This window comes from Streptomyces glaucus (assembly GCF_039533365.1).
GTDB lineage: Bacteria > Actinomycetota > Actinomycetes > Streptomycetales > Streptomycetaceae > Streptomyces > Streptomyces glaucus.
The window spans coordinates 1-112,362 of record NZ_BAAATK010000016.1; the positions used below are offsets into that span (position 1 = coordinate 1).

Consider the following 112,362-nt stretch of genomic DNA (forward strand, 5'->3'; position numbering starts at 1 on the left):
GTCGGGCTTCCGCGCTCATGCACCCCCCGTTTCCTCGTGCCCGGGCCGCTCCTCGCGCGCGGGCCGTCGTCCTGGACGTCGTACGGCCGGGCCCGGCGCGGACCGGTCCGTCCCCGGGCAGGCATACCCGCACGGACGGACCGTCATCCGGCGCGGGCGACCGGCCGGTGCCGTTCCGTCGTGCGTGCGCGTCACTTTACGGCGTGCCCCCGGCGGAGGGGGAACCGGTCCACGCCCCTGCGGCTTTGGCCCGGAACATCCCCTACCCTGCGGTAATCCGCTCTGGCAGGCTGCGTCCATGACCGCGTCAGCCGCCGACCGGGCCCGTTACGACCGGGCCACCGCCCATCTCGACGCCCCGCTGGCGATCGTGGACCTGGCCGCCTTCGACGCCAACGCCGGCGACCTGGTCCGCCGGGCCGACGGGAAACCGGTCCGGGTCGCGAGCAAGTCCGTGCGCTGCCGGGCCCTGCTGGAACGCGTCCTGGCGAGGGACGGCTTCGCGGGCGTGATGTCCTTCACCCTCGCCGAGTCCCTGTGGCTGGCCCGGTCCGGGTTCGACGACGTGCTGCTCGCCTATCCGTCCGCGGACCGCGCCGGTTACGCCGAACTCGCCGCCGATCCCGGGCTCGCCGCCGCCGTCACCGTGACGGTCGACGACCCGGCCCAGCTGGACCTGATCGACGCCGCGCGCGGCGGGGGCCGCGAGGTGGTGCGGGTCTGCCTGGAACTGGACACGTCCCTGCGGCTGCTGGGCGGGCGGGTGCGCGTCGGGGCCCGCCGCTCGCCGCTGCACTCCCCCGCCGGGATCGCCGGCCTCGCCCGTGCGGTGGCCCGGCGGCCGGGGTTCAGGGTCGTGGGGATCATGGCGTACGAGGGGCATGTCGCCGGTGTCGGGGACGCGGTGGCGGGGCGTCCGCTGCGCTCGCGGGCCGTGCGGCTGATGCAGGCCGCCGCCCGGCGGGAGCTCGCCGGGCGGCGGGCCGAGGCCGTACGGGCCGTGCGGGCCCTCGTGCCGGACCTGGAGTTCGTCAACGGCGGCGGCACGGGCAGCGTGCAGCACACCGCCGCGGAGGACGCCGTCACCGAGATCGCCGCCGGGTCGGGGCTGTACCTGCCGCGGCTGTTCGACCACTACACGTCGTTCGGCGGCCGTCCGGCGGCCCTGTTCGCCCAGCCCGTCGTGCGGCGGCCGGGCGTCGGGGCGGTGACGGTGCTCGGCGGCGGGTATCCCGCCTCCGGTCCCGCCGGGGCCGACCGGCTGCCGCAGCCGTATCTGCCCCCGGGGCTGCGGTACGACCCGCGGGAGGGGGCCGGCGAGGTGCAGACGCCGCTGCTCGGGGCCGTCGCCGACGACCTGCTCGTCGGGGACCGGGTGTGGTTCCGGCACGCCAAGGCCGGTGAGCTGTGCGAGCGGTTCGACGTGCTGCACCTGGTCGAGGGGGACGCGGTGACGGCGACCGTCCCGACGTACCGGGGCGAGGGCCGCGCCTTCCTGTAGCCGGTGAGGGGCCGCCGGGCGGCCGGGCCGGTGCCGCCGCCCACGCCGCCGGTGTCCGCGTCGCCGGGCGGACGCCCCCGGTGGTCCGGCCGGGCCGGCGAGCGGCGCACCGTCCCCGCCGGCTCCGGGGACGGCGCGGACCGCCGCCGGCGCCCCGGTGGCGGACGGGCGGGGCGCCGGCCCGTCCCGGCTCCGTGGGGCGAGCCCTACAGCGGCGTGACGTACGCCCCCGAGATCCCGCCGTCCACCAGGAAGTCGGTGGCGTTGACGAAGGAGGAGTCGTCGCTGGCGAGGAAGGCGACGGCGGCGGCGATCTCCTCCGCCTCGGCGAACCGGCCGGCCGGGATGTGCACCAGGCGGCGCGCGGCGCGCTCCGGGTCCTTGGCGAACAGCTCCCGCAGCAGCGGGGTGTCGACCGGCCCGGGGCACAGGGCGTTGACGCGGATGCCCTCCCGCGCGAACTGCACGCCCAGTTCGCGGGACATCGCGAGGACGCCGCCCTTGGAGGCCGTGTACGAGATCTGGGAGGTCGCCGCGCCCATGCGGGCCACGAAGGACGCGGTGTTGATGATGGATCCCCTGCCCTGGCGGCGCATGTAGGGCAGGGCGGCCTTGCAGCACAGGTAGACGGAGGTGAGGTTGACCTCCTGGACGCGTTTCCAGGCGTCCAGGCCGGTCTCCAGGATGGAGTCGTCGTCGGGCGGGGAGATCCCGGCGTTGTTGAAGGCGACGTCGACGCTGCCGTAGGTGTCGTACGCCGCCCCGAACAGGGCCTCCACCTGTTCGGGATCGGTGACGTCGACCTTCACGAAGAGCCCGCCGGTCTCCTCGGCGGCGGCCTGGCCGCGGGTGGCGTCGATGTCGCCGCAGACGACGTGGGCGCCTTCGGAGGCGAGCCGGCGGGCGGCGGCGAGGCCGATGCCGCTGCCGGCTCCGGTGACGACGGCGGTGCGGCCGACCAGGCGGCGGCAGACGGCTTCGCGGGATGCTTCGGTCACTGTGCGGGGCCCTCCGTGCTGATGAAGACGTTCTTGGTCTCGGTGAAGGCGACGAGGGCGTCCGGGCCGAGCTCGCGGCCGATGCCGGACTGCTTGAAGCCGCCGAACGGGGTCCAGTAGCGGACGCTGGAGTGGGAGTTGACGGACAGGTTGCCGGCCCGGACCGCCCGGGAGACGCGCAGGGCGCGGCCCACGTCCCGGGTCCACACCGAGCCGGCCAGGCCGTAGTCGGTGGCGTTGGCGAGGCGGACCGCGTCGGCCTCGTCGTCGAAGGGCAGGACGACGGCGACCGGGCCGAAGACCTCCTCCACAGCCACGCGCGCGCGGGGGTCGACGCCGGTGAGGACGGTGGGCGGGAACCAGAAGCCGGGGCCCTCGGGGGCCTTGCCGCGGATGCCGGCGGCGTCCTGCGGGACGTAGGAGCGGACGCGGTCCAGCTGGGACCTGGAGATCAGCGGGCCCATGTCGGTGCTCTCCTGCGCCGGGTCGCCGACGCGGACCGACTCGATCGCCGGGGCGAGGAGGTCGAGGAAGCGGTCGTGGACGTCGCGCTGGACCAGGATGCGGGTGCGGGCGCAGCAGTCCTGGCCGGAGTTGTCGAGGAACGACATGGGGGCGGCGGCCGCGGCGGCCTCCAGGTCGGCGTCGGCGAAGACGATGTTGGGGCTCTTGCCGCCGAGTTCGAGGGTGACGCGCTTGAGCCGGGCCGATCCCCTGGCCAGGACCTGCCGGCCCACGGCCGTGGAGCCCGTGAACACGATCTTGGCGACGCCGGGGTGCTCGACGAGGGCGCCGCCCGCGACGGGGCCGTGGCCGGGCAGCACCTGGAACAACCCCTCCGGCAGGTCCGCCGCCAGGGCGAGTTCGGCCAGGCGCAGCGCGGTCAGCGGGGTCGTCTCGGCGGGCTTGAGGATCACCGCGTTGCCCGCCGCGAGCGCCGGGGCCGCGCCCCAGGCCGCGATCGGCATCGGGAAGTTCCAGGGCGCGATGACGCCCACGACGCCGAGCGGTTCGAGGATCGTGACGTCCAGGCCGCCTGCCACCGGGATCTGACGCCCTGTCAGGCGCTCCACTCCCCCGGCCGCGTAGTCGAGCAGGTCGCGGACGTTGCCCGCCTCCCAGCGGGCGTTGCCGAGGGTGTGCCCGGCCTCGCGGACCTCCAGCCGGGCCAGTTCCTCGAGGTGGTCGTCGACGGCCGCGGCGAAGCGGCGCAGCAGGCGGGCGCGGTCACCGGGCGCGCGGGCGGCCCAGGCCGCCTGGGCGCGGGCGGCGCGTACGACGGCGGCGTCGACGTCGGCCTCGGTGGCGGCGGGGACGGTGGCGACGACCTCCTCGGTGGCGGGGTTCAGTACCCGCAGTTCCTGATGTTCTCGAGGGTTCCGGGGTCCTCGACGGCCTTGGGGGTCCTGAGGCGTCGGGTGCTCGGGGGGCTCGTGGGACAAGAGGGGCCTCACATGCGTTCGAAGGAGCGGCGCAGCTCCCAGTCGGTGACGGCGGCGTCGAAGGCGTCCAGCTCGACGCGCGCCATGTTGCGGTAGTGCGCGACGACCTCCTCGCCGAACGCCGCCTGGGCGATCGGGCTGTTCTCCCAGAGCTCGGCGGCCTCCCGCAGGGTGGCCGGGACGTGCGCGAAGCCGGCGGTGTAGGCGTTGCCCGGGCAGGGCTCGGGCAGTTCCAGCCGCTGCTCGACGCCGTACAGGCCGGCCGCCACCATGCCCGCGACCGCGAGGTGCGGGTTGACGTCGCCGCCGGGGAGCCGGTTCTCGAAGCGCAGCGAGCGGCCGTGGCCGACCACGCGCAGGGCGCAGGTGCGGTTGTCGCGGCCCCAGGCGACGGCGGTCGGGGCGAAGGAGCCGGGCCGGAACCGCTTGTAGGAGTTGACGTGGGGGGCGTACAGGAGGCAGAAGTCCCGCAGGGCCGCCAGCTGTCCGGCGAGGAAGTGCCGCATGACCTGCGACATGCCGTCCGCCGCGGCCCCCGGCATGGCGCTGGCGCCGGAGGCGTCCGCGAGCGAGAGGTGGATGTGGCAGGAGTTGCCCTCGCGCTCGTCGTACTTGGCCATGAAGGTGAGCGACACGCCCTCCTGGGCGGCGATCTCCTTGGCGCCGGTCTTGTAGATCGCGTGCTGGTCGCAGGTGACCAGGGCCTCGTCGTAGCGGAAGACGATCTCGTGCTGGCCGGGGCTGCACTCGCCCTTGGCGGACTCCACGGTCATCCCGGCGCCCGCCATCTCGTTGCGGATGCGGCGCAGCAGGGGCTCGACGCGGCCGGTGCCGAGGACCGAGTAGTCGACGTTGTACTGGTTGGCGGGCGTGAGCCCCCGGTAGTTCGCCTCCCAGGCCTGCTCGTAGGTGTCCTTGAAGACGATGAACTCCAGCTCGGTGCCGACCCGGGCGGTGTAGCCGTGCCCGGCGAGGCGCTCCAGCTGGCGGCGCAGGATCTGGCGGGGCGCGGCGGCCACCGGGGAGCCGTCGCTCCAGGCGAGGTCGGCGACGACCAGGGCGGTGCCCGCGTTCCAGGGCACGCGGCGCAGGGTGGCCGGGTCCGGGCGCATGGCGAAGTCGCCGTAGCCGCGGTCCCAGGAGGACATCGCGTACCCGTCGACGGTGTTCATCTCGGCGTCGACGGCGAGGAGGTAGGAGCAGCCCTCGGTGCCGTGGCGGAGGACCTCGTCGAGGAAGAACCGGGCGGCGAACCGCTTGCCCTGGAGCCGCCCCTGCATGTCGGGGAAGGCCAGGACGACGGTGTCGATCTCGCCGCCCGCGACGAGGGCGTGCAGCTCCTCGACGCCGAGCGGGGGCGTGCGGTCTGCCACGGGAGGGCCTCCTTGGGGCTGCTTCGCGACGTCGCGCGCGGTGGGCGCCGCCGGGCGCTCGCGGCGTCGCACGGCTTCGCACTTCTCCGGCCGCGCCGAGAGCCATAAGGTATGGCTGCGGACCATTGCTTGGGAAGGGGGCGCGGCCTCATGTCGGAGGAAGCCGGCGGCACGGCGGCGGACCGCCTCGCGCCGGTGCTGCGGCCGGTGCGCGCGGGCAACGGCTTCGAGGAGGCGCTGGAGCAGATCCTGCAGGTGGTACGGCTGGGCCTGGTGCCGGAGGGCGGGCGGCTGCCCGCGGAGCGGGAGCTGGCGGAGCGGCTGGGGATCAGCCGGATGACGCTGCGCGAGGTGCTGAAGGTGCTGCAGGAGCAGGGCCTGGTCGAGTCGCGGCGCGGGCGGTACGGCGGCACGTTCGTGCTGCCCCGCACGCCGGACCCGGGCGGCGGGGACGCGCTGCGGCGCCGGGTCGCCGGCGTCGACATCGAGGACGTGCTGCGCTTCCGGGAGGTGCTGGAGGTGGGCGCGGCCGGGCTGTGCGCGGCGCACGGGCTGACCGGGGAGCGGGCGGGACGGCTGCGGGAGGCGCTGGACCGGACGCGCGACGCGCCGCTCGCCGACTACCGCCGCGCGGACACGCTGCTCCACCTCACCCTCGCCGAACTGTGCGGGTCGCCGACGCTGGCCGCGCAGTACGCGGCGGTGCGGGCGACGGTCAACGACCTCCTCGACTGCATTCCGCTGCTGGTGCGCAACCTGGAGCACTCGCAGCGGCAGCACACCGCGCTGGTCGGGGCGGTCCTCGACGGGGACGCCGACAGGGCCCGGGAGACGATGCGGGAGCACTGCGCGGGGACGGCGGCGCTGCTGCGGGGATTCCTCGCGTGAGCGTCCCGCCGTGCGGAGCGGCCTTCGCAAAGGTATGTGTCGAGTCCATTGGGAGCACGGGCCTGGCCCCTCGCCGGGAGAGCCGGCCGCCGGGCGGGGCACGCACGGGGACCGGGAGACGGGCGGGGCGCACACGGGGGCCGGACGACGGGCGGGGCGCGGAAGGCGGGATCGACGGGCGCAGTGCGGGAGGCCGGGTGACGGACGCGGTGCGGGAGGCGGGCCCGACGGGCGGAGCGGGAGAGGCCGGATGACGGACAGGCCGCTGATCGGCGTCAGCACGTATCTGGAGGCCGGGGCGCGCTGGGGGCTGTGGGAGCTGGAGGCGGCGCTGCTGCCGGCCGGGTATCCGCGGCTGGTGCAGCGGGCGGGCGGACTGGCCGCGATGCTGCCGCCGGACGCGCCGGAGCACGCGGCGGCGACCGTGGCCCGCCTGGACGGCCTGGTGATCGCGGGCGGCCCGGACGTCGAGCCGGCCCGCTACGGCGCCGAGCGCGATCCGCGCACCGGGCCGCCCGCGCGGGCCCGGGACGCCTGGGAACTCGCCCTGATCGAGGCGGCGCTGGCCGTACGCCTGCCGCTGCTGGGCATCTGCCGGGGCATGCAGCTGCTGAACGTCGCCCTCGGCGGCACCCTGGTCCAGCACGTCGACGGCCACGCCGGGGCACCCGGCGTGTTCGGCCGCCACCCGGTCGAGCCCGTGCCGGGCACGGTGTACGCCGCCGCGGTCCCGGAGGAGACGTCCGTGCCGGCCTTCCACCACCAGGCGGTGGACCGCCTCGGCGCCGGCCTGGCCGTCTCGGCCCACGCGGCGGACGGCACGGTGGAGGCCGTCGAGCTGCCGCCCGGCGACGGCTGGGCGCTGGGGGTGCAGTGGCACCCGGAGATGGGCGAGGACCTGCGGGTGATGCGGGCGCTGGTGGAGGCGGCCGCGAGGCAACGGGCCGCGCGGTGAACGGGGCGGCGGGACGGGAGCGGTGCCGGACCGTCCCGTCGTGCCCCGGGCCGTCCCGTCCTACCCCCGCGTCAGCGACAACAGATCCCGTGCCGGCCCCGCGGGCCGGTGCCCCGTCGGCCACACCGCCCGCAGGTCCCGCGCCAGCGACACGTCGTGCACGGGCACCCGCACCAGACGCCGCATCGCCAGTTCCTCGCCCACGGCGAGTTCGCTGAGGACCGCCGGGCCCGCGCCGCTCACCGCCGCCGCCTTCACCGCGGTGGTCGAGGAGAGCTCGATCAGCGGCCGGGCCACCCCGCCCAGCGCCGCCTCCAGCACCTGCCGGGTGCCCGAGCCCTCCTCCCGCAGGATCAGCGGGGTCGCCGCCAGTTCCCCGGCCGCCAGGGGACGCCGACGCCGCGCCCACGGGTGCGCGGGTGCCGTCACGACGATCAGCCGGTCGTGCGCGACGACCGCCGAGTCCAGCCCGGCCGGCACGCTGAGTCCTTCCACGAAGCCCAGATCCGCCTCGTCGGCGAGCAGGCGCTCCGCCACCGCCGCCGAGTTCCCGGCGAGCAGCGACACCGCCGTGTCGGGCCGCTCGGCGCGCAGCGCGAGCAGCCAGCCCGGCAGCAGGTACTCGGCGATCGTCATGCTCGCCGCCACCCGCAGCCGCGAGTCCCTGCGGTCCCGCAGCGCCTGCGCCCCCGCGTCGAAGGCCTCCGCCGCCTCGACGATCCGCCGCGCCCAGTCGGTGACCAGCGCGCCGGCGTCGGTGAGCCGGGAGCCGCGCGGCGACCGGTCCACCAGCGCGACCCCCAACCGGCGTTCCATGGAGCGGATCCGGCTGCTGGCCGCCGGCTGGGTGATGCCCACCTCCCGCGCCGCCCCGCCGAGGCTGCCGAGCCGTGCCACCGCCAGCAGCAGCTCCAGCGCGCCGAGATCGGGCACCCGGTGCGCCAGCGAACCGGCGGGCGCCGGACGGGGGTCCGCCCGCCCTTCCTTGTTGCTCATAACTCCAGCTTATGTCTTGGTGGGGTGTTCTCCCTGGTCGTGGGCGTCCGCGGGGCGACGGCGGAGCCGTGGTCACCACGGCCCGGCCCCGCACCGCCGCCGCCCCGCGCCGGCCGGGCCACCGCGGCCGCGCTCACCGCGAGCGGCCCGGCCGGCGGCGCGCTGCGGCGAGGGCCGCGCCCAGCACCCGCGGCGCCTCGGCCAGCGACGGGCCGTACCAGGTGAGGTGCCGGCCGCTGACCAGGGCGCAGGGCAGTCCGGGGAAGGCCTCGGGGCCGTCGTCGGCGGTGAAGCGGTACGGCTCGTCCGGGAGCACCACCAGGTCCGGGCCGGCCGCGCGCAGCTCCTCGACCGGAACGCGCGGGTAGCGCTCGGCGTGCGCGGCGTACAGGTGGTCGACCCCCAGCCGGGCCAGCACATCGCCCGCGAAGGTGGCCCGGCCCAGCACCGTCCACGGCCGGCGCCAGACCGGCACGACCGCCGTCGTACGGCGTCCGGGCGCCGGCGGCGCCGACCAGGCCTCCTCCGCCTCGTCCAGCCACCGCGGCCGGCTCCGGGCGCCGCAGGCCGCCAGCACCCGGGCGAGTTCCCGGAAGGACTGCGGTACGTCCCGCACCTCGGTCACCAGCACCTCGGCGCCGGCCGCGCGCAGGGCCGCGAGGTCGGGAGCGCGGTTCTCCTCCTCGTTGGCGATCACCAGATCGGGGGCGAGGGCGACGATCCGGTCCACGTCCGGGTTCTTCGTGCCGCCGATCCGCGCGACGTCCAGGCCGGGCGGCTGGGTGCACCAGTCCGTGGCGCCGGCCAGGACGCCGGGAAGGGTCCGGGCCACGGCCTCCGTCAGGGACGGAACCAGGGAGACGACCCTCACGGGTGCGGCCGGTCGCGGACCGCCTCGATGTGCTCCGCCACGGCGACGACGATCACGCGGGTGTCCGACTCGGTGGCCCGCCAGCGGTGCCGCACCCCGCCGGTGAGGTACAGCGTGTCGCCGCGGCCCAGGCGGTAGGCGCGGCCCTCGGCCTCGATCTCCACCACGCCGTCCGCGACGTACATCAACTGGTCGTTGCGGTACTGGAACTCGCGGCCCGCGTCGTGGTCCCCGGTGAACTCCGAGGCGTGCATCTGGTGGTGGCCGCGCACCAGGGAGCGCACCTGGGGGGCGAGCACCGGCTCGGGCCCCTCGGCCCGGACCACGTCCACGCTGCACGCCGGGTCGGCCGCCGCGAGGAGCTCCACGGCGGTGGTGCGCAGCGCGTCGGCCACCTTCTCCAGGGAGCTCCTGCTGGGCCGCGCCCGCTCGTTCTCGATCTGGCTCAGGAAGGGCACCGACAGGCCGCTGCGCTCGGCCACGACGGCGAGGGTGAGGTCCAGCGCCCGGCGCCGCCGCCGCACGGCCGCGCCCACCCGAAGGGGCTGTTCTTTGTGGTCGCCCATCGCTCCGGCTCCCTCCTTCGCCTGTCTCTCCGCGGCCTGTGCGCCCGTCCCCGGACGGATCTGCTCTTCTGAGTTGTCTGCACCCTACGCATGTTCGGCAAACCGATTCACGCGCCCGTCACGTCGCCGTCACGTCGGGCCGGCCGCGACCCCGCGGTTCGCGCCAGTGGATCATCTCCCGGAGACCCGGACCGGGCCGGCCGGCGGCGGCCCGGCACGACCGCGGCCGCCGGTCGCGGCGTCGGTTTCCGTCCCTGGGTTCAATGCGCGGGCGCTGCCCGGTGTTCCCTCGCGTCTCCCGCGCCCCGGAAGTCGCCCCGCGTGGTTGTCCGGATCCTTTTCGTACACCGGGCAGGCGCCGGGGGCGGCCGGGGCGGAAGCGGGGGCGGGCCGCGTCGCGGCCCGCCCGGGCCGGACACGCCGGCGGCCCGGGCGCGAGGGTGCGCGGAGCGCGACGCGCCGCGCGGCCGGACGCCTGTCGGTGCCGTACGGCATGATGCGGGGCGTGACCGGACGACTGATGCTCCTCGACACCGCCTCGCTCTACTTCCGCGCCTACTTCGGCGTCCCGGAGACCGTGCGGGCCCCGGACGGCACGCCGGTGAACGCCGTGCGCGGGCTGCTGGACTTCGTCGACCGCCTGGTCAGGGACCACCGGCCGGAGCACCTGGTGGCGTGCATGGACGCCGACTGGCGCCCGCGGTGGCGGGTGGAGCTGATCCCCTCCTACAAGGCGCACCGCGTCGCCGAGGAGCGCGAGGCGGGACCGGACGAGGAGGCGGTGCCCGGCACGCTCTCCCCCCAGGTGCCGGTCGTCGAGGCGGTCCTCGACGCGCTCGGCATCGCGCGCGTGGGCGTCGCGGGGTACGAGGCGGACGACGTGATCGGCACGTTCACCGCGCGCGCCAAGGGCCCGGTCGACATCGTCACCGGCGACCGCGACCTCTACCAGCTGATCGACGACGCGCGGGAGGTGCGCGTGCTGTACCCCCTCAAAGGCGTCGGCACGCTCCAGCTCACCGACGAGTCCGTGGTGCGGGAGAAGTATGGGGTGAGCGGCAGCGGGTACGCGGATCTGGCGCTGCTGCGCGGCGATCCGAGCGACGGTCTGCCGGGCGTGCCCGGCATCGGCGAGAAGACCGCGGCCAGGCTGCTCGCCGAGTTCGGCGACCTGGCCGGCATCCTGGCCGCGGTCGACGACCCGGGCGCGAAGCTCACGCCGTCGCAGCGCCGGCGCCTGGACGAGGCCCGGCCGTACCTCGCGGTCGCCCCGAAGGTGGTGCGGGTCGCGGACGACGTCCCGCTGCCGGACGTCGACACGACGCTGCCGCGTGCTCCGCGCGACCCGGTCGCGCTGGAGGCACTGGCGTCCCGCTGGGGGCTGGGCGGGTCGCTGCAGCGGCTGCTGGCGACGCTCGGCGCGTGACGTCCCCGGCGACACGCGGTCGCGGAGCTGCGGCAGAAGGGGCCTCCACCGGGAGAAGGTGCTAACTTAGGTAAGCCTAAGCTACGGATCATGGGAGGCCGTCATGGCAGAGCGTCCGGCACGGAAGCCGCAGAAGCCCCGCTCCGCGCAGGTCGTCCGCACCGAACGGCTGACCCCGCACATGCAGCGCGTGGTGCTCGGCGGCGAGGGCCTGGCCGGATTCTCGGCCGACACCTGTACCGACCACTATGTGAAGCTGCTGTTCCCGGCCGCGGGCACGGCCCACCCCGAGCCGTTCGACCTGGAGCGGATCCGCGCGGAGTCCCCCCGTGAGCAGTGGCCGGTGACCCGGACGTACACCGTGCGCGCCTGGGACCCGGAGCACCGCGAGCTGACGCTGGACTTCGTCATCCACGGCGACGAGGGCCTGGCCGGCCCCTGGGCGCTGCGCGCTCGGCCGGGCGAGACCGTGTGGTTCATGGGACCCGGCGGCGCCTACGCCCCCGATCCGGACGCCGACTGGCATCTGCTCGCCGGTGACGAGAGCGCGCTGCCCGCGATCGCCCGCTCCCTGGAGTCGCTGCCCGCCGGCGTCCGCGCCCACGCCTTCGTGGAGGTCGCCGGGCCCGAGGACGAGCAGAAGATCGACTCCGATGTGGACGTGGTCTGGCTGCACCGCGGCGGCCGGCCGGTCGGCGAGGCGCTGATCGAGGCCGTGCGCGGCCTGGACTTCCCGCGGGGCCGGGTGCACGCGTTCGTGCACGGCGAGGCCCACTGCGTGAAGGAGCTGCGCCGTCTGCTGCGGGTCGAGCGCGGAATTCCGCGCGAGGACCTGTCGATCTCCGGCTACTGGCGCCTCGGTCACAACGAGGACGGCTGGCAGGCCTCCAAGCGGGAGTGGAACGCGCGCATCGAGGCGGAGCAGGAGCAGCCGGGGGCGTCCGCCGCGTGACACCTGCGCCCGGACGGCGAGGCGGCGGCCCGGATGTGCCACCGGCGCAGGACGGGATCCTGGAAGATCTCGTGGACCGCGGGCGCGTCCCGGGCCGTCCAGGGGCGCAGGAGGAGTCCGTCGCCGGTGCGGAGGGCGGGCTGCGGCGTGCGGGCGAGGGTGCCGACGGGCAGGACCGGGCCGGTGAGGCAGGGCATGGTCCGCATCCTGCCGACGGCCGCGGCGGCGGGCCCGGCGGTTTTCCGGCGGCGTACGCCTCCTCGTACCCTTGCTCGCGATGAGACGCCGTGCCCCTGCCCCGCCCGCCCCCCTGCCCCAGCGCCACGGGGTGGACCCGGTGCGGGTGCGGCTGCCGGCCGGCGGGACGTGGGCCACGGTGCGGGAGCACCTGGTGGAGCGGCTGACCGGCGCGGGCGCCGGCGTCGTCGACGGCATGTTCGACGCGGGGCTGGTCGTCGGCGCGGACGGGCGGTCGGTGGCGCCGGACGCGCCGTACCGGCCGGGGATGTTCGTCTGGTTCCACCGGGAGCTGCCCGCCGAGGTGCCGGTGCCGTTCCCGCTGGAGGTCGTGCACCGGGACGAGCATCTCGTCGTCGCCGACAAGCCGCACTTCCTGGCCACCACTCCGCGCGGCGCCCATGTCGCCGAGACCGCGCTCGCGCGGCTGCGCCGGGAGCTGGGCGTCCCGGCGCTCACCGCCGCGCACCGCCTCGACCGGCTCACCGCCGGGCTGGTGCTGTTCACCGTGCGGCCCGAGGAGCGCGGCGCGTACCAGACGCTGTTCCGCGACCGCCGGGTGCGCAAGGAGTACGAGGCGATCGCCCCGTACGACCCCTCGCTCGTCCTGCCCCGGACCGTGCGCAGCCGGATCGTGAAGGAGCGCGGGGTGCTGACCGCGCGGGAGGTGCCGGGCGAGCCGAACGCGGTCAGCCGGATCGAGCTGATCGAGCACCGGGCGGCCGACGGGCTCGCCCGGTACCGGCTGGTGCCCGGCACCGGGCAGACGCACCAGCTGCGCGTGCACATGGCCGCGCTCGGTGTGCCGATCCTCGGCGATCCGCTCTACCCCGAGGTGACCGGTCCCGGGCCGGCCGGCGACTTCCGGCGGCCGCTCCAGCTGCTGGCACGGAGCCTGGAGTTCACCGACCCGGTCACGGGGGCGGACCGCCGGTTCCGCAGCGGCCGGGTGCTCGCGGCCTGGGCGTCGCCCCAGGACTGGGCCGCCGGTCAGTAGCCGCGCCACCAGCGCACGAGGCGCTGCCGGGCCCCCTGCGGGCGGGCCGGTTCCGGCTGGGGCGGGGCGGCCGGGTCGGGCCGCGGCCACGACGGGATCACCGGCTCGGGCCGCGGCCGGGCGGCGGCGGGCTCGGACGCCGGTTTCTCGAAGTCGGCGTACCGGGCGGGGCGCGGCGGGATCGTGGCGTGCGGCGGCCGTTCCCTGATGTCCCGCTGCGGCCTGGGCTCGAACCACACCGGCAGCTCCACCAGGTGCCGCGACACGATCGACGACCGCCGGCGCAGCTCGTCCTCCGCGCAGTCGAGCCGGATGTCCGGCAGCCGCATCAGCAGCGCGTCCACGCCGGTGCCGGCGATGGCGCGGCCGATGTCCTGGCCGGGGCACTCGTGCGGGCCGCCGCCGAAGGCGAGGTGGGAGCGGTTGCCCATCATGTCGGCGGACAGGTCGGGACGCACCCGCGGGTCGACGTTGCCCGGCGCGATGCCGAACAGCAGCCCGTCGCCCTTGCGGATCAGCTTGCCGCCCAGCTCCGTGTCCTGCTTGGCGAAGTAGGCGAAGACCGTGCTGAACGGCGGCTCGTCCCACAGGGACTGCTCGACGGCCTGCGGCACGGTCGTCTGGCCGCCGCTGAGCCGGGCGCGGATGCCCGGGTCGGTGAGCACCATGCGGAGCACGTTGGCGACGAGGTTGGCGGTGGTCTCGTAGGCGGCGATCAGGATGACCCGCAGGTGCTCGCGGACCTCGTCGTCGGTCAGGCGCGCCGGGTGGTTCAGGAGGTAGCTGGTGAGGTCCTCGTCGGGCCGGGCGCGCCGGCGGGCGGTGAGCCGGGCCAGGGCGTCCATGATGTACGCGTTGCCGGCGATCGCGGTCGAGGTGCCCTCGAGCATGTCGCGGGCGGCCTCGACGAGGCGGTCGCCGTACTCGTCGGGCATGCCGAGCAGTTCGCACATCACGGCCATCGGCAGGTGCTCGGCGAACTGGCCGACGAGGTCGGCGCGGCCTCCCTCGCAGAACCGGTTGACGAGGCGCTGCGTGTGGCGGTTGATGTGACGGCGCAGGGTGCGGTGATCGATCGTGGAGATGGCGCCGGTGACCGCGCCGCGCAGCCGCTTGTGCTCGTCGCCCTCGGCGTGCGCGCAGATGGGCTGCCAGGCGATGTGCGGCAGGTACGGGTGGCCGGGCCTGATCCGGCCCTGTCTGAGCGGCGTCCAGATGCGGCTGTCCCGGCAGAACCGCGCGGGCGTGCTGACCATCTGCAGGTTCTCGGCCAGGCCGAGGACCACCCACAGCGGCACGTCGTCGTGGATCAGGGCGGGCGCCACGGGCCCGTGCTCGGCCCGGAGTTCCTCGTACAGCTGCGGCAGGTCCTCCGTCTCGTGCAGCCGGTGCAGTCCGCCCGGGCCGAGGCCGTGGGCGGGGCAGCCGGGGGGCGGGGCGAGCAGGGCGTCGTCCGTGCCGGTCGGCACGTGGTGTTCAGGCGTCACGGTGGTCGCTTTCGAAAACGGGTCCGGTGTCGTCGGGGGTGTCACGAGGGCAGGCGCGCGCCCGACACGGCGAGGGAGGGCAGGAAGCGCATCAGGGTCATCAGGACGTCGCGGCCGGAGGCCCTGCGGCGCGCGTCGCACTCCACGATGGGGACGTCCTCGGGCAGGTCGAGCGCGGCGCGCAGCTCCTGGCCGGGGTGCCGAAGAGGTGGAGCACCAGCCGTTCGGTGATGCCGATGCGGCCGAAGTCCATGGCGACGGTGGTGGCCGTCTCGGTCCTGGAGCCGAAGTCGTCGTCCACGCCCACCCCGGCCCGGGTCACGGTCCCCTCGGTGGTCAGCGGTCTGATCTCGCTGACCGAGCCGGCCATGGTGGTCCTGCCGACGCCGAAACCGCCCACCATCACGATCCTCACGGCGGCCTCGGCCGTGCGCGGCAACCGGTCCTGCGTCCGTGGTCCGGGGAGGGTGTCGGAGCTGTCGAAGTCCACGCATCACCGCTTCGAGGAGGGAACGGCCGGGGACCGCCCGGCGGACGATCGGGGCGCGCGCCTGCACCGGTCCCGCCGTCAGCAGGTCGGCGAGCGGCACGGCCACCACGCTGAACGGCAGGTTCAGGCGGGCCGGCGGTTCGGCGGCGGACAGCGGGGCGGAGCACAGCCGGAGCAGGGCCGCCTGTTCCGGCGTGGCGGACGGCGTCGGTTCGGCGCGCGCCACGGCCAACGTCACCGGGTCGACGGGGGCGCGCCCGTCCTCTCCCTCGCCGGCGATCCGCCGCTCCAGGCACGCGGTGTGACGGGCGTGCTCGGCTCGCAGGTTCCGCAGCGTCCGGCCGCGGCGCACCGCCTCGGCGGCCGTGGGGACCACCAGGAGCGGGGCCACGGCGCCGCACGATCCGACGGCGAGCCGGGCCGGCTGCGTCACCGCGGCGACGGCGGCGCCGGTCACCGCGGCCATCGCTTTGAACGGGAGCAACAGCAGCCGCGCGTAAGGGAGTTCACGTCGGCCGGGCAGGGGATCAACACTCACCATGGAGGCCCTCTGAGGACGAGTCGGCTGAGGAGCGGGGGAGTCTGCCGGGGGTATGTCATGGATCTGTCGGGATGTTCGACACATCGGGGAACAGGCGCGCCGATTCGCCTCTGACCCGGCGTGCCCGGGCGAGCTTAGTCCGACCGGATCAACGTCGTGCCGTATCCGGCGAGCGCCTGAAACGGGACTCGGAAGAGGAGTACGCTCGAATCCATTTGCACGGTGCGGATTCGCTCGAACACGGCGGGTCACCGCGAATGCGCGCGCGAAAGTCGCTCACCGTAGCGGGTGAGGAGAGGTCGGACGTGTGACGCGGCGGCCCGCGCGACCTCTGGGCCGGGGCGGTCCGGAGCGGCCGGCCCGGGGCCGACGCCCGGGCCCCCGGCGGCGGTTGTCCGGGGCCGACGCGAGAAGGATGTCCGAGGAGGACACCGGCGGCCGGCTCCGGGAGGAGAGCGAGTGCGGGGCCCGCCCGCGAGCCCCGCGCTTCCCGGTGACGCCCCGCACGCGGGGGCGGCTCTCCGCCTACCGGGCATACGAGGACGGGCGGTCCCGACGCCACGGCGAGCGCGCGTGCCGGGCGCCGCGCCCCGCCCGGGACGTCCTCGAGGCGGGTCCGTACGGCGTGCAGGCCGGCGCGCACGCGGGCAGCGGACGCGGCCACGCCGGGCCTGCGCGGGCCGCCGCGCAGCGGCTCCACGGCGGCGCCCCCACGGACGCGTCCGCGGGGGCGGCGTGACCGCGGGGCTCCGGGAGCGGGGCGAGCCGTCGCTCCCGCCGGCGCCCCGGCCCGGATCCGTGCCGGGCGGCGGGTCACCCCACCGACGAGTAGGCGACCACTCCCCGCAGCAGCCCGTCGACCGCCTTGCGCGCGGCCTTCGGCACGCTGGACCCCTCCGCGGGGGCCGCCGCGGAGATCTGGCCGAGCACGTCGATCACCTGCTTGCACCACCGCACGAAGTCCCCGGCGGGCATCTCCGCCTCGCGCAGCACCTCGTCGAGTCCCTTCCCGGAGGCCCACATGTACGCGGCCCAGGCGAACCCGAGATCCGGCTCGCGCTGCCCCACGCCCTCGGTCTGCCGGATCCGGAACTCCTCCTCCAGGGCGTCGAGGCGCCCCCAGATCCGGACCATCTCGCCGAGCGCGGCCTTGGCCTTGCCGGACGGCAGCTTCGGCGCCATCGCGTCGTCGGCGGCCCGCGCCTCGTACACCAGCGCCGAGACGCAGGCGGCGAGCTCCGCCGGGGCGAGCCCCTCCCAGACGCCCGCGCGCAGGCACTCGCTGGCCAGCAGGTCCAGCTCGCCGTACAGGCGCGCGAGCCGCTTGCCGTGCTCGGTCACCTCGTCACCGCGCAGGTAGTCCAGCTCGGTCAGCAGCGCCACGATCCGGTCGAACGTACGGGCGATCGTGTTCGTCCGTCCCTCGATGCGCCGTTCCAGCTGCGAGGTGTCCCGCAGCAGCCGGTAGTAGCGCTCGGCCCAGCGGGCGTGGTCCTCCCGGTCGTTGCACCCGTGGCAGGGATGCGCGCGGATCGCCTTGCGCAACCGCGCGATCTCCCGGTCGTCCGCGGCGACGGCCCGGCGCTTGCGGTGCCGCTCGGGCTCGATGTGCCCGGCCTTGCTGCGCAGCGCGGAGGCGAGGTCCCGGCGGGACTGCGGCGAGCGCGGGTTGAAGGACTTCGGGATCCGCATCCGCTCCAGCGGCTCGACCGGAACGGGGAAGTCGATGGACGCCAGCCGCTTGACCTGCCGCTCGGCGGTGAGCACCAGCGGGCGCGGACCGTCGTGGTGCTCGAAGCCGCGGTGGCCGTTGGAACGGCCGGCGGGCAGGCCCGGGTCCAGGACCAGCGCGAGACCGGCGTACTTGCCGGTGGGGACGTGGATGACGTCGCCGGGCTTCAGCCTCTCCAGCGCGACGGCCGCTTCCGTCCGCCGCTGGACCGCGCCCTGCCGGGCCAGCTCGGTCTCGCGGTCCTTCAGTTCGCGGCGCAGCCGCGCGTACTCCTCGAAGTCGCCGAGGTGGCAGGTCATGGAGGCCTTGTAGCCCTCCAGCCCCTCCTCGTTGCGCTGCACCTGCCGCGAGATCCCGACGACCGACTTGTCCGCCTGGAACTGCGCGAAGGAGGTCTCCAGCAGCTCCCGCGAGCGGTGCCGGCCGAACTGCTCGACCAGGTTGACCGCCATGTTGTACGACGGCTTGAAGCTGGAGCGCAGCGGATAGGTCCGCGTGCCGGCCAGCCCCGCCAGGTGCTCGGGGTTCATGCCGCGCTGCCAGAGCACCACGGCGTGGCCCTCGACGTCGATGCCCCGCCGCCCGGCACGCCCCGTGAGCTGGGTGAACTCGCCGGGGGTGATGTCGGCGTGCTGCTCGCCGTTCCACTTGACGAGCTTTTCCAGCACCACCGAACGGGCCGGCATGTTGATGCCGAGGGCGAGGGTCTCGGTGGCGAAGACGGCCTTGACCAGGCCGCGCACGAACAGCTCCTCGACGACCTCCTTGAACGTCGGCAGCATGCCCGCGTGGTGGGCGGCGATCCCGCGCTCCAGGCCCTCCAGCCACTCGTAGTAGCCCAGGACGTGCAGGTCCTCGGGCGGGATGGCGGAGGTGCGCTCCTCGACCAGGGCGCGGACCTGCTCCCGCTCCTCCTGGTCGTTGAGCCTCAGGCCTGCGTACAGGCACTGCTGGACGGCAGCCTCGCAGGCGGCGCGGCTGAAGATGAAGGTGATCGCGGGCAGCAGGCCCTCGGCGTCCAGGCGCTCGATGACCTCGGGCCGGCTCGGCGTCCACACCCGCGTCCGCTGTCTGCGCTCCCGCTCGCGGTCGGCCTCGCGCATGGCGCGGCCCCGCCGCCGGTCCGGGTACGACGGGCGGCTCGCCTCCATGCGCGCCATCCGCACGAGGTCGGGGTTGACGGCCTTCTTGTGGCCCTCGCCCTCCTCGAACAGGTCGTACATCCGGCGTCCGGCCAGCACGTGCTGGAACAGCGGCACGGGCCGGTGTTCGGAGACGATGACCTCGGTGTCGCCGCGGACGGTGTCGAGCCAGTCGCCGAACTCCTCGGCGTTCGACACGGTCGCGGACAGCGACACCAGCGTCACCGACTCGGGAAGGTGGATGATCACTTCCTCCCAGACGGCGCCCCGGAAGCGGTCGGAGAGGTAGTGCACCTCGTCCATGACCACGTAGCCGAGGCCGAGGAGGGTCTGCGAGCCGGCGTACAGCATGTTCCGCAGCACCTCCGTGGTCATCACGACCACCGGGGCGTCGGAGTTGACGCTGTTGTCGCCGGTGAGCAGGCCCACCTTGCCGGTGCCGTAGCGACGGCACAGGTCGGCGTACTTCTGGTTCGACAGCGCCTTGATGGGTGTCGTGTAGAAGCACTTCTTGCCCTGCTGCAGGGCGAGGTGGACGGCGAACTCGCCCACGATCGTCTTGCCGGAGCCGGTGGGCGCGGCGACCAGGACGCCCTTCCCCGCCTCGAGTGCCTGGCAGGCCTCGATCTGGAAGGGGTCGAGGCCGAAGTCGTACATCTCGCGGAAGGAGGCGAGCGCGGTGGCCTGCTCGGCAGCGCGCCTGCGTGCTGCCGCGTACCGCTCGGCCGGAGAGAGGTCCTCTGTCATCGTACTTTCGAGCGTACCGGGCACCACCGACAACAGGACGATCATTATCCGGATCCGGTTCCGGCGGATCCCGGATCCTCGCAGCTCAGCACCGGCGGCCCGGCCCGTGCCGCCCGCGGGGCCGGGACCGGGGGCACCGGCCCCGGCCGCAGGCGGGGGACGGCCGCTCCGGCAGCCGGAGCGGCCGGGCGGGAACGGCTCAGGTCACGTCGTCGTACCCGTTGACCCGGTCCCGGCCCGCCTGCTCCGGCAGGGCGGGGGTGGCCGTCACGGGCTCGATCCCGCCGATGTCCTCGGGGGTGAGGTCCAGCTCGGAGGCCTCGTCGTCGGCGGGGCCCAGGGCCTCGCGGCGGCGCCGGCGCCGGTCGTTGAGCAGCGCGACGGCCACGGCGGCGAAGTACAGGACCCAGATCGGTCCGGCGAGCATCACCATGGTCAACGGGTCGGTGCTGGGCGTGGCGATGGCCGCGAAGAGCGTGATGCCCATGATCATGCCGCGCCACCAGCCGAGCATGCGCCGGCCGGAGATGGCCCCGGAGAAGTTGAGCATGACCAGCAGCAGGGGCAGCTCGAAGGAGAGGCCGAAGACGATGACCATGCGCGTGACGAGGTCGAGCAGGTCGTCGAGCGGCAGCAGGTTGTCGATGTTGACCGGCGTGAAGTCGATCAGCACTTCCGCGGTGGTGGGCAGCACCTTGTACGCGAAGAAGGCACCGGTGAGGAAGAGCGGGAAACCCGTGCCGACGAAGGCGTAGGCGTACTTCTTCTCGTGCCGGTGCAGGCCGGGGGCGACGAACGCCCACAGCTGGTAGAGCCAGACCGGCGCGGCCAGCACCACACCGGCCATCAGGGACACCTTCAGCGCCAGGGTGAACGGCGTGATCAGACCGTTGATCGTGATCTGCGCGCACGGCTCGGTGCCGGAGGAAGGCCGTGCCAGTTCCTCGAAGGTCTTCGAGCAGCCGACCGACTCCAGGATCGGCTTGGTGAAGAAGTTGATGATGTCGTTGTAGAAGAAGGCGGCCACGACGGTGACGACGACGATGGCCAGAACGGCTTTCGCCAGCCGGTTGCGGAGCTCACGCAGGTGTTCCGCGAGGGGCATCCGCCCCTCGGGATCCTTCTCCTTCTTGCGGGCAGGCTTCAGCAACCCACGTTCCCATCTCGTACGGCGGGGCCGGAGGTCACCGGCTCCAGGTCAGCGCTTGGTCGTGTCCGTCGGCTCCGTGACCGGGCGCGAGCTCGTCACGTCGCCGGGAGCGGCCTGGATGGTGCGCTGCGCGGGCGGCTCCTCGCCGGCGGGCGGGCCGGCCGGGGCGGGGGAGGTCTTGCTCTCCTCCTTCATCGCCTTGGCCTCGCTCTTGAGGATGCGCGCGGACTTGCCGAGCGACCGCGCCATGTCCGGAAGCTTCTTCGCGCCGAACAGCAGGATGATGACGACGAGGATGAGAATGATCTCGGGGGCTCCGAGCCTTCCGAACATAAGTCTTTACCTTCTCACCGAGGCGGCTTGGGTGGGGTGCTGTCCGACCGGTCGGACATATGTCCGATCCGATCGCGTTGTCAGCGATCGTAACGCCGGGGGGTGAACGGGGGGCAATCCCCGTGCAACCCCTGTGCGTACTCCCGTCCGCGGTCCGGGCCTCGTTCTCCGGGCCGCGATCAGCAGCGTACCTGCCGGAACCGGCAAGCCGACAGGGTGAAGCGGCCCGGAGCGCCTGTCCCGCGGGACTCGCAGCCACCGGTGGTGCGCCTCACAGCGCGTCCACGGCGCGGCCCGCGGCGGCCGCGGCGCGCTCCAGGTCCTCGGCGGCCCGGTTGATACGGCGCGCGGAGTCGGAGACCTGCCGGCCGAGGCGCTGCGCCTCCACGAAGACCCGCACGGCCAGCACCCCGAGCACCGCGAGACCCAGGAAACCCACAGCTACCGCGAACATCGGCCAGAACATGGCGTCGAGCCTAGACCCTTTCCCCGGCCCGGCCCTCAGAGGGTGGAATGCAGGCGCAGGGTCCGCACACCGCCCCCGGTGAGCAGCTCCACGATCCGCTCCCCCGCCGGCTTGCGGACCAGGACACCGCACTCGGGGCAGGTGAAGGAGTAGAAGGTGGTGCGGCTGGAGGCGCCGATGGCCAGGCGCAGAGCGCTCGCGGCGAGCTCGAAGCGGCCCCGGCAGTCGGGGCAGCCCGCCCTGAACACCACCGGGGACACGCTTCTCATCCCGGCGAACGCGGACGCCACCGTCATGCCCCGCGTACCAGACTTCGCAGACTCGCTCAAAGCCCTCGCTCCCCTTTTTCCGGTCGTTCGCCTCCGGGACGCCACCGCCGGTGCCGGCGGGGCGGCCGTCCTCGGTCCTGTGGTGCCTTCGCCCGTTCCGGCCCCGGCACCGGCGCGCTCACTCGCGCCCGTCGTCCTGCCCGTCGTGGGCCGCCCGCGCTCCGCGCGGCTCCCGCGCCTCGATCCCGTCGTACGCCGCCAGTGCCTCGCGGGCCGCCCGGCGGGCGCTGTCGGCGAGCTCGGGCGGCGAGACGATCCGGCCGTCGCGTCCGAGCCGGAGCGCCAGGCGTCTGAGCGACGCCGGGTCGGGGGTGCGCAGCGTGATGCGCAGACCTCCGTCGGCGAGCTCTTCCGCGCTGTCGTGCGGGTAGTACTCGGCGACCCAGCGTCCGCCCGGGCCGACCTCCACGACGACCTGCGGGTCCTCGGCGGCCGGCTGCACCAGCCCCTCGGACAGGTCCCGCAGCTCGATCTCGGGCGGCGCGGACGGCTCGTCCAGGATCCTGATCTCCGCGACCCGGTCGAGCCGGAAGGTGCGGCGCGCCTCGGAGCGGCGGCACCAGGCCTCCACGTAGGTGTGTCCGACGCTGACCAGGCGGATCGGGTCGATCTCGCGCTCGGTGACCTCGTCGCGGGCGGGCGAGTAGTAGCGGATCCACAGCCGGCGCCGCTCGGAGATCGCCCGGTCTACGTCGGCGAAGACGCCGCCCTCGGACTCGAAGGTCACCGACAGGCGGGAGCTGGCGCCGGCCGCCTCGCCGGCCGCGGCCTCCACCTTGGCCGTGGCCCGCAGCAGCGCCTGCCGGTCGCTCTCGCGCAGACCGGGCAGCGTCGCCACGGCGCGGGCGGCGACGAGCAGGGCGGTGGCCTCGTCGGCGGCGAGCCGCAGCGGCTCCGCGACGTCGTCGGGGTTGTGCCACCAGATGCGCTCGCCGTCGGTGTCGATGTCGAGCAGGTCGCCGCCGCGGAAGCTGGTGCCGCACATGGGCAGCACGTCGAGGTCGGAGACCAGCTCGTCCTCGGTGATCCCGAAGGCGCGCGCCACGTCCTCGACCCGGGCCCCGGGGCGCTCCCTGAGGTACGTCACCAGGGAGAGCATCCGCCGGGTCTGGTCGATGGCGTTCGTGGGCCTGACCGGTTTGCCTGCCACTGTGTCTCCCGCTCCCCCTCAGCCCTTGGCGACGGCGCGCAGCCGGTCCACCACGTCGGCCCGCAGCTCGGCCGGCTCCAGGACCACCACGTCCGGCCCGAACTCCACCAGCCAGGCGTCCAGACCGTGCCCGTACGGAATCTCCAACTCGTCCCAGCCGTCGCCGAGTTCCCGCACCGAGGTGGCCTTCGCCCGAAGGGGGTAGCCGGCGCCCGAGCGCAGCCGGATCCGCGCGGAGCGGTCGGCGATCTCCCCGGCCCAGCTCGCGACGGTCTCCCGGACGGTGACGACGTCCGGGACGGGAGCGGTGAACCGGCCGCCGCGCGAACGCACCTTCCCCGTGATCCGGGACAGCCGGAACACGCGCTCGGCGCCCCGGTCGCGGTCCCAGCCCGCCAGGTACCAGTGGCCGCGCCAGCACTCCAGCGCCCACGGCTCGACGTGCCGGGCCTCGGGGTGGGCGGCGGTGGCCTTGCGGTACTCGAAGACGACCGGGCGGCGGTCGCGGCAGGCCAGCATCAGCGGCTCGAAGGCGGCCTCGTGCACCGGGATGCGGGGCTCCAGCGCGCCGTGGGCCTCGTAGGGGTCGACGTCCTCGGGCAGTCCGGCCGCGCGCAGCTTCTGCAGGGCTCCGCTGGCCGCGCCCGCGAGCCGGGCCTGCTGCCACACCTTGGCGGCGAGCCCCAGCGCGGCGGCCTCCTCGGCGTCGAGGGTGATGGGCGGAAGGCGGTTGCTGTCACGGCGGGCCAGGTAGCCGACCTCGCCGTCCAGGCCCTCGACGGTCTCGATGACCAGCCCGAGCTCGCGCAGGTCGTCCTTGTCCCGCTCGAACATCCGGTTGAAGGAGTCGTCGCTGCCCGCTTCGAGGTAGGCCTCGATGGACTCGCGCAGCTCGCGCTTGCTGAGCGGCCGCCGCGTCCCGAGCAGACACAGCGCCAGATTCATCAGCCGCTCGGCCTTGGCAATGGCCATCGACGCCCTTCGCTTCCTGTGGTGCTTACGACCGACGACCGTACCGCTCCACGGCGGCACGGCAAAAGCCGAGGGCCCATGCCCGGACGGACATGGGCCCCGGGTGATCGGTCCGGCCGGGTCCTGGTCAGACGCCGAGCAGGTCGACCACGAAGATCAGGGTCTCGCCGGGCTTGATCGCCGGGGTCGGGCTCTGGTTGCCGTAGGCGAGGTGGGCGGGGATGGTCAGCTGGCGGCGGCCGCCGACCTTCATGCCCTGCACGCCCAGGTCCCAGCCCTTGATGACCCGGCCCGCGCCCAGCGGGAAGCGGAAGGGGGTGCCTCGGTTCCAGCTGGCGTCGAACTCCTCGCCCGTGCTGAAGGCGACACCGACGTAGTGCACGGTGACGGTCTGGCCCGCCTGCGCGACCGGGCCGTCGCCTTCCCAGATGTCCTTGATCTCGAGATCCGCCGGGGGCTCGCCGCCCGGGAAGTCGATCTCGGGCTTGTCGATGCTCACGTCTCTAGCTCCTGCTTGTCTGCGGAAAGGCGAACACCCACAGTCTTACATCCCCGGGGATCACATCTTCGCCAGGATGTCGACCGAGAAGACCAGGGTGGAGTCCTTCGCGATACCGCTGCCGGCCGGCGGATTGTCTCCGTAGCCCAGCTCCGGGGGGACGACGATGAGGACCCGGCTGCCGACCTTCTTGCCGGTCAGGCCCTGCGCCCAGCCCTTGACGACCTGCTGGAGCCCGAACGACACCAGCTGCTTGTTGGCGTACGACGAGTCGAACTCCTTGCCCCCGTCCCACAACACGCCCTTGTACTGCACGAGGACGCTGTCGGTGGCGGCGACCTTCTCGCCGTCGCCCTCGATGACGTAGTTCGCCACCAGCTTCTTCGGCGCGTCGCTCCGGGGGACCTCGATGGCGGGCGCCGCGCCGTCGGTGTTGGTGCCGACCTTGGGCAGGCCGATGTCGTCCTGGGCGACCTCGGTGCCCTTCGCCGAGCTCCTGGCGTTGAAGGCGTCCTGCACGTCGACCACGAACACCAGCGTGTCGGTGCCCTCGATGCCCGCCTGCTGGTTGCCCTGCGAGCCGTAGCCCCAGGTGGGCGGGACGGCCATCTCGACGCGGCTGCCGGTCTTCCTGCCGGTCAGGGCGTAGCGCCAGCCGTCGATGATGCTGCCCTGGGCGAGCTGGATGACCAGGCGGGTCCTGCGGTCGTAGGAGTTGTCGAAGACCTTCGCGGAGTCCCAGATCTGGCCGAGGTAGTGGGCCACGACGTAGTCGTTCTCGGCCACCGTCCTGCCGCTGCCCGCGATGACCGTCTTCACCGCGAGCTGCTCCGACGGCTCGCCGCCGCCCTTGGCGACCGTCGGCTTCTCACCGAACTTCCGGCCCGCGGTGATCGCCGGCAGCGGGCCGTCGACGATCTTCGGCGGCGGCGCGGCCGAGGTGGCCGACGCCGAGGGGGAGGCGCTGTCGGTGGCCTTGCTCGAGTCGGACCCTTCGTCGCCGCATGCGGCGAGCGTGACCAGTCCTGTGGGTACGGCAATCAGAAGTGAGCGTCGGCGCACGATGGGGCCTCGTAATCGATCGATCTTGTGGATGACGTGCGCGCAACTCTACGGCGTGAGAAGGGCGCCGTACGGGAAACGTACGACGCCCGTGTGGCGTTCCGGCATGCCGCGCGGAGCACGTGCCCCACGTCGGGTGTCCCGCTCGCCGCCTCACATTCCGGCGATCAGCTTCTCCACCCGGTCGTCCACGGAACGGAACGGGTCCTTGCACAGCACCGTGCGCTGGGCCTGGTCGTTGAGCTTGAGATGGACCCAGTCGACGGTGAAGTCGCGGCGCTGTTCCTGGGCCCGCCGGATGAAGTCGCCGCGCAGCCGCGCCCGCGTGGTCTGCGGCGGCACCGACTTGCCTTCGAAGATCTTCAGGTCGTTGCAGATCCGGGCGGCCTGCCCCTTCTTCTCCAGCAGGTAGTACAGGCCGCGACGGCGGTGGATGTCGTGATAGGCGAGGTCTATCTGCGCGACCCGCGGATGCGACATGGTCATGTTGTGCTTGCTGCGGTACCGCTCGATGAGCTTGTACTTCATGACCCAGTCGATCTCGGTGCCGATGCGGTCGAGGTCCTCGGTCTCGATCGCGTCCAGCGTGCGGCCCCACAGTTCCAGCACCTGCTCCACCGTGCCGGTGCGGATGCCGCGGCGCTCGCAGAAGTCCAGCGCCTTCTCGTAGTACTCGCGCTGCACCTCCAGGGCGGAGGCCTCGCGGCCGCTGGCCAGGCGGACCTTGCGGCGGCCGGTGATGTCGTGGCTGACCTCGCGGATCGCCCGGATCGGGTTCTCCAGGGTGAGGTCGCGCATCACGGTGCCCGCCTCGATCATGCGCAGCACCAGGTCGGTGGCCCCGACCTTGAGCAGCATGGTCGTCTCGGACATGTTCGAGTCGCCGACGATGACGTGCAGCCGGCGGTAGCGCTCGGCGTCCGCGTGCGGTTCGTCGCGGGTGTTGATGATCGGCCGGGAGCGGGTCGTCGCCGAGGAGACGCCCTCCCAGATGTGCTCGGCCCGCTGGCTGACGCAGTACACGGCACCGCGCGGCGTCTGCAGCACCTTGCCCGCGCCGCACAGCAGCTGCCTGGTCACCAGGAACGGGATGAGGATGTCCGCGAGCCGCGAGAACTCCCCGTGCCGGGCCACCAGGTAGTTCTCGTGGCAGCCGTAGGAGTTTCCCGCCGAGTCGGTGTTGTTCTTGAAGAGGTAGACGTCGCCCGCGATTCCCTCCTCGTGCAGGCGTCGTTCCGCGTCCACCAGGAGTCCCTCGAGAATGCGCTCGCCCGCCTTGTCGTGGGTGACGAGTTCGATCACGTTGTCACATTCGGGAGTGGCGTATTCCGGATGCGACCCCACGTCGAGATAGAGGCGGGCGCCGTTGCGCAGGAAGACATTGCTGCTGCGGCCCCATGACACGACACGGCGGAAGAGGTACCGCGCCACCTCGTCAGGCGACAGACGGCGCTGTCCCCTGAACGTGCACGTGACGCCGTACTCGTTCTCCAGCCCGAAAATGCGGCGGTCCATGAGGGAACATTACGCCTGATCCCCGGAACTGAAACGGGGTTCGACGGCACGATTTGGATCATTTTCCGAACGTGCCGCAATCACCGCTCGTCCTGCGGGCGCGCCGAGCACCCGTCCGGTGGCCAGCAGAACCAGCAGGGACACGCCTCCCGCGACACCCGGCACGGCGAATCCCCACAGGGCCCCGCCCGCCTCGACGACCGGGCCGGCGATCCCCGTGCCGACGGAGTGACCCACCGTGAACATCGTCACCAGCCAGGAGAACGCCTCGGTGACCGTGCCGCGCGGCGCGTGCCGGTCGACCAGGACGAACGCGCAGGCGATGGACGGCGCGAGGAAGACCCCGGCGAGCGCGGTGAGCGCCACCATGGCCGCCACGCCCGGCATCAGCGTCAGCGGCAGGTAGCACACCGCCAGCAGGGCCACCAGGACGCGCAGTCGCCGCGCGGGCTCGCCGGTCCACCGCCGGGCCCCGTAGACGCTCCCGCCGACGAGCGCGCCGAGCCCCAGGGCGGCCATCAGCCAGCCGTACACCGCGTCACCGCCGTGGTCGTCCGCGTACGGCACCGCGGCCACCGTGATGGACCCGAGGGCGATCCCGACGAACAGGAACGCGCCCAGCAGCGCGAGCAGCCCCGGCGAGCGCAGCGCCCCGAGCCAGTGCGCCTCGCGCGGCGCCGACCGCCAGGCCCGCGAGGGCGGCGACAGCACCACGCAGAGCGCCCCGAGCACTCCGACGACGTTCAGCACCAGCAGCGCGGCCTGGGCCGACCACAGCGACACGCACAGCGTCACGAGCAGCGGCCCGACGGTGAACATCACCTCCTGCGCGACGGCGTCCATGGCGTACGCCGTGTGCACCTGCTCCTCCTTGCGCAGCACGCTCGGCCACAGCGCCCGCAGACCGCCTTCCAGGGGCGGCGTGAAGAGCCCGGCGGCCGCCACGGCGGCGTGGGCGAGCGGCAGCGCCGAGGTGCCGGTGCCGGCGAAGACCGCCATGGCCAGCGCCGAGGCCAGCGCGGCGGGCAACTGCACGCGCGGCTGCCCGTACAGGTCCACGAGCCGCCCGAGGACGGGCTGTCCCACGGCGTTGGCGACGCCGTACACGGCCGCCAGCGCGCCCGCGAGGCTGTACGTGCCGCCCTCCGCCCGGACGAACAGCACGATCGCGATGGCGGCCGTCGCGTTGGGCAGCCGTCCCACGAGCGTGCCGACGAGCAGCCGGGCGGCGTGTCTCGCCCTGAGGATCTCCAGGTACCCCGCGGCCATGATCCGCCCTTCCTCGCCTCACCCGCGTCAAGTTTTACGTATAACTACGCCTCTCATACGTACCATGTCCGCTGTTCACGCGTCCAGACGAAGGAGCAGGCCGACGGTGGCACGAGGCAGCACCCGCCCCACCAGCCGGGACGTCGCCCAGGCCGCCGGCGTCTCCCAGGCCGCGGTCTCCCTGGTCCTCGGCGGGAAGTGGCGCGGCCGGGTCTCGGAGGCCACGGCGCAGCGCGTCCGCGAGGCCGCGCGTGACCTGGGCTACCGTCCGAACCTGGCGGCCCGCAATCTGCGCCTGGGCCGCACCCGCACGGTGCTCCTGGTCGTGCCGGCCCTGACGACGGAGTTCTTCGCCGGCGTCTACACGGGCGCCGCCCGGGTGGCCGCCGAGCACGGCTTCGGCGTGGTCCTCTACCCCTCCCCCGAGGGCATCGGCCCGGCCCGGGACCCCTTCGCGTCCGCCCAGGCCGCCCTGGACGGCGTCATCGCCTCCTCCATGGCGGCCGACGCCCTCACGGCGATCCGCGGCGACCAGCTGCCCCTGGTGATGCTGGACAGCGATCCCGAGGGCAGCCTGGGCGCGGCCACGGTCAACCTCGACATCGCGGACGGCGTGCGCCAGATCGCGGAGCACCTCCTGGCCCTCGGCCACCGCCGTTTCCTGCACCTGGCCGCGGACGTGCCGTCCTGGACCTTCGAGGTGCGCGCCCGCGAGCTGGCCGCCCGCGTCGGCGGTGTCCCCGGCGCCTCGCTCCGCACGGCCCGCGCCCCCATCTCCATCGACGGCGCCCGCGCCGCCGCCGAGGCCGCCCTCGCCGCCCCCGGTCCTCGCCCCACCGCGGTCGTCTGCGACGACGACAAACTGGCCGCCGGCGCGTACAAGGCGGCCCGCCGCCTCGGCCTGCGCGTCCCCGACGACCTGTCGGTGACCGGGCTGGACGACCTCGCCCTCGCCACGGCCATCGACCCGGAGCTCACCACCGTCCGCCTGGACGCGGAGCTCTTCGGCGAACGCGGCATGCGGGCCCTGCTGGCGGTCCTGGAGGGCCGCACCCCCGAGGCCGGCGACATCCCGGTGCGCCTGGTGGTACGGGGCTCCACGGCCCCGCCGCGCTGACGGACGGGCGCCTCGCGCGGCCCCGGCCCGCCGGGCGGCCGCGGGCGCCCTCGCCCCGGCCGCCCCTTCCAGGACGCACGCGTCCCCGTCCGGCCACCAAAGACACGCGCGCCCCGGCCTCCACAGGCCGGGGCGCGCACCACGGGGTACGGGCGGTCACTCCGTCCCGGAACCGGAGGACTCCTTCGAGCCGTCCGGCCCGTCGGCGGCTTCGAGCAGCCGCGACAGCTGCGCGCCGCCGATCCGCTTGAACTTGCGCTTCTGCGGCCGCGTACGGTCCAGCACCGCCACCTCCAGCCGCTCCGCGGGGATCTCCCGCTGGCTGCCGTTGGTGTCGCGGGACAGGGCCTGTACGGCCAGCTTCAGCGCCTCCGCCAGCGACATCCCGTCCCGGTGCCGCTGGTCCAGGTAGCTGCTGATCTGCTCGGCGTTGCCGCCGACCGCCACCGAGCCGTGCTCGTCCACGATCGACCCGTCGTGCGGCAGCCGGTAGATCTGGTCCTGCTCCGGGGTCTCCCCCACCTCGGCGACGACCAGTTCCACCTCGTACGGCTTCTCGCCCACGCTGGAGAAGATCGTGCCCAGCGTCTGGGCGTAGACGTTGGCCAGACCGCGCGCGGTCACGTCGTTCCGGTCGTAGGTGTAACCCCGCAGGTCGGCGTAGCGGACGCCGCCGATCCGCAGGTTCTCGTACTCGTTGTACTTGCCGGCGGCCGCGAAGCCGATCCGGTCGTAGATCTCGCTGAACTTGTGCAGCGCGCGGGACGGGTTCTCACCGACGAACACGATGCCGTCGGCGTACTGCAACACGACCAGGCTGCGACCACGGGCGATGCCCTTGCGGGCGTATTCCGCCCGGTCGGCCATGGCCTGCTGAGGTGAGACATAGAACGGCGTCGACACCGGTTGTCCGTCCCTTTCCTTGAGGTTCCGTCGAAGTCACTGGATCACCCTGGCGAGAAAGCGCCCGCCGCCTACAGCAGCGCGGCGCGCGGCCCGTCGGGCTGCTCCAGCCGCCGCTCCAGGACGGAGCGGGCGATCTCGGACGCCTCGTCCTCGGTGAGCCGGCGGAAGCCGTCCTCGGTGATCACGGTGACGATGGGATAGATCCGGCGGGCGACATCGGGGCCACCGGTCGCCGAGTCGTCGTCTGCCGCGTCGTACAGGGCCTGCACCACCAGCGTCGTGGCCTCGGCCTCGGTCAGGTCGTCACGGAAGAGCTTCTTCATCGCACCGCGCGCGAAGATCGAGCCGGAGCCCGTGGCCGCGTAGCCCCGCTCCTCGGAGCGGCCGCCCGTGACGTCGTAGGAGAAGATGCGGCCCTGGGCGCGGTCCACGTCGTATCCGGCGAACAGCGGCACCACGGCCAGGCCCTGCATCGCCATGCCGAGGTTGGAGCGGATCATGGTCGACAGGCGGTTCGCCTTGCCCTCCAGGGACAGCTGCGCGCCCTCGACCTTCTCGAAGTGCTCCAGCTCCAGCTGGAACAGCTTCACCATCTCCACGGCCAGACCCGCCGTGCCGGCGATGCCCACCGCGGAGTACTCGTCGGCCTGGAAGACCTTCTCGATGTCCCGCTGGGCGATGACGTTGCCCATGGTGGCCCGCCGGTCACCGGCGAGCACCACGCCGCCGGGGAAGGTGACGGCCACGATGGTCGTGCCGTGCGGCGCCTCGACCGCTCCCTGCAGGGGCGGCAACGTCCGGTTGCCCGGCAGCAGTTCGGGCTGGTGCTCGGACAGGAAGTCCATGAAGGAGGAAGACCCTGGCGTCAGGAAGGCAGCTGGTAGACGCCCGGTGCTACGAGTGTTGGCTTCCACGCGATTCCTTCCACGTATGCGGCAGCCCGCCCTGTGACGTCGGGCCGATCCTTGGAACTGCTCCCGCCGGCGAGGCGGCGGGAGCACAGTACGGCACGGACCCTACCCGCCTTCCGGGGGTGATCCACATACTCGGCGGAGGCACCGGCGGGGACGGGGCGGGAACCTGCTGCTCCCGGCTCCCGGCGTCAGCCGGCCGCGGTCGGTGCCGAACCCGCCGCCGGCGGCGCGGGACCCCGGGCGAAGGCTGCGCGCGGCACGGCCACACCGCTCCGCGCGCAGCGCTTCCCGCTCCGCTCGTCCGTCGCTCGCCCGCCCGTCCGCCTTCCGTCCGAAGGCGAGGAGGGCCTACTGGCCGCCCTTTTGCACGAAGGAGCGCACGAAGTCCTCGGCGTTCTCCTCGAGCACGTCGTCGATCTCGTCCAGTACCGAGTCCACGTCGTCCGAGAGCTTCTCGTGCCGCTCCTTGAGGTCCTCCGAGCCCTGCGCCTCCGGCGCCTGCTCCTCGACCTCCTCGGTGGACCGGGTGGCCTTCTGCTGTCCGCCGCCGGTGTCCTTGGTCGCCATCACCCTCACCCCGCTCGGTTCGCCCGACACAGTTGCTCGGTCAAGATCAGACCCTACAAGCCGGGTCTGACAGTGGCCCCGCAGTCTCTCCAACGTACGGGGGCCACCTCGATGATTCCCGGGCCCGGGATTTTCCACCCTGCCCGGCCGACTCGGCACGAGTACCCACTCAGCCGCCGGACAGGACCCTGACCAGGTCCTCCGCCGTATGACAGCGGTCCAGGAGCTCCTTGACGTGATTACGCGTTCCGCGAAGCGGTTCCAGGGTCGGGACCCGCTGGAGCGAGTCCCGGCCCGGCAGATCGAAGATCACCGAGTCCCAGGAGGCCGCCGCCACATCGTCCGCGTACTGCTCCAGGCAGCGCCCGCGGAAGTACGCCCGCGTGTCCTCGGGCGGCTTCGTACGGGCCCGCTCGACCTCCGTCTCGTCCAGCAGCCGCTTCATGCGCCCGCGGGCCACCAGACGGTTGTACAGGCCCTTCTCGGGGCGCACGTCGGCGTACTGCAGGTCGACCAGGTGGAGCCGCGCGGCGTCCCAGTCGAGGTCGTCGCGGCGCCGGTAGCCCTCCATGAGCTCCCGCTTGGCGACCCAGTCCAGCTCGCCGGCCAGGCTCATCGGGTCGTTCTCCAGGCGGGTGAGGGTGTCCTCCCAGCGGGACAGGACGTCCTTGGTCTGCTCGTCGGCGTCCGCCCCGAACCGCTCCTCCACGTACTTGCGCGCCAGCTCGTAGTACTCCATCTGCAGCTGGACCGCGGTGAGCGTCCGGCCGCTGCGGAGCGTGACCAGGTGTTTCAGGGACGGGTCGTGCGAGACCTGGTGGAGGGTGCGCACGGGCTGGTCGACGGCCAGGTCGACGGCGATGAAGCCGTCCTCGATCATCGACAGCACCAGCGCCGTCGTGCCCAGCTTCAGGTACGTCGAGATCTCCGACAGGTTCGCGTCGCCGATGATCACGTGCAGGCGGCGGTACTTCTCCGCGTCGGCGTGGGGCTCGTCGCGGGTGTTGATGATCGGCCGCTTGAGCGTGGTCTCCAGGCCGACCTCGACCTCGAAGTAGTCCGCGCGCTGGCTGAGCTGGAAGCCGTGCTCGTGCCCGTCCTGGCCGATGCCGACGCGGCCGGCTCCGGCGAAGACCTGACGGGAGACGAAGAAGGGCGTGAGGTGGCGCACGATGTCCGAGAAGGGGGTCTCCCGCTTCATCAGGTAGTTCTCGTGCGTGCCGTAGGAGGCGCCCTTGTTGTCGGTGTTGTTCTTGTACAGGTGGATGGGCTGGGCACCGGGGAGCCGGCCGGCCCGTTCCGCGGCCTCCGCCATGATCCGTTCGCCGGCCTTGTCCCACAGGACGGCGTCCCGGGGATTGGTGACCTCGGGCGCGCTGTACTCGGGGTGCGCGTGGTCGACGTAGAGCCGCGCTCCGTTGGTGAGGATCACATTGGCCAGGCCGATGTCCTCGTCGGTGAGCTGGCTGGAGTCGGCCGCCTCGCGGGCGAGGTCGAAGCCTCGCGCGTCCCGCAGCGGATTCTCCTCCTCGAAATCCCAGCGGGCCCGGCGGGCCCGGTGCATCGCCGCCGCATAGGCGTTGACGATCTGGGACGAGGTGAGCATGGCATTGGCATTCGGGTGGCCGGGGACGGAGATCCCGTATTCCGTCTCGATGCCCATTACTCGCCGTACGGTCATGCGGCCCTCCTTGCCCGACGGCGCCCTCGGTCGTGGGCGTCGCTCAGATACCGCTGGCGCTCGATTGCGTGTGCGGTGCCCGTCCCCGCACTGCGCGACTCGGCGGTACGGAAGAGCCTAGAACGCCTTTGCGCTGGTGGGGAGATCATTTGCGTCATTGCTGTGCTCCAGCCGTGGCCCCGAAAAACAGTCGGCTGCGGGTACCCGCTGAGGGCACCCGCAGCCGCCCTGTCTTTTACAGGTACTGACCGGTGTTCGCCACCGTGTCGATGGAGCGCCCCGTGTCCGCGCCCTGCTTCCCGGTGACGAGGGTGCGGATGTACACGATCCGCTCGCCCTTCTTTCCGGAGATCCGGGCCCAGTCGTCCGGATTCGTGGTGTTGGGCAGGTCCTCGTTCTCCTTGAACTCGTCCACGCAGGCCTGGAGCAGGTGGGAGACCCGAAGGCCCTTCTGGTTCTTCTCCAGGAAGTCCTTGATCGCCATTTTCTTGGCGCGGCCGACGATGTTCTCGATCATGGCGCCGGAGTTGAAGTCCTTGAAATAGAGAACTTCCTTGTCGCCGTTCGCGTAGGTGACCTCCAGGAAGCGGTTCTCCTCGGATTCGGCGTACATGTGTTCCACCGCCGTCTGGATCATCGCCTGGACGGTGGCCGCCTTGTCGCCGCCGTGCTCCGCGAGGTCCTCCTCGTGCAGCGGGAGGCGCTCGGTGAGGTACTTCCCGAAGATGTCCTTGGCCGCTTCGGCGTCCGGACGCTCGATCTTGATCTTCACGTCGAGCCGGCCGGGCCGCAGGATGGCGGGGTCGATCATGTCCTCACGGTTGGAGGCGCCGATCACGACCACGTTCTGCAGGCCCTCCACACCGTCGATCTCGGCGAGCAGCTGCGGGACGATGGTGTTCTCCACGTCCGAGCTGACACCGGAGCCGCGGGTGCGGAACAGGGACTCCATCTCGTCGAAGAAGACGATCACGGGAGTGCCCTCGCCGGCCTTCTCACGGGCCCGCTGGAAGACCAGGCGGATCTGCCGCTCGGTCTCGCCGACGTACTTGTTCAGCAGCTCGGGGCCCTTGATGTTGAGGAAGAAGCTCTTGCCGGCGGCCTGGCCGGTCACCTCGGCGACCTTCTTGGCCAGCGAGTTGGCCACGGCCTTGGCGATCAGCGTCTTGCCGCATCCGGGCGGGCCGTAGAGCAGCACGCCCTTGGGCGGACGGAGCTCGTGCTCCTTGAACAGGTCCGGGTAGAGGTACGGCAGCTCGACCGCGTCGCGGATCGCCTCGATCTGGTTGCCCAGGCCGCCGATCTGCTCGTAGCCGATGTCCGGGACCTCTTCGAGGACGAGTTCCTCGACCTCGCTCTTCGGCACGACCTCGTAGACGTAGCCCGAGCGGGGTTCGAGCAGCAGGGCGTCGCCGGGGCGGATGGTCACGTCCAGCAACGGCTCGGCGAGCCGCACCACCCGCTCCTCGTCGGTGTGCCCGAGCACCAGGGCGCGCTCGCCGTCCTCCAGGATCTCCTTGAGGGTGACGATGTCCCCGACGCGCTCGAATTCCATGGCCTCGACCACGTTGAGCGCTTCGTTGAGCATGACTTCCTGGCCGCGCCGCAGTTCGTCGAGCTCGACGCTGGGGCTGACGTTCACCCGGAGCTTGCGGCCCCCGGTGAAGATGTCGGCGGTGCCGTCCTCGTTCGCCTGCAGGAAGACACCGAAGCCGGCCGGCGGCTGGGCGAGCCGGTCGACCTCCTCCTTGAGGGCCACGATCTGGTCGCGGGCCTCGCGGAGCGTACTGGCGAGCCGCTCGTTCTGCGCGGACACGCCGGCCAGATTGGTCTGCAACTCGACGATCCGCTCTTCGAGAATTCTCGTGTGCCGCGGAGAGTCGGCGAGCTTGCGTCGCAGGACGGCGATCTCCTGCTCGAGATAGGCAATCTGCCCGGCCGGGTCTTCGGACCCGCGTCCCGGGCGGATGCCGCGGTTCATGTCGTCGTCGTGGGCTGCCACGGTCCTCACCTCCTCCAAGGGGAGCTGGACGCTTCCAGACCCTACCTGGGCGGGTGCCGATTGAAACCCCTAGATCACAAAGACTGTCGGGGTGTGTCCGATCTTCACCCTTGCGCTCTCCCTCACGCCAGGGGAATACCCACCGAACATGATTGGAACCCAGTCGGAGGTAGGGTCGAAGTGTTCAACACCCGTCAGAGCTGGCCGGATTCTCGATCGGCTCGGGGCAGGAAACGGCAGGAGAGATGAGCGTGCAGCAGGCGGCCGGAGTCGACGGCGAGGCACTGGAGGTCTGGATCGACCAGGACCTGTGTACCGGTGACGGCATCTGCGCCCAGTACGCGCCCGAGGTGTTCGAGCTGGACATCGACGGTCTGGCCTACGTCAAGGGCCCGGACGAGGAGCTTCTGCAGGACAGGGGAGCGACAACGCCCGTGCCGCTGCCCCTTCTCACGGATGTGATCGACTCCGCGAAGGAATGTCCCGGCGAGTGCATCCACGTGCGTCGAGTTTCGGACAGGGTCGAGGTCTACGGCCCGGACGCGGAGTGACCAAATAAGCACCCCGCGTGATTACTGTCTGTTTTCTCACACTTCTCACACCGAGCGGGCCTGAGGCGGTGTCGAGCGGACGAACGAGCCGTTCTCCCACCGCCACTTCACGTCGTCCTTCAGGTCGGGGCAGCAACTGGGCACGTCGGACGAGGAGTAGCCGAGGAGCGTGGCGTGGACGGCTCCGTCCCGTACGGAGAAGTCGGTGACGTTGGTGCGGTCCCCGGGGTCGACGAGGGTGGCCACCACACGGGGCTCGCCGCCCGCGGTGTCCCGGGTGAGGACGTAGACGCCGTCGGGCGGGGTGCCCATGGGCGAGTCGCAGTGCACCACGGCCACCGTCTCGGGCCTGCCGTCGCCGTCGAGGTCGCCGGACGCCTTCTTCTTCACCACGGCTTCCACCGGGCCGCATTCGAGGGGGAAGGCGACGCCCGCCGGGTCGGGCGGCGTGGCCTCCGCCGGGGCCGCGGCCTTCGTCCCGGCACCGGCCGCCTGGGCCGCCGTCGCCGAGCCGGGCTGGAGCACCGAGGACAGGGCGACGACGGCGGCGACAGCGGCGGCGGTGGCGACCCAGTGGATCGGGCGGGTGTGCGTGTGGGCGAGTTCCGGGACGGCGGAAGGCTGCACGAGGAGTGTCTCCTGTGAGGGCTGTGCCGGTGGGATGGCCAGCATCGTGCCACACGTCACAGGGCGGGGGAACGGCGGGGGCGGGTTGTGGACCTGCCCGCTCACGGATTCCGGTGCCGTGTCAACACAGGGGCGCCGGTGCCGGGTTCCCTCCGACGCGGGGGAACTCGGCACCGGCGCCCGTACGTTGTGCCCGGCGCGGGCCGGCTCAGCGGCCGGCGCCTCCGTCGGCGTTGGGACCGGTGTAGTCCTCGCCGTAGGCGCCCTTGGCGGGGCGGCGGCGGCGCATGGGCGGCTCGACGCCGTCGGCGAGGCGGCGGGCGGTGAGCAGGAAACCGGTGTGGCCGATCATCCGGTGGTCGGGGCGGACGGCCAGGCCCTCGATGTGCCAGTTGCGGATCATCGTCTCCCAGGAGGTGGGCTCGTTGAAGCAGCCGATCTCCCGGATGGACTCGACGGTCCGGGCGAGCTGGGTGGTGGTCGCGACGTAGCAGCACAGGATGCCGCCGGGCACGAGCGCCTTGGAGACGGCCTCCAGGCACTCCCAGGGGGCCAGCATGTCGAGGATGACGCGGTCGACGTCGGTGTCGGACAGGTTGTCCTGGAGATCGCCCACGGTGAGCTGCCAGGCGGGGTGCGGGCCGCCGAAGTAGCGCTCGACGTTCGCCTGCGCGATCTCCGCGAAGTCGGCACGGCGCTCGTAGCTGTGCAGCATGCCCTGGTCGCCGATGGCGCGCAGCAGGAAGGTGCTGAGCGAGCCGGAGCCGACGCCGGCCTCCACGACGCGCGCGCCGGGGAAGATGTCGGCGAAGGCGAGGATCTGCCCCGCGTCCTTCGGGTACACGACAGCTGCCCCGCGGGGCATGGACAGGACGTAGTCGGGGAGCAGGGGGCGCAGCGCGAGGTAGGCGACGTTCCCGGTGGTGCGGACAACGCTGCCCTCGGGAGCGCCGATCAGTTCGTCGTGCGGGAAGGAACCCTTGTGGGTGTGGAAGTTCTTCCCGGCCTCGAGCGTGAACGTGTAGTGGCGGCCCTTGGGGTCGGTCAGCTGTACCTGGTCCCCGACCTTGAAGGGCCCGCGCCTGCGGGCGGCACCGGTCGGTTCGGACATGTGACCAGCCTACCGGCACCCGAGGGGGCCGCCGACCACCGCTCCGGGGGAGCGGTCCTCAGCTGGGGCGGGCCATGGCCCTGACGAAGGCACGCTCCACGTCGGCCGCGGACAGGACGCCGTAGATCTCGCCGGTCTCCTCGACCACCAGGTACTCGGTCGCCGGGGTGGCGCGCAGGGCGTCCAGGAGCCCCTCCCCCGCCAGCTCCGCCGAGACGCGCATGCCGTCGGTGAGCTCCTGGGCGAGGCCGCCGACCGCGACCCAGGGGCGGCGGTGCTCGGGTACGCCGACGATGGCGGCCTCCCGGACGATCGACAGGGGGGTGCCGTCGGTGTCGACGACGACCAGGGCGCGGGCTCCGGCGGCGTTGGCGCGGCGCAGGGCCTCGGACAGCGGGGTGTCGGACTCGACGGGGACCGCGCGGCGGGTGAGGGTGCGGGCGCGCAGCTCGGGCAGGTGCTCGCGCAGGCGGGCCATGCGCAGGCTGTTGCCGGCGCCGGTCCAGATGATCGCGGCGAGGATCGCGGCGAGCAGGGCGTCCAGGACCGTGTCCATGCCGACGTTGTCCACGGCGTCGGAGCCGAGCGCGCCGGACTGGGTGAGCAGGGGCAGCCCGATCAGGACGGAGACGGCGAGGGCGCGGCCGACCCAGGCGGCGGCGACCGTGCCGCTCATCGGCTTGCCGGTGATCTTCCAGACGACGGCGCGGAGCATGCGGCCGCCGTCCAGGGGGAGGCCGGGCAGGAGGTTGAAGGCGGCCACGATCAGGTTGGAGATCATCAGGCCGGCCAGCAGGACGCCGGGGACGGTGCCGGGCTCCACGGGTTGCAGGGCGAGGTAGAACGCACCGGCGAGGACGAGGGAGAGCAGGGGCCCGACGAAGGCCAGGACGAACTCGCGGCCGGGGGTCTCGGCCTCCTTCTCGATCTCGGAGACGCCGCCGAAGAACTGGAGCTGGATGCGGCGGACCGGGAGCTTGAAGCGCAGGGCGGCGACGGTGTGGGCGAGTTCGTGGACCAGGACGGAGGCGTAGAAGGCCACCGCGAAGAAGAGGGACACCAGGTAGCGGGCGGCGCCGAGGTCGGGCAGCACGCGGTCGAGCTGCCCGCCGAACACCCAGGTGATCAGCGCGGCGACGAGGAACCAGCTGGGCGCCACGTACACGGGCACCCCGAACGGCCGCCCCATCAGCAGCCCCCCGCGGCTCTCCGGGGGCCGCTGCGGCGGCCGGCCACGGCCGGTGCCGGAGTGCGCGGGGGCGCGGTCGTGGGGGTCGCGGGCCAAAGCGGGGTCGCCGGGGGCGGGCGGCGGCGGTGCGTGGCCGGGGGCGGGCTCGTCCGGGGTCCGCTCGCGGAGCGGGTCCCCGGGGGCCTGCCCGCGGTCCCGCTCCCGTACCGCGTCCCCGTCGGCCGGGCCGGCCGGCCCTTCCTCCGCCGTCCGGCCGCCGGCCGGGGCGCCCTCGCCGGGCTGCGGTTCCGGGGCGGCCGCGGCGTCGCTCCCGGAGCCGCCGGGCCGGCGCGGCTGCGCGGGCCGTCCGTCCTCCGGGGCGGTCGCGGGGGTGCCGGGGCGGCCGCTCGCGTCCGGGCCGGCAGGCGGGGTCGCCGGCCCCGCCCGGTGCTCGGCCGACTCGTCGTTGCCGGACCGCGGCTGCCCGCTCCCGCCGCTCACGTCCACGGTGTCCCCTCGTTCGAAGCGTCTCCCGCGCCTGCCGGGCGGGAGGGTCTCAGGTCGATGGTATGCGGCCGCGGCGCCCCGGTCCGCCCCGGCACCCCTGCGGCCGCCCTCCGCCGCGCACGTCACGGCCACGGCTGGGCACTGTCGGTGGCGGGCCGTAAGGTCTGGGGGCATGGAGACGAACACCGGGGGCGTCGCGCAGGCCCCCAGCAGTCCGGCCGCGCCGGCCGATCCGCCGGCCCCGGCCGGGCCGACGGCGACGGCAGCCGCGGACACCGCTGCCCCCGCCACGGCCGCCGCGGCCCCCGCCGCGCTCTCGCCCTCGCGCGCCAACGACTTCATGCAGTGCCCCCTGCTGTACCGGTTCCGCGTCATCGACCGGCTGCCGGAGAAGCCGAGCGAGGCGGCGACCCGGGGCACCCTGGTGCACGCCGTGCTGGAGCGGCTCTTCGACGTCCCGGCGGCCGAGCGCACGCCTCCGCGGGCGAAGGCCCTCGTCCCGGGCCAGTGGGAGCGGCTGCGCGAGAGCAGGCCGGAGGTCGCGGAGCTGTTCGCGGACGACCCGGAGGGCGAGCGGCTGGCGCGCTGGCTCGGTGAGGCGGAGCGGCTCGTCGAGCGCTGGTTCACGCTGGAGGATCCGAGCCGCCTGGAGCCCGCCGAACGCGAGCTGTTCGTCGAGGCCGAGCTGGAGTCCGGGCTGCGGCTGCGCGGCATCATCGACCGGGTCGACGTCGCGCCCACCGGCGAGGTGCGGATCGTCGACTACAAGACGGGCAGGGCGCCCCGGCCCGAGTACGCCGAGAGCGCCCTGTTCCAGATGAAGTTCTACGCCCTCGTCGTCTGGCGGCTGAAGAAGGTGATCCCGCGCCGCCTCCAGCTCGTCTATCTCGGCAGCGGTGACGTGCTGACGTACGACCCGGTCCCCGCCGACCTGGAGCGCGTCGAGCGCAAGCTGCTGGCGCTGTGGGAGGCGATCCGGCAGGCGACCGAGACGGGCGACTGGCGTCCGCGCCCCACCAGGCTGTGCGGCTGGTGCGACCACCAGGCGCACTGTCCGGAGTTCGGCGGCACTCCCCCGCCCTACCCGCTGCCGGTCGGGGCGGCCGGGCCGGCGGCCGGGCCGCAGGGCAGAATGGGGCCGGACTAGCGAAGGAGACTTGCGTGGCCATCCGCGTCCTACTGGTCGACGACCAGCCTCTGCTGCGTACGGGCTTCCGGATGATCCTGGAGGCGGAGCAGGACATCGCCGTCGTCGGCGAGGCCGGAGACGGCCTCCAGGCCCTCGACCAGGTGCGGGCCCTGCAGCCCGACGTGGTGCTGATGGACATCCGCATGCCGCGGATGGACGGCGTGGAGGCGACCCGGCAGATCACCGGCCCGGGGCGGGACGGCCCGGCGAAGGTGCTGGTGCTGACCACCTTCGACCTCGACGAGTACGTGGTGGAGGCGCTGAGGGCCGGTGCCAGCGGCTTCCTGCTGAAGGACGCCCCGGCGGGCGAGCTGGTGCAGGCGATCCGCGTGGTGGCCGCCGGCGAGGCGATGCTCGCCCCGAGCATCACCAGGCGGCTGCTCGACAAGTACGCCACGCATCTCCCCTCGGGCGACGAGCCGGTCCCGGACGTCCTGCACACGCTCACCGACCGCGAGGTCGAGGTGCTGAAGCTGGTGGCGCGCGGACTGTCCAACGCGGAGATCGCCGCCGACCTGTTCGTCAGCGAGACCACCGTCAAGACGCACGTGGGTCATGTCCTGACCAAGCTGGGGCTGCGCGACCGGGTGCAGGCCGCGGTGTACGCCTACGAGAGCGGGCTGGTGCGCCCCGGCGCGCAGTAGGGCGGCCGGTGCGCGACGCGAGAGGGCGCCCCCTCCGGGGAGAGGGGGCGCCCTCTCGCGTGGGCGGACCCGTCCGTCAGGGCTTGCTGAGCTTCCAGAACCGGAACACGGTCGAGGCGTCCAGGCAGGACTCCAGGCCGTAGACGCCGTCCTGGACGACGGCGTACTGCTTGGCCTGCCAGACCGGGAGGACGGGGATCTCCTCGGCGACGATGTCCTGCAGCCGGCCGAACTCCTCGTCGGTGGCGGAGCGGTCGGTCTCGGCGGCGGTGCGCGGGATGAGCGAGCCGGTGATCGTGCTGCTGGCGTAGTTGTTGCCCAGCACGTTGCCCTTGCCGAAGAAGGGAGCCGTGAAGTTGTCGGGGTCGGGGTAGTCGGGCACCCAGCCCTTGACGTACACGCCGTACCGGCCCGCGGCGACGTCCTTCTCGTACTGCTCGAAGGCGACCGACTCGACGTCGGCGTCGAACAGCCCGCTCGCGTTGAGCTGCTGCGCGATCGCCTCCATCTCCTGGTCGGTGGCCGGGCCGTAGCGGGACGGGGTCGACCACAGGGTCAGCTTCACCTTGCCGGTGATGCCCTCGGCGCGCAGCGCGGCGGCGGCCCTGGACCTGGAGGGGCGGGCGCCGTAGGTGTCGAAGAACGCCGTGTTGTGGCCCGCGATACCGGCCGGGACGATCGAGTACAGCGGGGTCGCCGTGCCCTGGTAGACGTCCTCGATGAGGGCGTCGCGGTCGAGCAGGTGGGCGATGGCCCGGCGCACGCCGCGCTTCCCGGCCACCGGGTCGTCCATGTTGAACACCAGGTGCTGGACCTCGGCGCTGCTGCCCTCGACGACCTCGACGCCGTTGCCGGTGCCGTCGTCGGCCTTCTCGATGTCCGCGATGTCGGTCGCGCTGAGGCCGCGGTAGGCGACGTCGACCTCGCCGTCCATGAGCGCCTTCTTCAGCGCGGTCCGGTCGCCGTGGAAGAACCTCAGCGTCACGCCGTCGTTCTGCGCCTCGGCGGTGCCCTTGTAGTGCTGGTTGATCGAGAAGACGGCCCGGTCCTCGTCGAACGACTCCAGCTTGTACGGGCCGGAGCCGACCGCCTCGCCGTCCTCGCGCAGCCCTTGCGCGTCGTACTGGCGGTGGTCGACGATGGAGCCGGCACCGGAGGCGATCTTGCTCGGGAAGGTGGCGTCGGGGGTGTCGAGGCGGAAGACGACGGTCTTCTCGTCCGGCGTCTCGACCTTCTCGAGCGTGGGGAACATGACCGCGGGGCCGTCGGGGTCGTTGATCGTCAGCATGCGGTCGAAGGAGAACTTGACGTCCTTCGAGGTGAGCGGGTCACCGTTGCTGAACTTGAGCCCGCTCTTCAGCGTGCAGGTGTAGACCTTCGTCGCGGTGTCCGTGAAGACGCACTTCTCGGCGGCCTCCGGCTGCGGCTCGGTGGCTCCCTCGGGGAAGCTCAGCAGGGACTGGAAGACGTTGTTGAACAGCAGCCAGGACCCTGGGTCGTAGCCGGCGGCCGGGTCCGTGGCCAGGACGTCGTCGGACATCCCCACCACCACGGAGGAGTCGCCGGCCGCGGATCCGCCGGTCTCCGTTCCACAGCCGGTCAACAGGCCGGAGGCCAGTCCCACCACGAGGGGCAGGACCGGCCACGGGTTACGCACGTTCACTTGCGGGTGCCTTGTCGTTGCATGATCGGGCCCCGGGGCCGCCGTCCGGGCCCCGGGGCAGGAGGGATCAGCCGCTCACACCACGGCCGAGCTCCCACAGTTGCAGGGTCGAGGAGGAGTTGACGACGTACGCGGTGCCCGTCACGTCGTCCCGCGCGGCCACGTACTGCTTGCCCTGCCACAGCGGCAGCAGCGGTACGTCGTCGGCGACCATGTCCTGGATCTCCGTCAGGCTCTCGGTGGCGGAGAGCCGGTCGGCCTCGCGGCGGGAGTCCGGGATCAGGGAGTTGCGGATGGTGCTGTTGGCGTACGGCAGACCGAGGGTGTTGTCCTCGTCGAGGAACGGCGCCAGGTAGCTGTCGGCGTCGGGGAAGTCGGGGAACCAGCCCATGCCGTAGACGTCGTACTTGCCGCTCTGCTCGGCCGGGCGGAAGGTCTCCCAGGGGGTGCCCTCGATGCTGACGTCGAACAGGCCGCTGGCGTTCAGCTGCTTCTGCAGCTCCTCGAACTCCTTCTTGGTGGCCGGGCCGTAGTGGTCGGTGGTGTAGTGCAGCGTCAGCTTCACCGGGGTGGTGACGTTGGCCTGGCTCAGCAGCGACTTGGCCTTGGTGACGCTCGGGTCGCCGTACCTGTTGAAGAACGAGTTGGAGTGGCCGGTGATGCTGGCCGGGACCATCGAGTACAGCGGTTCGGCCTGGGACCCGTAGACCTTGGAGACGAGTTCGTTGCGGTTGATGATCTGGGCCATCGCCTTGCGGACGGCCTTGGACTTCACCGTCGGCGCGTCGGTGTTGAAGCCCAGGTAGCGAATCTCCAGGCCGGGCATCTCGACGAGGTCGACGGCGTCGTCGGAGTCGTTGGAGAGCTTGCGGATCTGCTCCGGCGACATGGTGCGGGTCATGACGTCGATGTCGCCCTTGTCGAGCGCGGCGCCCATGGCGTCGGCGTCGGCGAAGGAGACCATCTCGACCTTGTCGTTGTTCACCTCCAACGTCCCCTTGTAGCCGGGGTTCTTGGTGAACACGGCCTTGACCAGCTCGTCGTTCTTCACCTCGGCCTCCAGCGTGTACGGGCCGGAGCCGTCCACGTCGAAGCCTTCGCGCAGCTCGTTCTTCGCGTAGTCGTCCGGGTTGACGATGCCCGCGACCGGGGTCGACAGCTTGAACGGGAAGGTGGCGTCGGCGGTCTTGAGGTGGAAGACGACCTCGCGGTCACCCTGCGTCTCGACGGTGTCGATGGTGGACAGCAGGGCGAACACGCCGCTGTCGGCCTTGATCGAGCGGGCCCGGTCGATGGAGTACTTCACGTCCGCCGCGGTGACGGGGTCGCCGTTGGCGAACTTCAGGCCGGCGCGCAGGGTGCAGGCGTAGCGCTCGTTGCCGGTGTCGGTGAAACCGCACTTCTCGGCGGCCTCGGGCACCGGCTCGCCGTCACCGCGCGGCTGGACCATCAGGGTCTGCACGGTCTGGCGCAGGATGTTCCAGGTGCCGACGTCGTAGGCGTACGCCGGGTCGAGAGGCGCGGGGACCTTCTTCGAGGCGGTGAACCGGTCCGTGGTGCCGACGACGATCGCGTCACCGCCGCCGCTGCCGCTGTCGGACCCGCCGCACGCGGCGAGCACCGGCGCGAGCAGGCCGACCACGGCCGGCAGCACCAAAGTCTTGCGGTTCATGCTCGATTTTCTCCAGAGCTGTCGGGTCCGTGTATCCGACATGCATGGGTGTCGCGGCGGATCACGGGTGGTAGGGGCGAGGTTCTCGCGATGAGATTAGTCCGCGCCCGCACGGGGGCTCGCGGCCACCGGAGTTGAGCCGCCATCACGCAGCGGAACCGGGCGCGGACAGACCGAAAACCCGACAGAGGAAGGATTAGTGCAGGGCTTCACCAATCAGGACACAAAGGCACCCCGACGCCCGTCGAAAAGGGGTGAACAGCACACGCGAGGCCACCTGTCGACCCCCCGGGACGTGGGGAACGTCACACCCGGCACAGGGCGTACGGCTCCCGGAATACGTCCTGCCGGACGGGCTCGAATTCCTCCGACAAGCCTTCGCGTTCGACCTGGACTCGGGCTCCGGAATTAGGCCCCTATCACCTCTGCACGCTGGGTGAACGGTTAGCGCATTTGCGTCATCAGCCCGCGCAGAAATGCCAGGTCGACCTCTTCCAGCGAGGAGACGACGGTCCGCCGGGCGGCCGGGGCGATGGGGGCCACCGACGGCACCGCCACGACATGGCAGCCGGCCGCCTCCGCGGCGGCGACCCCGGTCACGGTGTCCTCGACGACGGCGCATCCGGCCGGGTCGACGCCGAGTCCGGCGGCCGCGGTCAGGTACGGGTCGGGGTGGGGCTTGGTGCGCGGCACCTCGTCCCCGGCGACGGTCAGGGCGAAGTGATGGGGGCCCAGCGAGGCCAGCACCCGGTCGATGATGCGCCGGTGCGAGGCGGAGACCAGGGCGGTGGGGATCTCGTGCTCGTGCAGCTCCGCCAGCAGCCGGGCGGCGCCCGGCATGAGCGGCAGGGAGTGGTCGATGCGGTCCTCGAAGCCCTTGTTGAGCAGCACGGTGAGCTCGGCGAGGCTGATGTCGGCGCCCGTGGCCTCGATCAGGAAACCCGCGCTGCGGGACATCGGACCGCCGACCACGACGTGGCGCCAGGACTCGTCGAGGGTGTGCCCGAGGGCGGCGAACACCTCGACCTCCACGTCCCACCAGAACCCCTCGGTGTCCACCAGGGTTCCGTCCATGTCGAGGAGCACGGCCTGCAGGGCGGAGTCTTGGGCCGTGGGGGTCTTCCCCGCTCGGGCGGAGCCGAGCACTCGGGGAAGGGTTCCGGGCGCGGGGACCGTACTCGTCATCCGGACGTGCCTCCTTGAGGGACGATCAGGCCGGTTCCCACGAGGGGAACCGGCCTGCGGTGGATCGACCAGTGTACGACGCATGTGGACGAAGCGCCTGCTTCAGGCGGTACCCCGTGGCACACCGGTCACACGGCCGGGGTTCCCGGCCGTGCGACCGGGCGCCGCCCGGCGGCGCCCGGAGGTCCGAGGGCTCCTCAGCGGGCGTTGAAGTACTTCGCCTCCGGGTGGTGGACCACGATGGCGTCGGTGGACTGCTCGGGATGGAGCTGGAACTCCTCCGACAGGTGGACACCGATGCGCTCGGGCCGGAGCAGGTCGGCGATCTTGGCGCGGTCCTCCAGGTCGGGGCAGGCGCCGTAGCCGAGGGAGAAGCGGGCGCCCCGGTACTTCAGCTCGAACATGCCCTGCATCCCGTCCGGGTCCTCGCCGGCGAAGCCGAGCTCGGCGCGCACGCGCGCGTGCCAGTACTCGGCGAGCGCCTCGGCCAACTGCACGGACAGGCCGTGCAGTTCGAGGTAGTCGCGGTAGGCGTTGGCCTCGAACAGCCGGGCGGTCTCCGCGCCGATGCGCGAGCCGACGGTGACGACCTGGAGGCCGACGACGTCCGTCTCGCCGGACTCCTCCGGGCGGAAGAAGTCGGCCAGGCACAGCCGGCGGCCGCGGCGCTGGCGCGGGAAGGTGAAGCGGGTGCGCTCGTGGCCGGCCTCGTCCAGGAGGATCAGGTCGTCGTCCTTGGAGACGCACGGGAAGTAGCCGTAGACCACGGCCGCCTCCAGCAGGTTCTCCGTCTGGAGCTTTTCCAGCAGGCCGCGCAGCCGGGGCCGGCCCTCGGTCTCCACGAGTTCCTCGTACGTCGGCCCCTCGCCGGTGCGGGCCTGCTTCAGGCCCCACTGGCCCTTGAACAGGGCGCCCTCGTCCAGCCAGCTCGCGTACTCCTTGAGCTGGATGCCCTTGATGACGCGGGTGCCCCAGAACGGCGGGGTGGGGACGGGGTTGTCGGTGGCGACGTCGGAGCGGACGTGCCCGGTCTCGGGCCGCTCCTCGATCTCCACGGCGGCCGCGCGCACCCGGCGCTGCTTGAGCTCGGGCAGCTTCGCGCCGGGCACGCCGCGCTTGACGCCGATGAGGGCGTCCATCAGGCGCAGGCCCTCGAAGGCGTCCCGGGCGTAGCGGACCTCGCCCTCGTAGATTTCGTGCAGGTCCTGCTCGACGTAGGCCCGGGTGAGGGCCGCGCCGCCGAGGATGACCGGGTAGCGGGCGGCCAGGCCGCGCTGGTTGAGCTCCTCCAGGTTCTCCTTCATGATCACCGTGGACTTCACCAGCAGGCCGGACATGCCGATCACGTCGGCCCGGTGCTCCTCGGCGGCCTCCAGGATCGCGGAGACCGGCTGCTTGATGCCGAGGTTGACGACGTTGTAGCCGTTGTTGGACAGGATGATGTCGACGAGGTTCTTGCCGATGTCGTGGACGTCGCCGCGGACGGTGGCCAGCACGATGGTGCCCTTGCCGGCCTCGTCCGTCTTCTCCATGTGCGGCTCCAGGTGGGCCACCGCCGCCTTCATCACCTCGGCGGACTGCAGCACGAACGGCAGCTGCATCTGGCCGGAGCCGAACAGGTCGCCGACCACCTTCATGCCGTCCAGCAGGGTCTCGTTGACGATCTCCAGGGCGGGGCGCTCGCGCAGGGCCTCGTCGAGGTCGGCCTCCAGGCCGTTGCGCTCGCCGTCGATGATGCGGCGCTTGAGACGCTCGTCCAGCGGCAGGGCGGCCAGCTCCTCGGCCTTGGAGGCCCGCAGCGACTTGGCCGTCGCGCCCTCGAACAGCTGCATGAGCTTCTGGAGGGGGTCGTAGCCCTCGCGGCGGCGGTCGTAGATCAGGTCGAGAGCCGTGGTGACCTGCTCCTCGTCGAAGCGGGCGATGGGCAGGATCTTGGAGGCGTGGACGATCGCGGAGTCCAGGCCGGCCTTGACGCACTCGTCGAGGAAGACGGAGTTCAGCAGGATCCGGGCGGCCGGGTTGAGGCCGAAGGAGATGTTCGACAGACCCAGCGTGGTCTGCACGTCCGGGTGGCGCCTCTTCAGCTCGCGGATCGCCTCGATGGTGGCGACGCCGTCCTTGCGGGACTCCTCCTGGCCGGTGCAGATGGTGAAGGTCAGGCAGTCGACGAGGATGTCCTCCTCGCGGATGCCCCAGGTGCCGGTCAGGTCGGCGATCAGCCGTTCGGCGATCTCGACCTTCTTCTCGGCGGTGCGGGCCTGGCCCTCCTCGTCGATGGTCAGCGCGATCAGCGCCGCCCCGTGCTCCTTCGCCAGCTGCGTGACCTTCGCGAAGCGGGACTCGGGGCCGTCGCCGTCCTCGTAGTTCACCGAGTTGATCACCGCGCGCCCGCCCAGCTTCTCCAGGCCGGCGCGGATGACGTCGACCTCGGTGGAGTCCAGCACGATCGGCAGCGTGGAGGCGGTGGCGAAGCGGCCGGCCAGCTCCGCCATGTCGGCGACGCCGTCCCGGCCGACGTAGTCCACGCACAGGTCGAGCATGTGCGCGCCCTCGCGGATCTGCTCGCGGGCCATCTCCACGCAGTCGTCCCAGCGCCCCGCCAGCATGGCCTCGCGGAACTTCTTCGAGCCGTTGGCGTTGGTGCGCTCACCGATGGCCAGGTAGGAGGTGTCCTGCCGGAACGGCACGCTCTGGTACAGGGAGGCGGCGCCCGGCTCCGGGCGCGGGTCGCGCTCGGGCGGGGTGACGCCCCGCACCCGCTCGACGACCTGGCGCAGGTGCTCGGGGGTGGTGCCGCAGCAGCCGCCGACCAGGGACAGGCCGTAGTCCCGGACGAAGGTCTCCTGCGCGTCGGCCAGGCCCTCGGGGCCGAGCGGGAAGTGGGCGCCGTCCTTGGTGAGGACGGGCAGGCCCGCGTTCGGCATGCACAGCAGCGGGATACGGGAGTGGCGCGTGAGGTAGCGCAGGTGCTCGCTCATCTCGGCGGGGCCGGTGGAGCAGTTCAGGCCGATCATGTCGATGCCGAGCGGCTCCAGCGCGGTGAGGGCGGCGCCTATCTCGGAGCCGAGCAGCATCGTGCCGGTGGTCTCGAAGGCCATCGAGACCAGCAGGGGCACCTCGGCGCCGGTCGCCTCCATGGCACGGCGGGCGCCCAGGACCGAGGCCTTCGTCTGGAGCAGGTCCTGGGTGGTCTCCACGATCAGCGCGTCGGCGCCGCCGGCGAGCAGGCCCTCGGCGTTGGCCTGGTAGCCGTCGCGGATCGTGCCGTAGGGGATGTGCCCGAGGGTGGGCAGTTTGGTGCCGGGGCCGACCGAGCCGAGCACCCAGCGGGGCCGGCCGTCCCGGGCCGCGTGCTCGTCGGCCGCCTCGCGGGCGATGCGGGCGCCGGCCTCGGACAGCTCGTGGATCCGGTCGGAGATCTCGTACTCCGCCATGGCGGAGTGGTTGGCGCCGAAGGTGTTGGTCTCCACGCAGTCGACACCCACGGAGAAGTACGCGTCGTGGACCGCGCGGACGATGTCCGGCCGGGTCACGTTCAGAATTTCGTTGCAGCCTTCGAGGTTCTCGAAGTCCTCGAGCGTCGGGTCCTGGGCCTGGAGCATGGTGCCCATCGCGCCGTCGGCGACCACCACACGGGTGGCGAGCGCCTCGCGCAGGGCGGACACACGGGTCCGGCTGTCGGTGGAAGAGGTGGGCGGCAACGAGGCCATGAAGGGCTCCCTCGGATGCGACGGCTGTCGGCTTTGCGTCCCTTCCCGGGGAACTCCGCGCGGAGCGCCCCGGGAGGGCGCACGCCGTCAGAGTAGCCGGGACCGGGTCCCGATGGTCAGGGCGTCCACGGGACGGACGGGACGCGGGTGGGCGGGGCGGCGGGCGGGGGCCGCCTTCGGTGCCTCCCGGCGGCCTCCGGGAGACTGCCGGAAACACGTGGCGCGACGGAATGACTGCCGACCATTAGCAAGAGGTCGACATGGACCGGTAGTGTTCGGCATTGCCGAACAGCGGCAGCGACGTCGCGAGTCGACGCTCGACAGGGACGGAGGCAGTACGGCGATGGCACGGAACATCCAGTCGCTCGAACGGGCGGCCGCGATGCTGCGGCTGCTCGCGGGTGGCGAGCGGCGGCTCGGCCTGTCGGACATCGCCTCCTCGCTGGGCCTCGCCAAGGGCACCGCCCACGGCATCCTGCGCACCCTCCAGCAGGAGGGCTTCGTGGAGCAGGACGACGCCTCCGGGCGCTACCAGCTGGGCGCCGAACTGCTGCGCCTGGGCACGACGTACCTCGACGTCCACGAGCTGCGGGCCCGCGCCCTGGTGTGGACGGACGACCTGGCCCGCTCCAGCGGCGAGAGCGTCTACCTCGGCGTCCTGCACCAGCAGGGCGTGCTGATCGTGCACCACGTCTTCCGGCCCGACGACAGCCGGCAGGTGCTGGAGATCGGCGCCATGCAGCCGCTGCACTCCACGGCCCTCGGCAAGGTGCTCTCCGCCTACGACCCGGTCGCGCGCAGCGAGGCCCTGGAGGCCGACCGCAAGGCGTTCACCGACCGGACCGTGTGCGAGCCGGACGCCTTCGAGCACCTCCTGGACCTCACCCGCGCGCGGGGCTACGCCGCCGACGTCGAGGAGACCTGGGAGGGCGTCGCCTCCATCGCCGCCCCCGTCCACGACCGGCGCCGCATGCCGGTCGGCGCGGTCGGCATCACCGGCGCCGTGGAGCGGCTGTGCCGGGACGGGGAGCTGCGCCCCGAGCTGATCGCGGCGGTGCGGGACTGCGCCCGCGCGGTGTCGCGGGACCTGGGCGCCGGGCGGTTCTGAGGGCCGTCGGGCCCCCGCGGCGGACCGGGACGCCGGACGGCGTCCCGGTCCTCGCCCTGCCCGGACGCGCGCCCGGCGACATCCGGCGCACCTCGGCCGAAAAGACCGGCAATCAGCAGCGATCGATAACGATCCCGCATTCGGCACCACAGCCCTTGACGCACGCATAACGCCGAAGCGAGACTCCCGTCCATCGGTCGGCATTGTCGAACACTTACCGGCAATACGCGCTAGAGTGTGACAACGCCAAGGGACCGGCATCGCTCTCACCCCCATGAGGGCGCCAGAGCCCCGGAGGGACCCGGGGTTCGGCTTCCCTGGACGAAGGACAAAGGAGTCGCGGGTGTCCAGCTCCGACATCTTCATCGGCGAGACCATCGGTACCGCCATACTCATCCTGCTCGGCGGCGGGGTCTGCGCCGCCGTCACGCTGAAGGCTTCCAAGGCCCGCAACGCCGGATGGCTCGCCATCACCTTCGGGTGGGGCTTCGCGGTCCTCACTGCGGTCTACACCACGGCGCCGCTGTCCGGCGCCCACCTGAACCCGGCCGTGACCCTCGCACTCGCGATCAAGGACGGCACCTGGAGCGACGTCCCGGCCTACTGGGCCGGACAGCTCCTCGGCGCCATGATCGGCGCGGCCCTGGTCTGGCTCGCCTACTACGGCCAGTTCCACGCCCACCTCACCGACCGGGAGATCGTCGGCGGTCCGGGCGCGCAGGCCACGACGGCCAAGGCCGTGGAGGCCCGGGAGAAGGGCGCCGGGCCGGTTCTGGGCATCTTTTCCACCGGACCGGAGATCCGGGTCGTGTGGCAGAACCTCGCAACGGAGATCGTCGGCACCGTCGTCCTGGTGCTCGCCGTCCTCACCCAGGGGCTGAACGACAGCGGCAACGGCCTCGGCACCCTGGGCGCCCTGATCACCGCGCTCGTGGTCGTCAGCGTCGGTCTCTCCCTCGGCGGCCCGACGGGTTACGCCATCAACCCCGCCCGTGACCTCGGTCCGCGCATCGTGCACGCCCTGCTGCCCCTGCCCAACAAGGGCGGCTCCGACTGGGGCTACGCCTGGATCCCGGTCGCCGGTCCGCTGATCGGCGGCGCGATCGCCGCAGGCGTCTACAACGTCGCATTCGCTTAGGAACACCGAGCCCGCCGCACGCCAGGGCACTCGCAGCACGCGCCGTACGCACAGCCCCACCACCACGGAACCTCCCAGGAGCACACAGTGACCGACGCCCACACCGCCGGCCCCTTCATCGCCGCCATCGACCAGGGCACCACCTCCTCCCGCTGCATCGTCTTCGACCGCGACGGCCGGATCGTCTCCGTCGACCAGAAGGAGCACGAGCAGATCTTCCCCAAGCCCGGCTGGGTCGAGCACGACGCCACCGAGATCTGGGCCAACGTCCAGGAGGTCGTCGCCGGGGCCATCGCCAAGGCCGGCATCACCCGCGACGACATCAAGGCCATCGGCATCACCAACCAGCGCGAGACCACCGTGCTGTGGGACAGGAACACCGGCGAGCCCGTCCACAACGCCATCGTCTGGCAGGACACCCGCACCGACGCCCTGTGCAAGGAGCTCGGCCGCAACGTCGGCCAGGACCGCTTCCGCCGCGAGACCGGCCTGCCCCTCGCCTCCTACTTCGCCGGCCCCAAGGCCCGCTGGCTGCTCGACCACGTCGACGGCCTGAAGGAGCGCTGCGAGGCGGGCGACATCCTCTTCGGCACCATGGACTCCTGGGTCATCTGGAACCTGACCGGCGGCGTCGACGGCGGCCGGCACGTCACGGACGTCACCAACGCCTCCCGCACCCTGCTCATGAACCTGCACACCATGGAGTGGGACGAGCGGATCTGCGAGTCCATCGGCGTGCCGAAGCAGATCCTGCCCGAGATCCGCTCCTCCGCCGAGGTGTACGGCGAGATCAGGGGCGGCACGCTGGGCGAGCTGCTCGGCGGCATCCCGGTCGCCTCCGCGCTCGGCGACCAGCAGGCGGCCCTGTTCGGCCAGACCTGCTTCTCCGAGGGCGAGACCAAGTCGACGTACGGCACCGGCACCTTCATGGTGATGAACACCGGCGAGAAGATCATCAACTCCTACTCCGGGCTGCTCACCACGGTCGGCTACCAGATCGACGGCCAGAAGCCGGTGTACGCCCTGGAGGGCTCCATCGCCGTCACCGGCGCGCTGGTGCAGTGGATGCGCGACCAGATGGGCCTGATCTCCACCGCCGCCGAGATCGAGACCCTCGCGCTGTCGGTCGAGGACAACGGCGGCGCCTACTTCGTGCCGGCCTTCTCCGGCCTGTTCGCCCCGTACTGGCGCTCCGACGCCCGCGGTGTGATCGCCGGCCTGACCCGGTACGTCACCAAGGCGCACCTCGCGCGCGCCGTCCTGGAGGCCACCGCCTGGCAGACCCGGGAGATCGCCGACGCCATGACGAAGGACTCCGGCGTCCAGCTGGCCACGCTCAAGGTCGACGGCGGCATGACCTCCAACAACCTGCTGATGCAGACGCTCTCGGACGTCCTGGACGCGCCCGTGGTGCGCCCGATGGTCGCCGAGACCACCTGCCTCGGCGCCGCCTACGCCGCCGGTCTCGCCGTCGGCTTCTGGAACAGCACCGACGACCTGCGCGCCAACTGGCGGCGGGCCGCCGAGTGGACCCCCCGCATGGACGCGGACACCCGCGACCGTGAGTACAAGAACTGGCTCAAGGCCGTCGAGCGGACCATGGGCTGGCTCGAGGACGAGGAGTAAGAACCGCATGACCAGTCAGTCCGCCCTGCAGTCCGTGCCTGCCCTGGGCACGCACCCGGCCTCCGGCTCGAACCCGAGCCGCGCCGAGACCCGGGAGCAGCTCTCCAAGGCGTCGTACGACCTCCTCGTGATCGGCGGCGGCATTCTGGGCATCTCCACCGCCTGGCACGCCGCGCAGTCCGGTCTCAGGGTGGCCCTGGTCGACGCCGGCGACTTCGCCGGCGCCACCTCCTCCGCCTCCTCCAAGCTGCTCCACGGCGGCCTGCGCTACCTGCAGACCGGCGCGGTGAAGCTGGTGGCGGAGAACCACTTCGAGCGCCGTGCGGTCTCCCGGCAGGTGGCTCCCCACCTGGCGAACCCGCTCACCTTCTACCTCCCCGTGTACAAGGGCGGGCCGCACGGCGCGGCGAAGCTCGGGGCGGGCGTCTTCGCCTACTCCGCGCTCTCCGCCTTCGGCGACGGCGTGGGCCACCTGCTCAGCCCGGCCAAGGCCGCGCAGGACGTGCCCGAGCTGCGCACCGAGAACCTCAAGGCCGTGGCCGTGTACGGCGACGACCAGATGAACGACGCCCGGATGGCGCTGATGACGGTCCGCGCGGCCGTCGAGGCGGGCGCGGTCGTCCTCAACCACGCCGAGGTGACGGGCCTGCGCTTCACCCGGGGCCGGGTGACCGGCGCCGAACTGAAGGACCGCCTGTCCGGCGCCGAGTTCGGCATCGACGCCCGCCTCGTGCTGAACGCCACCGGCCCGTGGATCGACCACCTGCGGAAGATGGAGGACCCGGACGCCGCGCCGTCCATCCGCCTGTCCAAGGGCGCGCACCTGGTCCTGAAGCGCACCTCCCCCTGGCGGGCCGCGCTGGCCACCCCGATCGACAAGTACCGCATCACCTTCGCCCTCCCCTGGGAGGACATGCTGCTGCTCGGCACCACCGACGAGGAGTACGAGGGCGACCCGGCGGACGTGGCGGTCAATGAGAAGGACATAGCCCAGATCCTGGACGAGGCCGCCTTCTCCATCCGCGACCAGCAGCTGGACCGGGACCTGATCACGTACGCCTTCGCGGGCCTGCGCGTGCTGCCGGGCGGCCCCGGCGACACCGCCAAGGCCAAGCGCGAGACGGTCGTCACCGAGGGCCGGGGCGGGATGCTGTCCGTCGCGGGCGGCAAGTGGACCACCTTCCGCCACATCGGCCGCACGGTGATGAAGAAGCTGGAGTCGCTGCCGGGCCGGCCGCTGGGCGACGATTTCGAGCCGGTCTCCTCGCTGCCGAAGAAGCTGCCGCTGCCGGGCGTCGCCAACCCGCGCGCGGTCGCCCACCGCCTGCTGGTGGACCACCCGGCGCCGGGCCCGCGCATGGCGGCGGACACCGCCCGGCACCTGGCCACCCACTACGGGTCGCTGGCCTTCGACATCGCCCGGCTCGCCAACGAGAACCCGAAGCTCGGCGAGCGCGTCCACCCGGACGCCCCGGAGATCTGGGCCCAGGTCGTGTGGGCCCGGGACCACGAGTGGGCCGAGACGGTCGACGACGTGCTGCGCCGTCGTACGACGCTGACGATCCGCGGCCTGGCCACGGACGAGATCCGCGCGAAGGTCCAGGACCTGCTCGACGGGAAGTAGGCGACACCGCGCCGGGGGCGGCTCCGCACCGGCGGAGCCGCCCCTTCCGTCACCTTCTCGCCCCCCGTGGCCGGGCGGGGTGTTCCGGGGGGACTGCCGGGGCAGTGATGGGGGCACTCCCCGTGCGAGGGGGCTGCGGACGCCCCGGTGGCACGCCGTAAGGTTGGGACGTACGCGAGGGCACGTCGGAAGGAGGCGCTGGGTGATCGAGCTGGAGGGAGTTCCCGAGCTGATCGACCCAGTCATGGTGGCCGCGTTCGAGGGCTGGAACGATGCAGGCGACGCCGCCTCCACCGCGGTCGCTCACCTGGAACGGGAATGGAAGGGCGAGGTGTTCGCGGCGCTGGACGCCGAGGACTACTACGACTTCCAGGTGAACCGTCCCACGGTGTTCCTGGACGGCGGCGTCCGTAAGATCACCTGGCCGACGACGAGGTTGTCGGTGGTCCGGATCGGCGGCGAGAAGCCGCGCGACCTGGTCCTCGTCCGGGGTATCGAACCGTCCATGCGCTGGCGCTCGTTCTGCAACGAGCTGCTCGGTTTCGCCCACGAGCTGGGCGTCGAGCTGGTGGTCATCCTGGGCGCCCTGCTCGGCGACACCCCGCACACCCGCCCGGTCCCGATCAGCGGGACCACCTCCGACCCGGACCTGGCCCGCCGCATGGACCTGGAGGAGACCAAGTACGAGGGCCCCACGGGCATCGTCGGCGTCCTCCAGGAGGCGTGCACGCACGCCGGCGTGCCGGCGGTGTCGCTGTGGGCGGCCGTCCCGCACTACGTGTCGCAGCCGCCGAACCCGAAGGCCACGCTGGCCCTCCTCAACCGCCTGGAGGACCTGATCGACGTGCGCATCCCGCTGGGCGAGCTGCCCGAGGACGCGCGCGCCTGGCAGGTGGGCGTGGACCAGCTGGCCGCCGAGGACAGCGAGGTCGCCGAGTACGTCCAGACGCTGGAGGAGGCCCGGGACACCGCGGAGCTGCCGGAGGCGTCGGGCGAGGCGATCGCCCGCGAGTTCGAGCGGTATCTGCGGCGCCGGGACGGGGCCGGCCCGTCCGGCGGGCACGCCACGGCGGAGGGCGGCGACGGCCCGCCCGGCACCTCGTACCGGCGGGACAACCCCGGCGGCCGGACCCGGCCGCCGAAGCCGCCGAAGGCGGGCACGGACGACGAGGAGTCGCCGGAGGACTGAGCCGGCCGGCCCGGTGGGGCGCGGAGTCCTGACGGGGCGCCGAGCGGTCGCCGGGCGCCCCGACGGTCCGGGCCGGGGCCGTCCGGCCGACGCGCGCCCCCCCGTACGGCCGCCCCGGGGCCGTCCGGCGAGAAGAGGCGCCCGCTCCGCCGGGGGAACGGCGGAGCGGGCGCCTCTCGGGAACGTCTAGAGCGCGACGCCGAGCAGCGCGTCGACGGCGCGCGACACGAGACCGGGCGCGCCCGTGTCCGTGCCGCCGCTCTCCTGCTGGAGCGCGGCCCAGCGGTCGACCGCGGCGAGCGCGGCCGGGGCGTCCAGGTCGTCGGCGAGCGCGTCGCGGATCTCCTCGACGAGCGCGTCGGCGGACGGGCCGTCGGGCCGGGACACGGCGGAGCGCCACCGGCCGAGCCGGGCGACGGCGTCCCGCAGCACCTGGTCGGTCCACTCCCAGTCGGACCGGTAGTGGTGGGAGAGCAGCGCGAGCCGGATGGCGGCGGGGTCGACCCCGTCGCGCCGCAGCTGCGAGACGAAGACCAGGTTCCCCCGGGACTTGGACATCTTCTCGCCGTCCAGGCCGACCATGCCGGCGTGCACGTACGCCTTGGCCATCGGGAACTCGCCGGTCAGCACCTGGGCGTGGGAGGCGCCCATCTCGTGGTGCGGGAAGGCGAGGTCGGATCCGCCGCCCTGGACGTCGAAGCCCATGCCGAGGTGGTCGAGGGCGATGGCCACGCACTCGATGTGCCAGCCGGGCCGGCCGCGGCCGAGCGAGCCGCCGTCCCAGCTGGGCTCGCCGTCGCGGGCCGCCATCCACAGCATGGGGTCGAGCGGGTTCTTCTTCCCGGGCCGGTCGGGGTCGCCGCCGCGCTCGGCGGACAGCAGCCGCATGGCCGCGGCGTCGAGGCGGGAGACCTTCCCGAAGTGCGGGTCGGACCCGACGGAGAAGTAGATGTCGCCTTCGAGTTCGTAGGCGGCGCCGAGGTCCCGCAGCCGCTCGACGAGCGGCACGATGCCGGGTATGGCCTCCACGGCGCCCACGTAGTGCCGCGGCGGAAGCATCCGCAGGGCCGTCATGTCCTCGCGGAAGAGGGCCGTCTCCTTCTCGGCGAGGGCGGCCCAGTCGACGCCGTCCCGCTCGGCCCGCTCCAGCAGCGGATCGTCGACGTCGGTGACGTTCTGGACGTAGTGAACCTGCCGCTTGGTGTCGAGCCACACGCGCTGCACGAGGTCGAACGCGTTGTAGGTCGCCGCGTGCCCCAGGTGCGTGGCGTCGTACGGGGTGATGCCGCAGACGTAGAGACGGGCGACGGGACCGGGGCGGAGGGTGACGAGGCCGCCGGTCGCGGTGTCGTGGATCCTCAGGTCGCGGCCCTGACCGGGCAGGGCGGGGACCTCGGAAGCGGGCCAGGCATGCATGTCATGAGCCTAACCGGAGGGAAGTTCCGGATACGAACCGGACCAGGTCGGATGGCCGGTGCGGCGTTCTTGCGCCCGGCCGGCCGATGTGCTCCGCCACCGCTCCGGTGCGTGCCTACACGGGTGGCCAGGGGATCGCCGGCCATGTCCCGCCCGGCACCGGATGCCTTCCGGACTCCAGCAGCGCCTCGACCCGCGCGCGCGTGGCGTCGATCTCGGCGGCGGTGATCAGCCCGGCCAGTCTCGTCGTGAGGGCCCCGCCGTCCTTCAGCCCCTCCCGCAGCAGGCCGAGCACCGCCAGGGCCTCCTGGGTCAGCGGCTCCCCCGCCCAGCCCCACAGCAGCGTGCGCAGCTTGTCCTCGACGTTGAAGGTGACGCCGTGGTCGATGCCGTACAGCCGTCCCCCGGCGGCGGGCAGCAGGTGCCCGCCCTTGCGGTCGGCGTTGTTGATCACGGCGTCCAGCACGGCCAGCCGCCGCAGCCGCTCGTCGTCGGCGTGCACGAGCAGCGCGGTCCGCCCCTCGCCGACCTCGGCGAACCCGATGGCCTTCCAGCCCGGCTCCGGCTCCTCGCCCTCGACCAGCGCGAGCAGCTCGGCGTCCGGCACGGCCTCGATCCACAGCTGGCACATGCCCTCGCCGTAGGGCCCCTCGCGGAGCACGGTGGGCGGGACGAGGCCCCAGCCGGTCGCCTCGGAGACCTCGTACGCGGCGACCTCGCGCCGGGCGAGCGTGCCGTCGGGGAAGTCCCACAGGGGGCGCTCCCCGGCGACCGGCTTGTAGACGCAGGCGGCCTGTTCGCCCTCGTGGGTCACCGTGCAGTACAGCGCCGCGTTGGACGCCTCGCGGATGCGGCCGCGCACGGTCAGCTCGCCGTGCGCGAGCAGGTCGGCGGCCGTCACGCTCCGCGGCGGTATCCGTTCTGGCGCGGACATACGTGTCCTTCCGGGTCGAGCGGGAGGCTGCACAGCGGGCACGGCGGCCGCCCGGCGTTGACGATGTCGAGGGCGCGCTTGGCGAAGGCCCGGGCCTGTGCGCCGGTCAGCCGGACCCGCAGCATCGGGGGCCCGTTCTCCTCGTCCTGCAGGAGCCGCTCCTCGGCCTCGGCGAGGTCCTCGTCGGAGTCGGCCTCGAGCTCCACCAGGGCCTGCGCCTCGACGATCATGCGCTGCTCCTCGCCGTCCCAGGCCAGCGCCATGGTGCCGACCCGGAACTCCTCCTCGATGGGGGTGTCCAGCGGGGCGGTGTCAGCGATCTCGGCGGGCGCCACGGCGGGGACGGCGGCGCTGCCGCCGCTGCGGCGCACGACCTCGTCAAGGAGCTCGTCCATGCGTTCGGCGAGCGCGGCGACCTGGGTCTTCTCCAGGGCCACGCTGGTCACCCGGGAGCCGGCGGAGGCCTGGAGGAAGAACGTACGACGCCCGGGCAGTCCGACCGTACCGGCCACGAAGCGGTCCGGTTGGTCGTAGAGGAACACCTGACGGGACACGTCCTGTCTCCATTGAGAGTCGGGGAAGGCACTGCTGCGACCGCTTCACCCTACTGCGGCCGACGATCACGGTGCGCCCGCACCACCCCCGACGGGGGCGTCGTCGCCGGGGTCCGTCTCGCGCGGCACCAGGGACGCGAAGTCGCCGGTGTCGCCGAGGCGGACGAGGAACGGCCGCAGCCGGGTGTAGCGGATCACGGTGACGGAACACGGTTCGACGGAGATCCGCTGGAAGAGGTCGAGATGAAGTCCGAGTGCGTCCGCGACGAGGGACTTGATGATGTCGCCGTGCGAGCACATGAGGTACACCGCGTCGGGCCCGTGGTCGCGCTCCACGCGCGCGTTCCACTCGCGTACCGCTTCGGCGGCGCGCGTCTGCATCGCCCGCATGGACTCGCCGCCGGGGAAGGCCGCCATCGAGGGGTGCGCCTGCACGACCTCCATCAGCGGCTCGTCCTTGAGCTCGGCGAGCTTGCGGCCGGACCAGTCGCCGTAGTGGCACTCCCCGATGCGTTCGTCGGTGTGCGCCGTGCGGCCCCGGTCCCGGAGCAGCGGCCGGATCGTCTCCTGGCAGCGCTGGAGCGGGCTGGTGACGATCTCGGCGAGGGGCAGCCCGGCGAGGCGCCCGGGCAGGGCGGCGGCCTGTGCGGCCCCGCGTTCGTCGAGGCCGACGCCGGGCGTCCAGCCGGCGAGCAGTCCCTCGGAGTTGGCGGTGGAGCGTCCGTGCCGGACCAGGATCAGCGTGGGCATGCGGCCCAGGGTAGGCGTATGCCGCCTGTCGCGGGGGAGGAGAAGACGGGGCCTGTCGGCCCGCGGATGAGAGGAGAACACGTTCGGTGATCGTCGACTGCGCCATCTACCGTGACGGCCACCGTACGGAGGGCCCTGAGGACTTCTCCGACGCGCTGAGCGAGGCCCGGGGGGCGGGCGGTTTCGTCTGGGTCGGGCTGCACGAACCGACCGAGGAGGAGTTCGACCTGGTCACGCAGGAGTTCGCGCTGCATCCCCTGGCGGTCGAGGACGCCCTCAAGGCGCACCAGCGGCCCAAGCTGGAGGTCTACGAGGACTCCCTCTTCATGGTCCTCAAGCCGGTCGGGTACGAGCCGGACAGCGACACCGTCTCCACCGGCGAGGTCATGGTCTTCCTGGGGGACGCGTTCGTGGTGACCGTCCGTCACGGGGAGGGCGCCCCGCTCAAGGCGGTACGGCGCCGCCTGGAGCAGGAGCCCGAGCTGCTCGGGAAGGGCCCCACCTCGGTGCTGTACGCGATCGCCGACGCCGCCGTCGACCACTACCTGGACGTGGCGACCGAGCTGCAGGCCGACCTGGAGGGGCTGGAGGCGGAGGTGTTCTCGCCGGAGGACGGCGGTTCGCGCCACACCGCGTCCAGGATCTACAACTTCAAGCGGCAGATCCTGGAGTTCCGCCGGGCCACCGGCCCGCTGGCGCTGCCGCTGACCCGTCTCGCGGGCAACGGCCCGTTCGGCGCCACGGTGCCCTTCGTGAACGACAAGGCGCGGCCCTTCTTCCGCGACGTGCACGACCACCTCACGCGCGTGAACGAGTCGGTGGAGGGCCTGGACCGGCTGGTGTCAGACATCCTGTCGGCGCATCTGGCGCAGATGAGCGTGCGGCAGAACGACGACATGCGGAAGATCTCCGCGTGGGCGGCCATGGCCGCGATCCCCACGATGATCGCGGGGATCTACGGCATGAACTTCGACCACATGCCGGAGCTGCACTGGGTGTGGTCGTATCCGGCGCTGATCGCCGTGATGGCCGTGCTGGAGGTGCTGGTCTTCCGGCTCTTCAAGCGGCGCGGCTGGCTGTAGACCGCGGGGCCGGCCGGCCCGCCGGGGCCGCGGGGCCGGCCGGCGGGCCGCGCTTCCCGGCGGGGCGCCGAGGGGCCGCTTCTGCTCGTCCTCGCGCGCCCCGGGCCCGGCGGACCCGGGGCGCGCGTCCGCTCCCGGGACCGGCGCCGCGAGGCGTGCGTTCTCCCGTCCGCCCCGTGCCCCGCCGGCCGCGAGGGGACACGGCGGCCGGAACGGCTCGTCGGCGACGGCGCTCTCCTGGAGCGCCCCCGCGCCGGAACACGTTCTTGGCCGAAAAACATCGGTCGAGCCCTCCGTGGACCGCACCCCCTGCGCGGGCTCCGCACGGAACGGGTCGAGCGGCCCGACGAGGGGGCGGGAGGGCGTAACCGAGGGGGCACGCGCGCGTTGGTCCTCCCGACGGCCGTGGCGGGGAGGGCCCCCGAGCCCCCACCACGGCCGCGGAAAGCTCCGCCGGCCGCACGCGTCCGGGCGGACCCGGCGCGTCCTAGGCGAGCCCGGCGCGTTCCAGGGCCTGGACACCGGCGCGGAGCGAGGCGATCCGGTCGTCGAGGGTGAAGCCGGCGGGGGCGAGCGTCAGGGTGGTGACGCCGGCCGCGGCATAGGCCTTCATCCGGTCCGCGATCCGGTCGACCGACCCCAGCAGCGTGGTGCTGTCGATCAGGTCGTGCGGTACGGCGGCCGCGGCGCCCTGCTTGTCGCCGGCCAGGTACTTGTCCTGGATCTCGGCGGCCTCCCGCTCGTACCCCATGCGCCGGGCGAGCTGGTTGTAGAAGTTCTGCTTGCGGCTGCCCATGCCGCCGACGTACAGGGCGGTGTAGGGGCGGAAGGTGTCGGCGAGCGCGGCGACGTCCTTGTCGTCGCCGACGGCGAGGGGGAGCGTCGGGCAGACGTCGAAGCCGTCGAGGGTCTTGCCCGCCTTCTCGCGGCCGGCGCGCAGGTGCCTGATCGCGGTCTCCTCCAGGTGGTCCGCGGAGGGGAAGATGAGGAGCGCGCCGTCGGCGATCTCACCGGTCTGTTCGAGGTTCTTCGGGCCGATCGCGGCGATGTAGAGCGGGATGTGCTCGCGCTGCGGGTGCACGGTCAGCTTGATCGGCTTGCCCGGGCCGCCGGGCAGCGGCAGCGTCCAGTGCTCGCCCTCGTAGGTGAGCCGCTCGCGCGTCATCGCCTTCCGCACGATCTCGACGTACTCGCGGGTGCGGGCGAGGGGCTTGTCGAACCTGACGCCGTACCAGCCCTCGGAGACCTGCGGGCCGGAGACGCCGAGGCCGAGCCGGAAGCGGCCGCCGGAGAGGGAGTCCAGGGTGGCGGCGGTCATCGCCGTCATCGCGGGCTGGCGGGCCGGGATCTGGAAGATGGCCGAGCCGACGTCGATGCGTCCGGTCTGCGCGGCGACCCAGGTGAGCACGGTGGCCGCGTCGGAGCCGTAGGCCTCCGCGGCCCAGCAGACGGCGTACCCGAGCCGGTCGGCCTCCTGGGCCACGGCGAGATTGTCCGCGTCCATCCCCGCACCCCAGTAGCCGAGGTTGATCCCGAGCTGCATGGCCGATTCCCCTTACCGATCAGTAACGTCCCTTTGGGCAGACCTTAGCGCGGGGGCGGCGGCGGGGGCACGGCCCGCGGCGGGACGGGACCGCGGGCCGGGCGGCGGGGGCCCGGCTTCCGGCCGACGTGCGGAAACCGTTGTCCACAGGCCCCCACACGGCAGGTTCCGGCCAGTAATCTCGGCGTTCATGGAGCAGAGGCATCTCGGCCGCACCGGCCTGCGCGTGTCCCGCATCGGTCTCGGCACCCTGACCTGGGGCAGGGACACCGACGAGCACGACGCGGCGGACCTCTTGAAGACCTTCTGGGAAGCGGGCGGGACCCTCGTCGACACCGCGGACGTGTACGGCGACGGAGAGGCCGAGTACCTGCTCGGCAAACTGCTGGACAACCTGGTGCCGCGCCAGGACCTGGTCATCTCCACCAAGGCGGGCAGCGTGCCGGACCCCGACCGCCGCTTCGACGGCTCGCGCGGCCATCTGCTCTCCGCGCTGGACGCCTCGCTCGCCCGCCTGGGCACGGACTACGTCGACGTGTGGCACGTCCACGCCTTCGACCCGCACACCCCGCTGGAGGAGACGCTCCACGCCGTCGACCTGGCGGTCGGCAGCGGCCGTGCCCGCTACGCCGGGGTCTCCAACTTCTGCGGCTGGCAGCTGGCCAAGGCGGCGACCTGGCAGCTGGCGGCGCCGGGCACGCGGACCCGGCTGGCGAGCACGCAGATGGAGTACTCGCTGCTGCAACGGGGGGTGGAGCGCGAGGTGCTGCCGGCCGCCCTGGACCTGGGCATCGGCCTGCTGCCCTCCTCGCCGCTGGGCCGCGGGGTGCTGACGGGCAAGTACCGGGGCGACGCGACGCCGCCGGACTCGCGGGCCGCCTCCGAGCATCTGGCGCCCTTCGTCGCGCCGTACCTCGACGACGCGGCGAGCCGCATCGTGGACGCCGTGACGACGGCCGCGGACGGGCTCGCGGTGACCCCGCTCCAGGTGGCCCTCGCGTGGGTGCGGGACCGGCCCGGCGTGGTCGCGCCCATCGTCGGCGCGCGCAACGCGCGGCAGCTCACGGCGGCGTTGTCAGTGGAGGCGCTTAGTCTTCCTGACGAGATCTGCCGGGCGCTCGACGACGTGTCGGCGCCCGTGCACCGCTATCCCGATCACGACTGGAGCACGCTGTGAGCACGGAGCCCGAGACCGCGGAGGACGCCGAGCCGGGGACGCCGGGCACCACGCGGGAGAACGGCACCCGGGACGCCGCGGGGGAGGGCGTCACGGACGCGCAGGACGCCGCTGAGGGGAGCGCCGCGGACGCGCAGGACGCCGCGGACGCGGGGACCGGATCGGCCGGGGAGGCCGGCGGCACAGGGGCCGAGCTGTCCGAGGCCGAGGCCGAGCTGCTGGCCCAGCGGATCGAGCGGGAGCGCATCGAGCGGCGCAAGGCCGAGAAGAAGGGGCCGATCGAGGCCGGCGCCAAGCTCAGCGGCAAGGCCGCCGACCTGCTCGCCGCCGTGCGGGCCGTGGAGAGCGGCGAGAAGCCGGTGACCGCGGTCTTCGCCGAGCCCGAGCCCGAGCCCGGGCCCGGACCCGCGCCCGCCCCGCGCCGCCCCGCGCCCGAGCCGGTGCGCCGGTCCCGGCCGGTGCCGGCCGGGCCGGCGGGCGCCTCCCCGGCCCCGGCGCCGGAAGCCGTCCAGGCCGTGCGCCGCGTGCTCGCCGAGGGCGGCGCGCCGGAGGCGCTCGCCCCCCGCATCGCCGCGGTCCTCGGCGAAGGCGCGGACGAGCTGCTGCGCGCGGACCCCTGGCAGCTGCTGCGGGTCACCGGGGTGCGGCCCGAACAGGCCGACGGGTTCGCGCGGGCACTGCTCGGCGCGGAGTGCGGCCCGGACGACGAGCGGCGGGGCCGCGCGGTCACCGTCTGGCTGCTGGAGCAGGCGGCCCTGGCCGGGCACACGGCCCTGGAGCTGCCGGCCCTCACCGCGGCGCTGGCCCAGCGGGGGGTGCCGGACCCGGACGCGGCCGTGCGGAACACGGTCGCGGAGGGCGAGGCGCTGGTCTTCCAGGACGCCCTGGAAGAGGCCGGGCCCCGGCGGGGCGAGGAGGCCGAGGACGAGGGGGAGCGCCCGGTCCGTGTCCTGGCCGGGCTGGAGCGGTACGCGCTCGCGGAGGAGAGCCTCGCCGACGGTCTGGCGCGACTGGTGAACTCGGCGCCGAAGCAGGACGGCCCGGCCGGGGCGTGGGAGCGGGCCGCCGCCTCGGCCGAGGGCTCGGCCGCCGACCTGATCCGCGCGGTCGCCTCCCACGGCCTGGTGCTGCACACCGGCGCGGAGGCGTCCCTGGCGGAGCCGGCGGCGCTGCTGCACGCGGCGCACGCCCTGGGGCTGCGCGCCTGGGCCGCCACGCACAGCCCGATCGGCCGTGACCGCTTCGCGGCCCTGCTGCGCCGGCCGGCCCCGCCGACGGGACCCGCGGCGAACGCCGACGCCCCGGCCGCCCCCGCCGCCGGCCCGTCCGTCGCCACCGTCGCCGGGCTCCTCGCCGGCGCCGAGGGGCCGGGGCGGGACGCCGAGGGGGCGCTGGACCTCGACCTGCTCGTCGTGCTGGACGCCCCGCAGCTGGACGTCGAGGCGGCTGCCCTGCTCACCGAGTCGCTGCCGGACGGGGCCCGGCTGGTGCTGGCCGGGGACCCGGCGGTGCTGTGGTCCGCGGGGCCGGGGCGGGTCTTCGCGGACCTGCTGGCGGCGCGGATCTGCCCGCAGATCGCCTCGCGGCGCCCCGATCCCGGACCGCTCGGCGAGCTGGTCTCCGGCATCGGCATCGGCGAGCTGAACCAGGTGGCGGCCCCCGGCAAGGAAGTCGTCATCGTGCCGGTGCGGGACGCGGGCGAGGCGGTGCACCGGACCGTGCAGCTCGTGGTGGACTCCGTGCCGCGCGCGATCGGTGTGCCCGCCGAGGAGACGCAGGTGATCACGCCGGGCCACGGCGGCGCGGCCGGGACGCGCGCGCTGAACGCGGCGCTGAAGGAGCGGCTCAACCCCGGTCCCGGCCGCTTCGGCGGCTTCGACCCGGGCGACCGCGTCGTCCACTCCCCCGCGCCGGGCCGTACGCGGCCGGGCCACGTGGTGACGGCCGACGCCGACGGACTGCACCTGTCCTGCGCCGGCGAGACGGTCGTCGTGCCGAGGGAGCAGGTGGAGCACTGCGTGCGGCACGGGTGGGCACTGACCGCGCACCAGGCGGCGGGCTGCCGGTGGCCCGCGGTGGTCGTGGTGTTGCCCGGCGACGCCGCGCAGGCGCTGAGCCGGCCCTGGGTGTACACGGCGTTCGGCCGGGCCGACCGCCACCTGTCCGTGGTGCACGGCGTGGAGCAGGCGCTGCACCGGGCGGTGGCCGAGGTCCCGGCGAAGCCGCGTACGACCCGTCTGCCGGTGCTGCTGGCCTCGCAGGTCCCGGCGGCCGGCTGACCCGGTCCCCGCGCACGGACGACGGCGGCGGTCGCGGGCAGACACGCGCCGCGGCCGCCGCCGTCGCCTCTCCTACCGCCGGTGGTTCACGTCCAGCGGCTCCAGGTCCTCCGGGTCGTCCTCGGCCTCGTCGTCCAGGCCGTCGTCGAGGTCGTCCTCGTCGTCCTCGGCCTCGTCGTCGATCTCGTCGATCTCGTCGTCGAGGTCGTCGTCGGCCTCGTCGTCGAAGACCGCGCTCACGTCGAAGCGGCAGACCACCCGCTGCGGGTCGATCTGCTCGAACGGCGCCTCCAGCCACTCCCCGGGCTCGGCCGGTTCGTCCGCGGCCGTCACCCAGAGGGTGGAGTCGCCCTCCTCCAGGCCGAACTCCTTGTGCCGGGAGGCGATCTCGTCCGGTTCGAACTCGCCGAACAGGAGGCCGAGCGCCCCGTGGACCGTGCCGGAGACGTCCGCGCCCGCCTCGTCGTCCGCCGCCTCGATCCGCCGGGCCTGCGCCAGCAGCCGCTGCGGTTCCGCCACGGCGTAGTCGCGGCGGATCAGCACGCTCAGCGCGTTCGGTTCCTCGGGGCCGGTGTACGGGGGCAGCGCGTCCTCCGCACCGGGGATCTCGAAGGGCGTGACCTCGTCGTAGCGGTCGTAGAGCAGCTCGTCGTACGCCTCGGCGGCCGCGGCCAGCTGGTTGAACGCCTCGTGGACGGCCGGGTCGTCCTCCCCCGACCTGCGTTCGACCGCGGCCAGGTGGCGGTCGAGCGCGGTCTTGACCGCCTCGGCGGCGGCGCGTACCTCGGCAGCGGTGGGCTGCGCAGCATCAGACATACTGCAGACGCTATCCGTACCGGGCCCCGGACCGCACAATAGATGCGATGCCGGAATACGAATTTGTCGACGTGTACGTACCGCGCGGGGTCTCCCGCAAGGAGACGACACGACTGCTGACGGACCATGCCGAGTACGGACACTGGGAGTTGTACCGCCTGAGCCTGCTGCGTGACGGCAGCCGCCGGGTGCGGCTGCGGCGGCGGATCATCCGCCAGGTACGCGCCACGTGGTGAGCGCACGATGATCCGAAGTGGCGCATACGGAGCGGGCCCCGCCCACGCGGGGCCCGCTCCGCTGGCCAGCCGTGTCCCGTCTATGCCGAGGCGCGCGCCTTGCGGTACAGCACCGCGCCCGCCAGCAGCGCCCCCGCGCTCATCGGCAGCGTGGCGCCCAGCGGCAGGCCGCTGCCGGTCTGCGCGAGCTGTGCGCCGCCCCCGGACCGGGTGACCAGCTGGCCGGCGTGCGGGGAGCCGCCGTCCCGCGCCTCGCCCGTGGAGGGCGGTGCGGCCGGGGCGCCGGGCCGGCCGGACTCCGCCGGACCGTCCGGCCGATCCGGGTCACCCGGGTCGCCGGAGCCGCCCGGGTCGCCCGGGCCCCCGGGGCCGTCCGGACCGTCCGGGGCACCCGGATCACCGGGCTGACCGTCCGGCGGGGTGGCGGGCCGGTCACCGCCGGAACCGCTCCCGTTCGCGCAGTCGCCGCCGAGGGCGGCGTTGCCGACGCCGACGACGTTCACGCTGTTGCCGCAGACGTTCACCGGGGCGTGGATCGGCACCTGGACGTGGTTGCCCGAGCCGACGCCGGGCGAGTCGGCGGCGTGCCCGCCGGCCTGCGAGCCGCCGTGGCCGCCGTGCTCCCCATGACCGTCGTGTCCCCCGTGGCCGTCATGGCCCCCGTGGCCGTCGGAGTCGCCGTACCCTCCCGGCGACCCGTCGCCGTGGTGGGCGCACGTGTTGCCGACCGACGGGTTGAGGACGCCGACGACGTCGACCGTGTTGCCGCAGACGTTCACCGGGACGTGCACCGGCGCCTGCACCAGGTTGCCGGAGAGCACGCCGGGCGAACCCGAGGCGGAGCCGTTCGCGGCCGCGCCGCCGTGGGCGTGGGCCGCGCCGCTCGCGGCGGCGAGCACGCCCGTCGCGGCGGCCACCGTCATCAGGCCCTTGCGGGTCACCTGTCGCACTGCTGATTCCCTCCTTCGAGACTCCGCCCCGCCCCCGAGGGGCCCGCGAAAAGGCCGGTCGGGCCCGGAGCGCGTGGCGCGCGCTCCGGGGCCGACGGGTTCAGGCCCTCAGGGGGGCGGGGCACGACGTCACTTGTTGATGCAGGTGTTGCCGAAGGCGGGGTTCAGCAGCCCGATCACGGAGACCGTGTTGCCGCAGACGTTCACGGGGACGTGAACGGGCGCCTGGACGACGTTGCCGGACAGGACGCCCGGGGAGTGCACGGCGGCACCCTGGGCGCCCGAGTCGGCGGCGGCCATGCCGGCGCCCGTGAGGACCAGCCCACCGGTGGCGGCCGCGACAGCGACGACCTTCTTGATCATTGATTCCTCCTCATTGGCACACGCGATCCCAGTTGCGGATCACATGACCAGTAACGAGGAAGGAGTAATGGGGCTACGAGCGTATGGTCACATTCACCCTTCCCGGTCATCTCCGCACACGTGAGCGAATAAGGACGCCCGGATGCCGGCTCAGGAGGCGTCGAGGAACCGGTCGAGGACGCGCACGCCGAACTTCAGGCCCTCCACCGGCACCCGCTCGTCCACGCCGTGGAACATGCCCGCGAAGTCCAGCTCCGGCGGCAGCTTCAGCGGCGCGAAGCCGAAGCAGCGGATGCCCAGGTCGTCGAAGGACTTGGCGTCGGTGCCGCCGGAGAGCATGTACGGCACGGCCCGCGCGATCGGGTCCTCGGCGCTCAGCGCGCTCTGCATGGCGTCGACCAGGCGGCCGTCGAAGCCGGTCTCCAGGGCCTTGTCGGCGTGCACGTCCTCGCGCTTCACGCGCGGGCCGAGGATGCGGTCGAGGTCGGCGAGGAACTCCTCCTCGTAGCCGGGCAGGAAGCGGCCGTCGACGTGCGCGGTGGCCTGGCCGGGAATGACGTTGACCTTGTAGCCGGCGCCGAGCATGGTGGGCGCCGCCGAGTTGCGCAGCGTCGTGCCGATCATCCGGGCGATGCCGCCGAGCTTGGCGAGGGTCTCGTCCATGTTCTCCGGGTCGAGTTCGACGCCGAGCGCGTCGGAGAGCTCGTCCAGGAAGGCCCGCACGGTCTTGGTGACCCGGACCGGCCAGGTGTGCCGGCCGAGCCGGGCGACCGCCTCGCACAGCTCGGTGATCGCGTTGTCGGTGTTGGTCATCGAGCCGTGCCCGGCGGTGCCCTCGACGGTGAGCCGCATCCAGTGCATGCCCTTCTCGGCGGTCTCGACGAGGTAGAGCCGCAGCTTCTCGTTGACGGTGAAGGAGAACCCGCCGACCTCGCCGATCGCCTCGGTGACCCCCTCGAAGAGCTCCGGGTGCCGCTGCACCAGGTACTTGGCGCCGTAGGTGCCGCCGGCCTCCTCGTCGGCGAGGAAGGCCACCACGACGTCGCGCGGGGGCCTGCGGCCGCTGCGCAGCCGGTCGCGGACGACCGCCAGCGTCATCGCGTCCATGTCCTTCATGTCGACGGCCCCGCGCCCCCACACGCACCCGTCCGCGATCTCGCCGGAGAAGGGGTCGTGGGTCCAGTCGACGGCGTTGGCGGGGACCACGTCGGTGTGGCCGTGGATGAGCAGCGCGGGCCGGGACGGGTCCTCGCCCTCGATCCGCGCCACCGTGGAGGCGCGTCCGGGGTGCGACTCGAAGATCTGCGGTTCGAGGCCCACCTCGGCGAGCTTCTCGGCGACGTACTCGGCCGCTTTGCGCTCGCCCGGCCCCGAGTGGTCGCCGTAGTTGCTGGTGTCGATCCGGATCAGCTCGCGGCAGAGGTCCACGACCTCGTCCTCGCCGGTGACGGTCCTGGCCGTGCCCGTCTCGCTCACGTGCTTCCTCCCGCTGTCACTGCTGGTGGGTCCCCCTCATCCTCCCTCCCCCGCCGCCCGCGCCCAAGACCGGTCCCGGCCCGTCACACGCCGTTCACGCGGGGACGGGGGTGATCGGCCGGCTCCGAAAGCCTGGTAATGTTTACGTCGTCGCCGCGGGCAGGCCCGCACGACACACACCTTGTCCGGGTGGCGGAATGGCAGACGCGCTAGCTTGAGGTGCTAGTGCCCTTTATCGGGCGTGGGGGTTCAAGTCCCCCCTCGGACACCGTTGAGACCCCTGGTTCGCCAGGGGTCTTCCGCTTGTCCGGGCACCGCCGTCCGCCGGGCAGAATGGCGGCATGACCACGCGTTCCTGCCCGTGCGGGCTGTCCGGGCCGTACGAGACCTGCTGCGGCCGTTTCCACTCCGCCTCCGCGGCCGCGCCGACCGCGGAGGCGCTGATGCGCTCGCGGTACAGCGCCTTCGTGAAGCGGGACGCGGGATACCTGCTGCGGACCTGGCATCCGCGGACGCGGCCCGAGCGGCTCGGCCTCGATCCGGGGACGCGGTGGACCGGGCTGGAGATCCTCGGCACGAGCGGCGGGTCCGCCTTCCACTCCACCGGGACCGTGACCTTCCGGGCCTCCTACCGGGGCGGCTCGCTGCACGAGCGGAGCCGCTTCGAGCGGCTCGACGGGGCGTGGGTGTACGTCGACGGGGAGTTCCTGGACTGACGGGCGCCGGGATCCCCGGCCGGCGGCGACGGCCGGGGATCCTCCGGGCGCCGCCCCCGGCCCGCGGTCACGGCGCCAGGACGTCCAGTTCCTGCAGGGCGCCCACCGTGATCTGGCGGGTCAGCTCCTCCGCGCGGACCGCGTCGCCCGCGCGGACCGCCTCCGCGACCTGGACGTGGAGGGTGACGGCGGCCGGGTCGGGGTCGTCGAACATCACGTCGTGGTGGGTGCGGCCGGCCAGGACCTCGGCGACGACGTCGCCGAGCCGGGCGAACATCTCGTTGCCGGAGGCGTCGAGGATCACCCGGTGGAAGGCCACGTCGTGGACCAGGTACTCCTCCAGCCGGTGGCCGCGCGAGTTGGCGACCATGCCGAGGGCGCACTCGGTCAGCTCGGCGCACTGCTCGGCCGTGGCGTACTTCGCCGCCAGGCCCGCCGCCACCGGTTCGACCGCCGAGCGCAGCACCGTGAGCGAGCGCAGCTGCTGCGGGCGGTCGGTGCCCGCCAGGCGCCAGCGGATGACCTGGGGGTCGTAGACGTTCCACTCGGAGCGGGGGCGGACCGTCACGCCCACGCGGCGGCGGGACTCGACCAGGTGCATGGACTCCAGGACGCGGACGGCCTCGCGCATGACGGACCGCGACACGTCGAAGCGCTGGGCGAGCTCGTCCGTGCGCAGCACACTGCCCGGCGGGTACTCGCCCGCGGTGATCTCGGGGCCGAGGGTGTCCAGTACACGGCCGTGCAGCCCCCGGCCCGCTGTGCTCATGCGACTCAGAGTACGCGGCAGGTCACGCCTACAAAAGTCAGACTTATTTGTCACAAGCTCTTGAATTCGTCGTACCTAATGGGTTTCAGTGGCGTCGACATCACGTGTCGACGAAGACAGCGGACAGTGAGGCAGCCATGAACACCCCCCATGTCGTCGTGGTCATGGGCGTCGCGGGCACCGGCAAGACCACCATCGGTCCCCTGCTCGCGGCCCGGCTCGGCGTCCCGTACGCCGAGGGCGACGACTTCCACCCGCAGGCCAACATCGCCAAGATGTCCGCCGGGACCCCGCTCACCGACGAGGACCGCCGGCCGTGGCTGGACGCCATCGGCGCCTGGGCGCAGGGGCGGGCCGGGCTCGGCGGGGTGGTCAGCTGCTCGGCGCTGAAGCGGTCGTACCGCGACCGGCTGCGGGCCGCCGCGCCCGGCGTGGTCTTCGTGCACCTCACGGGCGACCGCGCGCTGATCGAGGACCGGATGTCGCACCGGCAGGGGCACTTCATGCCCACGGCCCTGCTCGACTCCCAGTTCGCCACGCTCCAGCCCCTGGAGGCGGACGAGGCGGGGGTCGCCGTGGACGTCACGGGCAGCCCGGAGGAGATCGCCGAGCGGGCGGTGAACGCCCTCGGCTCGCTCCCCGAGCCGATCCGGTAGGCCCCGGCACAGCAGGCCGCCCCTGCTCTCCCCCCTTTCTCTCCGTCACCGCAAGGAAACACCACCGTGACCAGACTCAGCGTCGAGATGCTGGCAGCGGACACCGCCGAGCCCATCACCTCGGCCGGCCACGCCCAGCTGGGCATCGCCGTGCTGGCGGGCATCGCCGTCATCGTCCTGCTCATCACCAAGTTCAAGCTGCACGCCTTCCTGGCGCTGACCATCGGGTCCCTGGCCCTCGGCGCGTTCGCCGGGGCACCGCTCGACAAGGTCCTCACCAGCTTCAGCGGCGGTCTCGGCTCCACGGTCGCGGGCGTGGGCGTGCTGATCGCCCTCGGCGCGATCCTCGGCAAGATGCTCGCCGACTCCGGCGGGGCCGACCAGATCGTCGACACCATCCTGGAGAAGGCGGGCGGCCGGTCCATGCCGTGGGCGATGGTGCTGATCGCCTCGGTGATCGGTCTGCCGCTGTTCTTCGAGGTCGGCATCGTGCTGCTGATCCCGGTGGTGCTGATGGTCGCCAAGCGCGGCAACTACTCGCTGATGCGCATCGGCATCCCGGCGCTCGCGGGCCTGTCGGTGATGCACGGCCTGGTCCCGCCGCACCCCGGCCCGCTGGTCGCGATCGACGCGGTCGAGGCCGACCTCGGCGTGACGCTGGCGCTGGGCGTGCTCGTCGCGATCCCGACGGTGATCATCGCCGGTCCGGTGTTCTCCAAGGTCGCGGCGCGCTGGGTGGACGTGTCCGCCCCCGAGCGGATGATCCCGCAGCGCGCCTCCGACGAGCTGGAGCGGCGCCCCGGCTTCGGCGCCACGCTGATCACGGTCCTGCTGCCGGTCGTCCTGATGCTCGCCAAGGCGCTGGTCGACATCGTCGTGGACGACCCGGAGAGCCCGGTGCAGCGCGTCTTCGACGTCGTCGGCGCCCCGATGATCGCCCTGCTCGCCGCCGTGCTCCTCGGCATCTTCACGCTGCTGCGGCCCGCCGGGTACGCCAAGGAGCGGATCTCGCCGCTCGTCGAGAAGAGCCTCGGGCCCATCGCGGGCATCCTGCTGATCGTCGGCGCGGGCGGCGGCTTCAAGCAGACGCTGATCGACTCCGGTGTGGGCCGGATGATCCTGGACATCTCCGAGGACTGGTCGATCCCGGCGCTGCTGCTGGCCTGGCTGATCGCGGTGGCGATCCGGCTCGCGACCGGCTCGGCGACCGTGGCGACCGTCTCGGCGGCCGGCCTGGTCGCCCCGCTCGCGGCCGACATGTCCACCACGCACGCCGCCCTGCTGGTGCTGGCCATCGGCGCCGGCTCGCTCTTCCTGAGCCATGTCAACGACGCCGGGTTCTGGCTGGTCAAGGAGTACTTCGGGCTCAGCGTCGGCCAGAACCTGAAGACCTGGTCGGTGATGGAGTGCATCATCTCCGTGGTCGCGGGCGGGGTGGTCCTGCTGCTGTCCCTCGTGATCTAGGGGCACGGCGAGGACGGGCGGCCCCTCCTTCCGCCTCCTCGGCATCAGCGGCCCACGGACCCGGTGATCGGTCCCGGCCGGGACCGATCACCGGGTCCGTCCTCGCCGAGCCGGACGGCCGGGGCGCACGGGCACGGACTCGGGGCGAGGGGCCCGCTCACGGCGGTGCTCCGCGGGGGTCACGCCCCGGTGCGCCCGCGGGCCCCGGGCGGGACGGGTCCGCGGGCGCCCGCCGGGGCTCCGCGGCCCTTGCCGGTCGGGCGCCGGGCTCCGCGCCGCTACGACGACGCCGCCTTCTCCAGCTGGAACGCCTCGTTGCCGAGCCCGATGCGGGCGTGCCGCTCGGGGGCGCGGGCGCGCAGCACCAGGCCCTGCGCCAGGCCGACGGCCGCGGCCAGGCCGATGATGCCGGGCAGCGCCCAGCTCAGGGCGGAGCCGGGGCCGGCGCCGACCAGTACGTCGAAGTCCCGCACCGTGCGGCCGGCGATCACCAGCAGGGCGAGGCCCGCCAGCGCGGAGGTCGCCAGCCGCCAGGCCTGGGCGCCCGCGGCCCCGCGGCGGGCGAAGAAGACGACGACGGACAGGGAGGCCGCCGCCATCAGCACGATCACGCCGAGCGCGCCGACGTTGCCGCCCCAGGTGAACAGGCGCAGCACGGGCGCGGTCGGGTCCCCGGCCGGCTTGTCGTCGGTGACCGCGAAGCCGACGACGGTCACCGCGGCCACGGCGGTCTGCAGCAGCGAGCCGGTGCCGGGGGCGCCGCTGGTGTCGTTGGTGCGGCCGAAGACGGTGGGCAGCAGCCCTTCCCGGCCCATGGCGAAGGCGTAGCGGGCGACGACGTTGTGGAAGCTGAGCAGGGCCGCGAACATGCCGGTCACGAACAGGACGTGCAGGACGTCGGTGAAGGCGCCGCCGAGCCGGGACTCGGTGAGGGCGAACAGCAGCCCCGCGCTCTCCTGCCGCGCGGTGTCCACGACCCGCGCCGGCCCGGTGGCGACGGTCACCGCCCAGCTGCTGAGCGCGAAGAAGACGGCGACGCCGGTGACCGCGAGGAACATCACGCGCGGCACCAGCACGTGCGGGCGGCTGGTCTCCTCCGCGTACACGGGCGCCTGCTCGAAGCCGAGGAAGGCGGCGATGCAGAAGCACAGCGCGGTGCCCACGCCGGCGCCGGCCAGCGTGTCCGGGTCGAACGCGCGCAGCGACAGTCCCTCCGCGCCGGGGTCGGCGACGGCGGCGACGTCGAAGACGACGACCAGCAGCACCTCGACGGCCAGCAGCACCCCGAGCACGCGCGCGTTGACGTCGATCTTCAGCCAGCCCAGCGTGCCCACCGCGAGCACGGCCGCCAGCGCGGGCACCCACCAGGCGACCTCGATGCCGGCGTAGGTGGCGAACAGCCCGGAGACCTCGAAGCCGAGGATGCCGTAGATGCCGACCTGGAGGGCGTTGTAGGCGACGAGCGCGACCAGGGCGGCGCCCGCGCCCGCGGTGCCGCCGAGGCCGCGGGAGATGTAGGCGTAGAAGGCGCCCGCGTTGTGGACGTGGCGACTCATCTCGGCGTATCCGAGGCTGAACAGGACCAGCACCACGCCGAGCAGCACGAAGAGCAGCGGCTGGCCGACGATGCCCATCACCGCGTATGTGGTGGGCATGACACCCGCGACCACCATGAGCGGGGCGGTCGCGGCGAGCACGGAGAGCAGCAGGCCCCGCGTGCCGAGGCGGTCGGCGCGCAGGGCGCGCTCCTGCCCGAGGTAGGTGTTGATGCCGGCGTCGGCGGGTCCGCTCGCGCGGGAACTTCCCGTGGTCATGTGAGGGGTGTCCTTCGTTCGCGTCGGGTCGGGGCGTCAGGCCGTGCCGAGCGCGCTGTCGCGCGCGGCGCGGAAGGCGGGGTACGGGTCGCGGTCGGGGTACGACCACGGTGCGGGCGTGGCGTGGTCGCCGATCCGGTGGAACAGGGCGGCGGCCTCGGCGCCCCGTCCCTCGCAGACCTTGGCGTGCGCCAGGTAGTTGAGGTCGATCAGCCGGCGTGGGTGGCCTTCGTGCTCCCACTCCAGCCACCAGTCGAAGGCGGCCTTCATCACCAGCCGGGCGCGGCGGCCGGCCCAGTGCCCGGAGGCGGCCGGGTCGGCGGGCTCGTGCCCGGCGGCGGCCAGGACGCGGTAGCGCTCGGCGTGCGCGACGACCGGCAGGACCGCCAGGGGCGAGTCGGCGGGCGCCTGTTCGGCGGCCCAGCCGGCGAAGTCGTACACCTCGTGCAGCGGGTCGGCGCCCGCGTCGGCGCGGCGCTCGGCGAGCCGGGCGACCACCAGGTGGTGGGCGTGGTGGTGGTCGGCGTACCGGACACGGACCTCGTCGAAGATCCGGACCACGTCCTCCTCCGCGCCGAGGGCGCGCTCCAGCATCAGCAGGCCGAGCCACGGGGTCGGGTCGGCGGGCGCGAGCGCGGCGGCGTCACGGCAGGCCTCGCGGGCGCGCGCCGGCTTCTCCTTGCCGCGCAGGGCGCGCCGGACCCGGGCCAGGGCGAGCAGCGCGGTGGCGTCGGCGGAGTCGGGCTCGGCGAGCAGCCATTCGCGGGCCCAGGCAGCGCTGTAGGGCTCCCCGGCGAGGACGGTGATCCGGTGGCCCCGGCGGTCCCAGTCGTCCGCGGTGCGGACGAGCAGCGAGCGGGCGGTGTGCCACCGCCCCTGCGCCAGGGCGGCCCGCGCGGCGACGAGTTCGGCGTCGTCGAGGGCCTCGTCGAACGTCCGGGCCGCGCGGCCGCGGCCGCGGCCGAAGGGAGGCGGGGGTGGGGACACCGCGGGACTTCCTCACGCGACGCGCTCTGGCGTCGGTTGCCGGTCTGCCATCGACTGATCACGCACAGCAAACCCGGAGCCAATGTTCGGCGTCAAGGGCCGTCCGTGCGTTACACGCGTCAAGTACCGTTTCGGTTGCGGCACTTGGCGTCGCCTCCACCGCCGGCGCAGCAGAATCCGGTCGGGCTCCCTGCTTTGCCGGACTCCCTGCTTTGATGGACGCATGAGCGCTGCCGACGAGATCCTCGACGTCGTCGACGAGCACGACCGGGTCGTCGGGCGGTTCCCGCGCGGCGAGGTCTACGCCAGGGGGCTGCGGCACCGCTGCGTCTTCGTCCAGGTCCGGGACGCCGCCGACCGCGTCTTCGTCCACCGCCGCACCCCGACCAAGCTGGTCTTCCCCTCCCTGTACGACATGTTCGTCGGCGGTGTGGTCGGCGCGGGCGAGTCCTACGACGACGCGGCCCTGCGGGAGGCCGAGGAGGAACTGGGGGTGACGGGCCTGCCGCGCCCCGGGCACCTCTTCACGTTCCTCTACGACGGCGGCCCGGGCCGGACCTGGTGGTCGGCGGTGTACGAGGTCCGCTGCGACCTGCCCGTCCGCCCCCAGCCCGAGGAGGTGGCCTGGCACGCCTTCCTGCCCGAGCCCGAGCTGGAACGCCGGCTGCCGCAGTGGGAGTGGGTACCGGACGGCCTGGCGGCGTACGAACGGCTGAGGGCCCACCGGGCCGGGCACCGCTGACCGACGTCGCCGGTCGCGGGGGCCGCCCCACGTCCACGGTCGCCCGGGCGGGGTCCGGAGCGGACTCCGCCGCCGCTCACGGCCGGGGGCCCGCACGCGCGCCCGCACCCCGCCCCACCCGCACGGGCCACCGCGGACGTAGGGTCCTGCCCGTGATCGAATTCGCACGGAACGTCCGGCTCTGGTTCGCGCCGCAGCAGATCCGCCAGGAGGGCAGCACCCCCGACTACCGCTTCTCGCTGGCGAACGAGCGCACCTTCCTGGCCTGGGTGCGCACCGCGCTCGCCCTGATCGGCGGCGGTTTCGCGGTGGACCAGTTCCTGCCCGGCCTCGCCCGGGCCTGGCGCGTCGGCCTCGCGCTGGCGCTGCTCGCGGCCGGCGTGCTGTGCTCCCTGCGCGCGGTCAGCCACTGGATCCGCTGCGAACGCGCGATGCGCCGCGGCGAGGACCTCCCGGTCTCCCGCTTCCCGGCCCTGCTCGGCCTCGTCGTGGCCCTCGTGGCCCTCGCCATGGTCGTCGTCGTCCTCGTCGGGTGGGACGGATGACCGCCCCGGCGGCCGAGCCCCGCGACCCCGGCCTGCAGCCCGAGCGCACCCGGCTCGCCTGGCGCCGTACCACCCTGTCCGGCACCGTCGTCGCCGTGCTCGCCGTGCGCACCGCGCTGCACGGCGGGGCCTCCTGCGCCGGCGTCCTCGCCGCGGCCCTGTGCTGCGCGCTCTGGCTGGGTTTCCTGCGCGTCGCCCACCGCCGCATCCGGGCCCTCGCCGGCCCCGGCGGCCCTCCCCCGCTGGCCTTCCGGCACGCCGCGGCCGCGGCCCTGTGCACGATGGCGATGGCGGGGTGCGGGGCAGCCCTCCTCCTGTGAGGTCCCCGCGCCGCCTCGCCGCCCGTGCGCCTACCCGCCCACCGTCACCACGATCTTTCCCCGCGTCCGCCCCTCCTGGCTCCGCCGGTGCGCGTCCGCCGCGCGCTCCAGCGGAAACGTCTCCGACACGTGCACCGACAGCACCCCCTGGTCCGCCAGGGCGGACAACCGCCCCAGGTCCTCGGGGTCGGGCCGCACGAAGTAGTAGCGGCCGCCGTAGTCGACGACGTCCGTGTCGGTGACCGACACCAGGCGCCCCTCGGGGGCCAGCAGGTTCGCCGACACCGTCAGCGCGTCCCCGCCCACGGTGTCGAACACCGCGTCCGTCCCCTCCGGCGCCAGCCCCCGCACCCGCTCGGCCAGCCCCTCGCCGTACGCCACCGGCTCCCCGCCCAGCCCGCGCACGTGGTCGTGGTTGCGCTCGCTCGCCGTACCGATGACCCGGGCGCCCAGGTGCCGGGCCAGCTGCACGGCGATCGAGCCAACCCCGCCCGCCGCCGCGTGCACGAGGACGGTCTCGCCCCGCTTCACCCGGAGCACCTTCACCAGCACCTGGTAGGCGGTGAGCCCCGCCAGCGGCAGCCCCGCCGCCTCCTCGAAGGAGAGGGCGCGGGGCTTGCGCGCCAGGGTGCGCAGGGGCGCGGCCACGTACTCGGCGAAGGTGCCCCGGGACAGGAAGTCCTCGCGCACGTAGCCGATGACCTCGTCCCCGGCGCCGAACTCGGCGACGGCGGCGCCGGGCCGCACCACGACCCCCGAGACGTCCCAGCCGGGGACCACCGGGAAGACGGGTTCGAGGATGCCGTCGAGGTACCCCTCGCGGCACTTCCAGTCGACGGGGTTGACGGCCGCGGCCCGCACCTTCACCAGCACCGTGTCGGGGCCGACCTTCGGCTCACGGACCTCCCCGTACTCGAGCACCTCGGGACCGCCGTACCGTGCGTAGCTGATCGCCTTCATGGCTCCGACCCTCCGGGCCGTCCGGGCGCCCCGCAACCCGGGGAGCCCGGCACGCGCCGTTCGTGTGGCGACAGGCCCGGGGCGCCCGCCGGCGCCTCCGCGTCGACCCGCCGCTCCGGACCGGCCTATCGTGGCCCGGATCACCTCCCTCGTCCCCCTGGACGGCATACCGACCGGTCGGCATCATGGTCGGGTCCCGTTCACCTGCCCGTAGGAGCGACGATGAGCCCCGACCACCCGCCCGGACTCGATCTCGACCGGCTGCGCGGCCTGCTGGACCGCGAGCGGCCCGGCCTGGTCACCGGCCCCCTGTCCGGCCGGCTGATCGAGGGCGGACGGTCGAACCTCACGTACGCGGTCTCCGACGGCGCCTCGAAGTGGGTCGTCAGGCGCCCCCCGCTCGGCCACGTCCTGGCCACCGCGCACGACATGAGGCGCGAGCACCGGGTGATCAGCGCGCTGCACCCGACGGACGTGCCGGTGCCGCGCCCGGTGCTGCTGTGCCAGGACGAGGAGGTGCTGGGCGCGCCCTTCTACGTCATGGAGTTCGTCGAGGGCACGCCCTACCGCACGGCCGGGCAGCTCGCCCCGCTGGGCCCGGAGCGCACCCGGGACGCCGTGCTGAACCTGGTGGACACGCTCGTCGGGCTGCACGCGGTGGACCCCGCCGAGGTGGGCCTCGCCGACTTCGGCCGCCCCGAGGGCTTCCTGGACCGGCAGCTGCGCCGCTGGGGCAAGCAGCTGGACGCCTCCCGCAACCGCGAGCTGGCCGGCATCGACGAGCTGCACGCGGCGCTCGGCCGGGAGCTGCCCCGCTCCCCCGCCCCGGCCGTCGTGCACGGCGACTACCGGCTGGACAACGTGCTGATCGGCGCGGACGACCGGATCAAGGCGATCCTCGACTGGGAGATGTCGACGCTCGGCGACCCGCTGACCGACCTGGGGCTGCTGGTGATGTACAGCCGGCCGCTCGGCATGCCCGGCTCCCCCGTCTCCACCACCGCCGAGGCCCCCGGGCACCCGTCGCCCGCCGAGCTGATCGAGCGGTACGCCGCGCGCTCGGGACGCGACGTCTCCGCGGTGTCCTGGTACACGGCGTTCGCCTGGTTCAAGCTCGCCGTGATCCTGGAGGGCATCCACTACCGCTACACCCTCGGCCAGACGGTCGGCCGCGGCTTCGACCGCATCGGCGATCTGGTCCCCGTCTTCATCGAGCACGGCCTGACCACCCTGCACCACGGCCTTCAGGAGGGCTGACCGCCATGGACTTCGCGTTCGACGCGCGCACCGAGGAACTGCGCGCCAAGCTGCTCGCCTTCATGGACGAGTACGTCTACCCCGCCGAGCGGGTGGCCCACGAGCAGCGCGCCCGGCTGGCGTCCCCCTGGGACACCCCGCCGGTCGTCGGGGAGCTGAAGGCCGAGGCCCGCAGGCAGGGCCTGTGGAACCTGTTCCTGCCCGACGCCGAGCACGGGGCCGGGCTGACCAACCTCCAGTACGCGCCGCTGGCCGAGATCACCGGCCGCTCCCCGCAGCTCGCGCCCACCGCGACGAACTGCGCGGCGCCGGACACCGGGAACATGGAGGTGCTCGCCCAGTTCGGGGACGAACGGCAGAAGAAGCAGTGGCTGGAACCCCTGCTGGCCGGGGAGATCCGCTCGGCGTTCGCGATGACCGAGCCGGAGGTGGCCTCCTCGGACGCCACCAACATCACCACGCGCATCGAGCGGGACGGCGACGAGTACGTCGTCACGGGCCGCAAGTGGTACATCTCCGGCGCGATGAACCCGGACTGCAAGATCTTCATCGTGATGGGCAAGACCGACCCGGACGGGGCCGACATCCGCCGCCAGCAGTCCATGGTGCTGGTCCCGCGCGACACCCCCGGCGTCACCGTCAGGCGGGCGATGCAGGTGTTCGGCTACGAGGACCACTGGCACGGCGGCCACGCCGAGGTGGTCTTCGACCAGGTGCGCGTGCCGGTGTCGAACCTGATCGGCGAGGAGGGCGGCGGCTTCGCCATCGCCCAGGCCCGGCTGGGTCCGGGCCGGATCCACCACTGCATGCGGCTGATCGGCATGGCCGAGCGGGCGATCGAGCTGATGTGCCGGCGGGCGGCCTCCCGTACCGCCTTCGGCAAGGCGCTGGCCCAGCAGGGCGTCGTGCACAACTGGATCGCGGACGCGCGGGTCGCCGTGGAGCAGATGCGGCTGCTGGTGCTGAAGACGGCCTGGATGATGGACACCGTCGGCAACCGGGGCGCCCACACGGAGATCCAGGCCATCAAGATCGCCACGCCCCGTACGGTGGTCGGCATCATCGACCGGGCGATCCAGCTGTACGGCGCGGGCGGCGTCAGCCAGGACTTCCCGCTGGCCGAGCTGTACGCCGGGGCCCGGACGCTGATGATCGCCGACGGCCCGGACGAGGTGCACCAGCGGTCGCTGGCGCGGCGGGAGCTGAAGAAGTACCTGTGAGAGCGGCGGGCGGGGGCGGCCGCGCCGGCGGCCGCCCCCGCCCGTGCGGGTCACGGCCGCAGCGCCCGCAGCAGCAGGTCCGCCAGGTGGTCGGCGACCTGCCGCGGGGTGAGCGGGCCGTCGGGGCGGTACCAGGTCGACAGGTGGTGGACGGAGCCGAAGTGGTAGTCGACCACCAGGTCGGCCGGGGTCGCCCGGGAGAAGACGCCCGCCTCCTGGCCCTCCTCGACGAGCGCGCGGAAGCGCTCGTGGTAGCGCCGGCGCTCGGCGCGGACCTGCTTGTTCTTCTCCGGGCTGAGGTGGTGCATGGACCGCCAGAAGATCATCGCGTCGTCGAGGTTCTCGATGGTGGTCACCACGACGTCCGCGGCCGCGGCCCGCAGCCGCTTCTCGACCGGCTCGTCGGCCTGCGCCACGGCGTCCAGGCGCTCCTGCTGGACGCGCAGCACGCGCGCGTACACCTCGTGCAGCAGGTCGTCCTTGGAGCCGAAGTAGTGGTACAGCGCCCCCTTGGTGACGCCGGCCGCCTCGACGATCTCCTGCACCGAGGTGCGGTCGTAGCCCTGCTCGGCGAAGAGCCGGGTGGCGGCGGCCAGGAGCCGCTGCGGCACGGGAGCGCCGTCTCCGTCCGTGGTCCTGGGCACTGCCGCCACCTGCCTTTCCGTGGTTCTACCGGCTTTCCTGCGCGTGGGAACGCAGTTCCCGACGGAGGATCTTCCCACTCGCCGTCTTCGGCAAGTCGGGCAGGATCTCCACCTGCCGGGGGTACTTGTAGGCGGCCAGTCTCTCCTTGCAGTACGCGGCGAGTTCACCCGGGTCCGCCTCGGCGCCCGGGCGCAGGCTGACGTAGGCCCTGACGGTCTCCCCGCGGTACCCGTCGGGCACCCCGACGACGGCCGCCTCGCGCACCGCCGGGTGCGTGTGCAGCACGTCCTCGACCTCGCGCGGCCACACCTTGAAACCGGACGCGTTGATCATGTCCTTCTTGCGGTCGACGACGTACAGCCAGCCCTGTTCGTCCATGAAGCCGATGTCGCCGGTGCGCAGTTCGCCCCCGGGGAAGGTCTGCGCGGTGGCGTCCGGACGCCGCCAGTAGCCGGGCACGACCTGCGGGCCCCGCACGACGATCTCGCCCTGCTCCCCGAAGGGCACCTCCGCGCCCCGGTCGTCGACGATCCGCACGACCGTGTCGGGGCCGGGCACGCCGACGGCGAGCGTGCCGGAGGCCGGGTCGACGGGGGCCTCCAGGTGGGGCGGGACGGAAGCGCACGGGGCGGTGCACTCGGTCAGCCCGTAGCCGTTGCGGATGTACGGCCCGAAGCCCGCCCGGAACCTCTCCACCAGGGCGGGCGGCAGCGGGGCCCCGCCGGAGGAGATGTTCGCGAAGGACGAGAAGTGGTCGCGGGAGACGGACGGGTGGGCGGCCAGCGCCATGAAGGCGGTCGACGGGCCGACCGTGTAGTGCGGCCGGTGTTCGGCGAACGCGTCGAGGACCACGCCCGCCTCGAAGCGGTACGCCAGCACGAGCGTGCCCGCGCTGTTCAGGCAGGCCCCGAACTGGCAGACCAGGCCGGTGATGTGGAACAGGGGCGCCAGGGCGAAGTAGACCGGCGCCTCGGGCAGGGCGAGCCCGGTCCGCTGCCGCTCGGCGTTGTACATGATGTTGCCGTGCGTGTTGGTGGCGCCCTTGGGGGTGCCGCTGGTGCCCGAGGTGTAGCTGATCAGGGCGATGTCGGCCGGGCCGGGGTCGCGGCCCTCGGGCGGCCGGTGGCCCGCGCGGGCCACCGCGGTGAGGTCGTCGGCGTCGGCGGCCCGCGGGAGCCGTTCGAAGGCCAGCACGCGCGCATCGGAGCGGGTCTGGAAGTCCAGCTCGCAGCCGGTGAGCACGATCCGCACCGGCGAGTCGGCCACCGTGTCCCGCAGATACCCCTCCCAGGCGCGGTCGGAGCAGATCAGCGCCGCGACCTCGCCGTCCCGCAGGACGTGGCCGACCTCCCCCGACTTGTACATGGGGTTGACCGGGACGACGACCGCGCCCGCCTTCCAGGCGCCGAGCACGGCGAGCACGAAGTGCGGGGAGTTCTGCAGCAGGATCGCCACCCGGTCGCCGCGCTCCAGGCCGCGGGCGGCGAGGTGGCCGGCGACGGAGTCGCTCAGCTCGTCCGCCTCGCGGTAGCCGATGCGGCCGTCGAAGTAGGCGAGGAAGGTGCGCTCGGGCGTGGCGGCGGCGGCCCGGCGCAGGGCGTGCACCAGTGAGTCCACGGGCCTGACGGGGGCCTTCTGGGCGTCGTTCAGCAGGGCCAGCCAGGGCTTGGCCGCGTAGCGGGAGGCGGTCACCGGGCCGCCTCCCACTGCTGCTGGAGGCGGTTCATGCCGGCCAGCCAGCGGTCGGGGTCGCCGGCCCGGGCCCGGTAGTACTCGGCGACCTCGGGGTGCGGCAGGATCAGGAAGCGGTCCTCCTCGATGCCCCGGAAGAGGGCGTCCGCGACCTGTTCCGGCTCGATCACGGCGGGCCGGAGCACCAGGTCGCCCGCGCTGCCGCTGGCGGCCAGCATGTCGGTGCGCACTCCCTGCGGGCAGACGGCGTGCACTTTCAGCCCGCGGTGACGGTACGTCAGCGACAGCCATTCGGCGAAGGCGTACGCGCCGTGCTTGGTGACGCTGTAGGGGGCGGCGCCGATCATGGTGAGCAGGCCGGCGGCGGAGACGGTGGCGACGAAGCGGCCGCTGCCGCGCTCCAGCCAGGCCGGGAGCAGCGCGTGGGCCGCGCGGACGTGCGCCATGACGTTGACCTCCCAGGACAGGGACCAGGCCCGTTCGTCGAGCGGCCCGCCGGCGTCGCCGCCCCCGAAGGCGGCGCCCGCGTTGGCGCAGTAGACGTCGACCGTGCCGCCGAGCGCCGCGCGGGCCTCGGCGACGATCCCGGAGGCGTCGCCCGGGACCGCGATGCCGCCGATCTCGCGGGCGACGGCCTCGGCCCGGTCCGCGTCCCGGTCGTTGACGACGACCCTGGCCCCCTCGGCGGCGAAGCGGCGGGCCAGCGCGGCCCCGATGCCGCCCCCGGCCCCCGTGACGACGACCCCGGCTCCCTCGACGGATTCCACCCTCGGTCTCCTTCGGCTGCGGCTCTGCTGAAGCGTCAGACTAACCGGTCGGTATGGCGTGGGGAAGGGTGGCCGCGAAGCCGGTGCCGGGTACCGGTGCGGTTCCGCCGCGCGGGCGCGGCCCGCCCCGGACGGTCCTCACCTGTTCCCACCCACCGGCCGGAACGCATAGCGTGCTCCTGCCGAGGTCCCCGGTCGAGGAGGTCACCCATGCGCGTGCCCAGACGGACCCTGCTCACGGCGACGGCGACGGCGGCGGCCGCGGCGCTCCCCGCGGCGCCGCCGGGCGCCCCCGCCGCCCGCCGCGGCGAAGCGCGGCGGACGCCTGCGCACCGGGTTCGAGCGCCTCGCCGCCGACGGCTACGCCCCGCTCGACGGCCAAAGGGTCGGCGTCGTCACCAACCCGACGGGCGTCACCAGGGACGTACGGCACATCGTCGACGTCATGCACGCCGACGACCGGGTCGACCTGGTCGCCGTCTTCGGCCCCGAGCACGGTTTCCGCGGCACCGCGCAGGCGGGCGGCTCCGAGGGCGGCCACGAGGACCCGGCGACCGGACTGCCCGTCTACGACACGTACCTCACCAGCGGCCGGGCGCTCGCCGACGTCTTCACGAAGTCCGGCGTGGACACCGTCGTCTTCGACATCCAGGACGTGGGCGCGCGTTTCTACACCTACATCTGGACGCTGTACGACTGCATGGAGGCGGCGCAGCTCGCCGGCAAGCGGTTCGTGGTCCTGGACCGGCCGAACCCGGTGACCGGCCGGGCCGCCCTGGGGCCGGTGCTGCACAAGGAGTTCGCGACCTTCGTGGGACGGCAGCCGATCGCGCAGGCGCACGGCATGACGGTCGCGGAGCTGGCGCGGCTGTTCAACGGGGAGTTCCTGGCCGCGCCGGTGGAGCTGGAGACCGTGCGGATGGCGGGCTGGCGGCGATCGGACTTCCACGACGCCTCCGGGCTGCCCTGGGTGCCGCCGAGCGCGAACATGCCCACGCCCGACACGGCCCTGGTGTACTCCGGGACGTGCCTGTTCGAGGGGACGAACCTGTCGGAGGGGCGCGGCACCACGCGCCCCTTCGAACTGCTCGGCGCGGAGGGCCTGGACGGGCGGTGGGCGGCGGCGGCGAACGGGCTGGGGCTGCCGGGGGTGCGCTTCCGGGAGGCGTACTTCACGCCCACGTTCTCCAAGTTCCAGGGGAAGGTCGTCGGCGGTGTGCAGCTCCACGTGCACGACCGGGCCGCGTTCGATCCCGTGCGCACCGGGATCGCGCTCCTGGTGACCGCCCGGAGGACGTGGAGCGGTTTCGCCTGGCGGCCGGACCACTGGATCGACCGGCTGACCGGCTCCGCGCGCGTGCGCACGATGATCGACGCCGGGGCGGACACCGACGAGGTGACGGGGGCCTGGCAGGAGGAACTGGCGGCGTTCCGGAGGCTGCGCGAGGAGTACCTCCTGTACCGGTGAGCGGGGCGGCGGCGCCGTCGGTCCGGGCCCGCGGCTCGGCCCCGGGGCACGGCGCGTCGCGCCGGAACCGCCGTTGCGGGCCCTGACCGGCGGGTGCGCCGCCCGCGGAGGAGGCCGGCCGCGGCCGGCGGGCCCGAGGGGGAGGCGGCCCGGTGGGCGGGGACGCCGAAGCGGGCGTCGTCGCAGACGGCGCTGATCCTGTCGCCGGTGAGCCCGGTGCGGCCCGCGGCGAGGTCCGCGCGGGGGCCGAGCCGGTCCCCGGTGTGCGCGGGCCGGGTGCCGAAGGGGTGGCGGAGGAGGATCCGGGCGGGTGCGGCGTGGCCGTCCTGCCCGGGCGGCGGGATGCCGGAACACCGCCCGCCGCGGCGGTCGTTCGCCGCCGCGGCCGTGGCCCGTGCGGCCGGCGGCGCCCCGGCCGCGTCCGGCTCGGCTGCCGTCGCCGGGCCGTGCGGCGGCAAAAGACCGGTCGTCGGCGCGCATAGTGCGGCGGTCTTCAGGAACCCGGGGATTCCGCGGGGAGTTCTCGTTCTGTCGAGGGCGGTGCGTGGGTGCGCCGTGCCATGACGGCTCCCCCTTACGGGGCGGGCCGGACGTCACCGCGGCGCGCCCGGGATCGAAGATGAACATGCGTCAGTTTGGGGAGTCAGCACAACAGGCACACGGGCCACGGCAGTCGACGCGCGAACCGCTTCGGCCGGCTTATGGGGGCCATCGGAAATCGGATGGAGCCGATTCGCGTGTCGACACGTCTATTCGGCGACGTCCGTACGACGACGCCGAAGTGACCGGAACAACAGGTGCAGGTGTGACGGAGGTGCAGGGCGATGGCCGGTTTCCGGAGTCTGGCAAGACAGGTCCGCGATCCGCGGTGCGACCTGGCGCTGCGGCGCTACTCGCTGCGCAAGTGCCTTGAACGGTTCGCCCCTTACGGACACAGGGCCACCTGGGACCACCTGTGCTCCCGATGGGGTTTCGATCCGGAGGACAGGTCCCCCGATCCGGCGCGGCTGGTGGCCGCGCTGGACGAGCTGGAGGAGGCGCGTTCGGTCTGGCTGGCCTACGAGGTCGCGTTCGCCGAGCGGCGCAGGAAGGAGAAGCACGACGGGCTGCGCAGGCCGGGCAGCGTGGACGACTGGCACCGGCTGACCTGGGGCGGCTTCGGCGTGGCGTGGTGCGACGATCCGGCGGTCCATCCCCGTGAACCGCTGGCCGAGGTGCTGCGCCGGCTGATCGCCGCACTGGAGCGCGAACCGGGCTCGGCCTGCCCGGTGTGCGCCGGGGACCGGCTCGTGTGGCGGTACGGCCTGGACCACGAGCCCTCGGCGGGCCCGGTCTGCACGGACTGCGGGATCCTGGTGCCGCGTCCCGTGCTCACCCCGCAGGCGCTGGCCGGGACGAGGCGGGAACGGCAGTTGGTGTCGGCCTGACCGAGGCCGGCGGGCCGTCGCGCGCCGGGGGTGCGGCGGGTACGCCGCACCCCCGGCCCTGTCCTCCGCGGGCGTGTCCGCGGCGCCTGGCACCATCGGGGCATGGTGCAGGTGTGTCTCAACGGGTCCCGGGGGGCCGCCGACGGCGCGGCGGTGCCGCTCTCGCCGGAGGAGCTGGCCGGCTCGGCGGCCGAGGCCGTGGCGGCCGGGGCCACGGACGTCCATGTCCATCCCAAGACCCCGTGCGGCCGGGACAGTCTGTCGCCCCGCGTGGTCGCGGCGGCGGTCGGGGCGATACGGGCACGGGTGCCGGTGCCGGTGGGCGTGACCACGGGCGCCTGGGCCGAGCCGGACCCGGCCGCCCGTGTGGCCCGGATACGGAGCTGGACCGTGCTGCCCGACCACGCCTCGGTCAACTGGCACGAGCCGGGCGCCGAGCGGGTGGCCGCCGCGCTGCTCGAACGGGGCGTGGGCGTGGAGGCCGGCCTGTGGTCCGGGACGGACGGGGCGGACCGGTTCGCGCGCTCGCCGCTCGGGCCGAAGGTGCTCCGCGTGCTCGCGGAGGTGACGGACACCGATCCGGACGGCGCCCTGGACTCGGCCCGCGCCCTGCTGTCCGGCCTCGGCGTGACGCTCCCCCGGGCCTCGGCCGCCGGCTCCGCCCGAGCCGGGGGGCGTCCTCCTCGCCCGGTGCTGCTGCACGGCGAGGACGGCGGCGCCTGGCCGGTGCTGCGGCTGGCCGGCCGACTGGGGCTCGCGACCCGCGCGGGCCTGGAGGACACGCTGTTCCTCCCGGACGGCCGCCGGGCGAGGTCGAACGCCGAGCTGGTCGCCGCCGCGCTGGTCCAGTGGCGGACGGCGCGGGAGGGCTGAGCCCGGGGCGCGGCGCGCCCCGGCACCCGGTCCCGCCCCGGCGCCCCGGCCCTCTCGTGCGCGGCACGCGGCGCGCGGCCGCGGCTCCCTCAGCCGCGGTACCCGGCCCGCGGCTCCGGCCTCTCCCCGTCGCGGCACTCGGTCGCCGGCTGCGGCCGCTCGCGCCGGCGGCGGGTTCCCGGGCGGGCTCCGCCCTGTTCCTCCATCAGACGGGAGCCGGTGAGGCGTTCGCCGAAGACGTCGTCCGGGTTGGACAGGACGCAGGTGTCCAGGGACAGGCAGCCGCAGCCGATGCAGTCGGTGAGGTGGTCGCGCAGCCGGTTCAGCTGCTTGATGCGCTCCTCCAGCTCGGCCCGCCACTTCTCGGAGAGCCGGGCCCAGTCCTCCCGGGTGGGCGTGCGCTCCTCGGGCAGTTCGGCGAGCGCGGCGCGGATCGTGGCCAGCGGGATGCCGACCCGCTGGGCGGCCCGGATGAAGGCGACCCGGCGCAGCGTGTCGCGGCTGAAGCGGCGCTGGTTGCCCGAGGTGCGGCGGCTGCGGATCAGGCCCTTGGACTCGTAGAAGTGCAGGGCGGAGACGGCGGCGCCGCTGCGTGCGGCCAGCTGACCGACCGTGAGTTCGTGGATCTTCTCGGGAATCTGGGGCACTCCTCGAACCCTACCCACTCCCGCCGCCGGACCGGTCCGTTGACAGGGGCCTTCCGGCCGACCATGCTAAGCAGTCGCTTAGATTAAGCGGACCGTGCGACGCGGGAGGCCGGGACATGGCAGAGCCGAGGATCTTCACATCCGCCGACGACCTGAGGGCCGCGGTGGGCGAGCAGCTGGGGTACACCGACTGGCTGGAGATCGACCAGAAGCGGATCGACCTGTTCGCCGAGGCGACCGGTGACCACCAGTGGATCCACGTGGACCCGGAGAAGGCCGCCGCGGGCCCGTTCGGCACGACCATCGCGCACGGCTATCTGACCCTGTCGCTGCTCCCGCTCTTCGGACCGCAGCTGATCCGGGTCGAGGGCGTGAAGATGGGCGTCAACTACGGCACCGAGAAGGTCCGCTTCCCCGCCCCCGTCCCGGTGGGCTCCCGGCTGCGCGCCACCGCGCGGATCACCGGCGTCGAGGACGTCACGGGCGGCGTCCAGGTGTCCGTCGCCTTCACGGTGGAGCGCGAGGGCGGCGAGAAGCCGGTGTGCGTCGCCGAGTCCGTCTCGCGTTACTACCTGTAGGCCGCCCGCCGCCGGGGCGCGCCGCTCACCCGGCCCCGACCATCCGCAGCACGAGGTCGGCGTACAGTTCGCCGACCTCCTCGGGGGTACGGGGGCCGTCGACGTTGAACCAGCGGGCGACGTCGACGCAGAGCGAGAGGATCGCGAGGGTGGTGCCCGGCACGTCGCGCACGTCGAACTCGCCCGCGGCCACGCCGTCCTCGACGATCCCGCGCACCTCGGCGTCGACCTGGCGGCGCAGCGCGACGATCTCGGCACGGGCCTCGGGGCCGAGGGCGTCCAGTTCGTACTGCACCACGCGCGCCGTGGTGCGCCGCCCGGCGTGCCAGCGGACGAAGGAGCTGACCGCGTCGGCGAGCCGCTCGGTCGCGCTCCCCTCGCCGCGGGCCGCCGTGCGCAGGATGTCGAGGGCCTTGTCGTGGCCGATCCTGCTGATGCGGTGGAGCAGCTCCTCCTTGGTCCTGAAGTGGATGTAGAGCGCGGCCGGACTCATGCCGGCGCGGCCCGCGATGTCGCGGGTCGTCGTCGCGTGGTAGCCGCGCTCGGCGAAGGCCTCCACGGCGGCCACCAGCAGCCGCCGGGCCGCGTCCGGGGTGACCTCGCCCCACGGCTCGGTCTCGCCGCCGGCCGTCTCCTGCGCCGTACTCATCGCTCGCTCGCCCCTTTTCACCGACAGGGACACCACCATACCGCCGAAGCTGAGCGGGCGCTTAGCCGACCCGGTCGGCGGGGTGCGCCACGGGTCACCGCTCCGCGAAGGGGTCGTGCTCGGCGAGCAGCTTCTCCAGCCGCGCCTGGTCGACCCGGCTGATGATCTGCCCGGCCTCCTGGCGGTCCCGGACGACCTTGGCCAGGGTGAAGGCGGAGGTGACCAGATAGAGGACGGCGATGCCCAAAAAGCCCCGCACCCAGGCGTCGGCCCGGAGGCTGAAGATGCCGACCGCGGTGGCGGCCAGGGCGACCGCGAAGGAGGCGACGGCCTGCCCGTAGAAGGCGGCCGTGCTCTGCTGCTTGACCGGTGTGTCGCTCATGGCGACCAGGGTCGGCGGACCCGGCCCGCGCCGCATCCGCCGGGATACTCAGGAACGTACTCAGAGGGACGCGTCCGCGCGGACGCGCTCAGAAGGCCGAGACGCCCGTCAGCGCGCGGCCGATGACCAGCTTCTGGATCTGGCTGGTGCCCTCGTAGAGGGTCATGACGCGGGCGTCGCGCAGCAGCTTGCCCACCGGGTACTCGTCGATGTAGCCGTAGCCGCCGAAGACCTGCAGGGCGTTGTTGGCGGCGCGGACGGCCGCCTCGGAGGCGAAGAGCTTGGCCTTGGAGGACTCGACGGCGAAGGGCCGCCCGCGGTCGATCAGGTCGGCGACCCGCCAGGTGAGCAGCCGGGCCGCGTCCACGTCGACGGCCATGTCGCTGATCAGCTCCTGCACCAGCTGGTGGTGGGCGATGCTCTTGCCGAACTGCTCGCGCTGCCCGGCGTAGGCGACCGCCGCGTCCAGTGCCGCCTGGGCGATGCCGACGCAGCCCGCCGCGACCGACATCCGCCCCTTGGCCAGCGCCGACATGGCGACGGAGAAGCCCCTGCCCTCCTCGCCGAGCAGCGCCGAGGCGGGCACCCGCACGTCCTGGAACACCAGCTCGGCGGTGGCCTGGCCGCGCAGGCCGAGCTTGCCGTGGACGGTGCGGCGGGTCAGTCCGGGGGTGTCGGCCGGGACCAGGAAGGCGGAGACGCCCTTGTGGCCGGGGGCGTCGGTGGAGCGGGCGAAGAGCAGCACGACGTCGGCCCAGGTGCCGTTGGTGATGAACATCTTGGTGCCGTTGATGACGTAGTCGCCGCCGTCGCGGACCGCGCGCGTGGCGAGGCGGCCGGCGTCGGAGCCGGTGCCGGGCTCGGTGAGGCCGAAGCAGCCGACGTACGCGCCGGAGACGAGGCCCGGCAGCCACCGCCGCTTCTGCTCCTCGCTGCCCCAGGCGGCGACGGTCTTGGCGACCAGGCCGAGCGAGACGGACACGATCCCGCGCACCGACGAGTCGCCGCGGCCGAGCTCCTCCGTCACCAGGCAGTACGCCAGGTGGTCACCGCCCGAGCCGCCGTACTCCTCGTCGACGGTCAGCCCCAGGAAGCCGACCTCGCCCAGCTTCTTCACGATCCCCCGGTCGACCTCCTCGGCCCGGTCCCAGGCGGCGGCGTGGGGGGCGATCTCCCGTTCCACGAAGTCCCGGGCGAGCTGCCGGACGGCGGTCTGCTCCTCGCTGAGCTCCAGGTTCACAACGGGTCACCCCTCGGATCACGGCTCTTGAAAGCCGTACATTTAAATTAGCACTGCTAGTTTCTGGTGGCAGCCCTACTATGTGCGCCATGGCCCGACCGCGCAAGCCCCTGCTCAGCACCGACCGCATCGTGGAGACGGCGCGTGCGCTGGTGGACGCGGAGGGCCTCGCGGCCGTCTCCACCCGACGGCTCGCCGCGGAGCTGGGGGTCAGCGGACCCTCGCTCTACAACCACTTCCGCACCAAGGACGAGATCCTGGAGGCGGTCGCCGACTCGGTGAGCGCCCAGGTCGATCTGTCGATGTTCGAGGACGGCCGGGACTGGCGGACCGCGCTGCACGACTGGGCCGTCTCCTACCGGGCCGCCCTGCGCGACCACCCGAACATCGTTCCGGTGCTGGCCCGCGGCCCCGGCCGCCGCCCGGCCGCGCTGCGCCTCGCGGACGCGGTCTACGGCGCGATGGTCGACGCGGGCTGGCCGCCGGCCCAGGCCACGTCGATCGGCGCGCTGATGCGGTACTTCATCATGGGCTCCGCGCTCGGCTCCTTCGCCGGGGGCTTCGTGGACGACGCGAGCGCCTACGACCCCGCCGACTACCCGCACCTCGGGCAGGCCCACCTGCTCGCCGAGCAGCAGGAGAAGATCGACGAGCGGGCCTTCGAGACCGGGCTGACGGCGCTGCTGGACGGGCTGGCGCGCCAGTACGAGCAGGTGAGGCGGGCCGTTTAGGGCGCCCGCCCCGGCCGGCACCCGCGAGCGCGCCGGCGCCGGCCGGCGAGGTGCCCGTCGCCTCCGGCGGCGCCCGGGCCCGGGCGCGGACCCTAGAACACCACCAGCGCCCGGCCGCCCTTGCCGGTCAGCATGGCGTCGAAGGCGGCCGGGATGCCGTCCAGGGTGATCCGCTCGGTCACCAGGGCGGCGAGGTCGAGGCGGCCGGCGCGGACGTGGCCGGCGAGGACCGGGAGGTCCCGCGCGGGGTCGCAGTTGCCGTAGACGCAGCCGGACAGGGTCCGGCCCCAGTGGAAGATCTCCAGCGCGTTGAAGATGACCTGCTGGTCCTTGCCGCCGATGCCGACGACCGTCGTCCGGCCGCCGCGCCGGGTGGAGTCCCAGGCCGTGCGGATGGTGACCGCGCGGCCGACGCACTCCACGGCCGCGTCGACGCCCTGCCTGCCGGTGAGGGCGCGGATCTCGCGGGCCGTGGTGTCGGAGGCGAGGAGGTAGTCGGTGGCGCCCGCGGCGCGGGCCAGCTCCTCCTTGTGCGGGGAGACGTCGACGGCGACGATCCGCGACGCGCCCGCGATCCGGGCGGCCTGCAGGGCCGCCAGGCCCACGCCGCCCACGCCGAACACGGCGACCGTCTCGCCCGGCCGGACCCGCGCCGCGTGGTGGACGGCGCCGTAGCCGGTGAGGACCGCGCAGCCGAGCAGGGCGGCGTCGGTGAGCGGGACGCCCTCGGGGGCGGGCAGGACGCAGGACGCGGGCACCACCGTCTCCTCGGCGAACGCGGCGACGTTCAGGCCGGGGTGCAGGTCGGTGCCGTCGTCCGCGCGGCGGGCGTGGACCCCGGCGGCGCCGTTCAGGGCGTTGGCGCACAGCCAGACCTCGCCGAGGCCGCAGGCGTGGCAGGCGCCGCAGGACGGGGCCCAGTTGAGGACCACGCCGGCGCCGGGCGCGACGTGGGTGACGCCCTCGCCGACGGCGACGACCGTGCCGGCGCCCTCGTGGCCGAGGACGGCGGGGACCGGCAGGCGCATGGTGCCGTCGGACAGGGACAGGTCGGAGTGGCAGACCCCGGCGGCGGCGAGCCGGATGCGGACCTGGCCGGGGCCGGGGTCGGGCAGGTCGATCCCGGTGATCTCCAGCGGGGAGCCGACGGCGGGCAGGACGGCGGCGCGGACAGCCATGCGGGCACTTCTCCTAGAACTGGAGGGACTTGGTCTGGAGGTACTCGGTCAGGCCGTGCACGCCCAGTTCGCGGCCGACGCCCGACTGCTTGTACCCGCCGAAGGGCGCCAGCGGGTTGAAGCGGCCGCCGTTGATGTCGACCTGTCCGGTCTCCATGCGGCGGGCGAAGGCCACCGCCGTCGCCTCGTCCCCGGCCCAGACGGCGCCGGCCAGGCCGTAGACCGTGCCGTTGGCGATCCGCAGGGCGTCCTCCTCGTCCTCGTACCTCAGGATCGACAGGACCGGGCCGAAGATCTCCTCCTGGGCGATGCTCATCTGCGGGGTGACGTCGGCGAAGACGGTCGGGGAGACGTAGTAGCCGCGCTCGCGCGGGGCCTCGGGGCCGCCGGCGACCAGGCGGGCGCCCTCGGCGACGCCCTTCTCGATGTAGCCGGTCACCCGCTCGCGCTGGCGGGCGCTGACCAGCGGGCCGATGCGGTCGCCGTACTTGGCGGCGGCCGTCGCGGCGAGCTCCACCGCCTCGTCGTACCGGTCCCGGTGCACCAGCATCCGCGTCCAGGCGCTGCACGTCTGGCCGGAGTTGGACATGACGTTGGCGACGCCGACGTTGACCGCCCGGGCCAGGTCGGCGCCGGGCAGGATCACGTTGGCGGACTTGCCGCCCAGTTCCAGGGCGACCTTCTTCACGGCGGCGCCCGCGACGGCGCCGATGCGCCGGCCGACAGCGGTGGAGCCGGTGAAGGAGACCAGGTCGACGCCCGGGTGCTCGACGAGGGCCTGGCCCGCGACCGGGCCGAGGCCGGTGACCAGGTTGAACACCCCGGCCGGGACGCCGGCCTCGTGCACCGCCCCGGCGAACAGCCGGGCGGTGAGCGGGGTGTCCTCGGCGGGTTTGAGGACGAGGGTGCAGCCGGCCGCCAGCGCCGGGGCGACCTTGGCGACGACCTGGTGGAGCGGGTAGTTCCAGGGCGTGATGGCGCCGACCACGCCGATCGGCTCGTGGTGGACGGCCGAGTTGCCGATCCGCTCCTCGAAGGCGTACGTCGCCGCCAGTTCGGCGTACGAGCCGGCGACCGCGATGGGCGCGCCCACGTGGACGGTCCGCGCGAGCTTCGGGGGCGCGCCGAGTTCGGCGGTGACGGTCTCGGCGAACTCGTCCGCGCGGGCGGCGAGGACGTCCCGCAGGGCGGCCAGGCGCGCGGCCCGTTCGGCGGGCGGGGTCGCGGACCAGCCCGGCAGGGCGGCGCGGGCGGCCCGTACCGCGGCGTCGACGTCCTCGGCGGTGCCCGCGGGCACCTGCCCGATCACCTGCTCGTCGGCCGGGTTCACGACCTCGATCGCGTCCCGGCCGGCGGCGGGGCGCCAGGCGCCGTCGAGGTACAGGCCGTCGTGTGGCTTCATCGCGCTTCCTCCCGGGCGGGCGTCGTCGTCCGCGTCATAAACTAGCGGCGTTAGTTTTCATGCGCCAGAGGGAACCGTGCCCGCGGGGGCCGGTTCACTCCTCCAGGTCGGGCAGGCGCGCCGGGGCGGGGCAGATCCGCTCGCCGTCGTGGTCGAAGACGAACAGGTGGGCGAGGTCGACGAGCAGCGGGACCTGCATGCCGTGCCGGAGGTCGAGGTCGGGGGAGGTGCGGACGACGAGGTCGCCGGGGAGGCGGCCCTCGGGCGGGGCGGGCCGGGCGTCCGCGTCCGCGGGATGGTCCAGGACCACCACCGGCCCGGCGCGCAGGGAGCCCGCCCGCTCCCGCAGCCGGTCCAGCACCGCGCCCTGCCGTCGGCGGCGCCGGGGCGGCCCGGGGACGGGGCGCGGGGCCTCCAGCTCGGGCACGACCGCGGGCCGGGAACCGGTGTCGAAGTGGACGAGGACCTCGTGCCCCTGGAACTCGACGTGCTCCACCAGGCCGGTGATCAGTACCTCGCCCGGGCGGGCGGACTCCGGCCGGGCGATGCGGACGGCCTCCGAGCGCAGGCCGACGATGACCTCGCGGCCCTGCTGGACGCGGAGCAGCTGGTGGTCCCGGGACAGCGGTTCGGGCAGCCGCAGGTACTGCTTGCCCAGGCTGATGGTCATCGCCCCGTCGAGCGGCGCGCGGACCACGCCGCGCAGCAGGTTGATGCGCGGGGTGCCGACGAACGCGGCGACGAAGACGTTGCGCGGCAGCGCGTACACCGAGCGGGGGGTGCCGACCTGCTGGAGCACGCCGCCGCGCAGCACGGCGACCCGGTCGCCGAGCGACATGGCCTCGCCCTGGTCGTGGGTGACGTACACCGTGGTGACGCCCAGTTCCCGGGTGAGCCGGGAGATCTCGGCCCGTAAGTGGTTGCGCAGCTTGGCGTCCAGGTTGGACAGCGGCTCGTCCATCAGGAAGGCGGACGGGTGGCGGGCGATGGCGCGGCCCATGGCGACGCGCTGGCGCTCGCCGCCGGAGAGCTGGCCCGGGAAGCGGTCGAGGAGGTCCTGGATGCCCAGCATGCGGGCGGTGGCGTCCACGCGGGGGCGCGGGTCGGCGCGCGGCGCCTCGACGCGCAGCGGGAAGCCGATGTTGTCCCGGCCGGTCATGTTGGGGTACAGGGCGAAGTTCTGGAAGACCATCGCCATGCGGCGCTCGGCGGGGAGCAGGTCGTTGGCGTACTCGCCGTCGAGCCGCAGCTCGCCCTCGGTGATCTCCTCCAGGCCGGCGATCATTCTGAGCACGGTGGACTTGCCGCAGCCGGAGGGACCGAGCAGGACGAGGAACTCGCCGGGCGCGATGTCCAGCGACAGCCGGTCCACCACGCGAAGGCCGCGTGCGTAGGTCTTGCTGACGTCGTGCAGCGAGATGGCGCGTGTCATGGCAGATGCCCCCGGGGGCTCACTGAAGCGCTGGTGTGTCCGTGGCGGTACGCCGCGTGCCGGTCGCATGAGGCGTATGAGTCACGGAAGTTAACGGAATGCGCGCGGCCGGGGGAAGACGCCGGGCGGGATCGGACGCCCCGGTCCGGTCTGTGAGAAAGCGGACGATCGGATTCTGGGCCCGGGCCCGGCCCGGCCCGCGGCGCGCTTCAGCGGACGGGCGGCGCGGCGTCGCCCGACGGGGCCCGGCCGTCCTCCGCCGCCTCCGCCGTCTCCGCCGGCTTCGCCGGGGAGCGCAGGGTGACCCCCGACGACAGCAGCAGCAGCGCGCCCAGCATCACGAACGGGGCCGCCACGCCCGCGGCGCCCGCCACCAGGCCCGCGGCGGCGGGCGCGGCGACCTGGCCGAGGCGGTTGCCGGTCAGGCGCAGGGCGAGGGCGGTGGAGCGGGCGCCGTCGGGGGCCGCCTGGACGACCGTCGTCATGGACAGCGGCTGCCCGACGCCGAGGCAGAAGCCGAGGGCGGCCAGCATCGCGCCGAGCCCCCACACCGGCACCGGCAGCGCGATGCCGGCGCACAGCAGCGCCCCCAGCAGACAGGTCACGGTGAGCAGCGCCGTCCGGCCGAGCAGCCGCAGCAGCGGGGTGAGCACCAGCCGGCAGGCGATGGTGGCCGCCGCGCGCAGGCTGAGCAGGACGCCGATGACCGAGGGGGCGATGCCCCGGTGCTCGCCGACGACCGGCAGGTAGGCGGTGAGGATGTCCGTCGCGGACAGCACCGACAGGCTGATGAGGATGCCGGCGGGCACGCCCCGGGCGCGCAGGATGCGGTGGACGGGGACGCGCCCGCCCCGGTCTGCGGGGGACGCGGGCGCCGTGCGGCGGTGCTCGATGCGCCACAGGGAGGTGAGCGCGACCGCCGCGCCCGCGCCCGCCGCGAGCAGGGCGAGCGCGCTGCTGCCCGCCATGTCGTGGCCGCCGATGAGCGCGCCCGCGGCGACGGGGCCGACGAGCTGGCCGAGCGAGGCGCCGATGGTGAAGTGGCCGAAGTTGCGGTCCTGTTCGTGCGGCGCGGACTGGCGGGCGACCAGCGACTGGGCGCCGATCACGAAGCAGAGGTGGCCGAGGCCCATCACCCCGCTCCACAGGGCCATGGCCCACAGGGAGCCGGCCGCGCCGCTCAGCGCGCAGCCGCCGGAGACGAGGACCACGCCGGCCGGCAGCAGGGGCGCGCACCGCCCGTGGTCGGTGCGGCGGCCGAGCGGTACGGCGGCGAACAGCGGCAGCAGCGCGTACACACCCGCGATCACGCCGACCGCCCGCTCGTCCGCGCCGAGCGCGAGGGCCCGGTAGGAGACGGCGGGCCGGGCCATCGACACCGCCGCCTGGGCGAAGCCGAAGGCGATGACCAGACGGAGCAGCCAGCCCCGGTTCCCGCCGGGCCTCATGGTCGTGTCCTCCCGGGACGTCGGTCGAAGGTCAGACGATGCCGAACAGGATGCCCGCGCCGAGAACGACCAGGCACGTCAGGGCGGCCCACTTCACGACGAACCGGGTGTGGTCGCCGAACTCGACCTTCGCCATGCCGACCAGCACGTAGACGGCCGGGACGAGCGGGCTGGACATGTGCAGCGGCTGGCCGACGATGGAGGCGCGGGCGATCTCCACCGGCGACACCCCGTGCGCGGCGCCCGCCTCGGCGAGGACCGGCAGGATGCCGAAGTAGAAGCCGTCGTTGGACATGAAGTACGTCAGCGGCAGGCTCAGCAGGCCGGTGACGAGGGCCATGTGCGGGCCCATGCCGTCGGGGATGACGTCCACCAGCCACCGGGCCATGTGGTCGACCATGCCGGTGCCCTGCAGGACGCCGGTGAAGACGGCGGCGGCGAAGACCATGCCGGAGACGTTGAGGACGTTGTCGGCGTGGGCGGCGAGGCGGGCCTTCTGGTCCGGGATGTGCGGGAAGTTGACGGTGAGCGCGAGCGCGGCGCCGAGCAGGAACAGCACCGGGATCGGCAGCACCTCCATGATCATGGCGGTGAGCAGGGCCATCGTGAGCAGCGCGTTGAACCAGTACAGCCGGGGACGCAGGGTGGGGCGGTCCGGGTCGAGCCCCGGGAAGTCGTCCTCGTCCTCGGCCGCGCCCGTGCCGGACTCCCCGGTTGCGGGGCCGGCGCCGCCCGCGCCCGCGCTCCCCTTGCCGGCGCCGGCGGCCACCAGGACGGTCTCCGTCTCCTGCTCCGCTTCCTTCCGCCTCTGCTCCACCAGCACCTCGTCCAGCGTCAGCACGCCGAGCCGCCTGCGCTCGCGCACGCCGAGGACGTAGGAGAGGAGGAGGACGAAGAGCAGGCCCGTGGCGAGCGCCGGGATCATGGGCACGAAGATGTCGCCGGCGTCCAGCTTCAGCGCGGTGGCGGCGCGGGCGGTCGGGCCGCCCCACGGCAGGGTGTTCATCACGCCGTTGGCCATGGCGGCGACACCGGTCAGCACGACCAGGCTCATCTTCAGGCGCTTGTACAGCGGGTACATCGCCGAGACGGTGATCATGAAGGTGGTCGAGCCGTCGCCGTCGAGCGAGACGATCGCGGCGAGGAGGGCCGTGCCCACCACGATCCGCATCGGGTCGGCCTTGCAGAACCGGAGGATGCCGCGGACGATCGGATCGAAGAGGCCGACGTCGATCATCACACCGAAGTAGACGATCGCGAACATGAGCATCGCCGCGGTGGGGGCGAGGCTGGACACGCCGTCGATGACGTAGTCGCCGAGGTGGGCGCCCTTGCCGACGAACACGCAGAACAGCGCGGGGATCAGCACGAGTGCCGCGATCGGCGACATCTTCTTCGCCATGATCAGGACCAGGAAGGTCGCGATCATGGCGAAGCCGAGGATGGTCAGCATGAGTGGATACCTAACGTTCGCCCTTGAACATCCCACCAGGGCCGGCGGTGCGATGACGTTAGGTGCCGTCAAGCAGTGTTAACAAGACGTTGACGTGCGAGCAATAAGCGCAGAACTGCTGGTCACAGCTTTGCTCAGGTCAACGCGGTGGGCTTTTCGGCCAGCGCGGCGCTCCCGGGCGGGCTCGGCCGCCCGCGGCGGACCGCGTCGCCCGGCGGCCGGTCCGGCGGACCGCGCCCTCCGTGCGGCGGGCCCCGGACCGCCCTCGAGGAGCGGGCCGGGTCCGGCCGCTCAGTCCAGCACCCGCGCCAGATAGGCCCGCAGCAGCTCCCGCGCCTCTTCGACGATCTTGTCGTCGCCCCCCGGCGCGACCCGGAAGGCCAGGTGGACGAGGGCGTCGGCGGTCTCCACGGCGACCAGGAAGGCGCGGCGCAGGTCCTCGTCGGGTTCGCGGCCGAGGTGGCCGCAGAGCAGCCGTGTCAGGCGCTCGGCGACCCGGTGGTTGGGGTCGGCGCGGCGGGCGCCGACCGGGATCTGGTTGCCGAAGTCGACGAGGGAGAAGCCGGGCGCGGTGCGCTTCATGGCCAGGTACTCGTCGAGCACGGCGTCCAGGGCCGCGCGCCAGCCGCCGTCCCCGGCCCGTTCCGCCAGCCGCTCGGCGACGCGTTCGCAGTAGCGCTCCAGGTTGCGCTGGGCGAGCGCGTCGGCCATCTGCCGCTTGTTGCCGAAGAAACGGTAGACGGAACCGATGGGGACGCCGGCGCGCAGGGCCACGGCCCGGGTGCTCAGGGCGTCGTAACCGACCTCGTCCAGGAGGTCGGCGCAGGCGTCGAGGATCCTGCTCAGCCGTTCGGCGCTGCGCCGCTGCACGGGCGCGCGGCGTAGCGATGTCGCGTGGGGCACGGGCTTCATGATGCCCCTCCGCCGCGGTCCGGGGAACTGTGCCTCCTGGGACGGGGACCGATGCCCGCCCCGTTCGTCTCCTCGCCTCCGGCGCCCCGGGCCCGGTTCCGGCTTCGGCTCCCGCGCGGCGACGTCCGCCGCGCTCCCCGCCGGAGGACCGGAGCGGTCCGCGTCCCCCCTCTTGCGCCCGGGAAAACGCAATCCTACGGTGCTGCACAGGAATCGGGCGCGGCAAGGGAGCAGCGATCATGAGCGGGGACGCACGGAAGACCGCCGAAGGGCTGGCCTGTCTGTCCGGGTTCGGCAACGAGCACAGCTCCGAGGCCGTGCCGGGCGCCCTGCCCGTGGGCCGCAACTCGCCGCAGCGGGCCCCGCTCGGACTGTACGCGGAGCAGCTCAGCGGCACGGCGTTCACCGAGCCGAGGGCGCACAACCGCCGCTCGTGGCTGTACCGCATCCGCCCCTCGGCCGCGCACCCGGCGTTCACCCGCACCGGCAACGGAACGCTCCGCACCGCGCCCTTCACCGAGACGGTGCCCGACCCCAACCGCCTGCGCTGGAACCCGCTGCCCGAGCCCGCCGAGGGCACCGACTTCCTGGCCGGCCTGTGGACCCTGGGCGGCAACGGCGACGTCACGCGGCGCGCCGGCCTGGCCGTGCACCTGTACCACGCCAACGCCTCCATGGAGCGCGTCTTCGGCGACGCCGACGGCGAACTGCTGATCGTCCCCGAGCGCGGCGGGCTGCTGCTGCGCACGGAGTTCGGGCTGCTGCACGCGGAGCCGGGCCATGTGGCGCTGATCCCCCGCGGGGTCCGCTTCCGCGTGGAGCTGCTGGACGCCTCGGCCCGCGGTTACGTGTGCGAGAACTACGGCGCCCCCTTCCGCCTCCCCGACCTCGGCCCGATCGGCGCCAACGGGCTCGCCGCCCCCCGCGACTTCCGGGCGCCGGTCGCCGCGTACGAGGACGTCGAGGGCCCGGTGGAGGTGGTGAACAAGTTCTGCGGCAACCTGTGGACGGCCGTCTACGACCACTCGCCGCTCGACGTGGTCGCCTGGCACGGCAACCTTGTGCCGTACGTCTACGACCTGCGCCGTTTCAATGTGCTCGGCACCATCAGCTACGACCACCCGGACCCGTCGATCTTCACGGTGCTGACCTCCCCGTCCGACACCCCCGGACTCGCGGGCGTCGACTTCGTCGTCTTCGCGCCGCGCTGGCTGGTGGGCGAGGACACCTTCCGGCCGCCGTACTTCCACCGGAACGTGATGAGCGAGTACATGGGGCTGATCGAGGGCGCCTACGACGCCAAGGCCGAGGGGTTCGTGCCCGGCGGCGGCTCGCTGCACAACATGATGTCGGCGCACGGGCCGGACCGGGAGACCTTCGAGCGGGCGAGCGCCGCCGCCCTGGAGCCGCAGAAGGTCGACGACGGGCTGGCGTTCATGTTCGAGACCCGCTGGCCGGTGACGCTGACCGCGCAGGCGGCGCGGGCCGGGCACCTGCAACGGGGCTACGACGAGGTGTGGCGGGGCCTCGAGCGCCACTTCCGCCCCTTGCGCTGACCCTCCCCGACCGGTACGGATGACAGCCGTGACCTCCTTCGCCCCGGACTCGATCGTCCTGAACCGCAAGCTGCCGCTGTGGTACCAGGTGTCGCAGTCGCTGCGCGCCTCGATCCTCGGCCGCTCGCCCCGGGACCCGCTGCGGCTGCCCACCGAGGAGCAACTGGCGGAGCACTACGGGGTGAGCGTGCTGACCATGCGGCAGGCGCTGAAGGAGCTGGAGGGCGAGGGGCTGATCAGCCGCCACCGCCGGCGGGGCACGTTCATCGAGCCGCGGGCGCGGCGCGGCGCCCCGGTGCGGCTGCTCGGCTCGGTGGACGCGATCGTGGCCCAGCAGTCCGGCATGACGACCGAGCTGCTGGAGCACGGCGCGGCGCCGGTGCCCGGGGAACTCGCCGAGTACTTCCCGGACCTGACGGAGGTGGCGGCGTACCACCGGCTGCGCGGGGACGAGCGGACGGGCGAGCCGACCAACCACGCCCGCAACTACGTCCGTCCCGAACTGGCCGCCCGCATCGACCCGGCGGACCTGGTGCGCTGGCCGATGACCAAGGTGCTGCGGGACGTCGTGGGGGCGCGCATCGGCCGGATCACGGACACCGTCCAGGCCCGGCTCGCCGACCCGGAGACGGCGCGGCTGCTCCACGTGCCGCTGCTCAGCCCGATCCTGCACTACACGGGCGTGACCTACGACGCCGACGGGCGGCCCCTGGACGTGGCCGTCATCCACTACCGGGGGGACCGCTTCTCCTTCACGGTGACCCTGGACGCCGGCTGACCCGCCGGTCCTCGACAGGCCGTACGATGCCCAGCGTGACGCACGACGACGCTCCGCTGCTGGCGGACCTCATGCCGTGGTCCGTCGCACCGCCGCGGCTCGGCCGGGGCTGGCCGGCGGCCCCCGACGCGGCGTCCTTGAAGGCCCGTTGGGACGCGCTGGTGAAGGCCGAGGGGCCGGACCGCGAGGCGCTGCTGCAGCCGACGCGCTCCCGGACGCTGCACACGGCGGTCGGGCAGCTGCCGGGCCGGACCGGCGGCACCGAGCGGCTGGTCCGCGCCGCGGGCCCCTGTCCGGAGCCGGTGCGGGTGCTGCGCGCCCCCTTCGACGAGCAGTGGCTGATCCCCGACCACCGGCTGATCGACGCGGCCCGGCCCGAGCTGTGGCGGGTGGCGGACGAGCACCAGATATTCGCCGTGGAGAGCGACGCCCCCGGCCCGGCGCTGCTCGCGACCTCCCTGCTGCCCCTCCTGCGCACCGGCCGCGTCCGCCCCCTGTACCGCCGCCCCGGCGGCGCGGAACCCAACCTGGCGCCCGGCCTGCTGGAGCACCTGGGCGCCCGGCTCGGCACCCGTCCCGCCCCGCTGGACGTCCTGGCCTGGATCACGGCGACGGCGGGCCCCGGCCGCGCCGTCCCGCTCACCGGGGACGCCGGCGCGTGGGCGCGGGGCGTGGCGGTGGGCCGCCGGATGCTGTGGCTGATGCGGCGCGACGGCGAGCGCCCCCGGCTCCCCGGCGGCCGCCGCCCGTACGTCCGCGCCCCGCTGCCCTCCCGGCCCCTGACCCTGCGCTACGACCGGGACGAGGAGGCGCTGTTCCTCGACGAGGGCCGCATCTCCCCCGTGCCGCCCGAGGCGTGGGACTTCGAGACGGCCCAGGGCCGCGTCCTGGAGCAGTGGTTCGCGGTCCGCACGGCGCCGGCCGAACCGGGCACCCTGGCCTCGATCCGCCCGGCCGTCTGGCCGCAGACCTGGACGTCGGAGCTGCTGGAGCTGATCACGGTCCTGGCGCTGCTCGCCGAACTGCGCCCGCGGCAGCGGGAGCTGACCGCTCCGGACCCGGTCACGGCGGCCGAGCTGCGCGAGGCGGGCGTGCTCCCGGTGCCGGACGCGGCGCGCCGGCCCGCCTCGGTGCTGGAGGGCCGCGAGGAGGGGCCGGAGGGCCAGCTGGCGCTGCTCTGAGGGGGAGCGCCTACCTTCCGGGGTCGAACGCGTCGAGCACCCGCGTCAGCGCCCGCTCCAGCACCGCCTCCAGATCGATCGGCCCCGCGTCCTGCGCGAACGCCGCCGCCATCCGCGGATAGGCGCCGCTCGCCAGCCGGCCGGCCAGGTACGCCGTCCGCGCCGCGTCCTCCTGCTCCTGCGACCAGGGCAGCGAACGGGTGCGCTCGGCGGTGGCCAGCTCGTTGGCGACGTACGTGGTCACGACGCCGTTCACCATCGCCACCAGCTCCATCTTCGTGCCGTACGGCGCCTCCAGCGGATCCAGGCAGGCCAGGCAGTGCTCCAGGTACCGCAGCGCGTTCGGGCTGAAGCCGTACACCGGGGACATCAGCCGCGGCAGCCACGGGTGGCGGTGCATCAGCGCACGGGTCTGGTGCGCGACCCGGAGCATGTCGGCACGCCAGTCGCCGCTCGGCTCCCACAGCTCGTGCTCGCCGCTGACGGCGTCCACCATCAGCTCGTACAGGTCCTCCTTGCGGGGGACGTAGTTGTACAGCGACATCGTGCCGCAGCCCAGCTCGGCGGCGACGTGCCGCATGGAGACCGCGTCCAGACCGTCCCGGTCGGCGATCCCCACCGCGGCCGCCGCGACGTCGGCGCGGCGGTACGCCGGCCTCGGTCCACGGCCGGCGCGCTCGGGACGCGCCCAGATCACTTCGGGTTCGGCCGCTCGGCCCGCCATCGGTCATCACCTCGGCGACCATCCTAGTTACGTACAGCGTACGTAATGCGCTATGGTCACCCCATGACTACTACGTACGCTGTACTTAGTGAGGGCCTCGAGAAGAGGTTCGGAGAGGTGCGCGCCCTGCGCGGGCTGGATCTCGCCGTGGCCGAGGGCACGGTCTGCGGCATCCTGGGGCCCAACGGGGCGGGCAAGAGCACCGCCGTACGGCTGCTGACCACGCTGTTACGGCCGGACGCGGGATCCGCCCGGATCGCCGGCCACGACCTCGTGCGGGAGGCCGCGGCCATGCGGCGCAGGATCGGCGTCACCGGACAGGAGACGTCGGTCGACGGGGACCTCACGGGACGCGAGAACCTCCGGCTGTTCGCCCGGCTGCACCGGGTGCGCCACCCGGCCGCGCGGGTCGCGGAGCTGCTGGACCGCTTCGGGCTGGCGGAGGCCGCCGACCGGCCCGCGTCCGGCTACTCCGGCGGCATGCGGCGCCGGCTGGACCTGGCGGCGAGCCTGGTCCGCCGCCCCGACGTGCTGTTCCTGGACGAGCCGACGACCGGACTGGACCCGGTCGGCCGCACGCTGATCCGGCAGGTGGTGCGCGCCCTGGCCGCCGAGGGCACGACCGTGCTGCTCACCACGCAGTACCTGGAGGAGGCCGACCAGCTGGCCGACGACATCGTGCTGATGGACCGGGGCCGGATCGCGCACACCGGTTCGCCGGCCCGGCTCAAGGCGCTCGTCGGGGCGTACGCCGAGGTCGTCGTCGCGGACCCGGACGCCCTGGCGCGGGCGGCGGGCGTGCTCGACCGGCTCACCGGGGCCGAGCCGTCGTTCGACCGGGCCCGCAACGCCGTCGGCGCGGTCGCCAAGGACCCGACGCTCACGCTCCCGTACCTGGTGCGCGCGCTGGACTCGGCGGGGGTGCCGCTGCTCGACGCGAGCCTGCGCCCCCCGACCCTCGACGACGTCTTCCTCCGGCTCACCGTCGGCGGGCGGCCCGCCCCCGACGGCGCCACCGGCCGGGAGCGTGCCGCATGAGCATGCTGGCGTACGACGGCACCGCGATGCTGGGGCGCCAGCTGCGGCGGATGCGCAACAACCCCGGGCTGCTGATCCTGACCCAGACCATGCCGGTCAGCATGCTGCTGTTCTTCGGCTACGTCTTCGGCAGCGCGCTCGCGATGCCGGGTGCGGAGTACCGGTCCTTCCTGGTGCCGGGACTGCTGGTGGCGACCGCCGCGAACGGGATCATGACCGGCATGTTCCAGGCCGCGCAGGACGTCCACCGGGGCGTGACGGACCGTTTCCGCACGCTGCCGACGAGCCGGGCGGCCGTCCCGCTGGGGCAGGCGGTCGCGGACGTGGCGGTCACGGCTGCCGGGCTGGTGCCGTTTCTGCTGGTGGGCCTCGCGGTGGGCTGGCGGGTCGAGGGGAGCGCGCTGGAAGCGGCGGGCGCCGTCGGCCTGTTGCTGCTGTTCCGTTTCGCGACGACGTGGGCCGGGATCTTCCTCGGTCTGCTGACCCGGAGCGAGGAGGCGGCCGGCCAGCTGGGCGGCGCGACCTTCCTGCTGCCGCTGCTGTCCAACGCGTACATCCCGGTCGGGGGACTGCCGGGCTGGCTGCGCGCGGTCGCCGAGTGGAATCCGATCAGCGCGGTGGCCACGGCCCTGCGGCAGCTGTTCGGCAACGCTCCGGGGACGGACGGGGGCGCGTGGCCGGTCGCGCACCCGCTCATGGGGTCACTGGCCTGGTGCGCCGTGCTGCTGGCCGTGTTCGTGCCGCTCGCCGTACGCCAGTACGCGCGCGGGGAGCGGTGACCGCCGGACGGACACGCGGTCCGCCGGATCCGGCGGTCACGGACAGCGGGGAGCCCTCGGTGCCGGGCGGGGAACGAGGCACCGACCGGGGGAGCGCCCGCGCTCGGAAGCACACCGGAGCGCCGCTGCGTGCCGTGGGGATGACGGACGACGAGTCGCGGCGCCGTGCCGGGACGGTGTGACTGCCGGGGCGCGGGCCTCAGTTGCCGCCGAACAGCGAACGGCGCAGCCGGCGCAGCGGCGCGAAGAGCGAGACCCGGCGGACCCGCGCGTTCCGGCCGCTGTGGTCGGGTGCGGTGCCACGCGCGGTCAGCTCGAGCATCAGCGAGGTCGCCTCGACCGTCTCCCGTCGCGGGACGGCGGGGCCCGCCAGCACCGAGAGGTGACGGTCGAGGCGCGAGCTGGTCGCGCTGCTCCCGCAGGTGATCGCAGGGACCCTGGCCCTGTTGCGCACTGTTATCTGATCCATGTCACTCCCCACCCGTACGAGTCACCCGGCCCGGGCAGAGTAACCCTATCGCCCCCCTGGGGCACGCATGTATCACGGTCACACGACGAACGTTCCCCGCAAGGGGGTTGACGATCACCCCCCGAATCCACCCTTTTTCAGGGCGAGTTGGACACCCGTCCGATCGATGGGCCGCACCGGCCCCTCACCGGGCCCGGCGGTTACGGCGAGTGACGGCGCGGACCGGTGCGGGCCGGACGCCGCCGGGGGCGCGCCGCCGTCGAGGAGTCCGAGGGAGCGCGGCCGCGCGTCGGGGCGCGCGAGCCGCAGCGGGTGCGCGCGAGCCGCAGCGGGTGCGCGCGCCCGCCCGGCGACCCGGCGCGCCCGCCCCCTGGGCGGTCAGGCCGCCCTGTCCAGGACCGGCAGGTAGCCGCCCGACTGGCCGGCCGCGGTGGGGTGGTACGACTCGCCGACGTTCAGCCAGTTGACGCTGTGCAGCCACGAGCTGCCGGAGCAGATCTCGTGCCCGGCGAAGGTGGTGCGCACGTCGCCGAACGTGAAGCCGTGCCGGGCGGCGCGCTGGGCGATCGCGGTGTTCAGATGGTCGGACGCGTCGTTGATCGCCTTCCGCTTGGTCTCGGAGAGACCGAGGCAGGACGCGCCGAGCTGGTAGAAGCGCGGGTAGCCGAGGACGACGACGCGGGCGTTGGGCGCCTTGGAGCGGATCGCCGAGTAGACGTTGTCGAGCCGTCCGGGCAGCGTCGAGTCGACGTACGCCCGGGCGGTGGAGATGCGCGACAGGCAGGTGCTGTCGGACTGGAGCACACAGGTCGTCATGACGTCGGCGAATCCTGCGTCGTTGCCGCCGACGCTGAGGGAGACCAGGCTCGTCGCGGTGCTGAGCGGACCGAGCTGACCGGCGAGGACATCACCCGTTCGGGCGCCGGAACACGCGGTGAAGTCGAACGACGAGGGCGCGTGGGCGGCGGCCCACAGATAGGGGTGGGCCCTCGTGCTGCGCTTGCAGTCGCCGCTGGAGCCGATGTAGCCGCCCGCGCCCACTCCGGAGGAGTAGGAGTCTCCGAGCGCCACGTAGCCGCCCGCCGCGGCGGACTGGGACGCCTGCGCCGTCGTGGCGCCGGCCAGAGCGGTGGCGGCGGCCAGAAGGAGCGAGCCGAGGAAGCCGGTAAGCCGGGAACGTCTCATGGAACCTCCCTTGAGCAGGATCTCTGCCACAACCGTCGTAGCAGCTACGCGTGTTGACAGGAAGTGTCCATGCCAAGACTTTTCCGTCCGTTCCCGGATCCGCACAGGCGCCGACCGTTGTTTTTATTACGTGTTCATGACAGATCCGTTGACGGGTGCTCAACTCTCTTCTGCCCGGCGCGCGGATGGACGACTCTTTACTGCGGCCCGGAGCGGAACGCGACGCCCCGGCCGTGTGCGCGATCCCGCGCGTACCCCCACTTCACGCGCGCCCCACCCAGACGCGCGTCGCCCGGAGGAGGACTCCCCCGCAATGGCACACCAGCGGAGCAACAGAATCCGTCTCGCCGCGATAGCCGGCCTGGCCACCGCCGCCCTCACGGGCGCCCTCACCGCCCTCCCCGCCCACGCCGCCCCGGCCGAGGGCACGGTGCTCGCCGCCGGCTCCCCCACGGCGGTCAAGGACAGCTACATCGTCACGCTCAAGAAGAGCGCCGGCCTCAAGGCCTCCTCGGCGACCGGCAAGAACCTCGTCAAGAGCTACGGCGGCACGGTGCGGAAGACGTTCGGCGCGGCGCTGAACGGCTACACCGCCACCCTCTCCGCCACCGAGGCCGAGCGGCTGGCCGCCGACCCCGCCGTGGCCTCCGTCGAGCAGGACCAGCGCGTGCAGCTCGCGGACACCACGCAGTCCAACGCCCCCTGGGGCCTGGACCGCGTCGACCAGACCTCCCTGCCGCTCTCCGGCACCTACACCTACCCGGACAGCGCGGGCAGCGGCGTGACGGCGTACGTCATCGACACCGGTGTGCGCATCACCCACCAGCAGATCAGCGGCCGGGCCTCCTACGGCTACGACGCCGTCGACGGCGACACCACCGCCTCCGACGGCAACGGCCACGGCACCCACGTGGCCACGACGATCGCGGGCTCGACCTACGGCGTCGCCAAGAAGGCGAAGATCGTGGCGGTCCGGGTGCTGAACAACAGCGGGTCGGGCACCACGGCCGGCGTGATCGCGGGCATCGACTGGGTGACCGCGAACCACTCGGGCCCCTCGGTGGCCAACCTGTCGCTCGGCGGCGGCGTGTCCACGACGCTGGACACGGCGGTCCGCAACTCCATCGCCAGCGGCGTGACCTACGCGGTCGCCGCCGGCAACAGCAACACCACCGCTTCCTCCTCCTCCCCGGCCCGGGTCGCCGAGGCGATCACCGTCGGCGCCACCACCAGCACCGACGCCAGGGCCAGCTACTCCAACTACGGCTCGGTCCTGGACATCTTCGCGCCGGGCTCCTCGATCACGGCCGGCTGGCACACCAGCGACACCGCGACCAGCACCATCTCCGGCACCTCGATGGCGACCCCGCACGTCGCCGGAGCGGCCGCCGTCTACCTGGCGAACCACGCCTCGGCCACCCCGGCACAGGTCGCCTCGGCCCTGGTGAGCGGCGCGACCACCGGCAAGGTCACCAGCGCGGGCACCGGCTCGCCCAACCGGCTGCTGAAGATCGTGCCGTGACCCCGCGAGCACACAGATCCTGAACCCGTGCCCCGGAGGTCACTTGCGCCTCCGGGGCACGGTCGTGCGGGGGGCGCACGGCGACCGGCGCGTGCTTCCAGGGCATCTTGACGCCCTCCCCGGGGCTGCGACAGATTGAAGCCCGGCATCCGGCGCTTCGGGGGGCAAAGGTTTCCATGCAGGCCATACGCGTCAAGTCGGCCGCAAGGAGCCCGCGATTCCGGAGGAACCGGTTCCGGAGGGGCAGACCGGTGAAAACCTGATGCCTCTTTCCAAGCCTTGTCATACTGCTTCAATCGTCAATATCGTCATACATCTCACCCGCACCGGTCGTCAGTCAGCGGCTCTGGGGAGGGCTCAAGGACCGCGACGGCCCGGGCGGGGCGCGGTAGGGGGGTGCCGTGCTCGGTGACCACAACTGTGACCGAGTCGTGCCGCGCGGTCGGCTGCCGTTTTCCGCAGCCGGCCTGCTTTGCCAGCTCACCCGGCAGAGACGCAACTGCGTCCCGTCGTGCCCAGGGTGAGAACAACCCCCCTTTCGAACCGGACACGAAGCCGGGCCGCCCGGGGGCGGGCGGCCCACCGGACGAGAGGGATCCAGACTCATGAGCTCAGTTCTGCGCCCGGCGAGTACGGGCCACGACCCGTCCACCGCCGGCGCCTACCGGCCCGTCTCCTCGCACCTGGCCATCGCGCCGCCGGTGAGCGTGGTGATCCCCGCCATGAACGAGGCGGAGAACCTTCCGTACGTCTTCAAGACGCTGCCCGACTGGATCCACGAGGTCGTCCTCGTGGACGGCAACTCCACCGACAACACCGTCGAGGTCGCCCGGGAGCTGTGGCCGGACGTCAAGGTCGTCGAGCAGCGCGGCAAGGGCAAGGGGGACGCGCTGATCACCGGTTTCCAGGCGTGCACCGGTGACATCATCGTGATGGTCGACGCGGACGGCTCCGCCGACGGCCAGGAGATCGTCAGCTACGTCTCCGCCCTGGTCTCGGGCGCGGACTTCGCCAAGGGCTCCCGCTTCGCCAACGGCGGCGGCACCGACGACATGACCTTCATCCGCAGGCTCGGCAACCGCGTCCTGTGCGCGGTCGTCAACCGCAAGTTCGGCGCCCGCTACACCGACCTCTGCTACGGCTACAACGCGTTCTGGCGGCACTGCCTGGACAAGATCGACCTCGACTGCACCGGCTTCGAGGTGGAGACCCTGATGAACATCCGGGTCGTCAAGGCCGGGCTGAGGGTGCAGGAGATCCCCAGCCACGAATACCTGCGCATCCACGGCACCAGCAACCTGCGGGCCGTGCGGGACGGACTGCGGGTGCTCAGAGTGATCCTCCAGGAGCGTTCCAACCGCCGCGCCCTGCGCAGCCGTTCGCGCACCCACTCCCCCCTGCTCGACACGGTCCGGGGGAAGGTGTCTTGAGCGGTCCGGACATCTCCGTCGTGATCTGCGTCTACACCGAGGACCGCTGGGAGGACATCCTCGCCGCGGTCTCCTCGGTGCGGGCGCAGTCCCGCCCGGCTCTGGAGACGCTGCTGGTCGTCGACCACAACGAGCCGCTGCGGGACCGCCTGACCCGGCAGTACAAGGACGCCGGGGACGTACGGGTGCTCGCCAACGCCGGTCCCCGCGGCCTGTCCGCCGGCCGCAACACCGGCATCGCCGCCTCGCGCGGCGAGGTCGTCGCCTTCCTCGACGACGACGCCGTGGCCGAGCGGGACTGGCTGAAGCACTTCGCCGAGGGGTACGCGGACCCGCGCGTCATGGCGGTGGGCGGGCGTACGGTGCCGATCTGGGCGTCGGGACGCCGGCCCGCCTGGTTCCCCGAGGAGTTCGACTGGGTGGTGGGCTGCACGTACCGCGGCCTGCCGCCCGGCCGGGTGCGCGTGCGCAACGTACTCGGCGGGAACGCCTCGTTCCGGCGCAGCGCGTTCGACGCGGCGGGCGGCTTCGCCACCGGCATCGGACGCGACGGCGACAAGCGCCCGCTGGGCTGCGAGGAGACCGAGCTGTGCATCCGGCTCAGCCGGGTACGGCCCGACGCGGTGCTGCTCATCGACGACCGGGCGGTGATCCACCACCGGGTGCCCGAGGCGCGCGAGCGCTTCGGCTACTTCCGCACCCGCACCTACGCCGAGGGCCTGTCGAAGGCGCTGGTGGCGCGCAGTGTCGGCGTCGGCAAGGGGCTCGAGTCCGAACGGCGGTACACCACGCGCGTCCTGCCGGCCGGAGTGGCGCGCGGCCTGCGGGACGCCCTGCTGGCCCGGCCCGGCGGCGCGGGCCGGGCGGGCGCGATCGTCGCCGGGGTGGTCGCGGCGGCGGGCGGGTACCTGGTGGGCAGCGTCCGGGCGCGCCGCGGCGGCGCCGCGTTCTCGGTGGCGCCGCTCGGGACGGGGCGTCCGGGGCGGACGCACGGGGCGGCGCCGGGGAGCGCGCATGGCTGACGCGCCCGTGCCGATCCTCATGTACCACGCGGTCGCGGCCGACCCGAACGAGGCCACCCGCGCCCTGTCGGTGACCCCGGAGGCGTTCGCCGAGCAGATGGCGGTCCTCGCGGACCGCGGCCGCACGCCCGTCAGCACGGCCGAGCTCGCGGCCCGCTGGCGCTCCGGCCGCCCGCTGCCGCCCCGGCCGGTGCTGATCACCTTCGACGACGGCTACGAGGGCGTGCACCGGCACGCCCTGCCCGTGCTCGCCAAGCACGGCTTCCCGGCCACGCTGTTCGTCTCGACCGGCTGGCTGCGGGGCCCCTACGACACCGGGGGCGGCCTGGACACCATGCTCGACTGGGACCAGGTCCGCGAACTGGCCGGCGCGGGCGTCGAGATCGGCGGACACAGCCACACCCACCCGCAGCTCGACCAGCTCGACGACGGCCGGCTGCGCTCCGAGCTGATCCTGTGCAAGGAGATCGTCTCGGACCAGCTGGGCACCGTGCCGGCCTCGTTCGCCTACCCGTACGGCTACTCCAGCCGCCGGGTGCGGCAGGCGGTGCGCGAGACGGGGTACGCGCAGGCGCTCGCCGTCGGCAACGACCTGGCCCGCCGCAGCCAGGGGCCGTACGCCCTGCGCCGGGTCACCGTGCGCCGCAGCACGGGCGCGGAGGAGTTCGGGCGGCTGGTCGAGGGCCGGGCGATCGCCCGCACCTTCGCCCGGGACCGCGTCCTGACCAAGGGCTACGCCGTGG

At 73.4% G+C, this 112,362-nt stretch carries 99 protein-coding genes, 1 tRNA gene and 4 pseudogenes (1 of these 104 only partly in view); 42 read left to right on the forward strand and 62 right to left on the reverse strand.

The features are described from left to right. Positions 1–298 precede the first annotated feature (298 nt). A complete protein-coding gene (locus ABD363_RS14275; protein WP_344603255.1) occupies positions 299–1,501 on the forward strand; it encodes an amino acid deaminase/aldolase in 1,203 nt (400 codons plus the stop codon). Positions 1,502–1,707: 206 nt separating this feature from the next. Here ABD363_RS14275 and ABD363_RS14280 read toward each other — a convergent pair whose 3' ends face one another. Genes ABD363_RS14280 through ABD363_RS14290 form a run of 3 tightly spaced genes read right to left on the reverse strand, consistent with a single transcriptional unit; the run spans position 1,708 to position 5,314 of the window. Next, positions 1,708–2,499, reverse strand: coding sequence for a 3-oxoacyl-ACP reductase (locus ABD363_RS14280; RefSeq protein WP_344603257.1), 792 nt, complete (start codon positions 2,497–2,499; stop codon positions 1,708–1,710). Continuing rightward, entirely contained in the window at positions 2,496–3,941 is a 1,446-nt protein-coding gene (locus tag ABD363_RS14285) for an aldehyde dehydrogenase family protein (RefSeq protein ID WP_425577986.1), read from the reverse strand. Before ABD363_RS14285 ends, ABD363_RS14280 begins: the two co-directional genes overlap by 4 nt. Before the next feature lie 8 nt (positions 3,942–3,949). Next, positions 3,950–5,314: a glutamine synthetase family protein gene (locus ABD363_RS14290; RefSeq protein WP_344603259.1), complete on the reverse strand. Its 1,365-nt coding sequence runs from the start codon at positions 5,312–5,314 to the stop codon at positions 3,950–3,952. A 150-nt stretch (positions 5,315–5,464) separates the two neighbouring features. Here ABD363_RS14290 and ABD363_RS14295 point away from each other — a divergent pair, with 150 nt between their 5' ends. Next, complete coding sequence (locus ABD363_RS14295; protein ID WP_344603261.1) at positions 5,465–6,202, forward strand: FadR/GntR family transcriptional regulator; 738 nt, start codon at positions 5,465–5,467, stop codon at positions 6,200–6,202. 250 nt (positions 6,203–6,452) lie between these two features. Then, the gene (locus ABD363_RS14300; protein ID WP_344603263.1) at positions 6,453–7,157 is read left to right on the forward strand and encodes a gamma-glutamyl-gamma-aminobutyrate hydrolase family protein; all 705 of its coding nucleotides are present in this window, start codon (positions 6,453–6,455) and stop codon (positions 7,155–7,157) included. 60 nt (positions 7,158–7,217) lie between these two features. On the opposite strand, the gene ABD363_RS14305 is transcribed toward ABD363_RS14300, so the two are convergent. The 3 genes from ABD363_RS14305 to ABD363_RS14315 all read right to left on the reverse strand — a co-directional run bounded on the left by ABD363_RS14305 (position 7,218) and on the right by ABD363_RS14315 (position 9,590). Then, positions 7,218–8,153, reverse strand: coding sequence for a LysR family transcriptional regulator (locus tag ABD363_RS14305; RefSeq protein ID WP_344603265.1), 936 nt, complete (start codon positions 8,151–8,153; stop codon positions 7,218–7,220). A gap of 133 nt (positions 8,154–8,286) precedes the next feature. Next, a complete protein-coding gene (locus ABD363_RS14310) occupies positions 8,287–9,024 on the reverse strand; it encodes a helical backbone metal receptor (protein ID WP_344603267.1) in 738 nt (245 codons plus the stop codon). Then, the gene (locus ABD363_RS14315) at positions 9,021–9,590 is read right to left on the reverse strand and encodes a helix-turn-helix domain-containing protein (protein WP_344603269.1); all 570 of its coding nucleotides are present in this window, start codon (positions 9,588–9,590) and stop codon (positions 9,021–9,023) included. Before ABD363_RS14315 ends, ABD363_RS14310 begins: the two co-directional genes overlap by 4 nt. A gap of 496 nt (positions 9,591–10,086) precedes the next feature. Here ABD363_RS14315 and ABD363_RS14320 point away from each other — a divergent pair, with 496 nt between their 5' ends. Further along, positions 10,087–11,016 carry a 5'-3' exonuclease gene (locus ABD363_RS14320; protein WP_344603479.1) on the forward strand — a complete coding sequence of 310 codons (930 nt, stop codon included), beginning with the start codon at positions 10,087–10,089 and terminating at the stop codon, positions 11,014–11,016. Between the two features lie 103 nt (positions 11,017–11,119). Continuing rightward, the gene (locus ABD363_RS14325) at positions 11,120–11,968 is read left to right on the forward strand and encodes a siderophore-interacting protein (RefSeq protein WP_344603271.1); all 849 of its coding nucleotides are present in this window, start codon (positions 11,120–11,122) and stop codon (positions 11,966–11,968) included. Between the two features lie 17 nt (positions 11,969–11,985). Here ABD363_RS14325 and ABD363_RS14330 read toward each other — a convergent pair. Further along, a pseudogene (locus tag ABD363_RS14330) lies at positions 11,986–12,165 on the reverse strand (GNAT family N-acetyltransferase); the annotation flags it as partial. Positions 12,166–12,245: 80 nt separating this feature from the next. On the opposite strand from ABD363_RS14330, the gene ABD363_RS14335 reads away from it, so the two are divergent. Continuing rightward, entirely contained in the window at positions 12,246–13,202 is a 957-nt protein-coding gene (locus ABD363_RS14335) for an RluA family pseudouridine synthase (protein WP_344603273.1), read from the forward strand. Here the strand turns inward: ABD363_RS14335 and ABD363_RS14340 are convergent. The 14 genes and pseudogenes from ABD363_RS14340 to ABD363_RS14410 form a co-directional block, all read right to left on the reverse strand. Continuing rightward, on the reverse strand, positions 13,196–14,689 hold the full coding sequence (locus ABD363_RS14340; RefSeq protein WP_344603481.1) for a cytochrome P450: 1,494 nt from the start codon (positions 14,687–14,689) through the stop codon (positions 13,196–13,198). The two genes, ABD363_RS14335 and ABD363_RS14340, sit on opposite strands and share 7 nt — an antisense overlap. A gap of 41 nt (positions 14,690–14,730) precedes the next feature. After that, positions 14,731–15,179 (reverse strand): annotated as a pseudogene (locus tag ABD363_RS14345) (GTP-binding protein). 43 nt (positions 15,180–15,222) lie between these two features. Then, positions 15,223–15,804: pseudogene (locus tag ABD363_RS32640) on the reverse strand (DUF742 domain-containing protein); the annotation flags it as partial. Between the two features lie 729 nt (positions 15,805–16,533). Beyond that, positions 16,534–19,386 carry a DEAD/DEAH box helicase gene (locus ABD363_RS14360; protein ID WP_344603275.1) on the reverse strand — a complete coding sequence of 951 codons (2,853 nt, stop codon included), beginning with the start codon at positions 19,384–19,386 and terminating at the stop codon, positions 16,534–16,536. A gap of 154 nt (positions 19,387–19,540) precedes the next feature. Beyond that, complete coding sequence (gene tatC / locus ABD363_RS14365) at positions 19,541–20,491, reverse strand: twin-arginine translocase subunit TatC (RefSeq protein ID WP_344603277.1); 951 nt, start codon at positions 20,489–20,491, stop codon at positions 19,541–19,543. A 48-nt stretch (positions 20,492–20,539) separates the two neighbouring features. After that, positions 20,540–20,824 carry a Sec-independent protein translocase subunit TatA gene (tatA, locus tag ABD363_RS14370; protein ID WP_344603279.1) on the reverse strand — a complete coding sequence of 95 codons (285 nt, stop codon included), beginning with the start codon at positions 20,822–20,824 and terminating at the stop codon, positions 20,540–20,542. Positions 20,825–21,095: 271 nt separating this feature from the next. Further along, positions 21,096–21,290 carry a hypothetical protein gene (locus ABD363_RS14375; RefSeq protein WP_344603281.1) on the reverse strand — a complete coding sequence of 65 codons (195 nt, stop codon included), beginning with the start codon at positions 21,288–21,290 and terminating at the stop codon, positions 21,096–21,098. A 35-nt stretch (positions 21,291–21,325) separates the two neighbouring features. Next, positions 21,326–21,619, reverse strand: coding sequence for a hypothetical protein (locus tag ABD363_RS14380; RefSeq protein WP_344603283.1), 294 nt, complete (start codon positions 21,617–21,619; stop codon positions 21,326–21,328). A gap of 118 nt (positions 21,620–21,737) precedes the next feature. Beyond that, positions 21,738–22,769, reverse strand: coding sequence for a helix-turn-helix transcriptional regulator (locus ABD363_RS14385; RefSeq protein WP_344603285.1), 1,032 nt, complete (start codon positions 22,767–22,769; stop codon positions 21,738–21,740). An 18-nt stretch (positions 22,770–22,787) separates the two neighbouring features. After that, a complete protein-coding gene (locus ABD363_RS14390; RefSeq protein WP_344603287.1) occupies positions 22,788–23,741 on the reverse strand; it encodes a helix-turn-helix transcriptional regulator in 954 nt (317 codons plus the stop codon). Positions 23,742–23,868: 127 nt separating this feature from the next. Next, a complete protein-coding gene (locus tag ABD363_RS14395) occupies positions 23,869–24,240 on the reverse strand; it encodes an FKBP-type peptidyl-prolyl cis-trans isomerase (protein ID WP_344603289.1) in 372 nt (123 codons plus the stop codon). A gap of 60 nt (positions 24,241–24,300) precedes the next feature. Then, the gene (locus ABD363_RS14400; protein ID WP_344603291.1) at positions 24,301–25,302 is read right to left on the reverse strand and encodes an FKBP-type peptidyl-prolyl cis-trans isomerase; all 1,002 of its coding nucleotides are present in this window, start codon (positions 25,300–25,302) and stop codon (positions 24,301–24,303) included. A 153-nt stretch (positions 25,303–25,455) separates the two neighbouring features. After that, positions 25,456–26,817 (reverse strand): Pup--protein ligase, encoded by a 1,362-nt coding sequence (gene pafA / locus ABD363_RS14405; RefSeq protein WP_344603293.1) that lies wholly within the window; start codon positions 26,815–26,817, stop codon positions 25,456–25,458. Positions 26,818–26,826: 9 nt separating this feature from the next. After that, positions 26,827–28,086: an MFS transporter gene (locus ABD363_RS14410; RefSeq protein WP_344603295.1), complete on the reverse strand. Its 1,260-nt coding sequence runs from the start codon at positions 28,084–28,086 to the stop codon at positions 26,827–26,829. A 106-nt stretch (positions 28,087–28,192) separates the two neighbouring features. On the opposite strand from ABD363_RS14410, the gene ABD363_RS14415 reads away from it, so the two are divergent. Further along, entirely contained in the window at positions 28,193–29,203 is a 1,011-nt protein-coding gene (locus tag ABD363_RS14415) for a LacI family DNA-binding transcriptional regulator (RefSeq protein WP_344603297.1), read from the forward strand. A gap of 156 nt (positions 29,204–29,359) precedes the next feature. On the opposite strand, the gene prcA is transcribed toward ABD363_RS14415, so the two are convergent. From prcA to arc, 5 genes are all read right to left on the reverse strand, one after another. Then, positions 29,360–30,106, reverse strand: coding sequence for a proteasome subunit alpha (gene prcA, locus ABD363_RS14420; protein WP_344603299.1), 747 nt, complete (start codon positions 30,104–30,106; stop codon positions 29,360–29,362). A gap of 71 nt (positions 30,107–30,177) precedes the next feature. After that, on the reverse strand, positions 30,178–31,023 hold the full coding sequence (prcB, locus tag ABD363_RS14425; protein WP_344603301.1) for a proteasome subunit beta: 846 nt from the start codon (positions 31,021–31,023) through the stop codon (positions 30,178–30,180). Between the two features lie 348 nt (positions 31,024–31,371). Then, complete coding sequence (locus ABD363_RS14430) at positions 31,372–31,590, reverse strand: ubiquitin-like protein Pup (protein ID WP_344603303.1); 219 nt, start codon at positions 31,588–31,590, stop codon at positions 31,372–31,374. Positions 31,591–31,759: 169 nt separating this feature from the next. Then, positions 31,760–33,271, reverse strand: a complete 1,512-nt coding sequence (gene dop, locus ABD363_RS14435; RefSeq protein WP_344603305.1) for a depupylase/deamidase Dop — start codon at positions 33,269–33,271, stop codon at positions 31,760–31,762. 235 nt (positions 33,272–33,506) lie between these two features. Further along, positions 33,507–35,273 (reverse strand): proteasome ATPase, encoded by a 1,767-nt coding sequence (gene arc / locus ABD363_RS14440; RefSeq protein ID WP_344603307.1) that lies wholly within the window; start codon positions 35,271–35,273, stop codon positions 33,507–33,509. Between the two features lie 245 nt (positions 35,274–35,518). Between arc and ABD363_RS14445 the strand changes: the two genes are divergently transcribed. Continuing rightward, positions 35,519–35,824: a ferredoxin gene (locus ABD363_RS14445; RefSeq protein WP_344603309.1), complete on the forward strand. Its 306-nt coding sequence runs from the start codon at positions 35,519–35,521 to the stop codon at positions 35,822–35,824. A 45-nt stretch (positions 35,825–35,869) separates the two neighbouring features. Here ABD363_RS14445 and ABD363_RS14450 read toward each other — a convergent pair whose 3' ends face one another. The 3 genes from ABD363_RS14450 to ABD363_RS14460 all read right to left on the reverse strand — a co-directional run bounded on the left by ABD363_RS14450 (position 35,870) and on the right by ABD363_RS14460 (position 39,237). Beyond that, complete coding sequence (locus ABD363_RS14450) at positions 35,870–36,451, reverse strand: hypothetical protein (protein ID WP_344603311.1); 582 nt, start codon at positions 36,449–36,451, stop codon at positions 35,870–35,872. A 208-nt stretch (positions 36,452–36,659) separates the two neighbouring features. Next, positions 36,660–37,562, reverse strand: a complete 903-nt coding sequence (locus ABD363_RS14455; RefSeq protein WP_344603313.1) for a tRNA (adenine-N1)-methyltransferase — start codon at positions 37,560–37,562, stop codon at positions 36,660–36,662. 58 nt (positions 37,563–37,620) lie between these two features. Further along, a complete protein-coding gene (locus tag ABD363_RS14460; RefSeq protein ID WP_344603315.1) occupies positions 37,621–39,237 on the reverse strand; it encodes a site-2 protease family protein in 1,617 nt (538 codons plus the stop codon). Between the two features lie 172 nt (positions 39,238–39,409). Between ABD363_RS14460 and ABD363_RS14465 the strand changes: the two genes are divergently transcribed. Next, on the forward strand, positions 39,410–40,384 hold the full coding sequence (locus ABD363_RS14465) for a RecB family exonuclease (RefSeq protein WP_344603317.1): 975 nt from the start codon (positions 39,410–39,412) through the stop codon (positions 40,382–40,384). Between the two features lie 14 nt (positions 40,385–40,398). Next, positions 40,399–41,070, forward strand: a complete 672-nt coding sequence (locus ABD363_RS14470; protein ID WP_344603319.1) for a response regulator — start codon at positions 40,399–40,401, stop codon at positions 41,068–41,070. A 76-nt stretch (positions 41,071–41,146) separates the two neighbouring features. Here the strand turns inward: ABD363_RS14470 and ABD363_RS14475 are convergent, their stop codons facing one another. The 4 genes from ABD363_RS14475 to metH form a co-directional block, all read right to left on the reverse strand. Next, on the reverse strand, positions 41,147–42,733 hold the full coding sequence (locus ABD363_RS14475) for an ABC transporter substrate-binding protein (protein WP_344603321.1): 1,587 nt from the start codon (positions 42,731–42,733) through the stop codon (positions 41,147–41,149). Between the two features lie 67 nt (positions 42,734–42,800). Beyond that, on the reverse strand, positions 42,801–44,405 hold the full coding sequence (locus ABD363_RS14480) for an ABC transporter substrate-binding protein (protein ID WP_344603323.1): 1,605 nt from the start codon (positions 44,403–44,405) through the stop codon (positions 42,801–42,803). A 444-nt stretch (positions 44,406–44,849) separates the two neighbouring features. Further along, positions 44,850–45,590, reverse strand: coding sequence for an HAD family hydrolase (locus ABD363_RS14485; RefSeq protein ID WP_344603325.1), 741 nt, complete (start codon positions 45,588–45,590; stop codon positions 44,850–44,852). Between the two features lie 197 nt (positions 45,591–45,787). Continuing rightward, on the reverse strand, positions 45,788–49,300 hold the full coding sequence (gene metH / locus ABD363_RS14490; RefSeq protein ID WP_344603327.1) for a methionine synthase: 3,513 nt from the start codon (positions 49,298–49,300) through the stop codon (positions 45,788–45,790). 343 nt (positions 49,301–49,643) lie between these two features. Here metH and ABD363_RS14495 point away from each other — a divergent pair, with 343 nt between their 5' ends. The 5 genes from ABD363_RS14495 (at position 49,644) to ABD363_RS14515 (ending at position 55,985) form a co-directional block, all read left to right on the forward strand. After that, the gene (locus tag ABD363_RS14495) at positions 49,644–50,408 is read left to right on the forward strand and encodes an IclR family transcriptional regulator (protein ID WP_344603329.1); all 765 of its coding nucleotides are present in this window, start codon (positions 49,644–49,646) and stop codon (positions 50,406–50,408) included. A 343-nt stretch (positions 50,409–50,751) separates the two neighbouring features. Beyond that, on the forward strand, positions 50,752–51,546 hold the full coding sequence (locus tag ABD363_RS14500; RefSeq protein ID WP_344603331.1) for an MIP/aquaporin family protein: 795 nt from the start codon (positions 50,752–50,754) through the stop codon (positions 51,544–51,546). Between the two features lie 87 nt (positions 51,547–51,633). Then, entirely contained in the window at positions 51,634–53,172 is a 1,539-nt protein-coding gene (glpK, locus tag ABD363_RS14505; protein ID WP_344603333.1) for a glycerol kinase GlpK, read from the forward strand. A gap of 7 nt (positions 53,173–53,179) precedes the next feature. Beyond that, a complete protein-coding gene (locus ABD363_RS14510; protein ID WP_344603335.1) occupies positions 53,180–54,796 on the forward strand; it encodes a glycerol-3-phosphate dehydrogenase/oxidase in 1,617 nt (538 codons plus the stop codon). 202 nt (positions 54,797–54,998) lie between these two features. Continuing rightward, on the forward strand, positions 54,999–55,985 hold the full coding sequence (locus ABD363_RS14515) for a PAC2 family protein (protein ID WP_344603337.1): 987 nt from the start codon (positions 54,999–55,001) through the stop codon (positions 55,983–55,985). A 186-nt stretch (positions 55,986–56,171) separates the two neighbouring features. Here ABD363_RS14515 and mshC read toward each other — a convergent pair whose 3' ends face one another. The 4 genes from mshC to ABD363_RS14535 all read right to left on the reverse strand — a co-directional run bounded on the left by mshC (position 56,172) and on the right by ABD363_RS14535 (position 59,639). Then, a complete protein-coding gene (gene mshC / locus ABD363_RS14520; RefSeq protein ID WP_344603339.1) occupies positions 56,172–57,401 on the reverse strand; it encodes a cysteine--1-D-myo-inosityl 2-amino-2-deoxy-alpha-D-glucopyranoside ligase in 1,230 nt (409 codons plus the stop codon). A 115-nt stretch (positions 57,402–57,516) separates the two neighbouring features. After that, entirely contained in the window at positions 57,517–58,335 is an 819-nt protein-coding gene (locus ABD363_RS14525; protein ID WP_344603341.1) for an SCO1664 family protein, read from the reverse strand. Continuing rightward, the gene (locus ABD363_RS14530) at positions 58,299–58,889 is read right to left on the reverse strand and encodes a DUF3090 domain-containing protein (protein WP_344603343.1); all 591 of its coding nucleotides are present in this window, start codon (positions 58,887–58,889) and stop codon (positions 58,299–58,301) included. Before ABD363_RS14530 ends, ABD363_RS14525 begins: the two co-directional genes overlap by 37 nt. Positions 58,890–58,955: 66 nt before the next feature. Further along, positions 58,956–59,639 carry a histidine phosphatase family protein gene (locus tag ABD363_RS14535; protein ID WP_344603344.1) on the reverse strand — a complete coding sequence of 228 codons (684 nt, stop codon included), beginning with the start codon at positions 59,637–59,639 and terminating at the stop codon, positions 58,956–58,958. An 86-nt stretch (positions 59,640–59,725) separates the two neighbouring features. Between ABD363_RS14535 and corA the strand changes: the two genes are divergently transcribed. Next, positions 59,726–60,721, forward strand: coding sequence for a magnesium/cobalt transporter CorA (gene corA / locus ABD363_RS14540; RefSeq protein WP_344603346.1), 996 nt, complete (start codon positions 59,726–59,728; stop codon positions 60,719–60,721). A 487-nt stretch (positions 60,722–61,208) separates the two neighbouring features. Here the strand turns inward: corA and ABD363_RS14545 are convergent, their stop codons facing one another. Beyond that, the gene (locus ABD363_RS14545; RefSeq protein ID WP_344603348.1) at positions 61,209–62,264 is read right to left on the reverse strand and encodes an LLM class F420-dependent oxidoreductase; all 1,056 of its coding nucleotides are present in this window, start codon (positions 62,262–62,264) and stop codon (positions 61,209–61,211) included. Positions 62,265–62,454: 190 nt separating this feature from the next. Between ABD363_RS14545 and ABD363_RS14550 the strand changes: the two genes are divergently transcribed. Both ABD363_RS14550 and ABD363_RS14555 read left to right on the forward strand, forming a co-directional pair. Continuing rightward, positions 62,455–63,441 (forward strand): aldo/keto reductase, encoded by a 987-nt coding sequence (locus tag ABD363_RS14550; protein ID WP_344603350.1) that lies wholly within the window; start codon positions 62,455–62,457, stop codon positions 63,439–63,441. Next, the gene (locus ABD363_RS14555; RefSeq protein ID WP_344603352.1) at positions 63,438–65,720 is read left to right on the forward strand and encodes a helix-hairpin-helix domain-containing protein; all 2,283 of its coding nucleotides are present in this window, start codon (positions 63,438–63,440) and stop codon (positions 65,718–65,720) included. Before ABD363_RS14550 ends, ABD363_RS14555 begins: the two co-directional genes overlap by 4 nt. Positions 65,721–65,792: 72 nt before the next feature. Here ABD363_RS14555 and ABD363_RS14560 read toward each other — a convergent pair whose 3' ends face one another. Then, on the reverse strand, positions 65,793–66,536 hold the full coding sequence (locus tag ABD363_RS14560; protein ID WP_344603354.1) for a hypothetical protein: 744 nt from the start codon (positions 66,534–66,536) through the stop codon (positions 65,793–65,795). A gap of 47 nt (positions 66,537–66,583) precedes the next feature. On the opposite strand from ABD363_RS14560, the gene ABD363_RS14565 reads away from it, so the two are divergent. After that, on the forward strand, positions 66,584–66,772 hold the full coding sequence (locus tag ABD363_RS14565) for a DUF5703 family protein (protein WP_027758838.1): 189 nt from the start codon (positions 66,584–66,586) through the stop codon (positions 66,770–66,772). Between the two features lie 80 nt (positions 66,773–66,852). Here ABD363_RS14565 and ABD363_RS14570 read toward each other — a convergent pair whose 3' ends face one another. The 3 genes from ABD363_RS14570 to ABD363_RS14580 all read right to left on the reverse strand — a co-directional run bounded on the left by ABD363_RS14570 (position 66,853) and on the right by ABD363_RS14580 (position 69,561). Continuing rightward, complete coding sequence (locus tag ABD363_RS14570; RefSeq protein WP_344603356.1) at positions 66,853–67,722, reverse strand: chaplin; 870 nt, start codon at positions 67,720–67,722, stop codon at positions 66,853–66,855. 129 nt (positions 67,723–67,851) lie between these two features. Beyond that, complete coding sequence (chpH, locus tag ABD363_RS14575; protein WP_344603358.1) at positions 67,852–68,085, reverse strand: chaplin ChpH; 234 nt, start codon at positions 68,083–68,085, stop codon at positions 67,852–67,854. A 150-nt stretch (positions 68,086–68,235) separates the two neighbouring features. After that, a complete protein-coding gene (locus tag ABD363_RS14580; protein WP_344603359.1) occupies positions 68,236–69,561 on the reverse strand; it encodes a M20/M25/M40 family metallo-hydrolase in 1,326 nt (441 codons plus the stop codon). Between the two features lie 183 nt (positions 69,562–69,744). On the opposite strand from ABD363_RS14580, the gene ABD363_RS14585 reads away from it, so the two are divergent. Both ABD363_RS14585 and ABD363_RS14590 read left to right on the forward strand, forming a co-directional pair. Then, positions 69,745–69,829, forward strand: a tRNA-Leu gene (locus tag ABD363_RS14585). A 73-nt stretch (positions 69,830–69,902) separates the two neighbouring features. Continuing rightward, on the forward strand, positions 69,903–70,277 hold the full coding sequence (locus tag ABD363_RS14590) for a YchJ family protein (RefSeq protein WP_344603361.1): 375 nt from the start codon (positions 69,903–69,905) through the stop codon (positions 70,275–70,277). Between the two features lie 67 nt (positions 70,278–70,344). On the opposite strand, the gene ABD363_RS14595 is transcribed toward ABD363_RS14590, so the two are convergent. Further along, positions 70,345–71,046, reverse strand: coding sequence for a FadR/GntR family transcriptional regulator (locus tag ABD363_RS14595; RefSeq protein WP_344603363.1), 702 nt, complete (start codon positions 71,044–71,046; stop codon positions 70,345–70,347). Positions 71,047–71,183: 137 nt separating this feature from the next. Here ABD363_RS14595 and ABD363_RS14600 point away from each other — a divergent pair, with 137 nt between their 5' ends. Next, positions 71,184–71,702, forward strand: a complete 519-nt coding sequence (locus ABD363_RS14600; RefSeq protein ID WP_344603365.1) for a gluconokinase — start codon at positions 71,184–71,186, stop codon at positions 71,700–71,702. A gap of 66 nt (positions 71,703–71,768) precedes the next feature. Next, positions 71,769–73,166: a GntP family permease gene (locus ABD363_RS14605; RefSeq protein ID WP_344603367.1), complete on the forward strand. Its 1,398-nt coding sequence runs from the start codon at positions 71,769–71,771 to the stop codon at positions 73,164–73,166. A gap of 278 nt (positions 73,167–73,444) precedes the next feature. Here the strand turns inward: ABD363_RS14605 and ABD363_RS14610 are convergent, their stop codons facing one another. Together ABD363_RS14610 and ABD363_RS14615 are read right to left on the reverse strand one after the other, a co-directional pair. Next, entirely contained in the window at positions 73,445–74,980 is a 1,536-nt protein-coding gene (locus tag ABD363_RS14610) for an APC family permease (protein WP_344603369.1), read from the reverse strand. Positions 74,981–75,016: 36 nt separating this feature from the next. Continuing rightward, on the reverse strand, positions 75,017–75,967 hold the full coding sequence (locus ABD363_RS14615; protein ID WP_344603371.1) for a hypothetical protein: 951 nt from the start codon (positions 75,965–75,967) through the stop codon (positions 75,017–75,019). Positions 75,968–76,190: 223 nt separating this feature from the next. Here ABD363_RS14615 and ABD363_RS14620 point away from each other — a divergent pair, with 223 nt between their 5' ends. From ABD363_RS14620 to ABD363_RS14630, 3 genes are all read left to right on the forward strand, one after another. Beyond that, the gene (locus ABD363_RS14620; RefSeq protein WP_344603373.1) at positions 76,191–76,709 is read left to right on the forward strand and encodes an NUDIX hydrolase; all 519 of its coding nucleotides are present in this window, start codon (positions 76,191–76,193) and stop codon (positions 76,707–76,709) included. 152 nt (positions 76,710–76,861) lie between these two features. After that, the gene (locus ABD363_RS14625) at positions 76,862–77,254 is read left to right on the forward strand and encodes a YidH family protein (protein ID WP_344603375.1); all 393 of its coding nucleotides are present in this window, start codon (positions 76,862–76,864) and stop codon (positions 77,252–77,254) included. Next, positions 77,251–77,574 carry a DUF202 domain-containing protein gene (locus tag ABD363_RS14630; RefSeq protein ID WP_344603377.1) on the forward strand — a complete coding sequence of 108 codons (324 nt, stop codon included), beginning with the start codon at positions 77,251–77,253 and terminating at the stop codon, positions 77,572–77,574. The genes ABD363_RS14625 and ABD363_RS14630 overlap by 4 nt, the downstream gene beginning before the upstream one ends. Before the next feature lie 30 nt (positions 77,575–77,604). Here ABD363_RS14630 and ABD363_RS14635 read toward each other — a convergent pair whose 3' ends face one another. Then, on the reverse strand, positions 77,605–78,534 hold the full coding sequence (locus tag ABD363_RS14635; RefSeq protein ID WP_344603379.1) for an NADP-dependent oxidoreductase: 930 nt from the start codon (positions 78,532–78,534) through the stop codon (positions 77,605–77,607). Positions 78,535–78,756: 222 nt separating this feature from the next. Here ABD363_RS14635 and ABD363_RS14640 point away from each other — a divergent pair, with 222 nt between their 5' ends. Beyond that, positions 78,757–79,791: a phosphotransferase family protein gene (locus tag ABD363_RS14640; protein ID WP_344603381.1), complete on the forward strand. Its 1,035-nt coding sequence runs from the start codon at positions 78,757–78,759 to the stop codon at positions 79,789–79,791. A 5-nt stretch (positions 79,792–79,796) separates the two neighbouring features. Next, entirely contained in the window at positions 79,797–81,011 is a 1,215-nt protein-coding gene (locus ABD363_RS14645) for an acyl-CoA dehydrogenase family protein (protein WP_344603383.1), read from the forward strand. A gap of 50 nt (positions 81,012–81,061) precedes the next feature. Here ABD363_RS14645 and ABD363_RS14650 read toward each other — a convergent pair whose 3' ends face one another. From ABD363_RS14650 to ABD363_RS14660, 3 genes are read right to left on the reverse strand one after another with little or no spacing between them, the layout of a single operon-like run. Further along, positions 81,062–81,655, reverse strand: a complete 594-nt coding sequence (locus tag ABD363_RS14650) for a TetR/AcrR family transcriptional regulator (protein WP_344603385.1) — start codon at positions 81,653–81,655, stop codon at positions 81,062–81,064. Between the two features lie 25 nt (positions 81,656–81,680). After that, positions 81,681–83,348 (reverse strand): class I adenylate-forming enzyme family protein, encoded by a 1,668-nt coding sequence (locus ABD363_RS14655; RefSeq protein ID WP_344603387.1) that lies wholly within the window; start codon positions 83,346–83,348, stop codon positions 81,681–81,683. After that, entirely contained in the window at positions 83,345–84,115 is a 771-nt protein-coding gene (locus tag ABD363_RS14660) for an SDR family oxidoreductase (protein ID WP_344603389.1), read from the reverse strand. The genes ABD363_RS14655 and ABD363_RS14660 overlap by 4 nt, the downstream gene beginning before the upstream one ends. Positions 84,116–84,325: 210 nt before the next feature. Between ABD363_RS14660 and ABD363_RS14665 the strand changes: the two are divergent. The 3 genes and pseudogenes from ABD363_RS14665 (at position 84,326) to ABD363_RS14675 (ending at position 87,883) form a co-directional block, all read left to right on the forward strand. Next, positions 84,326–85,583, forward strand: a pseudogene (locus tag ABD363_RS14665) (exo-beta-N-acetylmuramidase NamZ family protein). An 824-nt stretch (positions 85,584–86,407) separates the two neighbouring features. Next, entirely contained in the window at positions 86,408–87,010 is a 603-nt protein-coding gene (locus ABD363_RS14670) for a hypothetical protein (RefSeq protein ID WP_344603391.1), read from the forward strand. Positions 87,011–87,112: 102 nt separating this feature from the next. Beyond that, positions 87,113–87,883 (forward strand): 3-keto-5-aminohexanoate cleavage protein, encoded by a 771-nt coding sequence (locus ABD363_RS14675; protein ID WP_344603393.1) that lies wholly within the window; start codon positions 87,113–87,115, stop codon positions 87,881–87,883. 89 nt (positions 87,884–87,972) lie between these two features. Here the strand turns inward: ABD363_RS14675 and soxR are convergent, their stop codons facing one another. Further along, positions 87,973–88,530: a redox-sensitive transcriptional activator SoxR gene (gene soxR, locus ABD363_RS14680; RefSeq protein ID WP_344603395.1), complete on the reverse strand. Its 558-nt coding sequence runs from the start codon at positions 88,528–88,530 to the stop codon at positions 87,973–87,975. 116 nt (positions 88,531–88,646) lie between these two features. Here soxR and ABD363_RS14685 point away from each other — a divergent pair, with 116 nt between their 5' ends. Beyond that, complete coding sequence (locus tag ABD363_RS14685) at positions 88,647–89,108, forward strand: MaoC family dehydratase (RefSeq protein ID WP_344603397.1); 462 nt, start codon at positions 88,647–88,649, stop codon at positions 89,106–89,108. Positions 89,109–89,133: 25 nt separating this feature from the next. On the opposite strand, the gene ABD363_RS14690 is transcribed toward ABD363_RS14685, so the two are convergent. The 3 genes from ABD363_RS14690 to ABD363_RS14700 all read right to left on the reverse strand — a co-directional run bounded on the left by ABD363_RS14690 (position 89,134) and on the right by ABD363_RS14700 (position 91,379). Further along, a complete protein-coding gene (locus tag ABD363_RS14690; protein ID WP_344603399.1) occupies positions 89,134–89,757 on the reverse strand; it encodes a TetR/AcrR family transcriptional regulator in 624 nt (207 codons plus the stop codon). A gap of 94 nt (positions 89,758–89,851) precedes the next feature. After that, the gene (locus tag ABD363_RS14695) at positions 89,852–90,139 is read right to left on the reverse strand and encodes a YiaA/YiaB family inner membrane protein (protein WP_344603402.1); all 288 of its coding nucleotides are present in this window, start codon (positions 90,137–90,139) and stop codon (positions 89,852–89,854) included. An 88-nt stretch (positions 90,140–90,227) separates the two neighbouring features. Beyond that, a complete protein-coding gene (locus tag ABD363_RS14700; protein WP_344603404.1) occupies positions 90,228–91,379 on the reverse strand; it encodes an acyl-CoA dehydrogenase family protein in 1,152 nt (383 codons plus the stop codon). 89 nt (positions 91,380–91,468) lie between these two features. Here ABD363_RS14700 and ABD363_RS14705 point away from each other — a divergent pair, with 89 nt between their 5' ends. Further along, positions 91,469–92,110 carry a TetR/AcrR family transcriptional regulator gene (locus ABD363_RS14705; protein WP_344603406.1) on the forward strand — a complete coding sequence of 214 codons (642 nt, stop codon included), beginning with the start codon at positions 91,469–91,471 and terminating at the stop codon, positions 92,108–92,110. A 92-nt stretch (positions 92,111–92,202) separates the two neighbouring features. Here the strand turns inward: ABD363_RS14705 and ABD363_RS14710 are convergent, their stop codons facing one another. The 6 genes from ABD363_RS14710 to ABD363_RS14735 all read right to left on the reverse strand — a co-directional run bounded on the left by ABD363_RS14710 (position 92,203) and on the right by ABD363_RS14735 (position 99,935). Next, positions 92,203–93,288, reverse strand: coding sequence for a Zn-dependent alcohol dehydrogenase (locus tag ABD363_RS14710; protein WP_344603408.1), 1,086 nt, complete (start codon positions 93,286–93,288; stop codon positions 92,203–92,205). Between the two features lie 13 nt (positions 93,289–93,301). After that, a complete protein-coding gene (locus ABD363_RS14715; protein WP_344603410.1) occupies positions 93,302–94,690 on the reverse strand; it encodes an aldehyde dehydrogenase family protein in 1,389 nt (462 codons plus the stop codon). A 94-nt stretch (positions 94,691–94,784) separates the two neighbouring features. Further along, positions 94,785–96,122 carry an ABC transporter ATP-binding protein gene (locus ABD363_RS14720; RefSeq protein ID WP_344603412.1) on the reverse strand — a complete coding sequence of 446 codons (1,338 nt, stop codon included), beginning with the start codon at positions 96,120–96,122 and terminating at the stop codon, positions 94,785–94,787. A gap of 209 nt (positions 96,123–96,331) precedes the next feature. Further along, a complete protein-coding gene (locus ABD363_RS14725) occupies positions 96,332–97,570 on the reverse strand; it encodes an MFS transporter (RefSeq protein ID WP_344603414.1) in 1,239 nt (412 codons plus the stop codon). Between the two features lie 31 nt (positions 97,571–97,601). Continuing rightward, positions 97,602–99,059 carry a CitMHS family transporter gene (locus ABD363_RS14730; protein ID WP_425577987.1) on the reverse strand — a complete coding sequence of 486 codons (1,458 nt, stop codon included), beginning with the start codon at positions 99,057–99,059 and terminating at the stop codon, positions 97,602–97,604. A gap of 255 nt (positions 99,060–99,314) precedes the next feature. Beyond that, positions 99,315–99,935: a TetR/AcrR family transcriptional regulator gene (locus ABD363_RS14735; RefSeq protein WP_344603418.1), complete on the reverse strand. Its 621-nt coding sequence runs from the start codon at positions 99,933–99,935 to the stop codon at positions 99,315–99,317. 239 nt (positions 99,936–100,174) lie between these two features. Here ABD363_RS14735 and hmgA point away from each other — a divergent pair, with 239 nt between their 5' ends. Genes hmgA through ABD363_RS14750 form a run of 3 tightly spaced genes read left to right on the forward strand, consistent with a single transcriptional unit; the run spans position 100,175 to position 103,450 of the window. After that, positions 100,175–101,491 carry a homogentisate 1,2-dioxygenase gene (gene hmgA / locus ABD363_RS14740; RefSeq protein ID WP_344603420.1) on the forward strand — a complete coding sequence of 439 codons (1,317 nt, stop codon included), beginning with the start codon at positions 100,175–100,177 and terminating at the stop codon, positions 101,489–101,491. 28 nt (positions 101,492–101,519) lie between these two features. Then, positions 101,520–102,269, forward strand: coding sequence for a GntR family transcriptional regulator (locus tag ABD363_RS14745; protein WP_344603422.1), 750 nt, complete (start codon positions 101,520–101,522; stop codon positions 102,267–102,269). Positions 102,270–102,295: 26 nt separating this feature from the next. Next, positions 102,296–103,450 carry a type ISP restriction/modification enzyme gene (locus tag ABD363_RS14750; protein WP_344603424.1) on the forward strand — a complete coding sequence of 385 codons (1,155 nt, stop codon included), beginning with the start codon at positions 102,296–102,298 and terminating at the stop codon, positions 103,448–103,450. A gap of 10 nt (positions 103,451–103,460) precedes the next feature. Here the strand turns inward: ABD363_RS14750 and ABD363_RS14755 are convergent, their stop codons facing one another. Further along, positions 103,461–104,174 carry a TetR/AcrR family transcriptional regulator gene (locus ABD363_RS14755; RefSeq protein ID WP_344603426.1) on the reverse strand — a complete coding sequence of 238 codons (714 nt, stop codon included), beginning with the start codon at positions 104,172–104,174 and terminating at the stop codon, positions 103,461–103,463. 63 nt (positions 104,175–104,237) lie between these two features. On the opposite strand from ABD363_RS14755, the gene ABD363_RS14760 reads away from it, so the two are divergent. Continuing rightward, positions 104,238–105,212, forward strand: a complete 975-nt coding sequence (locus ABD363_RS14760) for an ATP-binding cassette domain-containing protein (RefSeq protein ID WP_344603428.1) — start codon at positions 104,238–104,240, stop codon at positions 105,210–105,212. Continuing rightward, the gene (locus ABD363_RS14765; RefSeq protein ID WP_344603430.1) at positions 105,209–105,991 is read left to right on the forward strand and encodes an ABC transporter permease; all 783 of its coding nucleotides are present in this window, start codon (positions 105,209–105,211) and stop codon (positions 105,989–105,991) included. Before ABD363_RS14760 ends, ABD363_RS14765 begins: the two co-directional genes overlap by 4 nt. A gap of 199 nt (positions 105,992–106,190) precedes the next feature. Here ABD363_RS14765 and ABD363_RS14770 read toward each other — a convergent pair whose 3' ends face one another. Both ABD363_RS14770 and ABD363_RS14775 read right to left on the reverse strand, forming a co-directional pair. Then, on the reverse strand, positions 106,191–106,460 hold the full coding sequence (locus ABD363_RS14770) for a hypothetical protein (protein ID WP_344603432.1): 270 nt from the start codon (positions 106,458–106,460) through the stop codon (positions 106,191–106,193). A 378-nt stretch (positions 106,461–106,838) separates the two neighbouring features. Further along, positions 106,839–107,645, reverse strand: coding sequence for an SGNH/GDSL hydrolase family protein (locus ABD363_RS14775; RefSeq protein WP_344603434.1), 807 nt, complete (start codon positions 107,643–107,645; stop codon positions 106,839–106,841). A gap of 313 nt (positions 107,646–107,958) precedes the next feature. On the opposite strand from ABD363_RS14775, the gene ABD363_RS14780 reads away from it, so the two are divergent. The 4 genes from ABD363_RS14780 to ABD363_RS14795 form a co-directional block, all read left to right on the forward strand. Continuing rightward, positions 107,959–109,167, forward strand: a complete 1,209-nt coding sequence (locus tag ABD363_RS14780) for a S8 family peptidase (protein ID WP_344603436.1) — start codon at positions 107,959–107,961, stop codon at positions 109,165–109,167. Positions 109,168–109,772: 605 nt separating this feature from the next. Then, on the forward strand, positions 109,773–110,597 hold the full coding sequence (locus tag ABD363_RS14785) for a glycosyltransferase family 2 protein (protein WP_344603438.1): 825 nt from the start codon (positions 109,773–109,775) through the stop codon (positions 110,595–110,597). Then, entirely contained in the window at positions 110,594–111,619 is a 1,026-nt protein-coding gene (locus ABD363_RS14790) for a glycosyltransferase family 2 protein (RefSeq protein WP_344603440.1), read from the forward strand. Before ABD363_RS14785 ends, ABD363_RS14790 begins: the two co-directional genes overlap by 4 nt. Further along, positions 111,612–112,362 carry the 5' portion of a polysaccharide deacetylase family protein gene (locus tag ABD363_RS14795; protein ID WP_344603442.1) on the forward strand. The gene runs 50 nt beyond the window's last position, so 751 of the gene's 801 nt are visible here — the first part of the coding sequence; its start codon is at positions 111,612–111,614; its stop codon lies beyond the right edge, outside the window. The genes ABD363_RS14790 and ABD363_RS14795 overlap by 8 nt, the downstream gene beginning before the upstream one ends.

Excerpts from the sequence above, each read along its gene's own strand:
- ABD363_RS14770 (WP_344603432.1), bottom strand. The coding sequence starts at position 106,460 with ATGGATCAGATAACAGTGCGCAACAGGGCCAGGGTCCCTGCGATCACC.
- ABD363_RS14720 (WP_344603412.1), bottom strand. The coding sequence starts at position 96,122 with ATGACACGCGCCATCTCGCTGCACGACGTCAGCAAGACCTACGCACGC.
- ABD363_RS14735 (WP_344603418.1), bottom strand. The coding sequence starts at position 99,935 with ATGAAGCCCGTGCCCCACGCGACATCGCTACGCCGCGCGCCCGTGCAG.
- ABD363_RS14390 (WP_344603287.1), bottom strand. The coding sequence starts at position 23,741 with ATGGCCATTGCCAAGGCCGAGCGGCTGATGAATCTGGCGCTGTGTCTG.
- ABD363_RS14590 (WP_344603361.1), top strand. The coding sequence starts at position 69,903 with ATGACCACGCGTTCCTGCCCGTGCGGGCTGTCCGGGCCGTACGAGACC.
- mshC (WP_344603339.1), bottom strand. The coding sequence starts at position 57,401 with ATGCATGCCTGGCCCGCTTCCGAGGTCCCCGCCCTGCCCGGTCAGGGC.
- tatA (WP_344603279.1), bottom strand. The coding sequence starts at position 20,824 with ATGTTCGGAAGGCTCGGAGCCCCCGAGATCATTCTCATCCTCGTCGTC.
- ABD363_RS14360 (WP_344603275.1), bottom strand. The coding sequence starts at position 19,386 with ATGATCGTCCTGTTGTCGGTGGTGCCCGGTACGCTCGAAAGTACGATG.
- ABD363_RS14595 (WP_344603363.1), bottom strand. The coding sequence starts at position 71,046 with ATGAGCACAGCGGGCCGGGGGCTGCACGGCCGTGTACTGGACACCCTC.
- metH (WP_344603327.1), bottom strand. The coding sequence starts at position 49,300 with ATGGCCTCGTTGCCGCCCACCTCTTCCACCGACAGCCGGACCCGTGTG.
- ABD363_RS14430 (WP_344603303.1), bottom strand. The coding sequence starts at position 31,590 with ATGGCGACCAAGGACACCGGCGGCGGACAGCAGAAGGCCACCCGGTCC.
- ABD363_RS14640 (WP_344603381.1), top strand. The coding sequence starts at position 78,757 with ATGAGCCCCGACCACCCGCCCGGACTCGATCTCGACCGGCTGCGCGGC.
- ABD363_RS14545 (WP_344603348.1), bottom strand. The coding sequence starts at position 62,264 with ATGCAGCTCGGGATCAACCTCGGCTACTGGGGTGCGGGGATGGACGCG.
- ABD363_RS14690 (WP_344603399.1), bottom strand. The coding sequence starts at position 89,757 with ATGAGTACGGCGCAGGAGACGGCCGGCGGCGAGACCGAGCCGTGGGGC.
- ABD363_RS14335 (WP_344603273.1), top strand. The coding sequence starts at position 12,246 with ATGAGACGCCGTGCCCCTGCCCCGCCCGCCCCCCTGCCCCAGCGCCAC.
- ABD363_RS14445 (WP_344603309.1), top strand. The coding sequence starts at position 35,519 with ATGAGCGTGCAGCAGGCGGCCGGAGTCGACGGCGAGGCACTGGAGGTC.
- ABD363_RS14780 (WP_344603436.1), top strand. The coding sequence starts at position 107,959 with ATGGCACACCAGCGGAGCAACAGAATCCGTCTCGCCGCGATAGCCGGC.
- ABD363_RS14465 (WP_344603317.1), top strand. The coding sequence starts at position 39,410 with ATGGAGACGAACACCGGGGGCGTCGCGCAGGCCCCCAGCAGTCCGGCC.
- ABD363_RS14750 (WP_344603424.1), top strand. The coding sequence starts at position 102,296 with ATGCCCAGCGTGACGCACGACGACGCTCCGCTGCTGGCGGACCTCATG.
- ABD363_RS14710 (WP_344603408.1), bottom strand. The coding sequence starts at position 93,288 with ATGGCTGTCCGCGCCGCCGTCCTGCCCGCCGTCGGCTCCCCGCTGGAG.
- ABD363_RS14725 (WP_344603414.1), bottom strand. The coding sequence starts at position 97,570 with ATGAGGCCCGGCGGGAACCGGGGCTGGCTGCTCCGTCTGGTCATCGCC.
- ABD363_RS14485 (WP_344603325.1), bottom strand. The coding sequence starts at position 45,590 with ATGACGAGTACGGTCCCCGCGCCCGGAACCCTTCCCCGAGTGCTCGGC.
- ABD363_RS14610 (WP_344603369.1), bottom strand. The coding sequence starts at position 74,980 with ATGACCACGGGAAGTTCCCGCGCGAGCGGACCCGCCGACGCCGGCATC.
- chpH (WP_344603358.1), bottom strand. The coding sequence starts at position 68,085 with ATGATCAAGAAGGTCGTCGCTGTCGCGGCCGCCACCGGTGGGCTGGTC.
- ABD363_RS14535 (WP_344603344.1), bottom strand. The coding sequence starts at position 59,639 with ATGCCCACGCTGATCCTGGTCCGGCACGGACGCTCCACCGCCAACTCC.
- ABD363_RS14495 (WP_344603329.1), top strand. The coding sequence starts at position 49,644 with ATGGCACGGAACATCCAGTCGCTCGAACGGGCGGCCGCGATGCTGCGG.
- ABD363_RS14455 (WP_344603313.1), bottom strand. The coding sequence starts at position 37,562 with ATGTCCGAACCGACCGGTGCCGCCCGCAGGCGCGGGCCCTTCAAGGTC.
- ABD363_RS14375 (WP_344603281.1), bottom strand. The coding sequence starts at position 21,290 with ATGTTCTGGCCGATGTTCGCGGTAGCTGTGGGTTTCCTGGGTCTCGCG.
- ABD363_RS14630 (WP_344603377.1), top strand. The coding sequence starts at position 77,251 with ATGACCGCCCCGGCGGCCGAGCCCCGCGACCCCGGCCTGCAGCCCGAG.
- ABD363_RS14620 (WP_344603373.1), top strand. The coding sequence starts at position 76,191 with ATGAGCGCTGCCGACGAGATCCTCGACGTCGTCGACGAGCACGACCGG.
- ABD363_RS14410 (WP_344603295.1), bottom strand. The coding sequence starts at position 28,086 with ATGGCCGCGGGGTACCTGGAGATCCTCAGGGCGAGACACGCCGCCCGG.
- ABD363_RS14275 (WP_344603255.1), top strand. The coding sequence starts at position 299 with ATGACCGCGTCAGCCGCCGACCGGGCCCGTTACGACCGGGCCACCGCC.
- ABD363_RS14715 (WP_344603410.1), bottom strand. The coding sequence starts at position 94,690 with ATGAAGCCACACGACGGCCTGTACCTCGACGGCGCCTGGCGCCCCGCC.
- ABD363_RS14635 (WP_344603379.1), bottom strand. The coding sequence starts at position 78,534 with ATGAAGGCGATCAGCTACGCACGGTACGGCGGTCCCGAGGTGCTCGAG.
- ABD363_RS14785 (WP_344603438.1), top strand. The coding sequence starts at position 109,773 with ATGAGCTCAGTTCTGCGCCCGGCGAGTACGGGCCACGACCCGTCCACC.
- ABD363_RS14325 (WP_344603271.1), top strand. The coding sequence starts at position 11,120 with ATGGCAGAGCGTCCGGCACGGAAGCCGCAGAAGCCCCGCTCCGCGCAG.
- ABD363_RS14705 (WP_344603406.1), top strand. The coding sequence starts at position 91,469 with ATGGCCCGACCGCGCAAGCCCCTGCTCAGCACCGACCGCATCGTGGAG.
- ABD363_RS14315 (WP_344603269.1), bottom strand. The coding sequence starts at position 9,590 with ATGGGCGACCACAAAGAACAGCCCCTTCGGGTGGGCGCGGCCGTGCGG.
- dop (WP_344603305.1), bottom strand. The coding sequence starts at position 33,271 with ATGACCGTACGGCGAGTAATGGGCATCGAGACGGAATACGGGATCTCC.
- ABD363_RS14645 (WP_344603383.1), top strand. The coding sequence starts at position 79,797 with ATGGACTTCGCGTTCGACGCGCGCACCGAGGAACTGCGCGCCAAGCTG.
- ABD363_RS14305 (WP_344603265.1), bottom strand. The coding sequence starts at position 8,153 with ATGAGCAACAAGGAAGGGCGGGCGGACCCCCGTCCGGCGCCCGCCGGT.
- ABD363_RS14560 (WP_344603354.1), bottom strand. The coding sequence starts at position 66,536 with ATGTCTGATGCTGCGCAGCCCACCGCTGCCGAGGTACGCGCCGCCGCC.
- hmgA (WP_344603420.1), top strand. The coding sequence starts at position 100,175 with ATGAGCGGGGACGCACGGAAGACCGCCGAAGGGCTGGCCTGTCTGTCC.
- ABD363_RS14300 (WP_344603263.1), top strand. The coding sequence starts at position 6,453 with ATGACGGACAGGCCGCTGATCGGCGTCAGCACGTATCTGGAGGCCGGG.
- ABD363_RS14765 (WP_344603430.1), top strand. The coding sequence starts at position 105,209 with ATGAGCATGCTGGCGTACGACGGCACCGCGATGCTGGGGCGCCAGCTG.
- ABD363_RS14675 (WP_344603393.1), top strand. The coding sequence starts at position 87,113 with ATGGTGCAGGTGTGTCTCAACGGGTCCCGGGGGGCCGCCGACGGCGCG.
- ABD363_RS14320 (WP_344603479.1), top strand. The coding sequence starts at position 10,087 with ATGCGGGGCGTGACCGGACGACTGATGCTCCTCGACACCGCCTCGCTC.
- ABD363_RS14525 (WP_344603341.1), bottom strand. The coding sequence starts at position 58,335 with ATGTCCGCGCCAGAACGGATACCGCCGCGGAGCGTGACGGCCGCCGAC.
- ABD363_RS14760 (WP_344603428.1), top strand. The coding sequence starts at position 104,238 with ATGACTACTACGTACGCTGTACTTAGTGAGGGCCTCGAGAAGAGGTTC.
- ABD363_RS14670 (WP_344603391.1), top strand. The coding sequence starts at position 86,408 with ATGGCCGGTTTCCGGAGTCTGGCAAGACAGGTCCGCGATCCGCGGTGC.
- ABD363_RS14295 (WP_344603261.1), top strand. The coding sequence starts at position 5,465 with ATGTCGGAGGAAGCCGGCGGCACGGCGGCGGACCGCCTCGCGCCGGTG.
- ABD363_RS14600 (WP_344603365.1), top strand. The coding sequence starts at position 71,184 with ATGAACACCCCCCATGTCGTCGTGGTCATGGGCGTCGCGGGCACCGGC.
- ABD363_RS14775 (WP_344603434.1), bottom strand. The coding sequence starts at position 107,645 with ATGAGACGTTCCCGGCTTACCGGCTTCCTCGGCTCGCTCCTTCTGGCC.
- ABD363_RS14565 (WP_027758838.1), top strand. The coding sequence starts at position 66,584 with ATGCCGGAATACGAATTTGTCGACGTGTACGTACCGCGCGGGGTCTCC.
- ABD363_RS14695 (WP_344603402.1), bottom strand. The coding sequence starts at position 90,139 with ATGAGCGACACACCGGTCAAGCAGCAGAGCACGGCCGCCTTCTACGGG.
- pafA (WP_344603293.1), bottom strand. The coding sequence starts at position 26,817 with ATGGACCGCCGCATTTTCGGGCTGGAGAACGAGTACGGCGTCACGTGC.
- ABD363_RS14550 (WP_344603350.1), top strand. The coding sequence starts at position 62,455 with ATGGAGCAGAGGCATCTCGGCCGCACCGGCCTGCGCGTGTCCCGCATC.
- ABD363_RS14480 (WP_344603323.1), bottom strand. The coding sequence starts at position 44,405 with ATGAACCGCAAGACTTTGGTGCTGCCGGCCGTGGTCGGCCTGCTCGCG.
- ABD363_RS14510 (WP_344603335.1), top strand. The coding sequence starts at position 53,180 with ATGACCAGTCAGTCCGCCCTGCAGTCCGTGCCTGCCCTGGGCACGCAC.
- ABD363_RS14755 (WP_344603426.1), bottom strand. The coding sequence starts at position 104,174 with ATGGCGGGCCGAGCGGCCGAACCCGAAGTGATCTGGGCGCGTCCCGAG.
- ABD363_RS14685 (WP_344603397.1), top strand. The coding sequence starts at position 88,647 with ATGGCAGAGCCGAGGATCTTCACATCCGCCGACGACCTGAGGGCCGCG.